At 63.5% G+C, this 113785-nt stretch carries 107 protein-coding genes (2 of these 107 cut by a window edge); 63 read left to right on the top strand and 44 right to left on the bottom strand.

Annotated elements, in window-relative coordinates; translation table 11 throughout:
• The 7 genes from FJ543_RS09630 to phoB form a co-directional block, all read left to right on the top strand.
• Positions 1-4046, top strand: partial view of a PAS domain-containing protein gene (locus FJ543_RS09630; protein ID WP_181173951.1) — the 3' portion only. Its footprint begins 505 nt before the window's first position; only the last 4046 of its 4551 coding nucleotides appear in the window; the start codon falls outside the window, past its left edge; it ends in the stop codon at positions 4044-4046.
• Between the two features lie 531 nt (positions 4047-4577).
• Entirely contained in the window at positions 4578-5633 is a 1056-nt protein-coding gene (gene pstS / locus FJ543_RS09635; protein WP_015315383.1) for a phosphate ABC transporter substrate-binding protein PstS, read from the top strand.
• Between the two features lie 66 nt (positions 5634-5699).
• Positions 5700-6683, top strand: a complete 984-nt coding sequence (gene pstC / locus FJ543_RS09640; RefSeq protein WP_140712709.1) for a phosphate ABC transporter permease subunit PstC — start codon at positions 5700-5702, stop codon at positions 6681-6683.
• A 3-nt stretch (positions 6684-6686) separates the two neighbouring features.
• Complete coding sequence (gene pstA / locus FJ543_RS09645) at positions 6687-7538, top strand: phosphate ABC transporter permease PstA (protein ID WP_140662985.1); 852 nt, start codon at positions 6687-6689, stop codon at positions 7536-7538.
• The gene (gene pstB / locus FJ543_RS09650) at positions 7535-8338 is read left to right on the top strand and encodes a phosphate ABC transporter ATP-binding protein PstB (RefSeq protein ID WP_015315386.1); all 804 of its coding nucleotides are present in this window, start codon (positions 7535-7537) and stop codon (positions 8336-8338) included. The genes pstA and pstB overlap by 4 nt, the downstream gene beginning before the upstream one ends.
• Before the next feature lie 25 nt (positions 8339-8363).
• A complete protein-coding gene (gene phoU / locus FJ543_RS09655) occupies positions 8364-9071 on the top strand; it encodes a phosphate signaling complex protein PhoU (protein WP_140662983.1) in 708 nt (235 codons plus the stop codon).
• 19 nt (positions 9072-9090) lie between these two features.
• Positions 9091-9780: a phosphate regulon transcriptional regulator PhoB gene (phoB, locus tag FJ543_RS09660; RefSeq protein WP_010911896.1), complete on the top strand. Its 690-nt coding sequence runs from the start codon at positions 9091-9093 to the stop codon at positions 9778-9780.
• A 2-nt stretch (positions 9781-9782) separates the two neighbouring features.
• On the opposite strand, the gene FJ543_RS09665 is transcribed toward phoB, so the two are convergent.
• On the bottom strand, positions 9783-11018 hold the full coding sequence (locus FJ543_RS09665; protein WP_140874859.1) for an ROK family protein: 1236 nt from the start codon (positions 11016-11018) through the stop codon (positions 9783-9785).
• Between the two features lie 264 nt (positions 11019-11282).
• On the opposite strand from FJ543_RS09665, the gene xylF reads away from it, so the two are divergent.
• From xylF to FJ543_RS09685, 4 genes are all read left to right on the top strand, one after another.
• A complete protein-coding gene (gene xylF, locus FJ543_RS09670) occupies positions 11283-12323 on the top strand; it encodes a D-xylose ABC transporter substrate-binding protein (protein ID WP_140662979.1) in 1041 nt (346 codons plus the stop codon).
• 209 nt (positions 12324-12532) lie between these two features.
• Positions 12533-13885 carry a sugar ABC transporter permease gene (locus FJ543_RS09675; RefSeq protein ID WP_140874861.1) on the top strand — a complete coding sequence of 451 codons (1353 nt, stop codon included), beginning with the start codon at positions 12533-12535 and terminating at the stop codon, positions 13883-13885.
• Positions 13886-13895: 10 nt separating this feature from the next.
• Positions 13896-14720: an ATP-binding cassette domain-containing protein gene (locus FJ543_RS09680; RefSeq protein ID WP_140874863.1), complete on the top strand. Its 825-nt coding sequence runs from the start codon at positions 13896-13898 to the stop codon at positions 14718-14720.
• 138 nt (positions 14721-14858) lie between these two features.
• The gene (locus FJ543_RS09685; protein ID WP_140874865.1) at positions 14859-16481 is read left to right on the top strand and encodes a CHASE domain-containing protein; all 1623 of its coding nucleotides are present in this window, start codon (positions 14859-14861) and stop codon (positions 16479-16481) included.
• A 92-nt stretch (positions 16482-16573) separates the two neighbouring features.
• On the opposite strand, the gene FJ543_RS09690 is transcribed toward FJ543_RS09685, so the two are convergent.
• The 6 genes from FJ543_RS09690 to FJ543_RS09710 all read right to left on the bottom strand — a co-directional run bounded on the left by FJ543_RS09690 (position 16574) and on the right by FJ543_RS09710 (position 20087).
• Complete coding sequence (locus FJ543_RS09690) at positions 16574-16816, bottom strand: lipoprotein (RefSeq protein WP_140874866.1); 243 nt, start codon at positions 16814-16816, stop codon at positions 16574-16576.
• A gap of 82 nt (positions 16817-16898) precedes the next feature.
• Positions 16899-17225, bottom strand: a complete 327-nt coding sequence (locus FJ543_RS09695) for a hypothetical protein (protein WP_140874868.1) — start codon at positions 17223-17225, stop codon at positions 16899-16901.
• Positions 17226-17389: 164 nt separating this feature from the next.
• Positions 17390-17566: a hypothetical protein gene (locus FJ543_RS31430; RefSeq protein ID WP_015315395.1), complete on the bottom strand. Its 177-nt coding sequence runs from the start codon at positions 17564-17566 to the stop codon at positions 17390-17392.
• A 133-nt stretch (positions 17567-17699) separates the two neighbouring features.
• On the bottom strand, positions 17700-18734 hold the full coding sequence (locus tag FJ543_RS09700) for a sensor histidine kinase (protein ID WP_015315396.1): 1035 nt from the start codon (positions 18732-18734) through the stop codon (positions 17700-17702).
• Positions 18735-18921: 187 nt separating this feature from the next.
• Positions 18922-19086, bottom strand: coding sequence for a DUF1328 domain-containing protein (locus tag FJ543_RS09705; protein ID WP_010911886.1), 165 nt, complete (start codon positions 19084-19086; stop codon positions 18922-18924).
• Positions 19087-19292: 206 nt separating this feature from the next.
• A complete protein-coding gene (locus tag FJ543_RS09710; RefSeq protein WP_015315397.1) occupies positions 19293-20087 on the bottom strand; it encodes a response regulator in 795 nt (264 codons plus the stop codon).
• 217 nt (positions 20088-20304) lie between these two features.
• On the opposite strand from FJ543_RS09710, the gene FJ543_RS09715 reads away from it, so the two are divergent.
• Together FJ543_RS09715 and FJ543_RS09720 are read left to right on the top strand one after the other, a co-directional pair.
• On the top strand, positions 20305-20508 hold the full coding sequence (locus FJ543_RS09715; RefSeq protein WP_140616734.1) for a NepR family anti-sigma factor: 204 nt from the start codon (positions 20305-20307) through the stop codon (positions 20506-20508).
• Positions 20509-20512: 4 nt separating this feature from the next.
• Positions 20513-21064, top strand: coding sequence for an RNA polymerase sigma factor (locus tag FJ543_RS09720; RefSeq protein WP_010911883.1), 552 nt, complete (start codon positions 20513-20515; stop codon positions 21062-21064).
• 45 nt (positions 21065-21109) lie between these two features.
• Here the strand turns inward: FJ543_RS09720 and FJ543_RS09725 are convergent, their stop codons facing one another.
• Positions 21110-21490, bottom strand: coding sequence for a response regulator (locus tag FJ543_RS09725; RefSeq protein ID WP_224622347.1), 381 nt, complete (start codon positions 21488-21490; stop codon positions 21110-21112).
• 141 nt (positions 21491-21631) lie between these two features.
• On the opposite strand from FJ543_RS09725, the gene FJ543_RS09730 reads away from it, so the two are divergent.
• From FJ543_RS09730 to FJ543_RS09740, 3 genes are all read left to right on the top strand, one after another.
• Positions 21632-22393 carry a Crp/Fnr family transcriptional regulator gene (locus tag FJ543_RS09730; RefSeq protein WP_140789810.1) on the top strand — a complete coding sequence of 254 codons (762 nt, stop codon included), beginning with the start codon at positions 21632-21634 and terminating at the stop codon, positions 22391-22393.
• A gap of 120 nt (positions 22394-22513) precedes the next feature.
• Positions 22514-22840 (top strand): DUF883 family protein, encoded by a 327-nt coding sequence (locus FJ543_RS09735; RefSeq protein ID WP_140874869.1) that lies wholly within the window; start codon positions 22514-22516, stop codon positions 22838-22840.
• 10 nt (positions 22841-22850) lie between these two features.
• A complete protein-coding gene (locus tag FJ543_RS09740) occupies positions 22851-23327 on the top strand; it encodes a hypothetical protein (RefSeq protein ID WP_140874871.1) in 477 nt (158 codons plus the stop codon).
• Between the two features lie 23 nt (positions 23328-23350).
• Here FJ543_RS09740 and FJ543_RS09745 read toward each other — a convergent pair whose 3' ends face one another.
• The gene (locus FJ543_RS09745) at positions 23351-24883 is read right to left on the bottom strand and encodes an HWE histidine kinase domain-containing protein (protein ID WP_140874872.1); all 1533 of its coding nucleotides are present in this window, start codon (positions 24881-24883) and stop codon (positions 23351-23353) included.
• Positions 24884-25028: 145 nt separating this feature from the next.
• On the opposite strand from FJ543_RS09745, the gene FJ543_RS09750 reads away from it, so the two are divergent.
• Positions 25029-25229 carry a hypothetical protein gene (locus FJ543_RS09750; protein ID WP_015315404.1) on the top strand — a complete coding sequence of 67 codons (201 nt, stop codon included), beginning with the start codon at positions 25029-25031 and terminating at the stop codon, positions 25227-25229.
• Positions 25230-25258: 29 nt separating this feature from the next.
• On the opposite strand, the gene FJ543_RS09755 is transcribed toward FJ543_RS09750, so the two are convergent.
• Positions 25259-26179, bottom strand: a complete 921-nt coding sequence (locus tag FJ543_RS09755) for a diacylglycerol kinase family protein (protein ID WP_140662967.1) — start codon at positions 26177-26179, stop codon at positions 25259-25261.
• A gap of 287 nt (positions 26180-26466) precedes the next feature.
• On the opposite strand from FJ543_RS09755, the gene FJ543_RS09760 reads away from it, so the two are divergent.
• Positions 26467-27771: a PRC-barrel domain-containing protein gene (locus FJ543_RS09760; protein ID WP_140874874.1), complete on the top strand. Its 1305-nt coding sequence runs from the start codon at positions 26467-26469 to the stop codon at positions 27769-27771.
• A 66-nt stretch (positions 27772-27837) separates the two neighbouring features.
• On the opposite strand, the gene FJ543_RS09765 is transcribed toward FJ543_RS09760, so the two are convergent.
• Positions 27838-29397, bottom strand: coding sequence for an alkaline phosphatase family protein (locus FJ543_RS09765; protein ID WP_140874875.1), 1560 nt, complete (start codon positions 29395-29397; stop codon positions 27838-27840).
• A 226-nt stretch (positions 29398-29623) separates the two neighbouring features.
• Here FJ543_RS09765 and FJ543_RS09770 point away from each other — a divergent pair, with 226 nt between their 5' ends.
• The 4 genes from FJ543_RS09770 (at position 29624) to FJ543_RS09785 (ending at position 32688) form a co-directional block, all read left to right on the top strand.
• Entirely contained in the window at positions 29624-30556 is a 933-nt protein-coding gene (locus tag FJ543_RS09770; RefSeq protein WP_140712723.1) for a VOC family protein, read from the top strand.
• A gap of 4 nt (positions 30557-30560) precedes the next feature.
• Positions 30561-31181, top strand: a complete 621-nt coding sequence (locus FJ543_RS09775) for an alpha/beta hydrolase (RefSeq protein WP_140822452.1) — start codon at positions 30561-30563, stop codon at positions 31179-31181.
• A 2-nt stretch (positions 31182-31183) separates the two neighbouring features.
• Positions 31184-31483, top strand: coding sequence for a GNAT family N-acetyltransferase (locus tag FJ543_RS09780; RefSeq protein WP_015315410.1), 300 nt, complete (start codon positions 31184-31186; stop codon positions 31481-31483).
• Positions 31484-31629: 146 nt separating this feature from the next.
• Positions 31630-32688, top strand: coding sequence for a dipeptidase (locus FJ543_RS09785; protein WP_140616741.1), 1059 nt, complete (start codon positions 31630-31632; stop codon positions 32686-32688).
• A gap of 6 nt (positions 32689-32694) precedes the next feature.
• Here the strand turns inward: FJ543_RS09785 and FJ543_RS09790 are convergent, their stop codons facing one another.
• The 4 genes from FJ543_RS09790 to FJ543_RS09805 are packed head-to-tail and all read right to left on the bottom strand — an operon-like array spanning position 32695 to position 37405.
• On the bottom strand, positions 32695-32955 hold the full coding sequence (locus FJ543_RS09790) for a hypothetical protein (protein WP_140712727.1): 261 nt from the start codon (positions 32953-32955) through the stop codon (positions 32695-32697).
• 2 nt (positions 32956-32957) lie between these two features.
• Positions 32958-34190 carry an aminomethyltransferase family protein gene (locus tag FJ543_RS09795; RefSeq protein WP_140875534.1) on the bottom strand — a complete coding sequence of 411 codons (1233 nt, stop codon included), beginning with the start codon at positions 34188-34190 and terminating at the stop codon, positions 32958-32960.
• Positions 34191-34233: 43 nt separating this feature from the next.
• Positions 34234-35799: an NAD(P)/FAD-dependent oxidoreductase gene (locus FJ543_RS09800; protein WP_140874877.1), complete on the bottom strand. Its 1566-nt coding sequence runs from the start codon at positions 35797-35799 to the stop codon at positions 34234-34236.
• On the bottom strand, positions 35786-37405 hold the full coding sequence (locus tag FJ543_RS09805; protein ID WP_140874879.1) for an NAD(P)/FAD-dependent oxidoreductase: 1620 nt from the start codon (positions 37403-37405) through the stop codon (positions 35786-35788). Before FJ543_RS09805 ends, FJ543_RS09800 begins: the two co-directional genes overlap by 14 nt.
• A gap of 343 nt (positions 37406-37748) precedes the next feature.
• Here FJ543_RS09805 and betI point away from each other — a divergent pair, with 343 nt between their 5' ends.
• Genes betI through FJ543_RS09820 form a run of 3 tightly spaced genes read left to right on the top strand, consistent with a single transcriptional unit; the run spans position 37749 to position 40894 of the window.
• Positions 37749-38462, top strand: a complete 714-nt coding sequence (betI, locus tag FJ543_RS09810; RefSeq protein ID WP_140662953.1) for a transcriptional regulator BetI — start codon at positions 37749-37751, stop codon at positions 38460-38462.
• A 42-nt stretch (positions 38463-38504) separates the two neighbouring features.
• Positions 38505-39587, top strand: coding sequence for an ABC transporter substrate-binding protein (locus tag FJ543_RS09815; protein ID WP_140616746.1), 1083 nt, complete (start codon positions 38505-38507; stop codon positions 39585-39587).
• Entirely contained in the window at positions 39584-40894 is a 1311-nt protein-coding gene (locus FJ543_RS09820; RefSeq protein WP_140822445.1) for a flavin monoamine oxidase family protein, read from the top strand. Before FJ543_RS09815 ends, FJ543_RS09820 begins: the two co-directional genes overlap by 4 nt.
• Here FJ543_RS09820 and FJ543_RS09825 read toward each other — a convergent pair.
• The 3 genes from FJ543_RS09825 to FJ543_RS09835 are packed head-to-tail and all read right to left on the bottom strand — an operon-like array spanning position 40858 to position 43719.
• Positions 40858-41931 (bottom strand): ABC transporter ATP-binding protein, encoded by a 1074-nt coding sequence (locus tag FJ543_RS09825; RefSeq protein WP_140874881.1) that lies wholly within the window; start codon positions 41929-41931, stop codon positions 40858-40860. The genes FJ543_RS09820 and FJ543_RS09825 overlap by 37 nt on opposite strands.
• A gap of 52 nt (positions 41932-41983) precedes the next feature.
• The gene (locus FJ543_RS09830; RefSeq protein WP_015315421.1) at positions 41984-42805 is read right to left on the bottom strand and encodes an ABC transporter permease; all 822 of its coding nucleotides are present in this window, start codon (positions 42803-42805) and stop codon (positions 41984-41986) included.
• A complete protein-coding gene (locus FJ543_RS09835; protein WP_140712737.1) occupies positions 42802-43719 on the bottom strand; it encodes an ABC transporter permease in 918 nt (305 codons plus the stop codon). The genes FJ543_RS09830 and FJ543_RS09835 overlap by 4 nt, the downstream gene beginning before the upstream one ends.
• 268 nt (positions 43720-43987) lie before the next feature.
• Between FJ543_RS09835 and FJ543_RS09840 the strand changes: the two genes are divergently transcribed.
• The gene (locus FJ543_RS09840) at positions 43988-45406 is read left to right on the top strand and encodes an aminotransferase (RefSeq protein ID WP_140874882.1); all 1419 of its coding nucleotides are present in this window, start codon (positions 43988-43990) and stop codon (positions 45404-45406) included.
• A gap of 112 nt (positions 45407-45518) precedes the next feature.
• Here FJ543_RS09840 and FJ543_RS09845 read toward each other — a convergent pair whose 3' ends face one another.
• Entirely contained in the window at positions 45519-46721 is a 1203-nt protein-coding gene (locus tag FJ543_RS09845; RefSeq protein WP_140616752.1) for an aromatic ring-hydroxylating dioxygenase subunit alpha, read from the bottom strand.
• 413 nt (positions 46722-47134) lie between these two features.
• Between FJ543_RS09845 and FJ543_RS09850 the strand changes: the two genes are divergently transcribed.
• Positions 47135-47542, top strand: a complete 408-nt coding sequence (locus tag FJ543_RS09850; RefSeq protein ID WP_140712743.1) for a hypothetical protein — start codon at positions 47135-47137, stop codon at positions 47540-47542.
• Positions 47543-47671: 129 nt separating this feature from the next.
• On the opposite strand, the gene FJ543_RS09855 is transcribed toward FJ543_RS09850, so the two are convergent.
• The gene (locus tag FJ543_RS09855; RefSeq protein WP_181173952.1) at positions 47672-49759 is read right to left on the bottom strand and encodes a PAS domain S-box protein; all 2088 of its coding nucleotides are present in this window, start codon (positions 49757-49759) and stop codon (positions 47672-47674) included.
• Between the two features lie 76 nt (positions 49760-49835).
• Positions 49836-50561 carry a response regulator transcription factor gene (locus FJ543_RS09860; RefSeq protein ID WP_041163307.1) on the bottom strand — a complete coding sequence of 242 codons (726 nt, stop codon included), beginning with the start codon at positions 50559-50561 and terminating at the stop codon, positions 49836-49838.
• Positions 50562-50654: 93 nt separating this feature from the next.
• Between FJ543_RS09860 and FJ543_RS09865 the strand changes: the two genes are divergently transcribed.
• Positions 50655-51356, top strand: coding sequence for a response regulator transcription factor (locus FJ543_RS09865; RefSeq protein WP_140874884.1), 702 nt, complete (start codon positions 50655-50657; stop codon positions 51354-51356).
• Positions 51357-51429: 73 nt separating this feature from the next.
• Here the strand turns inward: FJ543_RS09865 and FJ543_RS09870 are convergent, their stop codons facing one another.
• Positions 51430-51597 carry a hypothetical protein gene (locus FJ543_RS09870; RefSeq protein WP_015315429.1) on the bottom strand — a complete coding sequence of 56 codons (168 nt, stop codon included), beginning with the start codon at positions 51595-51597 and terminating at the stop codon, positions 51430-51432.
• Between the two features lie 257 nt (positions 51598-51854).
• A complete protein-coding gene (locus FJ543_RS31810) occupies positions 51855-52133 on the bottom strand; it encodes a hypothetical protein (protein ID WP_224622345.1) in 279 nt (92 codons plus the stop codon).
• Positions 52134-52308: 175 nt separating this feature from the next.
• On the opposite strand from FJ543_RS31810, the gene FJ543_RS09880 reads away from it, so the two are divergent.
• Entirely contained in the window at positions 52309-52764 is a 456-nt protein-coding gene (locus FJ543_RS09880) for a L,D-transpeptidase (RefSeq protein WP_015315431.1), read from the top strand.
• A 104-nt stretch (positions 52765-52868) separates the two neighbouring features.
• Here FJ543_RS09880 and FJ543_RS09885 read toward each other — a convergent pair whose 3' ends face one another.
• Together FJ543_RS09885 and FJ543_RS09890 are read right to left on the bottom strand one after the other, a co-directional pair.
• Complete coding sequence (locus tag FJ543_RS09885) at positions 52869-55952, bottom strand: efflux RND transporter permease subunit (RefSeq protein WP_015315432.1); 3084 nt, start codon at positions 55950-55952, stop codon at positions 52869-52871.
• Positions 55949-57280 (bottom strand): efflux RND transporter periplasmic adaptor subunit, encoded by a 1332-nt coding sequence (locus FJ543_RS09890; RefSeq protein ID WP_140874886.1) that lies wholly within the window; start codon positions 57278-57280, stop codon positions 55949-55951. Before FJ543_RS09890 ends, FJ543_RS09885 begins: the two co-directional genes overlap by 4 nt.
• Positions 57281-57426: 146 nt before the next feature.
• Here FJ543_RS09890 and FJ543_RS09895 point away from each other — a divergent pair, with 146 nt between their 5' ends.
• Complete coding sequence (locus FJ543_RS09895; RefSeq protein WP_015315434.1) at positions 57427-57960, top strand: TetR/AcrR family transcriptional regulator; 534 nt, start codon at positions 57427-57429, stop codon at positions 57958-57960.
• 54 nt (positions 57961-58014) lie between these two features.
• Here FJ543_RS09895 and FJ543_RS09900 read toward each other — a convergent pair whose 3' ends face one another.
• The 6 genes from FJ543_RS09900 to FJ543_RS09925 all read right to left on the bottom strand — a co-directional run bounded on the left by FJ543_RS09900 (position 58015) and on the right by FJ543_RS09925 (position 64190).
• Complete coding sequence (locus FJ543_RS09900; RefSeq protein ID WP_140874888.1) at positions 58015-59091, bottom strand: ABC transporter ATP-binding protein; 1077 nt, start codon at positions 59089-59091, stop codon at positions 58015-58017.
• Positions 59078-60016 (bottom strand): PfkB family carbohydrate kinase, encoded by a 939-nt coding sequence (locus tag FJ543_RS09905; RefSeq protein WP_140789830.1) that lies wholly within the window; start codon positions 60014-60016, stop codon positions 59078-59080. Before FJ543_RS09905 ends, FJ543_RS09900 begins: the two co-directional genes overlap by 14 nt.
• A complete protein-coding gene (locus FJ543_RS09910; RefSeq protein WP_140874890.1) occupies positions 60016-61038 on the bottom strand; it encodes an SIS domain-containing protein in 1023 nt (340 codons plus the stop codon). Before FJ543_RS09910 ends, FJ543_RS09905 begins: the two co-directional genes overlap by 1 nt.
• Positions 61035-61880, bottom strand: coding sequence for a carbohydrate ABC transporter permease (locus FJ543_RS09915; RefSeq protein ID WP_140874892.1), 846 nt, complete (start codon positions 61878-61880; stop codon positions 61035-61037). The genes FJ543_RS09910 and FJ543_RS09915 overlap by 4 nt, the downstream gene beginning before the upstream one ends.
• The gene (locus FJ543_RS09920) at positions 61880-62764 is read right to left on the bottom strand and encodes a sugar ABC transporter permease (RefSeq protein ID WP_140712759.1); all 885 of its coding nucleotides are present in this window, start codon (positions 62762-62764) and stop codon (positions 61880-61882) included. The genes FJ543_RS09915 and FJ543_RS09920 overlap by 1 nt, the downstream gene beginning before the upstream one ends.
• 187 nt (positions 62765-62951) lie before the next feature.
• A complete protein-coding gene (locus FJ543_RS09925; protein ID WP_140874893.1) occupies positions 62952-64190 on the bottom strand; it encodes an extracellular solute-binding protein in 1239 nt (412 codons plus the stop codon).
• 217 nt (positions 64191-64407) lie between these two features.
• Between FJ543_RS09925 and FJ543_RS09930 the strand changes: the two genes are divergently transcribed.
• From FJ543_RS09930 to FJ543_RS09940, 3 genes are all read left to right on the top strand, one after another.
• Positions 64408-65622: an ROK family transcriptional regulator gene (locus FJ543_RS09930; protein ID WP_140616761.1), complete on the top strand. Its 1215-nt coding sequence runs from the start codon at positions 64408-64410 to the stop codon at positions 65620-65622.
• A gap of 105 nt (positions 65623-65727) precedes the next feature.
• Complete coding sequence (locus tag FJ543_RS09935) at positions 65728-67338, top strand: inorganic phosphate transporter (protein WP_140662928.1); 1611 nt, start codon at positions 65728-65730, stop codon at positions 67336-67338.
• Between the two features lie 89 nt (positions 67339-67427).
• Positions 67428-68453 (top strand): transporter, encoded by a 1026-nt coding sequence (locus FJ543_RS09940; RefSeq protein ID WP_181173953.1) that lies wholly within the window; start codon positions 67428-67430, stop codon positions 68451-68453.
• Positions 68454-68516: 63 nt separating this feature from the next.
• On the opposite strand, the gene FJ543_RS09945 is transcribed toward FJ543_RS09940, so the two are convergent.
• A complete protein-coding gene (locus FJ543_RS09945; protein ID WP_140616764.1) occupies positions 68517-69677 on the bottom strand; it encodes a patatin-like phospholipase family protein in 1161 nt (386 codons plus the stop codon).
• On the bottom strand, positions 69670-70458 hold the full coding sequence (locus FJ543_RS09950; RefSeq protein ID WP_140616765.1) for an acetoacetate decarboxylase: 789 nt from the start codon (positions 70456-70458) through the stop codon (positions 69670-69672). Before FJ543_RS09950 ends, FJ543_RS09945 begins: the two co-directional genes overlap by 8 nt.
• A gap of 244 nt (positions 70459-70702) precedes the next feature.
• Here FJ543_RS09950 and FJ543_RS09955 point away from each other — a divergent pair, with 244 nt between their 5' ends.
• Together FJ543_RS09955 and FJ543_RS09960 are read left to right on the top strand one after the other, a co-directional pair.
• Positions 70703-71491, top strand: a complete 789-nt coding sequence (locus FJ543_RS09955) for a 3-hydroxybutyrate dehydrogenase (protein WP_140874896.1) — start codon at positions 70703-70705, stop codon at positions 71489-71491.
• Between the two features lie 66 nt (positions 71492-71557).
• A complete protein-coding gene (locus FJ543_RS09960) occupies positions 71558-72337 on the top strand; it encodes a phosphodiesterase (protein WP_140874898.1) in 780 nt (259 codons plus the stop codon).
• Here FJ543_RS09960 and FJ543_RS09965 read toward each other — a convergent pair.
• Positions 72324-73223, bottom strand: coding sequence for a hypothetical protein (locus FJ543_RS09965; RefSeq protein WP_224622338.1), 900 nt, complete (start codon positions 73221-73223; stop codon positions 72324-72326). The two genes, FJ543_RS09960 and FJ543_RS09965, sit on opposite strands and share 14 nt — an antisense overlap.
• Before the next feature lie 208 nt (positions 73224-73431).
• Here FJ543_RS09965 and FJ543_RS09970 point away from each other — a divergent pair, with 208 nt between their 5' ends.
• Both FJ543_RS09970 and FJ543_RS09975 read left to right on the top strand, forming a co-directional pair.
• The gene (locus tag FJ543_RS09970; protein ID WP_140662921.1) at positions 73432-74427 is read left to right on the top strand and encodes a hypothetical protein; all 996 of its coding nucleotides are present in this window, start codon (positions 73432-73434) and stop codon (positions 74425-74427) included.
• Between the two features lie 20 nt (positions 74428-74447).
• Entirely contained in the window at positions 74448-76421 is a 1974-nt protein-coding gene (locus tag FJ543_RS09975) for a tripartite tricarboxylate transporter permease (RefSeq protein ID WP_140874900.1), read from the top strand.
• On the opposite strand, the gene FJ543_RS09980 is transcribed toward FJ543_RS09975, so the two are convergent.
• Positions 76418-77890, bottom strand: coding sequence for a class I adenylate-forming enzyme family protein (locus tag FJ543_RS09980; protein WP_140874902.1), 1473 nt, complete (start codon positions 77888-77890; stop codon positions 76418-76420). The two genes, FJ543_RS09975 and FJ543_RS09980, sit on opposite strands and share 4 nt — an antisense overlap.
• Positions 77887-78942: an acyl carrier protein gene (locus FJ543_RS09985; RefSeq protein ID WP_140616771.1), complete on the bottom strand. Its 1056-nt coding sequence runs from the start codon at positions 78940-78942 to the stop codon at positions 77887-77889. Before FJ543_RS09985 ends, FJ543_RS09980 begins: the two co-directional genes overlap by 4 nt.
• Positions 78943-79225: 283 nt before the next feature.
• On the opposite strand from FJ543_RS09985, the gene FJ543_RS09990 reads away from it, so the two are divergent.
• From FJ543_RS09990 to FJ543_RS10010, 5 genes are all read left to right on the top strand, one after another.
• Positions 79226-80554, top strand: coding sequence for an NAD(P)H-dependent oxidoreductase (locus tag FJ543_RS09990; protein WP_015315453.1), 1329 nt, complete (start codon positions 79226-79228; stop codon positions 80552-80554).
• Positions 80555-80556: 2 nt separating this feature from the next.
• Positions 80557-81585: a thiamine pyrophosphate-dependent dehydrogenase E1 component subunit alpha gene (locus FJ543_RS09995; RefSeq protein ID WP_140874904.1), complete on the top strand. Its 1029-nt coding sequence runs from the start codon at positions 80557-80559 to the stop codon at positions 81583-81585.
• Positions 81585-82583, top strand: coding sequence for an alpha-ketoacid dehydrogenase subunit beta (locus FJ543_RS10000; RefSeq protein ID WP_015315455.1), 999 nt, complete (start codon positions 81585-81587; stop codon positions 82581-82583). Before FJ543_RS09995 ends, FJ543_RS10000 begins: the two co-directional genes overlap by 1 nt.
• A 3-nt stretch (positions 82584-82586) precedes the next feature.
• On the top strand, positions 82587-83990 hold the full coding sequence (locus FJ543_RS10005) for a pyruvate dehydrogenase complex dihydrolipoamide acetyltransferase (RefSeq protein ID WP_140874906.1): 1404 nt from the start codon (positions 82587-82589) through the stop codon (positions 83988-83990).
• A 110-nt stretch (positions 83991-84100) separates the two neighbouring features.
• Entirely contained in the window at positions 84101-84469 is a 369-nt protein-coding gene (locus tag FJ543_RS10010) for a hypothetical protein (protein ID WP_015315457.1), read from the top strand.
• 11 nt (positions 84470-84480) lie between these two features.
• Here FJ543_RS10010 and FJ543_RS10015 read toward each other — a convergent pair whose 3' ends face one another.
• Positions 84481-85452, bottom strand: a complete 972-nt coding sequence (locus FJ543_RS10015; protein ID WP_140874908.1) for a sugar-binding domain-containing protein — start codon at positions 85450-85452, stop codon at positions 84481-84483.
• Positions 85453-85711: 259 nt separating this feature from the next.
• On the opposite strand from FJ543_RS10015, the gene FJ543_RS10020 reads away from it, so the two are divergent.
• The 6 genes from FJ543_RS10020 (at position 85712) to FJ543_RS10045 (ending at position 92723) form a co-directional block, all read left to right on the top strand.
• Entirely contained in the window at positions 85712-86698 is a 987-nt protein-coding gene (locus FJ543_RS10020; RefSeq protein WP_015315459.1) for an ABC transporter substrate-binding protein, read from the top strand.
• A gap of 92 nt (positions 86699-86790) precedes the next feature.
• The gene (locus FJ543_RS10025; RefSeq protein WP_140874910.1) at positions 86791-88494 is read left to right on the top strand and encodes an iron ABC transporter permease; all 1704 of its coding nucleotides are present in this window, start codon (positions 86791-86793) and stop codon (positions 88492-88494) included.
• A complete protein-coding gene (locus FJ543_RS10030) occupies positions 88482-89561 on the top strand; it encodes an ABC transporter ATP-binding protein (protein WP_140874912.1) in 1080 nt (359 codons plus the stop codon). The genes FJ543_RS10025 and FJ543_RS10030 overlap by 13 nt, the downstream gene beginning before the upstream one ends.
• Positions 89561-90727, top strand: coding sequence for an MBL fold metallo-hydrolase (locus FJ543_RS10035; protein ID WP_140875540.1), 1167 nt, complete (start codon positions 89561-89563; stop codon positions 90725-90727). The genes FJ543_RS10030 and FJ543_RS10035 overlap by 1 nt, the downstream gene beginning before the upstream one ends.
• On the top strand, positions 90724-91479 hold the full coding sequence (locus FJ543_RS10040; RefSeq protein WP_140874914.1) for a 5'/3'-nucleotidase SurE: 756 nt from the start codon (positions 90724-90726) through the stop codon (positions 91477-91479). The genes FJ543_RS10035 and FJ543_RS10040 overlap by 4 nt, the downstream gene beginning before the upstream one ends.
• A gap of 110 nt (positions 91480-91589) precedes the next feature.
• Complete coding sequence (locus tag FJ543_RS10045; RefSeq protein ID WP_140874916.1) at positions 91590-92723, top strand: DUF930 domain-containing protein; 1134 nt, start codon at positions 91590-91592, stop codon at positions 92721-92723.
• Between the two features lie 10 nt (positions 92724-92733).
• Here the strand turns inward: FJ543_RS10045 and FJ543_RS10050 are convergent, their stop codons facing one another.
• Entirely contained in the window at positions 92734-93408 is a 675-nt protein-coding gene (locus tag FJ543_RS10050) for an HAD family phosphatase (RefSeq protein WP_140712791.1), read from the bottom strand.
• Between the two features lie 107 nt (positions 93409-93515).
• Entirely contained in the window at positions 93516-94157 is a 642-nt protein-coding gene (locus FJ543_RS10055; RefSeq protein ID WP_015315466.1) for a hypothetical protein, read from the bottom strand.
• Positions 94158-94349: 192 nt separating this feature from the next.
• Between FJ543_RS10055 and FJ543_RS10060 the strand changes: the two genes are divergently transcribed.
• From FJ543_RS10060 to ptsP, 5 genes are read left to right on the top strand one after another with little or no spacing between them, the layout of a single operon-like run.
• Complete coding sequence (locus tag FJ543_RS10060) at positions 94350-94787, top strand: transcriptional regulator GutM (protein WP_140662905.1); 438 nt, start codon at positions 94350-94352, stop codon at positions 94785-94787.
• Between the two features lie 53 nt (positions 94788-94840).
• Positions 94841-95608 (top strand): PTS glucitol/sorbitol transporter subunit IIC, encoded by a 768-nt coding sequence (locus FJ543_RS10065; RefSeq protein ID WP_140874918.1) that lies wholly within the window; start codon positions 94841-94843, stop codon positions 95606-95608.
• Positions 95609-95625: 17 nt separating this feature from the next.
• Complete coding sequence (locus tag FJ543_RS10070; RefSeq protein ID WP_015315469.1) at positions 95626-96624, top strand: PTS glucitol/sorbitol transporter subunit IIB; 999 nt, start codon at positions 95626-95628, stop codon at positions 96622-96624.
• A gap of 26 nt (positions 96625-96650) precedes the next feature.
• Entirely contained in the window at positions 96651-97031 is a 381-nt protein-coding gene (locus tag FJ543_RS10075) for a PTS glucitol/sorbitol transporter subunit IIA (RefSeq protein ID WP_140874920.1), read from the top strand.
• Between the two features lie 55 nt (positions 97032-97086).
• The gene (gene ptsP / locus FJ543_RS10080) at positions 97087-99072 is read left to right on the top strand and encodes a phosphoenolpyruvate--protein phosphotransferase (RefSeq protein ID WP_140874922.1); all 1986 of its coding nucleotides are present in this window, start codon (positions 97087-97089) and stop codon (positions 99070-99072) included.
• Between the two features lie 22 nt (positions 99073-99094).
• Here the strand turns inward: ptsP and FJ543_RS10085 are convergent, their stop codons facing one another.
• The gene (locus tag FJ543_RS10085) at positions 99095-99895 is read right to left on the bottom strand and encodes a hypothetical protein (RefSeq protein ID WP_015315472.1); all 801 of its coding nucleotides are present in this window, start codon (positions 99893-99895) and stop codon (positions 99095-99097) included.
• A gap of 172 nt (positions 99896-100067) precedes the next feature.
• On the opposite strand from FJ543_RS10085, the gene FJ543_RS10090 reads away from it, so the two are divergent.
• Positions 100068-101087: a sugar-binding transcriptional regulator gene (locus FJ543_RS10090; protein WP_140874924.1), complete on the top strand. Its 1020-nt coding sequence runs from the start codon at positions 100068-100070 to the stop codon at positions 101085-101087.
• Here the strand turns inward: FJ543_RS10090 and FJ543_RS10095 are convergent.
• Genes FJ543_RS10095 through FJ543_RS10105 form a run of 3 tightly spaced genes read right to left on the bottom strand, consistent with a single transcriptional unit; the run spans position 101074 to position 104252 of the window.
• The gene (locus FJ543_RS10095) at positions 101074-101925 is read right to left on the bottom strand and encodes a TIGR01459 family HAD-type hydrolase (protein ID WP_015315474.1); all 852 of its coding nucleotides are present in this window, start codon (positions 101923-101925) and stop codon (positions 101074-101076) included. The two genes, FJ543_RS10090 and FJ543_RS10095, sit on opposite strands and share 14 nt — an antisense overlap.
• Positions 101922-103196, bottom strand: a complete 1275-nt coding sequence (locus FJ543_RS10100) for an FGGY-family carbohydrate kinase (protein WP_140874926.1) — start codon at positions 103194-103196, stop codon at positions 101922-101924. Before FJ543_RS10100 ends, FJ543_RS10095 begins: the two co-directional genes overlap by 4 nt.
• A gap of 15 nt (positions 103197-103211) precedes the next feature.
• Entirely contained in the window at positions 103212-104252 is a 1041-nt protein-coding gene (locus tag FJ543_RS10105) for a class II aldolase/adducin family protein (protein WP_140874928.1), read from the bottom strand.
• A gap of 179 nt (positions 104253-104431) precedes the next feature.
• Here FJ543_RS10105 and FJ543_RS10110 point away from each other — a divergent pair, with 179 nt between their 5' ends.
• The 9 genes from FJ543_RS10110 (at position 104432) to FJ543_RS10150 (ending at position 113493) form a co-directional block, all read left to right on the top strand.
• A complete protein-coding gene (locus FJ543_RS10110; RefSeq protein WP_015315477.1) occupies positions 104432-105214 on the top strand; it encodes a DeoR/GlpR family DNA-binding transcription regulator in 783 nt (260 codons plus the stop codon).
• Positions 105211-106590, top strand: a complete 1380-nt coding sequence (locus FJ543_RS10115; protein WP_140712803.1) for an FGGY-family carbohydrate kinase — start codon at positions 105211-105213, stop codon at positions 106588-106590. The genes FJ543_RS10110 and FJ543_RS10115 overlap by 4 nt, the downstream gene beginning before the upstream one ends.
• Positions 106587-108131, top strand: coding sequence for a sugar ABC transporter ATP-binding protein (locus FJ543_RS10120; RefSeq protein WP_140874930.1), 1545 nt, complete (start codon positions 106587-106589; stop codon positions 108129-108131). Before FJ543_RS10115 ends, FJ543_RS10120 begins: the two co-directional genes overlap by 4 nt.
• Entirely contained in the window at positions 108128-109126 is a 999-nt protein-coding gene (locus tag FJ543_RS10125) for a ribose ABC transporter permease (RefSeq protein ID WP_140720180.1), read from the top strand. The genes FJ543_RS10120 and FJ543_RS10125 overlap by 4 nt, the downstream gene beginning before the upstream one ends.
• A gap of 80 nt (positions 109127-109206) precedes the next feature.
• A complete protein-coding gene (locus FJ543_RS10130; RefSeq protein WP_140720182.1) occupies positions 109207-110145 on the top strand; it encodes an ABC transporter substrate-binding protein in 939 nt (312 codons plus the stop codon).
• Positions 110146-110256: 111 nt separating this feature from the next.
• Positions 110257-111150, top strand: a complete 894-nt coding sequence (locus FJ543_RS10135) for a sugar phosphate isomerase/epimerase (RefSeq protein ID WP_140712809.1) — start codon at positions 110257-110259, stop codon at positions 111148-111150.
• A gap of 125 nt (positions 111151-111275) precedes the next feature.
• Positions 111276-111629, top strand: a complete 354-nt coding sequence (locus FJ543_RS10140) for a cupin domain-containing protein (protein ID WP_015315483.1) — start codon at positions 111276-111278, stop codon at positions 111627-111629.
• 266 nt (positions 111630-111895) lie between these two features.
• The gene (locus tag FJ543_RS10145; protein ID WP_015315484.1) at positions 111896-112366 is read left to right on the top strand and encodes a DUF2231 domain-containing protein; all 471 of its coding nucleotides are present in this window, start codon (positions 111896-111898) and stop codon (positions 112364-112366) included.
• A gap of 242 nt (positions 112367-112608) precedes the next feature.
• The gene (locus FJ543_RS10150; protein ID WP_140874932.1) at positions 112609-113493 is read left to right on the top strand and encodes an MBL fold metallo-hydrolase; all 885 of its coding nucleotides are present in this window, start codon (positions 112609-112611) and stop codon (positions 113491-113493) included.
• 59 nt (positions 113494-113552) lie between these two features.
• On the opposite strand, the gene FJ543_RS10155 is transcribed toward FJ543_RS10150, so the two are convergent.
• On the bottom strand, positions 113553-113785 hold the final stretch of the coding sequence (locus FJ543_RS10155) for an NmrA family NAD(P)-binding protein (RefSeq protein ID WP_140875542.1). Its footprint extends 637 nt past the window's final position; only the last 233 of its 870 coding nucleotides appear in the window; the start codon falls outside the window, past its right edge — the gene reads right to left on this strand; it ends in the stop codon at positions 113553-113555.

Here is a 113785-nt window from a genome sequence, read left to right on the forward strand (position 1 = left end):
AGCATCTCGCCGATCTCGAGCGGACGATGGATGCCATGCATATGGGCGTCGTGCTTCTGGACGCCAGGCTCGATACGCTCATCGTCAACAAGGCCTACCGCGATCTCTCCAGGATTCCGGACGGGGCCGTGACGGTAGGCGCGCCGTTCAGCCTGCTGATGGAACTCAATCGCCGCAACGGCATCTATGGCGACATCGACGAAGAGCAATGGCAGCGCTACCTCGCCACGCGCATCGAAGAGATCAAGGCCGGCACCGTGGCACCTCGGGAGTTTGCCCACACCGACGGGCGCACCATGATGTTCTCCGTCACGGCTCTGTCGGGAGGCAAACGCCTGCTGACCTACTATGAGGTCACCGAGGTCAAGCGGCGGGACGCCGAGATCGAGAATGCCAACGCCAAGATAGCCGAGACTTTCGCCAATCTCCGCACCATGGTCGATCAGATGCCGATCGGTGTTCTTGTCCTCGATGCCGACATGCGTGCCGAGGTCATCAACCGCGCCTTTTACGATTTCTGGCAGATCGACGCCCGGCGCGCCGAGACCGGCTGCAGCTTCCTCGATCTGATGGAAGCCAGCCGCGACATCGACCCGTATGGTTCGGACGACGCGACATGGCACCGGCATGTCGCCGAACGCGAGGCTGAAATCAGAGCCGGCACAGCTGGAGCGAGGCAGTTCCCGCGCAATGACGGCAGGACGCTGATCTCGTCGATGGCGCCGCTGGCCGGCGGCAAGCGGTTCATTTCCTATGTCGATGTCACCGACATGAAGGATCGCGAGGCCGAACTTGCCGAAGCGCTGGAAAAGGCGCGGCTGGCGGAAGCAGTAATCAACGGGGTCAAGGATCCGATCTTCGTCAAGGACGACAATCTGCGCTTCGTCTTCGTCAACGAGGCCTTCGCGGCGCTGTTCAAGCAGGCGCCGCAGGCCATGCTTGGCAGGCCGGGAAGCGATTTCCTCGGGCCGGACGAGGTCGCGCTGTTCGAAAGCAGCGAACGCGAGGTGCTGGCCGGCGGACAGCAATACGAAGTGGAAGAAAGCTTCAAGGCCGGCGGCGGCACCCGTTCGCGTATCGTCAGGAAGAACCGCGTCCGCATGGCAAGCGGCCGCGACTATGTCGCCGGCTTTCTGTTCGACATCTCCGACATGAAGCGGCGCGAGACCGAAGCCGAAGATGCGCGCAAGCATCTCGCCAGCGTGCTGGAATCGCTGCCGGCGGGGGTCATCATCTACGACCGCGACGACAAGTTCGTCTTCGCCAACCACAGGCTGCAGGATACGTTGCCGGCGCTGAAGCCTTTGTGGCAGCCCGGCCGCACCTTCCGCGAAGCGCTGGAGTTCGGCCATTCGGTGGGTTATTTCCGTTCGAGTGGCGATCCTGGGATCGACAGCCTGTACGAAGGCGATTCCGAACGCTGGCTTGACGGCATCCTGGCGCGTTACCGTCTGCCGAATTCCTCCTATGAGCGCCTCAATGCGGATGGCCGCTGGTACCAGGTCTACGATATGCGCACAGGCGACGGCACGTTCATCGGGGTGCGCGTCGACATCACCGACCTCAAGAGCCGCGAGGCGGCGCTTCATGATTCGATGCGCCAGATCGATCTCTTCCGCCATGTCATGGACGAGTTGCCGGTAGCCGCCTTCATCAAGGCGCAGGACCTGAGCATCGAATTCGTCAACAAGGCCTGGTGCGCGCTGACGGGTCTCGCCAAGGACGACGTCATCGGCCGGACCGACCGTCAGCTGTTCAACGGCGAGGAAGCGGAGGGCTTCAGCCAGGACGATACCGATGTCGTGACGAACGGCAATGTGCGCGAGGTCGAGGAGCCCGTCACCCATCGTGACGGAACGGTGCGGCAGTTGATGACGCGCAAGAGCCGCCTGGTGGCCACGGACGGATCGGTGCATCTGGTCGGATCCAGCACCGACATCACCGACGTCAAGGCGCGCGAGCAAGCTCTGGAAGAGAGCATGCGCGAGAACGAGGTGTTCCGCAGCCTGATCGACAACGTGCCGGTGTCGATCTACGCCAAGCGCTCCGATCTCAGGCAGTTCTATGTCAACAAGGGCTGGTGCGATCTCACCGGCTTCAGCAAGCAGGAGGCGATCGGCAAGACCGACGTCGAGATCTTCGGGCCGGATGGCGAGGCCTTCGTGGCCAGCGATCTCGCCGTGCTGCGTACCGGCGAGACCCAGGAGATCGAGGAGACGGTGCGCCTTTCAGACGGCAGCGTCAGGCATCAGTTCGCCCGCAAGGGCGCAATGATCGCCTCTGACGGTTCGCTCTACCTGATCGGTTCGACCACAGATATTACGGAACTCAAGCAGCGCGAGGCGGAGCTCAGCGAGGCGCGCCGGCGCGCCGTGCTCGCCGACCGCGCCAAGTCGGAGTTCCTAGCCAATATGAGCCACGAGATCCGCACGCCGATGAACGGCGTGCTGGGCATGGCTGAACTCCTGGCCAAATCCAATCTCGATCCGAAGCAGAAGACATTCACCGACATCATCGTCAAATCGGGCAACGCGCTCTTGACCATCATCAACGACATCCTGGATTTCTCCAAGATCGATGCCGGCCAGCTGGTGCTCGACCCGGCGCCATTCAATCTCGCCGAGGCGATCGAGGACGTGGCGACGCTGGTGTCGACACGGGCCAAGGAAAAGGATCTGGAGCTCATCGTGCGCATCGAGCCACGGCTCGAAAGCCTGTTCATCGGCGATGTCGGCCGCATCCGGCAAATCGTCACCAACCTGCTCGGCAATGCGGTGAAGTTCACCGATGAAGGCCACGTGCTGGTCGACGTGACCGGCGAACGGGTTCCAACGGGAACCAGGCTGACGATCTCGGTCACCGATACCGGCATAGGCATCCCCGAGGAAAAACTGAAACTGGTGTTCGAGAAATTCAGCCAGGTCGATACGTCCTCGACAAGGCGCCACGAGGGCACCGGGCTTGGCCTTGCCATCACCTCGCGGCTGGTCGATCTGATGGGCGGCGACATTGGCGTCGAGAGCGCCGAAGGCAAGGGGTCAACCTTCTGGTTCACCGTAACGTTGCCAGGGGCCGGGCAGCAGAGCGGGCAGCGCATCACGCCGGTGGACGTGACGGGCGCACGCGTGCTGATCGTCGATGACAACGCCGTCAACCGCGCCATCCTGACCGAGCAGATGACCTCGTGGACGTTCGATTCCTGCGCGGCCGAAAGCGGCGCCGAAGGTCTCAAGGTGCTGATCGCCGCGGCAGCTTATGGCGTGGCGGTCGACTGCGTCGTGCTCGACTACCAGATGCCTGAAATGAGCGGCGGCGAAATGGCGCGTATCGTGCGCAACACCGAGGGCCTCGCGGACACGCCGATCATCATGCTGACATCGGTCGACCAGTCGCTTGCCAACACCAGCTACCGCGATCTTGGCATCGACGCCCAGCTGATCAAGCCGGCGCGCTCCTCGGTGCTCCTGGAAACGCTGGTCGCGACCATCCAGCGCCATCGCCACGCCACCAGCGGCCACGCCGTTCAACCGCTCACGGGCGAGGCGCCCGAGGCGTCCCGGCCGCCGCCCCTGGCACCATCCGAGCAGCGCGCGCAATTGCAGCCGCCACAGGTTCGCCCCAGGTTGCCCGCGACGGCCGGCGGGCACAGGCTGGATATACTGGTGGCCGAGGACAATGAGGTGAACCAGATGGTGTTCACGCAAATCCTCGGCGAGACCGGCTATGGTTTCGAGATCGTCGGCAATGGCCGCAAGGCGCTCGACGCCTTCGGTACGCTCAATCCGTGCATGATCCTGATGGATGTCTCGATGCCGGAGATGAGTGGTCTCGAAGCGACGGCCGCGATCCGCCTGCTGGAGCAGGAGACCGGCACGCATGTGCCGATCGTCGGCGTCACCGCGCATGCGCTCAAGGGCGACCGCGAGCGCTGCCTGGAGGCAGGCATGGACGACTATCTGCCCAAGCCGATCAGCCCCAGGGCCCTGCTCGAGAAGGTCGAGCGCTGGGTCGGCGCCGGCCGTCAGGTCCACCGCAACGCGGGATAGAGCCCGCGTCGCCTGAATTGCAGGATCCGGGGAGGCAACAAGGAATCAGCGGAGATTCGCTGCTACCGCTGCGTGCAATGACTATGGTGCGATCGCGCCATATCAAAGGCCGTGTCCAGCCGGAACAATAGCGAAATCGAATTCCGCTCTTCTCAGTTACGGGCGGGAGCAGCGACCGCCTGCAAGAAACAGTGTCACTCTACCCCAACGGACCTGTTTTTGGCGATGGCCCGGCCATGACACGCTCTGGCTGCGAGCAACGCGCTCCCGTCCGGATTTTCTTCATTTGGGAAAAGCCTGGTCGAGTCCGGGGTGATTTCAGCCGGTCGGACGGCTCAAGCCCCTGATTCCGGGGGTAAACTCGGACCGCGCCGCGAGCGCCCGAGATCGGCGTCTTTCGCGTTACCGGCAACGCGTTACCGGGCTGACATGAAACTGTCATGCGACTGTTATAATCGAAGGCTATTGGCCTCAGCGGGCGCCGGCAAGAAGTGGCGCCGAGAGACCATCTTCCGAACAGGAGCAGGCCACATGAGACATTTCATCCGCTCGGCGGCCGTTGCGATTGCAATGGCTGCGGCGTCCACCCTCACCCTTTCCGCAGCAATGGCAGCTGACCTTTCCGGCGCCGGCTCGACCTTCATCTATCCGGTGTTCGCCAAATGGGCCGACACCTACAAGAAGGACACCGGCATCGGCCTCAACTATCAGTCGATCGGTTCGGGCGGCGGTATCAAGCAGGTCATCGCCAAGACCGTGACCTTCGGCGCCACCGACAAGCCGATGTCCGACGCCGATCTGGAAAAGAACGGCCTCGTGCAGTTCCCGATGGTGATGGGCGGCATCGTGCCGATCGTCAACCTCACGGGCATCAAGCCGGGCGAACTCGTCCTCGACGGCAAGACGCTGGCCCAGATCTATCTCGGCGCGATCACCACCTGGGACGATGCCGCGATCAAGGCCCTGAACCCGGACCTTAAGCTGCCGTCGACCGCTATCGCCGTCGTTCATCGTTCGGACGGCTCGGGCACGACCTTCAACTTCACTGACTACCTCGTGAAGCTCTCGCCCGACTGGAAGGACAAGGTCGGCTCGGATACGGCCGTCGAATGGCCGACCGGCGTCGGCGCCAAGGGCAGCGAAGGCGTTGCCAACACCGTCAAGCAGACCGACGGCGGCATCGGCTATGTCGAATATGCCTATGCCAAGCAGAACAATCTCTCCTACTCCAAGATGCTGAACGCCGCCGGCAAGGTCGTCGAGCCGTCGCTCGAATCCTTCGGCGCGGCTGCTTCGAACGCCGACTTCAAGGGCGCCAAGAACTTCAACGTCATCATCACCAACGAGCCGGGCGACGCCACCTGGCCGATCGCTGCCTCGACCTGGGTGCTGATCCACAAGACCCCGGACGATGCCGCAGCCACCGGCGAAGCGCTCAAGTTCTTTGCCTGGGCCTACAAGGACGGCAAGGAAACCGCCAAGGCGCTCGACTATGTGTCGATCCCCGATAGCGTCGTCGACCTGATCAAGGCTTCGTGGAAGGCCGACATCAAGGCCGACGGCAAGCCCGTCTACGCCGGCGAGTAATATCTTTCTGGAGGAGCGCCGCCCCGCGGCGCTCCTTTTCAATCAACACAAAGAGCCGAGCTTGACATGAGCGCTGCCCACGAAGCCTTGCCAGCCATTCGAGGTTCACGCGACGCCACCGTCAGACGGTTCGCGTTGACCGATTCGATCTTCCATGGGCTGACCCGCGCCGCCGCCATTCTCGTGCTGGTGCTGCTCGGCGGCGTCGCCATCTCGCTGTTCGCCGGTTCCTGGCAGGCACTGTCGACCTTCGGCTTCTCCTTTCTGACCACCGAGAGCTGGAATCCCGTCACCGAGAAATTCGGCGCCCTGGCGCCGATCTATGGCACCATCATCACTTCGGCCATCGCCATCCTGATCGCTGTGCCGCTCGGCATCGGCATCGCCATTTTTCTTACCGAGCTTTGCCCGCGTCCGCTTCGGCGCCCGATCGGCATGGCGGTGGAACTGCTGGCCGGCATTCCTTCGATCATCTACGGCATCTGGGGCCTGTTCGTGCTGGCACCGTTCCTGCAGACGACAGTGCAACCTTTCATCATCAACGTGTTCCACGGCATTCCCGGCCTTAACAGCCTGTTTGCCGGGCCTCCTTATGGCATCGGCCTGCTGACCTCGGCGATGATCCTGGCCATCATGATCCTGCCTTTCATCACCTCGATCACCAAGGATGTGTTCGATACGGTGCCGCCGGTGCTGAAGGAGTCCGCCTACGGCATTGGCTGCACGACCTGGGAGGTAACACGCCGGGTCGTCGTCCCCTACACCCGCATCGGCATCATGGGCGGCGTCATGCTTGCGCTCGGCCGTGCACTCGGTGAAACCATGGCGGTCACCTTCGTCATCGGCAACGCCCACCGGATCAGCGCCTCGCTGTTCGCGCCGGCAACGACGATCTCGGCAACCATCGCCAACGAATTCACCGAAGCCGTCGGCGATCTCTACACTTCCTCGTTGGTGGCGCTCGGCCTGATCCTGTTCGTCATCACCTTCCTCATCCTTGCCATCGCCCGCTACATGCTGATGCGCATCGATGCCCGTACCGGAGTCTGACCGATGTCGACAGCCGCATCGCTTCACCAGAGCCGCAAGCGCAAGAACGGCGTGATGATGACGCTCTGCGTCGTCGCCGCCGGCATCGGCCTTGCCTGGCTGGCGCTGATCCTCGGCGCGCTGCTCTATAAGGGCCTGTCGGGCGTTTCGCTCTCAGTGTTCACGGAAATGACCCCGCCGCCCGGTGATGCCGGTGGCCTGCTCAACGCCATCTACGGCAGCATCGTGATGACTATTATCGGCATCGTCGTCGGCACGCCGATCGGCGTGCTGGCCGGCACCTACATGGCCGAATATGGCCGCTTTTCGAAGCTCACCACCGTGGTGCGCTTTATCAACGACATCCTGCTGTCGGCGCCCTCAATCATCATCGGCCTGTTCGTCTACGAATTGATGGTACGGCCGATGGGGCATTTCTCGGCCATCGCCGGTGCCGTGGCACTGGCCATCCTGGTCATTCCCGTCGTGGTGCGTACCACCGAGGACATGCTCAACCTTGTGCCGAACGCTTTGCGCGAGGCCGGCACGGCGATTGGCGCGCCGCGCTGGGTGGTGATCCGTTCGGTGGCCTACCGCGCGGCGATGTCCGGCATCGTCACCGGCATATTGTTGGCCATTGCCCGCATTTCCGGCGAGACCGCGCCACTTCTTTTCACGGCGCTGAACAACCAGTTCTGGTCGAGCAACCTCAACGCGCCGATGGCCAGCCTGCCGGTCACCATTTTCCAGTTCGCTCTCAGCCCCTACGAGGAATGGCAGCAACTGGCCTGGACCGGCGCACTCATAATCACATTGACGGTTCTCGCGCTCAGCATCTTTGCGCGCAGCCTGACCGGACGCAGAGAGGACAAATGAGCCAGATGTTGTCTCCAGACATGACGATTGCCGCCGAGGCAGCCGCCAAGGCGAAGATCGAGGTCAAGAACCTCAATTTCTACTACGGCCAGTCGAAGGCGCTGAAGGACATCACCTTGTCGCTGCCCGAGCGCAGCGTGACGGCCTTCATCGGACCGTCGGGTTGCGGAAAGTCGACGCTGCTGCGCGTCTTCAACCGCATCTACGAGCTCTACCCCAAGCAGACCGCCGAGGGTCAGGTGCTGCTCGACGGCCAGAACGTTCTCGACCGCTCGCAGGACCTCAACCTGTTGCGCACCAAGATCGGCATGGTGTTCCAGAAGCCGACGCCGTTCCCGATGTCGATCTATGAGAATATCGCCTTCGGCGTCAGGCTCTATGAGAAGATCGGCAAGGCCGAGATGGACGGCCGTGTCGAGCAGGCGTTGAAACGCGCCGCGCTGTGGAACGAGGTCAAGGACAAGCTCAATGCCAGCGGCCTCAGCCTGTCGGGCGGCCAGCAGCAGCGGCTTTGCATCGCCCGCACCGTGGCGGTCAAACCGGAGGTCATCCTGCTCGACGAGCCGGCCTCGGCGCTCGACCCATTGTCGACCGCCAAGATCGAGGAATTGATCGACGAGTTGCAGGCCGACTACACGATCGTCATCGTCACCCACAACATGCAGCAGGCCGCGCGCGTGTCGAAGCAGACGGCTTTCATGTATCTGGGCGAGCTGGTCGAATTCGACAAAACCGAGAAGATCTTCACGTCGCCTCGCGAGAAGCGCACGCAGGACTACATCACCGGCCGCTTCGGCTGATCTCACGCATACGAGGACCAGGATCATGGCCGAACACACAGTCGCAGCCTTCGACGAGGATCTCGGACAGATCAGCAAGCTGATCAGCGACATGGGCGATCTCGCCGGCACGATGGTCGGCGGCGCCACCAAGGCGCTGCTGAATTCCGACAACGCGCTGGCACAGCGCGTCGTCTCCGACGACGCCATCATGGACGCGCGCCAGCGCGAACTCGATGATCGCGCCATCACCCTGATCGCCAAGCGCCAGCCGATGGCCGACGATCTGCGTCATGTCGTCGGCTCGATCCGCATGGCGGGCGATCTCGAACGCATCGGCGACCTTGCCAAGAACATCGCCAAGCGCGTCGGCTCGGTCGGCCTCACCGCCACGCCGCGCGACTTGTCGCATTCCATCGACTCCATGGCGCAGCTGGTGCTGATCCAGGTGCAGGGCGTCGTCGAGGAATATGCGGCCGGCGATGCCGCCGCCCTCGCCAAGCTCAGGAATGACGACGAACGCATCGACGTCAAATACACTTCGGTCTTCCGCGAACTCCTGACCTACATGATGGAGGATCCCCGCAACATCACGGCTTGCACGCATCTTTTGTTCTGCGCCAAGAATCTCGAACGCATCGGCGACCATGTGACCAACATCGCCGAGAATGCGTATTATGTGCTGACCGGCACGCAACTGCCCGCCAACCGTCCGAAGCAGGACGAGACGGCGATGTCGGTGCCGGCGGCTTGACGGCAGGGATGATCGATCGATGATCGCGCCACGCATCATGGTGGTGGAGGACGAGGAGCCGCTGGGCGTGCTCCTCCGCTACAACCTGGAGTCCGAGGGTTACCAGGTCGAGGTGGTGACACGCGGCGACGAAGCCGAGATACGCCTCCAGGAAAACGTGCCCGACCTGCTGGTGCTCGACTGGATGGTGCCGGCGGTTTCCGGCATCGAACTCTGTCGGCGCCTGCGCATGCGGCCCGAGACGGAGCGATTGCCGATCATCATGCTGACGGCGCGCGGCGAGGAGAGCGATCGCGTGCGCGGCCTCTCGACCGGCGCCGACGACTATCTGGTCAAGCCGTTCTCGACGCCGGAATTCATGGCCCGGGTCAAGGCGCTGCTGCGCCGCGCCAAACCGGAAGTGCTGTCCAGCGTGCTCAAGGTCGGCGACATCGTGCTCGACCGCGAATCGCACCGGGTCTATCGCAAGAAGAGCGAGATCCGGCTCGGACCGACCGAGTTCAGGCTGCTCGAATTCATGATGCGCCATCCCGGCCGCGTGTTCTCGCGCAGCCAGTTGCTCGACAATGTCTGGGGCGAGACGATCTACATCGACGAGCGCACCGTGGATGTGCATGTCGGCCGCCTGCGCAAGGCGGTCAACAATGGCCGCATGCCCGATGTGATACGCACCATCCGTGGCGCGGGCTACGCAATCCGCGAGGATTGAGATCAGGCCACGTTCTTGCCGGATCTCACCTGCACGCCCGGCGCGAAGATCTCCTGGTCGACGAAGGTGAGCGCGCGCATGGCGCAGCCCTCGCGGATCAGCGGCAATTCGTTCGGCTCTGTATCGAAGGAAATCGACGTCGAATGCTGGCCGCCGGCGGTCTGGGCGATGGCCTCACGCAAGGCCGGCTCGATCAGATCGAAGGCGGCGGCGCTGACGCCGACCATCGCAACCGGCGCCGGATCGATCAGCGCGAACAAGCTGCCAAGGCCATAGCCCAGCGCCTCGCCGGCCTTGCGATAGGCCTCGCGCTCCGGTCCGTCTCTTTCGCGCGCCGTGGCCGCCAATGCGCGCATGTCGGCGTCGCTGACGTCGACCGGTTTGGCGTCCTCACCCATCTGTCCTGCATTACGCCAGATGGCATAGTTGCCGGCATAGGCCTCGACGCAGCCGCGCCGCCCGCAGCGGCAGAGCGCGCCGCCGGGGCGATGGATCATGTGGCCGAACTCGCCGCCTGAGGAATGGGTGCCGGTGAACAGCTCGCCCTTCAGCACCAGGCCCATGCCGATGCCGTGCGAGAGCAGGATGGCGATGAAGTCGTCGCGGTAGCGCTCGGGGTCGCGCCAGCGCAGCGCCACAGCCATCATGTTGCAGTCGTTCTCCATGGTGGCGGGGATGCCGAATTCGGCTTCGAGTATATCGGCGAAGGCAATGTCCGTCTGCGGCGTGATCGGCGACCACAGCATGGCGCGCGCCTCGGTGTCGGTGATGCCCTGGATCGCCAGCGCGATGCGGGCAATGCTGGCGACATCGAGGTCGGGATCCTCGAGGCGGCGCCGGACGATGGCCACGCATTCGCCGATCAGCGCCTCGCGCGACATGGTCAGCGTGTCCAGCCGGCGCTGCTCCTCCGATATCACCTGGCCGGCGTAGTCGATGACGGCGACGGAGAGGAAATTCAGCGACAGCACCAGGGTCATGACCGCCGCGGCCTCGGGGTTGAGACAAAGGCCCACCTGCGGCCGGCCGCGTTTCAGTGAGCCGGCCTCGTTCGGCTTGCCTTCGCTCAGGATACCTTCGCCGATCAGGTCGGCTGATATCGCCGATATGGTCGAGTGGCTGAGGGCGGTAGTAGCGGCGATCTCGGTGCGCGAGGGCTGGCCACCCCGGCGCACGGCTCCAATCACCATTGCGCGGTTGCGCCGGCGCAGATCGTCGTGGCGGATTCCGACCGACATCATTCCCTCCCCGTCGCCGCGGTTCTTGACGCCCCCTCGAACACCTCCGGCAACGGGTCGAATACTGGCAGAAGCGGCTGGGGCTGTCATTTATTTATTGCGGGGCTCGAAAAAAGGCTTCCGGCACCTCAAAATCCGTCAGAATCAATGTTGACAGTGCTCAGGCGATGGATCAGTGTTTTTTCGAGGCTCGAAAAAATAGGGCCTTTGTGCCGGCCTTAGGGCCAGTTTGGTCGCGCCACACGCGGGCGCAGGGAGGATATCATGAAGAGATTCACAGTCGCCGTTCTGGCGGGTGTCGCCATGTCGCTGACGCTGGCGTCGGTCGCGCAGGCGAAGGGCAAGGTCATCGGCGTGTCGTGGTCCAACTTCCAGGAGGAGCGCTGGAAGACCGACGAGGCGGCCATGAAGAAGGCGATCGAGGCCGCGGGCGACAAGTACATTTCCGCCGATGCGCAGTCCAATCCCGGCAAGCAGCTGACCGATGTCGAGAGCCTGATTTCGCAGGGTGCCAATTCGCTGATCATCCTGGCGCAGGACGCGTCGGCCATCGGCCCGGCGGTACAGAAGGCGCTCGACGAGGGCATTCCGGTCGTCGGCTATGACCGGCTGATCGAGAACAAGGACGTCTTCTACCTGACCTTCGACAACAAGGAAGTTGGCCGCATGCAGGCCCGCGAAGTGTTCAAGGTGAAGCCTGAGGGCAATTACGTCTTCATCAAGGGCTCCGGCGCCGATCCGAATGCCGACTTCCTGTTCTCGGGCTCGATGGAAGTGCTGAAGGCGGCCATAGACAGCGGCAAGATCAAGAATGTCGGCGAAGCCTATACGGACGGCTGGCTGCCCGCCAACGCCCAGAAGAACATGGAACAGTTCCTCACCGCCAACGACAACAAGGTCGACGCCGTGGTCGCCGCCAATGACGGCACCGCCGGCGGCGTCGTCGCGGCGCTGACGGCGCAGGGGCTCGCCGGCACCGTGCCGGTCTCCGGCCAGGACGGCGACCACGCCGCGCTCAACCGCATCGCGCTCGGCACCCAGACCGTATCCGTGTGGAAGGACGCGCGCGAACTCGGCAAGAACGCCGCCGAGATCGCCTCGCAACTCGCCGACGGCAAGAAGATGACCGACATCGCCGGCGTGAAGGACTTCACGACGCCTGGCGGCAACACCGTCAAGTCGCTGTTCCTGACCCCGGTGGCCATCACCAAGGACAATCTCAACCTCGTCATCGACGCCGGCTGGATCAAGAAGGACGAAGTCTGCACGGGCGTTGCCGCGGGCAGCGTCGCGGCCTGCAACTGAGCTTGATCGCCTGAACAGCCGGAAGCGCCGCGGCGTTCCAATTTCCTTGTTTTCGCAATTCCGGACGAAAAACCGCTACGCACTTTTCCTGGAATTGCTTCCAAGCCGCGGCGTTTTCCCGACAAGATTTGTGTTTCCGCCGCTGGCGGCTAACTTCTGGGCTCTGGTCCGGCATCCGCGTCAGGCGGCAAGCCGCTGGGAGGACATCCATGACCGACACGACCGCAACCTCGCAGGCCGATACGGCGCGTGCGTCGGAACTCGGCGCGGTCGCGCGTTTCCTGAAGGCGACCGAGATCGACACCCGCATGCTCGGCATGATCGGCGCGCTGCTGCTGATCTGGGTCGCGCTGCATGTGATTTCGAGCCTGCGTCTCGGCGTCAATCCGCTGGATTTCGACAGCCGCACGTTCCTCACGCCACGCAATCTGTGGAACCTGTCGGTGCAGACGTCCGCGGTCGCCATCATGGCCTGCGGCATGGTGCTGGTCATCGTCATGCGCAACATCGACCTGTCCGTCGGTTCCGCCGAGGGCTTGATCGGCATGGTCATGGGCTTTGCGCAGGTACATTTCCTGGTTCGGTTCGTGGGACTTGAACTCGGCAACCCATGGATCTGGGTCCTGGCACTGGTCATCGGTCTGGCGCTCGGGCTTTTGATCGGCGCCTTCCAGGGCTTCGTCATCGCCTATCTCGAAGTGCCGGCCTTCATCGTCACGCTGGGTGGCCTGCTGGTCTGGCGCGGCGCCGCCTGGTGGGTCACGTCAGGCCAGACGGTGGCACCGCTCGACGCCACTTTCCAGCTGATGGGCGGCGGACCGGCCGGATCGATCGGCGCCACCTGGAGCTGGATCGTGGGTATCGTCGCGTGCCTGGCCGTCGTGTTCGCGCTGTTCAACGGGCGGGTCCAGCGCAAGCGCTTCCGCTTCCCGCTGCGGCCAATCTGGGCCGAGACGCTGCTCGGCGTCATCACCTGCGCCGTCATCATGGGCGCGGTCTGGCTGGCCAACTCCTATCCATGGCCGATCGGGATCGTGAACCGGTACGCGGCCGCCAACAACATCACCGTGCCGGAGGGCGGGCTGTTCATCGCCCACGGCATCGCCATACCGGTGCTGATGGCGGTCGCCGTCGGTCTGGTCATGACCTTCATCACCAACCGCACCCGTTTCGGCCGTTATGTCTTTGCCATCGGCGGCAATCCGGAAGCGGCCAATCTCGCCGGCATCAACACGCGCTGGATCACGATGAAGGTGTTCATGATCATGGGCGTGCTGGCCACGATCGCCGCCGCCATTTCGTCGGCCCGGCAGAACTCGTCCACCAATGTGCTGGGAACATTGGATGAGCTGCTCGTCATTGCCGCGGCCGTCATCGGCGGCACCTCGCTTGCTGGCGGCTCGGGAACCATCATCGGCGCCATGCTCGGTGCATTGCTGATGCAGTCGCTGCAGTCGGGCATGGTGCTGCTCGGTGTCGATTCGCCGTTGCAGAGCATCGTCGTCGGCGCCGTGCTGGTCATCGCGGTCTGGCTCGACACCGTCTATCGCAAGCGGGTTTAGGGAAACGACCATGGCTGACAAAACCGCTCCCGTAACGGCCCTCACAACTGCGCCCACTGGCACGCCGCTGGTCGACATGCGCAACATCTCGATCGCCTTCGGCGGCATCCGCGCCGTCGACGACGCCTCGATCGATCTTTTCCCCGGCGAGGTCGTGGCGCTGCTCGGCCACAACGGCGCCGGCAAGTCGACGCTGATCAAGATCCTGTCCGGCGCCTACAAGCGCGATGCGGGGCAGATCTTCGTCAATGGCGAGGAGGCAGCGATCTCCAACCCGCGCGACGCCAAGAAATACGGCATCGAGACGATCTACCAGACGCTGGCGCTGGCCGACAATGTCGACGCCGCCGCCAACCTGTTCCTCGGCCGCGAGCTGATGACCGCCTGGGGCACGCTCGACGACGTCGCCATGGAGGCCGAGGCGCGCAAGGTGATGGGGCGGCTCAATCCCCGCTTCCAGCGCTTCAAGGAGCCGGTGATCAAGCTGTCGGGCGGTCAGCGGCAATCGGTGGCGATCGCGCGCGCGATCCTGTTCAATGCCCGCATCCTGATCATGGACGAGCCGACGGCGGCACTTGGGCCCCAGGAAACCGCCCAGGTCGGCGAGTTGGTCAGGCAGCTCAAATCCGATGGCATCGGCATCTTCCTGATCAGCCACGACATCCACGACGTGTTCGAGCTGGCCGACCGTGTCTGCGTGATGAAGAACGGCCAGGTGGTCGGCACCGCCCGCACGACTGACGTCACGCAGGACGAGGTGCTTGGGATGATCATCCTGGGCAAATGTCCTCCAGGTGCCATACCGGGGCCGGGTGCGCTGAAGATTGCCGCCTGAGGCCGGTCAGGCCGCTTTGGGCGCCCCGTTGCCGTTCACGTGATATGCCAGTGATCACGATGGTTTGACCTGACCATTGTGTTGGCCCGGCGACTTGCCCATAAAAGGTCCTGTTTTGCTCATGGACCGCATCATCCGTTGAAGAAGCTTTTTCCAATCGTCGCGTTCATTGCCGTTGCACTGATCAGCATGACCATGGCGGGGTTCGCTTATTTCGCGACGCAGGAAGCCGCCCGCATCAAGTTCGAAGGGGCGGCCGATGACGCCCTCAACCGGATCGAGAGCCGCATCGACCTGCACCTGTCGCTGCTGCGCTCGACACAGGCCCTGTTCGACGCACGCAACGGCGATATTTCCCAGAACGAGTTCAAGGCATTCTTCAAGGCGCTGGATGTCGACAACAATTTCGCCGGCCTGCGAGGCATCGGCTTCCTGCGGCTGGTCAGGACGGGCGACGAGGCAGCGGTGGAACGCGACACCCTCCACGATTTCGGCGCCAGTCATCCGGTCTATCCGGATACGACGCAGGCCTGGCGCACGCCGATCGCGCTTTTCGAGCCGCTCGATCCGTCCAACCAGACCATCATCGGCTACGACATGTTCAGCGAGCCGGTGCGGCGTGCGGCGATCGAAAAAGCCATGGCCGACGACCAGCAGCATGCGAGCGGGCTGGTGCAACTCGGCCAGGGCATGGGCGTGGCGCAGACGTTCACTGGCTTCCTGGTCTATGTGCGGCTCAATGTGGAAACGGCACCGGAGGTCATCAACGCATCGCGGTCCTCGACCGCCGGCTTTCTCTATGCGGCCTTTCGGGCCCGGGACCTGTTCCAGATCGCGCTCAGCCGTGCGCCGCTGCTGCCGGTCAACACCGAGATCTATGATGGAGCGGTGAACGGCGACAACCTGTTGTTCCGCTCGGAGACGCCACCGGCCTCATCCCTGGGAGACCGGCTGCTGGTCACCCGCAAGATGACCGTGGCCGGACGCCCGTGGACCGTATTGTTCAGGCCAACCAGCGCCTTCTCGCAACCCTCTTCGCGCGCCATCCCCGTGATGCTGGGGCTGTTCGGCCTGCTCCTGGCAGGCGCCATCGCGCTGGTGGCGCGCTATCAGGAGCGAGCCTATGACGCGGTGTCGGCCTTGCACGAGACGACGGAAAAAAGCCTGCTCGAAAAGGACCTGATGCTGCAGGAGATGAAGCATCGCATCAAGAACTCCATCACCAGGGTGCTGGCGATCGCGCGGCAGACGGCTTCGCGGGCAACCGACGTCAATGAGTTTTCCGCTTCCTTCTCGGCCAGGCTGCAGGCGATGGCCGCCTCGCAGGACATGTTGACGCGCTCGCGCTGGCAGAAAGCCGACCTTGCCGATCTGCTGCGCATCGAGCTTGGCCAGGTGTTCGGCAAGGAACTGCCGGACGGGCTCCTGTCAGGCCCGGAGGTGCTGCTCGATGAAACAACGACGCAGGCGCTTGGCCTGACCTTTCATGAACTCGCCACCAACGCGCTGAAATACGGCGAAGCCGGCAATTTCGTTGGCGCTCTCAAGGTGAACTGGTCGCTGGAAGGGCGGGGGCGCGAGCGGACGCTGGCGCTGAACTGGCGGGAGGCGGGGAAGAAGAGGGTACAGGCGCCATCGCGGACGGGATTCGGCACCAAGCTGATCGATCTCAATGTCACGCGCGAGCTGCGCGGCACGATCAGACGCGATTTTCAGGCCGATGGCCTCAAGGTGGAAATCAAAATTCCACTGGCCGGCTGAAACCCACCCATCAGAGGGACCCAGCGGCAGACTCCCATCCACGAAAATCCGGAGGCCCAAGGGCCTCCGGATTTGGTCTTGTTATCGTTGAATCAGTTGCAGCGGGCCGTGTAGGTGCCGTGACGATCACGATACACGCAACGGCCGTTCCGCAGCTTGCGAACCAGCAGGCCGGATCCGGCACCGACGGCTGCGCCGATCAGGGCACCCTTGCCGCCGCCGACCAACCCACCCACGCCCGCGCCGATCAAGCCGCCGCCGACGACGTCCTGCTCGGTCGTGGTGCAGCCGCTGACGGCAACCACCGCAACCATGGCAATAAGTATTTTCCGCATAGAGTCACTCCTCACTTGTGTCCACACTTTGGTAAGCTCCAACCGCCATTTAGCACGAAACGACGGCCTTTGCTGCTGCAATTTATTGTTGGCTAAGGTCGTCTTTTTCTGGGCGGTTCGTGTTAGATGCCATGACGAGGTTGGATATGGCCAACGAAGCGTCAAGACTACCATCTGGCCGCACCTTCCAGACAATCTGATCGTAGTCGTCCTCCAAGGCGGGATCGACCGCGAGGCATTTGGCGACGACATGCTGCGCCTGCCCCTGCACGTCGCCCATCGCGAAGGGGCGCTCAGCGGTGCATTCGTCAGCAGTCGCAAAAACACTGACAGGGACCTGCAATTCCCGACATTCGGCCATCGTGTTCGAGCAACCGATCACCAGCAACAACGCGGCTATGTGTTCCATGACAGATGTTCCTCTGGCCGCATTAACGGCCGGCATCGTCAAAAAGTTCCTGTCATTCCAACGGCGTTACGCGAATAGTTCGGAGAAAACCGCGGCTCCTCACGCTGCGGCGTTGGCCTGCCCGGCGACTTCAATTGGCGCGACGGAGAGGAGAGCAGATTTAGTCAGGTCAACTGCCAGAAAATGGCCAGCACCATGATCGCGGCCGCGGCAAGAACGATCCCCTTCATCAACCCCCTACCTGCTTCAGGGAGTGCCTCCATGGAGGGTTCGGATTCCAGAAACTCGCCCATCGAAATACGGGCGGCTTGTTCCAATCTGTTCATGTCGGCAATCGTCAAGACATTCCTCCCGTACCGTGCTTCGAGCCTGCCAACAATCTCCGAAGGCGGGGCAGGTTCCGACGGTATCTGGGAAAAACAGCATCCGCGCTTATGGTGAACAGCCGGTTAAGGATTGTTGTTTGCCAGGCTCTCACTGCGTCTCGAAATTGCTGTGCGGCACGACAAGGCGATATTCGAGGTGGCCCTCGCCGATATCCAGGTTCGCGGTTCCGTTCAGGGATGCCGGCACCACCCGCTCCAACGCAACGCTTCCGAAGCGCCGTTGACCGCCGCCACCGCGATTGGCTTCTATCGTTTCGGCCCATGTCAGCGACAGCGCAACCTCCCCCGTGGCGGCAGCGTCGAGTTGGGCGGTAACCTCGACGAAGCCATCCGGCCGGGACAGGGCGCCGTAGCTCAACGAGTTGACGGCAAGTTCATGCATCGCCAGCCCGATATGCAGCGCGGCGTTGGGATTGAGGTAAGGATTGGCGCCACGAAAACGGAGGCTGTGCGACGGGTTCGCGCCATAGCGGCCGACCTGGCCCGCCACCAGTTCATGAAGGGCTGCCCCTCGCCAATTGGAGGATGTCACCAGATCCTGGGAGGAGGCCAGCGACTGCAGCCGGCCGCGGAAGCGCGTCAGGAAATCGCCGATGCCGTCGGAATAGCGACCGGTCTGGGTCGCGATGCTCTGGATGATCGCCAGGAGGTTCTTCGAGCGATGGCTGACTTCCCGCAGCAGCGTCGTCAACGTCTGTTCACGCCGCTTTTGCTCGGTAGTCTCGACCATGGTGGTGACGACGCCCTGTACATCGCCATCGTCGCCTCGGTCGGCATCGACCCAAATCTGAAACCAGCGAACGCCATTCTCGACCGGGACACTGATTTCAAGGCGCTGGGGATTGCCGGTCGCGATCACATCGCGCTTGGCGGCGCCGATGCGGTCGGTCTGCGCCGTCGGCAAAATGCCGTTGCCATCGACATCGTCGGAGGCCCAAGGGGCGCGCATGTTGCGGGCCCATACGGTCTTCATATCGCGATCCTGATAGAGGACGGAAATGCCGGCATTGTGGAGCGCGTGGAGAAGAGCCCGGCCAAGCTGCATGCCGCTCTCGGCGGGGTGCATGGCGATCACTTCATCGCCCCGTGCGCCTTCCTCTCTATCTGAAGTCCTCGAGCGCATCGGTCAACCTGTCCACCCCAACTCAGACTGAACCGCTCACCTGCCACATCGGTTCCAAATGAATCGGGATAACCACCCTTCCTAAAGCGGTCCGCCGGACGGCGTCCAGTAAAGGACACCGCCCGGCGGTGGCTGGAAACCGTTTGAGGGGTGCGGCTTCCAGTGTTCCTCTATTCAGTCGCCAGGCTCACGCCCGTCTGAAAAGGCCGGCCAAAAGCGAAATGACCAGGAATGCGAGGAAGATGAAGAACAATATCTGCGCGATACCGGCGGATGTGCCGGCGATACCGCCGAAACCAAGCGCGCCGGCAATAATCGCCACGACGAGAAATACGAGCGCCCAGTAAAGCATGGTTCATCTCCTTCCAATGATACGGTGAAAACGTGGGTAAATGCGGTTTGTTCCACCATTCGCCGAAAAAGCCGATGCTTGCAAACCGTTCCAGGCAGCGCGGGCTGGAAATTCGCTGGCGGCCGATCCGGCTTGTCAAGAAGGCCACCGAATGCATCGCACCCAGTGGCCTTTTATGTCCTTGTCCGGCTCGCGGAGGCCGCGATTTATGCAGCGGCCTTGGCCTGCCGGTCGAAGAAGAGCGCCTGGCTGATCAGCGCCTTCACCATGTCGGGATTGAACGGCTTGGTCACGAGGAAAGCAGGTTCCGGACGCTCTCCGGTCAGCAGACGCTCGGGAAAAGCGGTGATGAAGATTACCGGCACCGATGTCGACGAGAGGATTTCGTTCACCGCCTCGATGCCCGAGCTGCCGTCGGCGAGCTGGATATCGGCCAGCACCATCTTCGGTCGGGTCTTGCCGAACATCGTCACCGCTTCGGCATGGGTGCGCGCCGTGCCCACCACCCGATGGCCGAGGCTCTCGACCATCTCCTCTATATCCATGGCAATGAGCGGCTCATCCTCGATGATCAGCACGTCGGTCGCCACCTGACGGGAAATCTCGTTGCTTGCCTGGGCAAGCAGCTCGGAGAACTGCTGGTCGCCGACATCGAGGATCTCGGCCGCCTCGTCCTCGCTGAAACCTTCGACGGCAACCAGCAGGAAGGCCTGGCGGGGAAGCGGCGCGATCGCATTGAGATTGGCGGCCGCGCGCTGTTCCCAGCCCGCCTGTGTCTGCTCTTGCGGAACGCGGATGGCAACCGATGTGAAGAGCTTGGCGAAAACCTTGTATAGTGCGATCCGGTCACTCGACGCCTCGGGGAAGATGTCGACATCGGCAATGATCGCCTCAAGCATCGCGGCGACCAGCGCGTCGCCGCTCTCCTGCGATCCCGAGACGGCACGCGAAAAGCGCCGCAGGAACGGCAGATGCGGAGCGATGGTGGCGGACAAGCTCATAATAGACGTCTCCCTCAGATGACGCGTTGAACGGATTCCAGGCTATGCCGATTGCAAGCCCCGTGGGAAACAACGCCGCTTTTCTGAAAAAGTTCCGCCGATATGGAACGAATCACCGGCAATGGCGTTTTAGCGCCGGGATGGGCAACCAGACGAGGGTGCCGCTTGCCTTGTGTTGTGTTGTGAGCGGCTTGAGTTCTGGGAAATAAAGGGCGAAATGAAGGACATGACCAAAGATATTCTGGCTGGCGTCACGGGCAGGCGCCGGAACGGCGACGGCGATCCGTTAGGGCCCAACTCCGAAATCGGACGCAAACTCAAACAATATTACGACGAGCTGGTCTCCGACAATGTGCCGGATCGCTTCGCCCAGTTGCTCAGCCAACTGGAACAGGCCGAACCCGCACAGAAGAAGGACTAGGGACATGGCAGCGGTCTCCCAAGGCTTCAAGACCGATCTGCTTGGGGCGATCCCGAGCTTGCGGGCCTTCGCCGTGTCGCTGACGCAGAATGCCGACAAGGCCGATGACCTCGTTCAGGAAACGTTGGTCAAGGCCTGGGACAAGCATGAAAGCTTCCAGCCCGGCACCAACCTCAAGGCATGGCTTTTCACGATACTGCGCAATGAATTCTATTCGCAAATGCGCAAGCGCGGTCGCGAGGTGCAGGACAGCGACGGCATCATGACGGCCCGGCTTGCAGTGCACCCGGCCCAGCACGGCCAGCTCGACCTCAAGGATTTTCGCGGGGCACTCGAGCAATTGCCGGAGGACCAGCGCGAAGCCATCATCCTGATCGGCGCATCGGGCTTCTCCTACGAGGAGGCCGCCGAAATCTGCGGTTGCGCGGTCGGAACGATCAAAAGCCGCGTCAGCAGGGCCCGCACCCGCCTGCAGGAAATCCTGAAAATCTCAGGTGAGGACGAGTATGGCCCCGACGCGATCTCGGCTCAGGTCACGGGAACGGCTGCGCATTGAAATGCGGGGCCGCATAACGGCGATTCGGACGTTGTCGCGTCAGTCTCAGCCAGGGGAGCCGCGACCATAGGCCAGCGCCACGGCCTCGACGAGGTCTTCGCCCGAATAGGGCTTGGTGACCAGCCTCACCCCCGGGAAAGACGCCTTGATCTCATCCGCATCCGAATAACCGGACGCAAACACGAACGGGACGCCGGTCTCACGAAGGCCCGCGGCAAATTCGAGCGTCGAGGCGCCACCCAGCATCAGGTCGACAATGGCCGCGTCGAAATTCTTCGCGACCTTCCGGCCATCGACCTCGGCCAAATCGCGGGCAACCACCACCTCGCCTGCACCGTGGTCACGGCAGAGTTGCTCGACATCCATGGCGATGAGGAACTCATCCTCCAGGACAAGAATGCGCAATCCATCAAGTAATTGGGGCACAGGCAATTGCTCCTTGAAACGCCGGGAGTCATGATCGCAATTTGGTGTGTTGTCATTTAAAAAAGACATCCGCCGACAGGCCGATCTCGGCAACACGCAAAAACAGACCTGCTCACGGCAGGCATTCGCAAGGGGGTCGAAATGCCGAGCCAGACCGGGCGCTCTTCCTCAAGCCGTCAATACCCCTGCGAGCAATGCCCGTTGCGGTCCCTGCCGGTGTTCCGGGAGTTCGAGAAGCCGGAGCTGGCCTTCATCAGCAAGTTCAAGAAGGGAGAACTCGCGGTCGACAAGGGTGCCACGGTTCTCGTGGAAGGAAGCCACAGCGCGCATCTCTACACTGTGCTGTCCGGCTGGGCGTTCCGCTACAAGCTGCTGCAGGACGGCCGCCGGCAGATCCTCAATTACCTCATGCCCGGCGATCTCATCGGTCTGCAAGGCAGCGTCATGGGGGAAATGCAGCATTCCGTCGAGGCGCTGTCGCCAATGCTGCTTTGCGTGTTCGAACGCGACAATCTGCTCGAGATCTACCGCAACCATCCGGGCCTCGCCTACGACATCACCTGGATCGCTTCGCGTGAAGAGCGGATGCTGGACGAGAACCTGCTCAGTGTCGGCCGCCGCAGCGCAATCGAACGCGCCGCCTATCTTGTCGCCTTCATCGCCAGCCGCGCCAAGGTCGTGGGCCTGAACGGCACGCAGTCCATCCAGATACCGATCACGCAGCAGCACATCGCCGATACGCTTGGCTTGTCGTTGGTTCACACCAACAAGACAATCCGCAAGCTGATGGACCGTCAGCTGATCGTCTGGCGCGACGGCGGTTGCGGTGTCGTCGACATTGAAGGTCTGAAACAGCTCGCCGGCTGGGAGGGGCTGTCCGAGGGCCGCCGGCCGCTGATCTGACCGACACCTTGCCGGGGCGGATCGGGTGCGCGTGACCGGGTTTTCGGGTAGTTTGTCCCGACATCGGAACCTTGAGACGCAAGGCGCGTTTGAAATCGAGCAATCACAAGGAGTTAAGCAATGGCCACCGTCGCAGGGAAGACAGCCAACGAAGCGCGGACGAATCCGGATCTGGAAGCCGACATCAGGCAGTTGAAGGCCGATATCGACAAGCTCACCAAGCAATTGGCCAAGACCGGTGAACACGGCTACGGCACGGCGCGGCGCGCGGCGGCCGAAGGCGTCGAACAGTTGCGCGCCCAAGGGGAGGCTGCCTTCGACAGCTTGCGCGGTAATGCCAGGGATATCGAGGCGCAGATGGTGGCAAGCGTACGCGAAAAGCCGATGACGTCGCTGGCTATCGCCGCGGGCGTCGGCTTCCTGTTCGCGCTGCTCACGCGTCGCTAGTTCCGCCGAGATGGGACTGCTGGCATCGTTGCTCTCGGGTTTCGCCTCGGGCGAAACCGTGGCCGCCATACGTCGAGCACGGACGGCGGCCATCGTCTATATGCTTGCCGCGCTGGCGGTGTTTTGCGGTATCGGCTTCCTGGTCGGCGCGGCCTATATCTGGGCATCGGCCAGCTATGGATCGCTGGCGGCGGCGATTGGTTTCGGTGTCGGCTTTCTGGTCATCGCAGGCCTTGTTCTTTTGACCCATCGGCTGATGTCGGGCACGCGGATGCGCCGCGAGGCTAGGCGGCGCAAGACCGACATGAAAGCGATCGGCATTACGGCCGCGCTCGCTGTGCTTCCGGCATTGCTCAAAGGTGGGCTCAAGGGAAAAGGTGGGCTCGGGGTTATTCTTGGTCCGGCCGTGGCACTCGCGGCCTATGCCATCTACCGCGAGAATGTGAAGTCCGACACCGACCACCACCCGGATGCCGGCGAGGGGTAGTCGCGCCGGCGGCCATGCTCACGTCATCTCGACAGATCTTCCAGCGGCATCGATATTTCGGCGAAGACCCCATCGCGCCGGAATTCGTGGGTTACTTCGCTCGAAATGACCTTGGCCAGGCTGCGCCGGATGAGGATCGAGCCGAAGCCTTGCCGCTCGGGCGGCGCTACTTCAGGACCGCCGCTTTCGCGCCAGGTGAACACCAGGCGCCTGTCACCATTCTTGCCTTGCGCTTTCCAGTCGAGATCAACCTTGCCTGACGCAACCGACAGTGACCCATACTGCAGCGCGTTGCTGGCCAGTTCGTGCAAGATCAGCCCGAGGCCGACGGCCTGATCGGGAGACAGCAGCAGATCGGCGCCCGAGATTGCCAGCCGCGGCTGGGCGGCGTTGTCGAAAGGCCTGATCTCGATCTGGACGAGTTCGCGGATGCCGATACCGCGCCACTCGCGGTCGGACAGCAGGCCATGGGCGATACCCAGGGCTTGAAGCCGGGCGCTGAAGGCTTTGAGGAATTCGCTCGGCTGGCGGGCATGGCGCACGGTCTGCGTCGCCAGCGCCTGGACCGTCGCCAGCGTGTTCTTGACCCGGTGGTTGAGTTCACGCAGCAGGAGCCGTTGCCGTTCGTCACCGAGCTTGCGTTCCGAAATGTCGTAGTTGACGCCGAAAATCAGCGTCGGCTTGCCTTCGCCATCGCGCTCGATGACACGGCCGCGCGTGGCCACCCATCGCGGTGGATGGAAGCCATTCACCCGGTATTCGCCAAAATAGTCGTCACTGCCGGTCAAGGCATCACGAAAGCTGGTTTCGGTCTGGTGGACGTCGCGTGGATCGATGGCTGTCAGAACATCGCGGGCCCGCAACCTTGTCGAGCGCGGCAGGTTGAACAATTCCGGCAATCGGACGTCGCAGTCGATGACGTCGGTGCGGACGTCCCAGGCCCAACTTGCCAGCGAAGCAGCATCGAGGGCGACGGCGCGCCGCTTTTCCTCGCGCGCGAGCGCGGCTTCGGCGACAGCGCCGGTGCGGGTCGCGTGCTTCAGGGTGAACAGGCTGCCGGCGAGGCCGGCGAGCGTTTTCAACTGGTCGAGCCTGGAGCGGGACGGGTGGGCACCCGGCTTGCGGTGCATGACGCACAGGGTTCCGATCCGCGCTCCCGCGACAATGATCGGGACGCCGGCATAGAAGCGCACATGATGCTTGCCGGTCACCAGCGGATTGGCATGGAAACGCTGGTCGGCTGCTGCATCCGTCACCACCATCGGCTCATCGCCAGCGGCGATGGCGTGCGCACAGAAGGAGATGGCTGTCGTAATCTGTGTTTCTTCCATGCCAGAACAGGATTTGAACCATTGCCGATCGAGGTCGACAAGTGTGACCAGCGCGATCGGCGCGCGCATCACGGCGGCGGCAAAGCCGCCGATGCGGTCGAAATCCGGGTCGGGCGCCGTATCAAGCATCTCAAGCCAGTGCAACACGGCCAGCCGGTGCTCGTCCTGCACGGCGCGCGCAACCTCGGCCGGCAGATCGGCTGCTGTTTCCACCCTGCTATTCAAACCAAGTTCCCGTGGCTTGCCTTGATGTCCTCACCGTCGCCGGCCCGGGACAGCCCTGCAGCCGGAACCATCCTTGCGAGGGACCGTTACCCGAGCGTGATTTGCCGATCGCGTCAGCCGACGCGAAACCAGACGAGGACCCGCCATGGCCAGGAACATTCCCGAAAACAAAGCGCGTCAGGGGCGGTGGGGCTGGCATGGGTTCCGAATCCTGATCGCCGGACTGCTCCTGGTGCTCGTCGCCTGGGGCGTCGCCGAGATCTACGGCGTGTTGATCAAGGCGCCGAACAGCGACGAGCAACATGTCCCCACGCCGCCGAGCACCGGTCCGGCGCCCTCCGGCTGAAGTCAGTCCCTTGATGACTTCACACAGCATCAGGCGGCCTTCACCTGGGCGACGCTGGCCGGCACCAGCACATTGAGCGCTCCAGGTTTGATTTCGATCGTCGTCTCACGATCGAGCCTAACCAGTTCGCCGTCCATGACGGCGCGGAATTTCCTGCCGCCGGAATGGATTTTGAGGGTCACCCTGTCGGCCTGGTGGATTTCGACATGTTCGTTGTCACGCCACTTGCCGCGCGCCACGTTGAACAAAAACTTGACCAGTTCGGCGCGCTGCTGCGCTACCGTGACGTAAATGCCGAGCACGCCACCGGCCGGATTGTCGGCATAGGGCAGGTGACCTTCGCCGAAGAGATTGTTGGTCACGCCGAGGCCGGATATGCGGGCAGTCATCTCCGCTTCACCGATGCCGAGCGTGACCTTCATTGCCGGCGGGTTCTTGATCGTCGCCCAGGCTGCCTTGGCTGAAGCGCCGATCTTGCCCAGGCGTGAGCCGAATTCCATGCCCTGGCGCAGTTGCACCATCTTGGCATGCATGCCGATCGAGAACTGATGAACGAAAGGCTGGCCATTGGCCGTTGCCATGTCGACCGCGATGATTTCGCCGTCGGCAAAGGATTTCAGCGCCGCATCGAGCGACTGCGGAATACCAAGGCCGCGCGCGAACAGGTTCATGGTGCCGGCCGGCAATATGGCGAGCGCCTTTTTCCTGCCCATCAGCCTGGCGGCCGCGGCCGAGATGGTGCCGTCACCGCCTCCGGCGAGCACGACGTCGACGGTGTGGCGCGACGCAGCGCTGTCGAGAGTGTCCACGACGTCCTTGCCGGCAACGATGTCGATGCTGAGAGAGTGGCCCGCCGATTCCAGCGTCTGACGCATCCGGTCCGAAAAGGCGGCGAGATCGGTGGTGCGCAAGGTGCCGCCGTCCCGGTTCAGCACCGCCGCGAATTTCATGCCCCGCTCCGCTGATCACCTCAAACCCGACCGGGGTATCCCAGCCAGCGGCTGAAACGCGTCAAACCAGGAATAGTTCCGGCAGGGCGGAAACTCCGGCCAGACCCAGGTTTTCGGCAATGGGCAGTCAGATCCGCTTCTTGGGTTTTGGCTTCGGCCATCGCGGTTTTTGTCGGAACAACGGCATGGTCACGACGTTGTGAACCTGCAGAGATGTCGCGTCCGATCCCAGCGAGGGGTTCAACCGGGCGCGGCATGTACGAAATCAGGCACGAGGAGAGACCATCATGATCCGCACCCTTTTAGCGACGACCGCCCTTGCGACAATGGTTGCAACCGGCGCCTTCGCGCAGAGCGCTGCAACCCCAGCCCCCGCGAACCAGCCCGCCGCCCAGGAGCCGGCCGCGACGGCGCCGGTACCGCGCGCTGAAGGCAGCATCGTCACCAACATCATCGGCGAAACCGTCTACAATGGCACTGGCGACAATGCCGAGAATATCGGCAAGGTCACTGACGTGGTCTTCGACAAGGACGGCATGGCGAAATCCGTCGTCATCGGCGTCGGCGGTTTCCTTGGCGTGGGAACCAAGAATGTCGCCTTCGACTACGACAAGCTGCAATGGGCCGAGAAGAACGGCGATCGCTGGCTGGTGGCGCAGACCACCAAGGACGAACTGAAGGCGCATCCGGAGTTCGACAGCAAGGCTTACGCGCCGGCCCCGGCCGCAGCGACGACCGCACAGGCGCCGGCCACATCGACCGATACCGCGCAGCAGTCCACGAACGCCGAGCCGGTCAAACCGGCTGATGGCAACCTGGCCACAAACATCATCGGTGAAAATGTCTACAACGGCACCGGCGATGACGCCCAGAAGATCGGCGATGTGAACGACATCGTGCTGACCAAGGAAGGCAAGGCGCAGTCGCTGATTATCGGCGTCGGCGGGTTCCTGGGCATGGGCGAAAAGAACGTGGCTTATGATTTCGCCAAGGCGCAGTGGGCACAGAAGAACGGCGACCGCTGGCTGGTGGCGCAGACCACCAAGGAAGAGCTGCAGGCGCAGCCGGATTTCAACCGCAAGGCCTATGATCCGGCGCCGGCAACGACGGCATCCAATGAACCGGCGCCAACCGCGCCCGCAGCGGCGCCGTCCGCCGCGACAGCTCCCGCCGCCGCTCCGGCGGACAGGACCGCGGCGGCGCCGGCTGACGCCACGGCTCCTGACCAGACACAGACCGCGGCCATCGACAAGTCCAAGCTTACCGAGATGCCGGTTGGAGAGATCAGGGGCGACGACCTGAAGGGCACGACGGTCTATGGCGCCAACGACGCCAAGGTCGGTGAGATCGGCGATGTGGTGCTGACCCCCGACAAGAAACCCGACGCCGTGATCGTCGATGTCGGCGGCTTCCTCGGCATTGGCGAGAAGGAGGTCGCGGTCGGCATGGATAATTTGAAGTTCATGACCGACAAGAACGGCAAGAAGTACCTTTATACGACCTTCACCAAGGAGCAGCTCGAGAAGCAAGCGGCTTACGACAAGGGCTCCTACGCCCAGAAGCGCGACGAGCAGCGTCTGATCGTCCGGTAGGCAAGGATACTTCGACAGGTAAGAATACTTCGATAGGCAAGGATCCAGGGCGGTAGGGTAATCCCCCTACCGCCCTGCTTGCGAGCTGGAGTATCCAGTCACTCCGTTTTCCGTCAGTTCCAAGAGGGCAAGCGACTGGTCGAGATGTTCGGCCCGCCAGGCGAGCAGCCTTTCGGCGAATTCCAGCCGGGTCGAACGATGTGCCGGGCTGCCGGCGAGGTTCTTCAATTCGCCAGGGTCGTCCTCCATGTCGAAAAGCAGCGGCGGCAGGCCGCCGCCAAAATGCACGTACTTGAATTTCTTCGTGCGGATGACAGCGAGGTTGCACTGGCGCGAGGTGATGCCGAAATGCCGTTCCGCTTCACCGCCGGCGATCGAGCGAAAGTCGAACTCCCAGTGCGCGGCGTCGCGCCAAATGGCGGGCGTTCCACCGCTCAGGAAGGGTTTCAGCGAGCATCCGTCAAGGTGCGGTTCGGGAGCCACGCCGAGCAGGTCGATGAGCGTAGGCAAAATATCCACCGCTTCGGTGAAGCGATCGACAGCGCTGCCGGCAGCCTTGCGGTGGCGTGGATCGCGGATGATCAGCGGGATATGGTAGCTGCCGTCGAAATAGCCGCCCTTACCCAGCATGAAGTGGTCGCCCATCATTTCGGCATGGTCGGAGGTGAGCACGATGATGGTGTTGTCCCACGCGGCTTCGGTCTTCAGCGCGTGCCACAGGCGGCCGAGCTGCGCGTCCACCTCCGAGATCATGCCGTAATAGATCGCCCTGATGCGGCGGAAATCATCCTCGCTCCAGTCGTGCACTTTGCCCGCGGCGCCGGGGCGGAACTTCGCTCGTTTTTGGCGATCGAGATCATAGGCGACGTAGGGGTGGCCTTGAGATTCGGCGCGCCAACTTTCCGCGCGGTGAAAAGCGGGGCCGTCCGCGGGATCGTATTGAGTGTTGTACGGTTCCGGTACGATGAAGGGCGGATGCGGGCTGATAAAGGAAAGATGCGCAAACCACGGCGTGGCCTCGTCCTGCTCGCCCAGCCAGCGGATGAACTCGCCGGCAAGGAAGGCCGTCGGCGTCTGGTCCCTGGAGTAGACGGGTGGCGCTTCGGTCACCGCACCGTCGACCTCGCCCACCGGACGATGAATGTCAGGACTTCCAGCGCCGGCATCGATGCCTTGCTGCTTCAGCCAGGACAGCCACTGCTTCTGATGTTCGGGCAGCAATTGGCGCGCCGTGAAGCCGGGCAGAACACCCTCATAGCTGTGCAACCGCGGATCGGCCGGTGCAAGCTGGCGCGGATCGAGCGACACATCGGTATAGCCGAACAAGGTCGGATCGTAACCGACGCTGCGCGCGGCGAGCGCAATATTGCCATGGCGGGCGTCGAGCGGCGTGCCGTTGCGGCAGACACGATTGTTCATCTGATAGAGGCCGGTGTAGAGGCAGGCACGGGCCGGTGAGCAAGGCGCCGCGCCGCCGTAATGGCGCTTGAACAGCACGCCGTCGGCGGCCAGCGCATCGGCATTCGGCGTCTTCACCTGGGGATGCCCGACAGCCGACAGGCAATCGCCGCGCCACTGGTCGCAAGTGATGAGAAGGACATTTGGCCGCCTGCCTTTTCCAGTCACTTGCGCTTACCCCTCTCCAGCACGTCGAATGCGTACATGGAACCGATTCCATCCACCGCGCAAGACCAGGGCTGTTTGCTAAACGGTGAACAAGGATCTTTCGATTGTTCACTTTTAAGGCACAGTCCATCCTGTGTTTGCCGCCTTTGCCATACTCGCTCGTATCCTCATATTGGCGTGGAGAGCGGCGAGGGCCGCACAAACACCAAGGGAAGGAGCAGAGACCATGCTCGACCAGATCAAGGGCCTGCATCACGTCACCTCGATGGCCAGGGATGCACGGCAGAACAATGATTTCTTCACCCACAAGCTCGGCCTGCGCCGGGTCAAGAAGACCGTCAATTTCGACGCGCCCGACGTCTACCATCTCTATTATGGCGACGAGGCCGGCACACCCGGTTCGGTGATGACCTATTTCCCGTTTCCCAACATCGGCAAGGGCCGTCCTGGCGTCGGCGAAGTCGGCACCACGGTCTATTCCGTGCCGGAAGGCACGCTCGCCTCTTGGGAAAAACGCTTCACCGACGAAGGCGTAACCAATGTCGCCCGCGAGGAAAGCTTTGGCGAGAAGCGGCTCGCATTTGCCGGCCCGGACGGCGATGGCTTTGCACTGGTCGAGGACAAGGCCGACGGCAGAGCGCCCTGGGTGAAGGGCGGTATTGCCGCGGACGAGGCGATCCGCGGCTTTCACTCGGTTTCGCTGAGGCTGAAGGATGGCGGCGCCACCGAGGAGCTGTTGAAGTTCATGGGTTACGAGGAGGTCGACAAGTCAGGCAATGTCAGGCGGCTCGCCGTCAAGAACGGCAATGGCGCCGATTTCGTCGATATCGAAACGCTGCCGACCGCACCCTTCGCCGATCTCGGCGCCGGCTCCGTTCATCATGTCGCCTTCGCCGTCGAGAATCGCGCCAAGCAGCTCGAAGTGCGCAAGGCGCTGATGGATACGGGCTATGGGGTGACGCCGGTGATCGACCGCGATTATTTCTGGGCGATCTATTTCCGCACGCCGGGCGGCGTGCTGTTCGAAGTCGCCACCAATGAGCCGGGTTTCGACAAGGACGAGGACACCGCCCATCTCGGCGAGGCGCTGAAGCTGCCGACGCAGCATCAGCATCTGCGGCCGTATCTCGAACAGCATCTGCAGAAGCTGGAGGGTTGAGACGATGAGCAAGGACGCTTACGCCCACAAGGTGCTGCCTGGTTCGCCGGGTGGTCAGCTGCTTTTCGTCTTCCATGGCACAGGCGGCGACGAGAGCCAGCTTGTCTCGCTGGGGCGCGATCTCGCGCCCCAGGCCACCATCGTCTCGCCGCGCGGCGATGTGTCGGAGCAAGGTGCCGCGCGCTTCTTCCGCCGCACCGGCGAGGGCGTCTATGACATGGACGACCTGGCGCGGGCCACGGCCAAGATGGCGGGCTTCGTCCAGGCCCATGTCGAGGCGGCGAAGCCATCGGTCGTGCTGGGCCTCGGCTATTCCAATGGCGCCAACGTCCTGGCTTCGCTGGTGTTCGAAACCCCTGACCTGTTCGACGCCACGGTGCTGATGCATCCGCTGATCCCGTTCGAGCCGCAGGTGAAGGGCAGTCTTGCAGGTCGTCACATCCTGGTGACCGCCGGCAGGCGCGATCCGATCTGCCCGCCGAACCTGACGGCGCGGCTCGAAGCCTATTTGCGCGCCGACGGAGCCGATGTCACAGTGGAGTGGCACGAAGGCGGGCACGAGGTGCGGCCAAACGAAATCGAAGCGGCGCGGCGGCTTTTCGCCACCATCGCCCAAGGAGTGTAGAGATGCCCGATCAATTGCCAGAGATCGAACTTGAAGATCGCGGCTCCAAGGGTCGCTACGTGCTGCGCGGCGCCGGCGGCGCCGAGGCGGAGATGACCTTCACCAAAATCGGCGAGCACCAGCTGATCATCGACCACACCGAAGTGCCGGACGCCTTTCGCGGTCAGGGCGCCGGGCTTCGGCTCGTCACCCGTGCCGTCGAGGACGCGCGGGCGGCAGGCAAGAAGATCATTCCGCTCTGCCCGTTCGCCAACGCCCAGTTCCGCCGTCACCCGGAATGGGCGGATGTGCTGAAGCAGTAGCCCCGCAAGCACAAAGCGGATGTGTAGGAACAGAGCTAAACGGGCGGCCATTGCCGTCCCGTTGGCTTTGTAATTTGCCCCGGCGGCACATCTTGCCTAGATATGATATATCGCCCTGCCGACAAACAGACCGAATGATCCCCCATATGACCGAAACAGACCTCGTCCCCGTCTTTGACGGCCACAACGACACGCTGCTGCGTTTGCACCAGGCGAAAGACGCGGACGTCGAGAAGCTGTTCATCGAAGGGAAATCGGGCGGCCATATCGACTTGCCGCGCGCCAGGGCTGGCGGATTCGCCGGCGGCATGTTCGCCATCTTCCCGCCCCCGGTCGAGAAAGCGCGGCGCAGCGCCGTGCCTTCGGCGCCGAGCGACAGCGAGCCGCTGCCGCCCGAGGTGCCGCGCGCCGATGCGCTCAACTCGACGATTGCGATGGCGTCCATCCTCTTCCGGCTGGAGCGCGCCGGCGCATTGGCGATCTGCCGCAGCGCCGGCGATGTGCGCAATGCCATGGCGCAAGGCACGATTGCCGCGGTGTTCCACATCGAAGGCGTCGAGGCCATCGATCCCGAACTCACCATGCTCGACGTGCTGCATGCCGCGGGCCTGCGCTCGCTCGGCATCGTCTGGAGCCGGCCCAATGCGTTCGGTCACGGCGTGCCGTTTCGCTTTCCGTCCTCGCCGGACACCGGTCCGGGCCTGACCGATGCCGGCAAGGCGCTGGTCAAGGCCTGCAATGAACTGAGGATCATGATCGATCTCTCGCATCTCAACGAGAAGGGTTTTCGCGACGTCGCAGCGCTTAGCGATGCGCCGCTGGTCGCCACCCATTCCAACGTGCATGCGATCTGCGGCCATTCTCGCAACCTCACCGACTGGCAGCTCGGCGCGATCCGCGACTCCGGCGGCATGGTCGGGTTGAACTTCGCCACCGGCTTCCTGCGCGAGGACGGCCGCATGAATGCCGACACCAGCCTCGACATCATGGTGCGCCATATCGATTCCCTGCTGCAGGCTTTGGGCGAGGATGGCGTCGGTCTCGGTTCGGATTTCGACGGCGCCATGATCCCGGCGGTCATCGGCGACGTTGCCGGTCTGCCGAAACTCATCGATGCGCTGGCGGCGCGCGGTTTTGGCCGCGCGCTGATCGAAAAGATTGCCTACCGCAACTGGCTAAGCATGCTGGAAAGAACGATAGGTTAGGACGCCTTATTCGAAGCCCATGCGCTTCAGCCAGTCCTTGCCGACGCCGCGATCGCGAATGATCGGCAGCGGGTTTTCCGCATCGATCCGAGCGCAAATGCGATAGACCTCCAGCGTCTCGGCGCTCATCTCGCCACGCTTATAGAAGAACATGGCGGCGGCATAGCGCGTGCGGCCAGACCATTTCTCGCCGAGCGGCGTGTTGACCAGCTCCCACTGTTCGGCGGCTTCACCTTCTTCCTGTTGCTTGCCCGCTTCCTCGGTCATGGTCAGAAATCCGCCGGCGGATTGGCGGTACGGCGGTCGAGCTTGATGAAGGGTCGCGCCACCACCTTGGCCCGTTTCATCAGCTTCTGGTACTGCAGCTCGCGCATGGCGTAGATCTCGACCCAGAGGTCTTCCACGACAGTATCGCCATAGGGCCGCGCCAGCGAGGCGATGGCGATGTTGCGCTTGGCCATCGGCGACCACATGGCGGCGCTGACCAGGCCGACCTCCTGGCTCTTCCTGTGATAGACGATCGCGTGTTCGGCTGGGACGTTGCCTTCGATCTCCAGTCCGACGAGGACATGCCGAAACTTGCGTTTGGCGCGGGCCTCGAGGATGGCGCGGCGGCCATTGAAATGGCCCTTGTCCAGATCGATCATGAAGCCGAGCCCGATCTCGTCGGGCATGCGCAAACGGTCGGCGCGGATGGCATGTTCGGCGGTGGTGAAATCGGCATTGGCGACGATCAGCCCAGCCTCGAGACGGGCACGGTTAAGGGCGGTGTAGCCGATCGCCCTGATGCCGTGCAGTTCCCCAGCTGTCATCAGCCGGTCCCACAGGCTCAGCGCCTTTTCGGCCGGAACGAACAGTTCGTAACCGAGATCACCGGTAAAGCCGGTGCGTGAAATGATGGCCGTGCCGCCGTCGTGCGGAAATTCGGCAAGGTCGAATATTTTCAGCCTCTCGACACCGGCAAAACCGGCGTCGCGCAGCACAGCGAAGGATGTGGGCCCCTGCAAGGCGAGCCCGGCGACGGCCTCGGTCTCTTCCTCGACGATGACGTCGAAACCAAGGGCGCTGTCCAGCAGCCACGGCAGATGCCGCTCCTGCGAACACAGCCGGAAGCGGGTCGGCGAAAGTCGGAACAGCGTCCCGTCGTCCAGCACAAAACCCTCGTCGTCACACCAAGCGGTGTAATGAACGCGGCCGGTCCTGAGCTTGGTGACATCGCGCAAGGTGACGCGGTCGAGGAAGGTCTGGGCATCCGGTCCTTCGATCCGGTATTTGGTCATCGGCGAGATGTCGAAGAGTGCTGCCTGGCTGCGGATGGCGAAATATTCGAGCTCCTCGTCCCAAAGCGAATGCGGCGCGCGGTAACCGGCCCAATTGTACCAGTCCTGGGTCTTGGCCAGCGCATCGATGCGCGGCTGGAACGGCGTGCCGAGGCGCAGCGAGCGGAAGTGAGATTGGGCTGCGATGCGGGCTGTCAACGGAATGGAGGCTTGATGGGTCATGATGGCGCCGTGGAGTGCAGCGTCGGCCAGTTGAGACATCAAGTCACCCCTTCATCGCAATGATGCGCCGCGCGGCATTCAATCCTGGCGTACCCGAAACACCACCACCAGGATGCGAACCCGCGCCGGCCAGGAACAGCCCGTCGAGCGGCGTGTCGTAGCCCGACCAACCGGAGACGGGACGCGAGATCAGCATCTGATCGGCCTGCAATTCACCGTGGTGCCAATGGCCGCCCGGCATGCGGTAGCGCTTCTCGATGTCCGCAGGGGTGAGCAGTTCGGCATGAATCACCGTCTTGCCAATGCCAGGCGCGTAGGCTTCCAACTGGGCCATGATTGCCTCGAGAAATTTCGGCTTGCCGGCATCCCAGCTCTCTTTCAACCGATAGGGCGCGTATTGCACCACGGCGGACAGCACGCAGGCGCTGTCGGGCGCGAGCGACGGATCGGCGAGACTGGGCAGCGTGATTTCCATCACCGGCTCGGGCGAGAACTCGCCATATTTGGATGGATTGAAGGCACGTTCGACGTGGTCGGGAGAGGACGCGATCACCAGTCGGCCCTTATGGCCGGCGGCGTCGACACCGGCAAACCGCGGCGGCCGGTCGAGCGCCAGATGGAGCTTGGCGGCATCGCCCCTCATGCGGATGTTTTTCACTTTGCGCACGAAGCCGGTGTCGATCTCGCGCGGTCCGACGAGATCGAGGAAGGTGGTCGTCGGATTGATGGCCGAGACGATCGTTCGGGCGCGAAGCTCCTCGCCATTGTCGAGGGCAACGCCGACGGCGCGGCCTTTCTCGACAATGATCCTGGCGACGGGCATCGATGCGCGGATCGTGACGCCAGCCTTTTCGGCAGCCGTGCGGATGGCGGCGACCACCGCGCCCATGCCGCCCTTTGGCAGCAATTGCGCTCCGGCCACACCGCCGCTCTCTCCGCTCAGACGATAATAGAGGCCGAGCAGCGAGGTCGGCGAGCGCGGGCCGAGATGGCTGCCGAGCGTGGCGTCGAAGGCGAGCAGCCCCTTCAGCCTGTCGTCGGCGAGTTGTTCGTCAAGCAAGTCGGCAACGTTCATCAAAAGCACGCGCAGGAAGTCGCGCATGTCTTCCTTGCCAAGTTTCTTCAGCGCCACCGCGGTGTGGCCGAGCGAAGCGGCCTCCAGCAGCGACATGCCGCCGAGATCGGGCGGCCGGCGCGACAGGAAGGGTTTCAGGATGCCGGCATAGCGCAGCAGTTGTGCGCGTAGTTCCTTCCAGGCGGACTGTTCCGACGAACTGGCGCCGGTCAGCACCTCGCCATAAGCGCCATGCAGGACAAGCGGCGGTCCATCTTTCGACAATGCGACCGACGGCAGGAAGTCGGCGCGAGCGATCTGCAGCCCGTGCTTTTCCAGCTCCAGCGTTTTCACCACATCGGGATGCAGCCGGTTCAACACATGCGCGATGGACGAAGCGCGAAAACCGGGCGCAAATTCCTCGGTCCGCGCGGCGCCGCCGGGTTCGGCTCCTGCTTCCAGCACCAGCGCCTTGCGGCCGGCCTTCGCCAGCGTGGCGGCAGCGACAAGCCCGTTGTGGCCGCCGCCGATGACGATGGCATCAAATGACGTCATGGGCCGGGCTCATATGCGAGTTGGATTTTGCGAGATCGCGCAGGATTTCGGCGGCTGCGTTGCGGCCGGGCGCACCCATGACGCCGCCGCCGGGATGGGTCGAGGAGCCGCACATATAGAGGCCGCCAACCGGCGACCGATATTGCGCGTAACCGGGCACCGGACGGTTGAACAGCAACTGGTCGAAGGTCAGCTCGCCCTGAAAGATGTTGCCTTCCGTGAGGCCGACCTCGGCCTCGATCTCGCGTGGCGTGCGCACCTCCATATGGACGATGCGGTCGCGGAACCCGGGTGAATAATCCGATATCTGCGCAATCACGCTTTCAGCAAAACCGTCACGATCGGCGTCCGTCCACTCGCGACCAGCGATCTTGGGCGGAGCGTACTGAACGAAGCAGCTCATGAAATGCTTCCCTGGCGGCGCCATGGTCGGGTCGAGCGTCGTCGGGATGACCATGTCGAGGAACGGATCGGCGGACCAGCGGCCGGCCTTCCAGTTGTCATAGGCGCGCTCCATGCGCTCCATCGAATCGGTGAAATGCATGTCGCCGCGATAGACCGGCGAATCCTTCGGCAGCGCCGGGAATTCCGGCAGCGAATCGAGTGCTATGTTGACCTTTCCCGAGGATCCGCGAATCTTGAAGTTCTTCACCCGGCGCAGGAAGATGTCGGGCAGTTCCTTCTCTTCGACCAGCTTCAGGAAAGTGCGCTTCACGTCGGCATTGGAGACGACCAGCTTGCCGTAAATCTCCTCGCCGCTGGCCAGCACGACGCCCCTGGCCTTGCCACGGCTCACCAGCACATGGTCGACCTCGGCGCCGGTGCGTATGGTTCCACCCGAGGCCTTGAACGAGGCGGCCAGCGCCTTGGTCACGGCGCCCATGCCGCCGCGCGCATAGCCCCAGGCGCCAACCGATCCATCGACCTCGCCCATATAGTGGTGCAGCAGCACGTAAGCGGTGCCGGGCGACATCGGCCCGAGTGCCGTGCCGATGATGCCAGACAGGGCGAAGTTCGCCTTGATGACGTCGGTCTCGAAATATTCGTCGAGGAACTCAGAGATAGACATGGTCCAGAAGCGCAGCGTCAGTGCCATTTCCTCGGCGGAGAGACCCGCGAATTTCTTGCCGAGATAGAGCAGTTCGCCGAGGTCGCGCGGGCACAGGCTGGTTGGGTCCGGCGCGGTGCGCATCAACAGCGGCTGGATGAAGCGGCACTGCCGCGTCACGTCGCGGGCGTAGCGGTCATAGGCCTCGGCATCCCTTTTGGAGAAACGAGCGAATTCCCGCCGGTGCGCGTCGTGGTCGCGATAATTGGCGAGATAGTCGCCATCCCGGGTGAACACCGCGCCGCCCTCATAGGAGATGACTTGCAGGCCGAAGCGGGGGAGCTCCAGATCGCGCATGATCTCGGGTCGGAACAGCGAGCAGACGTAGGAGCAGTTGGAGTAGAGGAAGCCCGGCGTCAGTTCCCTGCTTGTGGCGGCGCCTCCGACCCAGTCGTTCTTCTCCGCAACCAGCACGTCGAGGCCGGCGCGCTGCAGGTAACAGGCGTTGACCAGGCCGTTGTGTCCGCCGCCGATGATGATCGCATCCCAAGCTTTCATTGTGGCCCAGTGCTCATCTGCGTCCCGCTCTTCATTTCTGCGTGAACTGTCCCCTAATGCGTGGAATTTGGCACGGCACCAGCCATTGTGTCCAGCCATACTGAATGAATGTTCAACAAATGATATTGCGTTTTTCCGGACATGAGTTACGCTTTGCCGACGTTCGAACCCAGTAATCCGTCCATTGGGAACCGAGGCTGATGATTGAAATGGCAGACGTCACCCCGGAATATGACGTGGCCGCCATCATGGGCTGGGAGGCCATGCAGAAGGTGCTTGACAGTGCGAGCACCGTCCCACTCATCTTCGCGGGTGGAAGCCGGATGCAAAGGGATAGCCGGCGATGCTGGAGACCATCACACGCATGAAAACGGCAGACGCCAGGGACGCGCTTCTTGAACCGGCGCGGAAAGCCGAATCCGAGAAGCGCGGGCGCAAGGCCTCCAAGGAGGTCAGGCAGCTTCAGCTCATCGAGGCGACGATCGATTCGCTCGCCAAGCGCGGCTATTCGGAAACGACGATGGCCGATGTCGCCGACGGCGCCGGCCTGTCGCGCGGCATCGTCAATTTCCATTTCGAGAGCAAGGAAAAGCTGCTCGTCGCGACGCTGCAATATATGTACGACGAGTATTCCGCGCACTGGCGCAATGCCTTGCAAAAGGCAGGAGACGATCCCGCGCGTCAACTCCAGGTTCTCGTCGCGGCCGATTTCGACCGCTCCATCTGCAACAAGCGCAAGCTTGCCGCATGGTGCGCCTTCTGGGGAGAGGCCAAGTCGCGGCCGACCTACCAGGCGCTGAGCAGCGCGCGGGATGCCGTTTACCAGAATATATTCATCGACCTGTGCGCGGCTCTGAAACAGAGCGGCGGCTACGCCTATGAGCCGCAGGTCATGGCGCTGGCGCTCAGCGCCATGCTGGAAGGCTTGTGGCTGCGGTTGATGATGGGAACCGAGGACACCACGCGGGAGACCTCCTTGCAGGCGGCCAATGAATTCCTGTCGGCGGCTTTTCCGAAACACTACCCGCTGAAGGCCGCCAGCCCAACGAGATCATAAGAAGAGACGAAACCATAAGAAACCGCAGAGGATGGAACAGCAATGAAGACACTGACAAGGCGCCTGACGCTGACGCTCGCGCTGGCGGGAACACTGGCGGCTTCGGCCGCGGCGCTGGCGATCGCGGCCGACAAGGATCTGATCGTGTTCGACTGGTCAGGCTATGAGGATCCGAGCTTCCACCCGAAATATGTCGAGAAGAACGGCGATTCGCCGACCTTTGCCTTCTTCGGCGACGAGGACGAGGCGTTCGAAAAGGTCCGTTCCGGCTTCAAGGCCGACCTTGGCCATCCCTGCTCGCAGAGCGTGACGAAGTGGCGCGAGGCGGGCCTGCTGCAACCGCTCGATACCTCGAAGATCACGGGCTGGAAAGACCTCAATCCCGGCATCATGGCGATGAAAAATCTCGCCACGACCGAGGACGGGAAAGCCTGGTTCATGCCTTGGGACTGGGGCAACACGCAGCTCACTTACAACTCCTCCAAGATCGACGAGAAGGACGTGCAGTCGCTGAAGGCGTTCGCCGATCCGAAGTTCAAGGGCCGCGTTTCGATCGGCGACAATGTCGACGATGCCTATGCGCTGGCGAGCCTCGCCATCGGCCTGAAGGACTGGACCAAGATGACCGACGACCAGTTCAAGCAGGCCTCCGACTTCCTGCGCCAGGTGCACAAGAACGTGCGCTCCTACTGGACTGATACCACCGACGTCGTCCAGCTTCTGAGCGGTGGCGAAGTCGATCTCGCCTGGGCCTGGAACGATGCGACCGTACAGTCGGTCGCTGCCGGCGTGCCGATCAAGTCTAAGAAGGACACGGCGGAAGGCATCTCGACCTGGGTGTGCGGCTACGTGCTGTTCAAGGATGCGCCCGGCAATACCGACAAGGCTTATGACTATCTCAACGCGGTCAACGATCCGGAGACCGCCAAGGTGCTGGTCAAGGACTGGGGCTACGGCCAGGCCAACGCCAAGGGCATGGCCGGCGTCGATCAGGCCATCCTGAAGGAAAAGGGCTATGACGACGTGCAGAAATTCGTCGACAAGACGCTGTTCCAGCAGCCGCTCCCGTCAGATCTCAAGCTCAAGATGATCGCCGAGTTCGAGAAGATCAAGGCTGGCTATTGAACGACAAGACAGAAAGAACCGACGTCGTCATCGTCGGCGCCGGCTTCACCGGGCTGTCGGCGGCGCTCGAGCTGAAGAGGGCCGGCGTCGGCTTCCTGCTGCTCGAGGCACGCGACCGCGTCGGCGGGCGGGTCGAGGCCATGTGGAACGGGCTTGGCGAGCGCATCGATAGCGGCGGCCAGTTCCTGTGCGAGGACATGCCGCAGCTGATGGAACTGGCCCAGGCTCGCGGCAAGACCTTCGTCGAGACTTATGTTGAGGGCGATTTCATCACTTGCCCGTCAATGTCGGTCGGTCGGGCCGAGCGGACCTATCACGCCTCGATGGCTATCCGCGAACGCATGAACAGCATCGAGCCCAACGATCCCGCCATTGCGGGATTGACCGTTGCCGAGTGGCTGGAGCAGCAGGATGACGTGGGCGAGGCCAAGGCGGCCTTCCGGTCGATGATCGAGGGCCTGTGGTGCCTGGCATTGGAGAAGGTGCCGCTCTGGTATCTGATCGACAATGACCGGCGTATCACCAATGAGGTGCCGGAGCTGCAATATTCCCTGCGCGAGACCATGCAGTCGTTGGCCGATGATCTGGCGGAGGACCTCGGCGACCGGGTGAGGCTCGGCGAACCTGTCACCCGCATCGAATACGGTCCGCCAGGGGTTCGTGTCGTCTCGAGCAATAGCGTGATCGAAGCGCGAGAAGTTCTGGTCGCCGTGCCGCCGGCGACAGCCGCGAAGCTCGATTTTACGCCCGCCTTGCCGGCAGCCCTGGAAGCGGCGCTCGGCGCCTGGGAAAGCGGCGCGGTGATCAAGGTCCTGGTGCGCTATCCCAAGCCATTTTGGCGCGAGCGGGATTTGAGCGGGATGATGATGTGGCGCGATCTGCCGGGGCTGTTTGCCTGCGACGCCAGCAGGGATCCCGATCATGCGGCGCTTGTCGTCTTCGTTGGCGGACCGCTGGCGCTGCGCTGGCACGAACTCGGCGAGTCGGATCTGCGGACACAGGTGACGACGAAGCTTGTGGAGGCGCTGGGTCCGGAGGCGGCGGATGTTCTCGATTTCAGCCGCCGTGACTGGACGCATGATCGCTGGAGCGGCGGTGCCTATAGCGACCTAATCGTCGATGTGTCGGCCAGGGATGCCGAGGCCACCATTCTTGCCGGCGCACCGCCGATGCATTTCGCGTCGTCGGAATTGTCGCCGTCATTCCCGGGCTATGTCGAGGGCGCGATCGTGGCCGGGCGTATCGCGGCGCGCAGGATCATCGCCGGAGTTCAGTCGGCCATCGCGACCAGCGCTTCCGGATCATAGGCGAGGCGAATCGAGGTGCCGACTGGAATATCATCGGCGCCGAAATCGTTGGTCTCGGTCACCGAGAGCGGCTTCTCCAGGCCAGGGATTTCGACGATCAGATGGGTGATCTCGCCGAAATAGTGGCGTTCCACCACCTTGCCGGCGACCTCGAACTTGGCCGTCGCATTGTCCCACAGCACGCGCAGGCGCTCCGGTCGGATGCCGAGCGTCGCGCCGCCGCCATTGCGCACGAAAGCCTTCGGCTTGTCGGTCTTGATACGGCCGAAACCCAGCGTGTCGACGATCAGCGAGGCGCCGTTCTCCTCGACGATCTCGGCCTTGACGAAATTCATGCCGCCAAGGAAGTCGGCGACCTGGCGGTTTACCGGGCGCTGGTAGATTTCCTTCGGGGAGGCGACCTGCGCGATCTTGCCGCCGAACATCACGGCGATGCGGTCGGACATTGCGAGCGCTTCATACTGATCGTGGGTGACCAGGACGAAGGTAATGCCGACGGCCTGCTGCAGGCGGCGCAGTTCGACCTGCATCTGCTCGCGCAGCTTCTTGTCGAGCGCCGACAGCGGCTCGTCGAGCAAAAGCACCTTAGGTTGCATCACCAGGGCGCGGGCGAGCGCCACACGCTGCCGCTGGCCGCCGGAAAGCTCGGTGGCAAGCCGCTTGCCGAGGCCGGTGAGCGAGACCTGCGCCAGCGCCTCCTCGACCCGGCGCTTCTCTTCGCCACCCTGCAGCTTCAACCGCTTCAGTCCGTAGGCGACGTTCTGCTCGACATTGAGGTGCGGGAAGATCGCGTAGCTCTGGAACACCATGTTTGTCGGCCGGCGATTGGCCGGTATGCCTTCCATGGGCTGGCCGCCAACCGCGATCGAGCCGCTGGTCGGATTGTCGAAGCCGGCGATCATGCGCAAAAGCGTGGTCTTGCCGCAGCCCGACGGGCCGAGCAGCGAGAAGAACTCGCCTTCCCTGATGGTCAGGGAGGCGTCGTCCAGCGCCTTGAACGCCCCATAGCTGCGGGTGACATTGCGGATCTCGATCATCGATCTTTCGGATTGGATCCTGTCCGCGTGAGGGCGCTCGATCCGCGGCTGCTCAGGCATAGAGGCCTCCCTCGTTCTGGGTGCGTCTGGCCGCGCGGCGACGCAGGATTTCAGCAATTGTCATCAACAGGAAAGAGGCAACCAAAAGCAGCGTGCCCAGCGCCAGCACACCAGGCAGTTTCGAGGCGAAACGCAACTGGCCCCAGATGTAGATCGGCAGCGTCGCCTCGGTGCCGGTGAGGAAGAAGGCGATGATGAATTCGTCCAGCGAGATGGTGAAGCAGACCAGCAGGCTGGAAATGATCGCCGGCGCCACCATCGGCAGCGTCACGCGCCGGAAAGTGCCGAAGGCGCTTTCGCCGAGATCGGCGGAGGCTTCCTCGAGGCTGCGGTCGAAACCCTCGAAGCCGGAAGTCAGCACCGTCATCGAATAGGGAATGCAGACCAGGACGTGGCCGAGCACGACGGTGAACAGCGAAAGACTGAGGCCCAACTGCAGCATCACCAGCAGCATCGAGATGGCGACGATCACTTCGGGCAGCACAAGCGGGGCCATGATCAGACCGTTGATGGCGCGGCGGCCGGGATAGCGGTAGCGGGTGATCGAGCGCGCGGCGAGGATGCCGAGTACGGTGGAGAGGATGGCTGCCGAGACGCCGACGATCAGGCTGTTCCAGGCGGCATCGAGCAGCGCCGGCGTGCGCGGCAGGTCTTCGTACCATTGCAGGGTGAAGCCGGTCAGCGGGAATTTCGGCGTCGCCGCCGTGTTGACCGAGAAGATCGGCAGGAAGATGACGGGCAGATAGAGGAAGACGATATAGAGGAACGCATAGGCCGACAGCCAGCCGCCCGGCAGGAAGCGCCGCGCCTTCATCGCGCCATCCTTTGCAAGCCGCGGATGATCAGCACCGTGCCGCCGGCCATCAGAGAGACGATCAGCATGGTGGTGACGGAAAGTGCGGCACCGAGCGGCCAGTTGGCGGCTTTGCCGAACTGCGCTTGGATGGCATTGGCGATCATGACGCCATCCTTGCCGCCGACGAGCTTTGGCGTGACATAGTCGCCGACAGTCGGGATCATGACGATCAGCGCCGCGGAAATGATGCCTGGCGCCGACAGCGGCAAGGTCACGCGCAGGAACGACCGGAAGGGTCCATCGCCAAGGTCGGTGGCCGCTTCGACCAGCGTGCGGTCGACCTTCTCCAGGGACACGAAAATCGGCAGGATGGCGAAGGCCGCCCAGGCATGGGTGAGCGTGATGATGACGGCGCTCGAATTGTAGAGCAGGGCGGTCGACGGTTCGTCGATGATGCCCAGACCCATCAGGCCGGAATTCAAGACGCCGTTATAGCCCAGGATGACCTTCCACGACATCACGCGCAAGAGATAGCTGGTCCAGAACGGGATGGTTATGAGGAACAGCCACAGGCTCTTGTGACGGCCGCCATGGAAGGAAATGAAATAGGCGATCGGGTAGGCGAGGACGACGGTGAACAGGCTGACCGTCAGCGAGATGTAGAGCGAGCGCCACAACAGATCGCGGTAGATCGGCTCGGTCAGTGCGACGCGATAGTTTTCCAGCGTGAAGGTGCGGTCGATGGTCAGGTAGTGCTGCGTCCAGAAGGAATGGGCGATGACCACCAGGATCGGCAGGACCAGAAGGATGAGAGCGTAGAGAAAGGTCGGGCTGATCAGGGCAAAGCCTTGTACAGGCTCGGATTGCAGAAGGGCATTTCGTCTGGCCCGCGTCAGGCCCAACGGGGGCGACCCTTCCGCAGCCACCGTCATTGCCAGACTCCGGGGGGACGGGCTCCGGGTGTGATCTCGATTGCTGGCCTGGACTGTCCCGCCATACGGCATCCCATTGGGCTGGCGCCGGCTATTGTTCCCCTTGCCGGCTTTCTTTCATCATGCGCGCATCCGCGGATTGAAATCAAGCGCTAATTCTGCAATATTGATTGAACGGACATTCAAAATCATGCGAGCGGGGCGGCGATTTCGGCCGTGGCGAACCGGATTGATGCCCGGAAAATTCGGGGATGATGTGGAGGCGATAATGGCGGCTGTGAGGGATCTGAAGGCACGCGAAACGGCTGGTTCTGGCGGCGACGATGCGGTCGAGCTGGCCAGGCGTCATCTCATCCAGCCCTGGCCCTACGCCGGCTCCGTCGGTTCGGAGGCGCGCGCGCTGATCGGCGAGGGCGATGGCATCTACATTACCGACAGCACCGGCAAGCGGCTGATCGACGGCCCGGCCGGCATGTGGTGCGTCAATGTCGGGCATCGTCGCGAGGAACTCGCCAAGGTGATGTACGACCAGGCGATGGCGCTGTCCTACAACACGCCCTGGTACACGATGAACGCGCCGTCGGCGGAGCTTGCCAAGCGCATCGCCGGCCATGCCCCAGGCGACCTCAGCCACGTCTTCTACACCACGGGCGGTTCCTCGGCGGTCGAGACGGCGCTGCGCTTCATGCAGTTTTACAACAATGTGCGCGGCCGGCCGGAAAAGAAGCTGATCCTAAGCCGTGGCGGCGCCTATCATGGCTCAACCTATCTCTCGGCCTCGCTCAACGGCCGCCCGCGCGACCGCGACTGGATGGATGGCGCCGACGAACTGGTGGTCAAGCTCGCCTCCCCCGACCCGTTCCGCCGGCCGAAAGGCATGAGCATCGCCGCCTTCACCGATTTCCTTGTCGACCAGTTCCGCGACACGGTCGCGCGTGTCGGCGCCGACAGAATAGGCGCGTTCGTCGGCGAACCCATACAGGCGTCCGGTGGCGTCATCATTCCGCCGGACGGCTACCTCAGGCGCATCCGCGAGATCTGCCGCGCCAAGGATATTCTTTATATCTCCGACGAGGTGGTGACGGGCTTCGGACGTCTGGGCCATGTCTTTGCCTCGGGCGACGTGTTCGGCATCGACCCCGACATGATCACTTTCGCGAAGGGCGTCACCTCGGGTTATTTCCCGCTTGGCGGCGTCATCATCTCGGAGCGGCTGCTGGAGGAATTACGCCGTTCCAACCATCCCGACGCGATGTTCGGCCATGGCCTGACCTACACCAGCCATCCGGTCGGCTGTGCCGTGGCCTTGAAGAATCTCGACCTGCTGGAAGAGAGCGTGCTTGCTCACACGCAGGCGGTCGCGCCCTATTTCCAGGCGCAATTGAAGACGCTGGAAGAGCTGCCGCTGGTCGGCGAAGTGCGCGGCGTCGGGCTGATGGGCTGTGTCGAATGCGTCGCCGATCGCGAAAGCAAGGATCCGCTGCAGCTCGACAAGGATGTCGGCAAACGCATCGACGCCCACTGCCACGAGCTTGGCCTGCTGGTGCGGCCGCTGATCAACATGTGCGTTATGTCGCCGCCGCTCGTCATCACGCGCGAGCAGATCGACGACATGGTCGGCATCCTGCGCGAGGGTATTTCACGCACGATGGAAGATCTCAGGAAAGAGGGTGTGTGGCAGGGGTGAGTTTCTCCTTCTCCCCGTTTTTACGGGGAGAAGGTGCTCGAAGGCGGATGAGGAGCAGCGCTGACGGGGAGAGGGGCGCTGTCATCGGCGGCTTCGCCAATCAGCAGGGTTGTTACGCCCGGCTCCGCAGCGCGTCGTTCAAATTCCACATGTCCTTTTCTTCCGGCGCTGTTTCCAGGCCGAGCACCGGAACCTGCTGGCGCAGGTGGTCGTGGTGGGTGCGCACGCCATATTCGAGGTCGGAGAGATAAAAGCCCTCGAAAGCCTCGGACAGCATGGATTCGTTCGACCAGACCGAGAGCTGCACATCTTCCGACATGGTGTCGCGATCGATGCGGAAGGAGAGGTAGCGGGCGGCGGCCTGCTCTCGGCTCTCGTCGCGGTAGCGATAGATGGCGCCGCGCAGCAGCGTCTCACCCGTCGACAGCGGGAACTCCTGATAGAACTGCACTGATTCCGGCATCACCGACAGAACGGCGTTGGGGAAGATGCCGTAATAGACCCAGGCCTTCCTGAGATGGTCAGGCAGATGCGTCGGCTCCGGCGCGATCTTGACGTAGTTCTTCACGCTCCAGCGGCGGCCGGCATGCGGGTTGTAGGTGGCGAAGGAGCGTGAGACGCCGTTGACGAAGGGCTCGTCGAAATAGGTGGCGCCATAGAGATCCTGCAAGGCCGGATGCGCCATGGCGACATGATAGCCTTCATTGTCGACGTCGCGCACCGACTTCCAGTTGACCGGCGTCTTCTGGGTCCAAATGCCCCAGGAAGGCACCATGTCGGCGGCCTTGTAATGCGCGAATTCGGGTTCGATTGGCCTCAGCAGCTCGGCGACGGAGGGCTGTGGCCCGCCATTGCGGAAGCGGATGAAGATGAAGCCCATCCAGATTTCGAGGTCGAGCGGCATCAGGCCGAACTCGGTCTTGTCGAGGTCGGGGAAGGAGCGCGGGCGGGCGGCGCCGCGCAGCGTGCCGTCGAGATTGTAGACCCAGCCGTGAAACGGACAGATCAGCGCGTTCTTGCAATTGCCCTGGCTGTCGGCGACGACGCGGCTGCCGCGATGGCGGCACATGTTGTTGAAACCGCGTACCACGCCGTCCTTGCCGCGCACGATCAGGGCGCGTTCGCCAATGACATCCATGGTGAGGTAATCGCCGGCGTCAGGGATGTCGCAGACATGCCCGACGATTTGCCAATGATTGCGGAACACATGCTCCTTCTCCAGTTCGAGAAGGGCGTCGGAATGGTAGCTCCAGCCCGGCAGTCCCCGCCGGTCCCAATCGTTCGGGATTGCCACGTCACGGAGGTGCGGGTTCATAAAACGTCTCTTCTTTTATTGAATATGCATTCAATATAATCATATTTTGCATTGAAATGCAATGGCTTGTGGAAATGTGACTGTTCCGCAGCGAAAATGTCGGCGCTGGTTCCATGGGAATCCCGCGCCGTTGCGGGCTTCGAAAACCCCGGAAAATCCGGATCTTAGCCAGAGTTCCGTAACTGCCCCCGATCGCTGGCTCGCGCCGCCAATCGTTCACGCGGCTACCGGTCGTGCACGTCTTGCAACCGCCACCCCCCGGGCCAAAACAGCCAATGACCGACCCTGCCCGGTTTTGCCCGTATCGATGTTTCAATCCGGTTACATTGCCAAGCTCTCGTCACCTTTGCACCGTTACAAGGCGCGATTAAATTCGTTTAATCGCAAAAAGAAAATCAACGAAGGGGATGATGATGCATGCGAAAGTCCAGATCACCAGCGGCAACCGCTTTCAAGCTCCAGAGCGCGCTGGCCGCCGCCCGAAGCTGGCCCTTCGCCAGCGCGCCAGCGACCACCCGATGGGAATGTTCATGGCGCTGGCTGCTTGCGCCTTCGCCGGCATGGCGTTCACGCCGACGGTCGGCCCAGCCTTCGCTTCGTTGAACCCGCCCGCCAACGTCATCGAAGGCGCGCCGACCACGACCACGACCGCCCGCCTGCCTATGCCGACAATCGATTTCGCCTGCAGGGGGCAGGCCTGGGGCGCCGAGAGCGTGGATTGCCTGCGCGCCATTGCCGAGGAGTCCGGAACGCACAAGACCCGCGCGATCCGCATGATCGCCAACGCCGCGCCGCTGACCAGCACGCCCAACATCTTCTGATTTCTGCCTCTGCGTTTCTGCCGGGGCATGATCCCGAAACCGGTTCCCGTTTGGGGATCATGCCCTACCTCCCCGAGCGCTTCTCGCGCTCGCTTCGGCTCCCGCCGCGATGTCGGCCGGGAGCCTTTTTTATGCTTTCAACGCGGCCTGCTCGGCGATGGTCGAAAGCACGCTGCGTACATCCAGCGTGCTGAACGGTTTTTCGAGGATCTGTGGCCGCTGCTGCGCCGGCAAGGCTTCGACTTCCGCCTTCGCGCCGATCAGGTCGCCGGTGACGAGCACGAAACGCTGCGCCAGGTCGGGCCGTTCGGCGAGCAGTTCGCGGTAGATCGAAATGCCTGATATGCCGGGCATGCGCAGATCCGAAAAGACGATATCGGGGGGCATGTGGCCACCCAAGGTGGCGGCGCCCGATTCCCAGAGCGGCGCGATCCGCGACTTGATGCCCATCAGTTCGAGAATATCGGACAGGGAACCGGCGACGTCAGGCTCGTCATCGATGATCAGCGCATGGCGCAGGCCGCTCGATCGCGGCTGGCTTTCGCCGGCGGCGGCGATGCCCGCCGAGATCGCCGGCAACTGGACGACGAAACGCGCGCCTCTCGGCAACACCTCCTCGAACCAGACATTGCCGTTGTGCCGTTCGATGATCGATTTCGAGATCGACAGGCCAATGCCGGTGCCGACGCCGACCGGCTTGGTGGTGAAATAGGATTCGAAAATGCGCGAACGGATGGCTTCGGGAATGCCGGGCCCGTTGTCCTCGACCGAGAAGCCGGGATTGCCCCGATCGCTGCGGAAGCTCCGCACCTTGATCAGGCGGTCGCCGGCGACGCCGGCCAGGGCATGCTGGCTGTTGATGAGGAAATTGGCCGCCACCTGTGTCACGTGGTCGGCATCGGCCATGGCGAGCAGCGGACCCGGCGCGAAATCGGTATCGATGACGATGCCGCTCGATCGCGCGCCGTAGGCGGTCACTTCGAGAGCGGCGCGGATCACCTGGTTGAGATCGGTCTCGGCCTGCGCCGCCGGATGGAGGCGGACCATCGACAGGAAGCTTTTGACGATGCGCCCGCAGCGCTCGGCGGCGGCACGAACCTTTTCGGCCCGGACCTTGGTCTGCGGATCCGAGGCGAATTCATGCAGCAGCGTCGACTGGGCCACGACGACGGCCAGCGGATTGTTGAGTTCGTGCGAGACGCCGGCAAGCAGCGAGCCCATCGCCGCCATCTTCTCGTTCTGGTGCAGCTTCTCGCGCTGCCGGTTGATCTCTTCCTCTGCCCGCAGCCTGTCGCGCAGGTCGCGGATCGAGCCAAAGATCAGGCGGCGGTCGGCGACCCGCATCTCGGTCGCCGTCAGTTCGATCGGAAACACCTCGCCGGCGGCATTCTGCGTCACGGTCTCGAGTCGCTGGCCGACCATCGGGGCGCCGCGGCCGGACATGTAGTCGGCGCCCGAGGCATAGCCCTTGCGGTAATATTCAGGAACGACCGTGTCGAGCAGGTCCTTGCCGAGGATATCGCTGCGCAGGAAGCCGAACATCTTCTCGGCGGCCGGATTGAATTCGATGATCGACCCGGCCTCGTCGATGACGATAATGGCGTCGAGCGAGGCCTGCAGCATGGTGCGGCGGATCACTTCGCTGGCATGGGCGTCCGAGGGGGAGTGTTCGATGGCGTCGCCTATGGCGAGGGCGATGATGTGCAGCGTCGCCTCCTCCTCGTCGGTCCATTCCCGCTCTTCGACGCAGTCATTGACGGCCAGCGTCCCCCACAAATGGCCGTGCGCGAAGACCGACACCGACAGGAACGACTTGATGTTCTGCTTCTCGAAATCGGCCCTCAGGAATCCTTCGAGGTCGCGCGTATGGCCGGCGAAAATCTTGCCCTGCCGCTCATCCTCGGCCAGCCGCTCAAGCAGCGGATCCGAATTGACGATTGACTGCATGATGACGGTCGGTGAGGCCAGTTCGCCGCCGAAGTCAGGATCGATCCAGTAGGCAGCGACCGACTGGGCGAAACCCTGGCCGGGCAATTCGCGCAGGCGGAACAGGATGCCGCGCTGGCACTCCATGGCGTGGCATAGCGTCTCCAGTATGCCGTCCATTTCGCGCTGCCAGTCGCCGGCCTCGCGCAGCCGGCGCACGACACGCACGGCGGCCATCGCCGCGCCCTGCCTGAAACCCTGCATGTCCGTGCTTGCCGTGTCGCCCATCATTGTCAGCCATTAGTCCAGAGTCACGCCAATCGATCGGCTGGCAACGGCTGCGGAGCGGACTTCCTCGGTCTGACGCTCAGCTGCCGTCGCCGGCCGGCAGCGAGAAAATATAGCCTTCGCCACGCACCGTGCGCAGGAATTTCGGGTTGGCCGGGTCCGTCTCGATCTTCTTGCGCAGGCGCATGATGCGGATATCGACGGCGCGCGACGATTCCGGATCCTCGGTGAAGCCGATCGCCTCGGAGATCGCAGCCCTGGTCAGCAGCCGGTTGGCGCGGGTCAGGAAAACCTCCAGCACGTCGAATTCGCTCTTGGCCATGTCGATCACCGTGCCGTTGGCGCCGGTGACCATCCTCCCGTCGAGATCGGCCTGGAAGGGGCCGAAAGCGACGGAGCGGCGATCCGTGCTGGCTTTCCTGTCCCGCGGCTCCGTCGGCTGGGGAACACGGCGCAGCACGCTGCGCACCCTGGCCAGCACCTCGCGCAGTTCATACGGCTTGACGATATAGTCGTCGGCGCCGAGTTCCAGTCCGACGATGCGGTCGAGCGCGGTGCCGGCAGCGGTCGCATAGATGATGCCGATCGGCATTTTCGAGCGCAGCCAGCGGCCGAGCGACAAGCCATCCTCGCCCGGCATGGCGATGTCGAGGATAGCCAGATGGAAGGACTGCGTCTCGATCAGGCCGCGCGCGGCGGCCGCGGTTTCAGCGGTCGAAACATCATAGCCGGCGGCGCCGAGATATTCGGCGACCGCGTCCCTGAGGTCGGGCTCATCCTCGACGATGACAATTCTTGCCCGCACGATGCTCTCGCTCCCACTTTCAGTGGAAAGTAGATTGGGTATAAACATGATGTCCAGCACTCATATCCGGTTGCCAGGGAACGGTTGGAAAACATGGCCGCACGAGCCGTCATTGCGCTTGTTTCCGTCGCCGAGGTCGTCGCGAGCGAGCTTGCCGACCATCTCGAGCGGCGCGGCCACGACGTGCGCCGGGCGCGGCAGCCTTGGGAGGCGGAATCGCTGCTGGCGGGCGGCGGCATCGACGTTGTCGTCGTCGGGGACAGCCTCAGCCAGGCGGAAGGGCGGGATCTGCTCAGGCGTTTTGGCGGCCAAACTGGGGGTGGGGAGCATGGACCGGATTTCATCCTGATATGCCGGCCGGCCGATCTCCTCGACAAGGTGTTGGCGCTCGAGCTCGGCGCCGCCGACGTCGTCGAAAGTCCGCTCAATGTCAGGGAACTCGCCGCGCGTGTCGGTGGCCTGCTTTCGCGGCGCGGCAGGGGTACCCAGGAGCTGATCGTGCTGGAGAACGCAACCGTCGACCTGAGATCGGCGATGGTCATGCATCGCTCCGGTACGCAGGAGCAGCTCTCGCCCGGCCAGGTGGCGCTCCTCAGGCTGTTCCTGGCGAGCCCGCGCAAGGTACTGACGCGGGACGACATTATCGCAGCCGCACCGGCCGAGAATGCCGACGCCTTCGATCGCTCGATCGACTCGCGCATCGTGCGACTGCGCCGCAAGCTCGACACCGAGACCATCACCACCATACGCGGCGCCGGCTACAGGTTCGATCCGCCACGGCAATTCGCCGACTGACGGCTGTGTTTTCCTGCTGGTTCGTCGGATGAGCATCGGACTTTCCATTTTCCCGCGCCGATGCCCGCGAGGTTCAGCGCACCACCAGCAATGACGGGCCCGAGGCCATTTCGCCGCCGACGGCGAACTCGCTTGCGTGAGCGCGTTCCTTGAGCAGCACGCTGGCGAGTGCGGCAAAGCCGAGCAGGCCCTGCGCATAGAGCAGTGCGGAAAGCACGGAAGCCGCGAATTTTGTCTTCATGATCTGAATTCCCCAAAAAGATGACTGTGTAGCGGGTCGCTTCAGGAACTCCCGAAGTGCCCGCGCCGCCCACGGAGCCCCCCGTCGCGGCGCGGGCCTTCGGTCCTCTCGGCAGCAAGTTGCCGGAGGGGCCGCGCAATGCCAGCAGCCGAAGGCCAACCCGCCAGAGGGCCTTCAACTGGGCGATGCGCAGGCTGGAAACGATCCAGACCGTGGCGCAAACAGGGCGACGTGCAGGGTCGAAATGTCGCTCGAACTCATCGCCGCCAGCCGCGCACGGGGCCGCCGGCAATGGTGCCGCCGCCGACAGCCGCCGCCGTGATGCTGATCCTGGATAGCCAGGAGCGTATGTTCGTTTTCGTTCCCTTGGTCGTTGCCGTCTGCTTTCGTTGCGTCAACTTTTGCATCCGGTCGGTATCCGGATCATGCCGCCCAAAACCGCACTTTGTTGCAGATTGGTTTCGGATTGAGACAAACTCTTTCGTGTAGGAGGCAACTCGAACTTTCGTTTCAGGGTGAATGCCTGTGTCCTTCATCCTTGGCCCCGTGTCCGGAATGGAGCGCCATCAAACAGGGTGATTGTCCTGTTAACCAGTGGAAACAAATTCGAAACACAAACGAGCATTTAGCGAAGTCTTTCCGAAACATGCCGCTGGGATAAGCCGCCTCATCGAATTGGAGCCGGCCGGACCGGCAGAGAGAGGGGACATCATGCACACCGCCATTTCCGCGAAGTTCATCAACATCACCGCCGCCGCGCTCATGGGCAGTGCGCTTCTGTTCGGCGCCAACGCCGCCCATGCCGCCAACAGCATCGTTGCCCGCGTTTCGCTGTCGCAGCAGGTCATGGAAGTCTCGGTCGACGGCCGGCCGACTTTCGCCTGGAAGGTTTCCACTGGCGACAGGGCGCACGTGACGCCGACCGGCTCGTTCAAGCCGACGCGCATGCATGAGATGTGGTATTCGAAGAAATACGACAACGCGCCGATGCCACATTCGGTGTTTTTCAGCGGCGGCTACGCGGTCCACGCCACCTATGCCATCAAGCGCCTCGGCCAGCCCGCCTCGCATGGCTGCGTACGGCTGCACCCGGACAACGCCGCCGATTTCTACCAGCTCGTCGAGACGTTCGGAGCGGCCAACACCAGCATCGTCATCGTCAAGTAGCAGGAAGGTCGCCGCATTCGGCCATGTGCCGGAGTTGCTGGAGCGATCGCCAAAAAAAGGCCGGAGAAATCCCGGGCCTCTTTTTGTGTCTTGCGCCCCGTGCCTCAGCTCGGCAGCGCCGGCATCAGCTTGGGATCCGGCTTTTCCGCCAGATGCGGCAGGTCCTTGCTGGCGATGAAAGTATAGAACATCGGCACGACGAACAGTGTGAACATGGTGCCGACCAGAATGCCGGTGAAGATGACCAGGCCCATCGAATAGCGGGCCGCGGCACCGGCGCCGCTGGAAACGATCAGCGGCACCACGCCCAGCGCCATCGCCGCCGTCGTCATCAGGATCGGCCGCAGGCGCACCTTGGCCGAGGCGATGATGGCGTCACGCCGCCGCATGCCATGCAGTTCTCGCTGCTGGTTGGCGAATTCGACCAGCAGGATGCCGTGCTTGGTGATCAGTCCGATCAGCGTGATCAATCCGACCTGGGTATAGATGTTGAGCGTGCCGAGGCCCAGATTGAGCGGCACGATCGCGCCGAAGATCGACAGTGGCACCGCCATCATGATGATCAGCGGATCGCGGAAGCTTTCGAACTGCGCCGCCAGCACAAGGTAGATGACGATGACGGCCGCGCCGAAAGCGATCAGGATCGTGTTGCCCTGTTCCTTCTCCTGCCGGGACTGGCCGGAATAATCGATGAAGAAAGTGTCGGGCAGGCTCTCCCTGGCGATGTCCTCAAGCACTTTCAAACCGTCGCCCGTGGTGACGCCGGGCAGCGGCAGCGCCGAGATCGTCGACGAATTCAGCTGGTTGAACTGCTCGATCGCCGCCGGCGACGCATTGTTCGAAATCGTCACCACGGCCGACAACGGCACCATCTCTCCCGTCACGCTGCGCACGAAGTATTCGCCGAGCTTTTCAGGGTTGTCGCGGAATTCCTGCGGCACCTGCGGGATGATGTCGTAGGAGTTGGAGTCGCGGTCGAATTGCGCCACTTCGGCACCGCCGACCAGCAGCGTCAGCGTCCGGCCGATATCGGCGATCGGCAGGTTGAGGGCGGCGGCGCGGTCGCGATCGATGGTCACCGTCACCTGCGGTGCGTCATAGGCCATCGAATTCTGCACGACGATGAAGCGGCCCGAGGCCTGCGCCTTGTTCTTGATTTTCTCGGCTTCCTCGTAGACCTGAGCGGAATCGCCGGTCGAGCGCACCACCATGGAAATCGGCAAGCCGCCGCCGGAGCCCGGCAGAGTCGGCGGCGCGAAGACGAAGGCCTGGACACCCGCCACCTTGGCGATACGAGCCGTGATGTCGGCCTGCAGCTCCTTCGAATTGCGCTTCCGCTCCGCCCAATCCTTGAAGGCAAAACCGACGAAGGCGCTGTTGGTCGTGCCGCCAAAGGCGACGGCCGAGAACTGCGCCCGGGTCTCGGGAATGTCCTTCACCAGGCCCAGGATCTGATTGACGTAAGTCTCGGTGTAATCGGAGGTCGCATAGCGCGGCCCCGTCACCAGCGAGAGCAGGAAGCCCTGATCCTCTTCCGGCGCCAGTTCCGTCGAGGTTTTGGTGAACATGAACCCAGTCACGCCGACAAGCGCCAGCACGATGAGCAGCGTCAGCGGGCGATAGTTAAGAGATCCGGTGACGGCGCGCTCATAGACATGCTCGACGCGCGCGAAAGTGCCGTCGACGATGCGCTGGAAACGGCCGGCATTGCCGGGCTTCAGAAGGCGCGCCGACATCATCGGCGTTATGGTGATGGCAATGATGCCAGACAGCACCACCGATCCGGCGAGCGTCACCGCGAATTCGCGGAACAGGGCGCCGGTCAGGCCGCCGGTGAAGGCCAGCGGCGCGAACACGGCGGCCAGCGTCATGGTCATGGCGACGATGGCCGACGCGATCTCGCGCATGCCGCTGAAGGCCGCCTGCATGGGCGGCATGTGATCCTCTTCCATGTGGCGGTGGATATTTTCCACCACCACGATGGCGTCGTCGACGACAAGGCCGATCGCCAGCACCATTGCCAGCAGCGACAGAAGGTTGATCGAATAGCCTACCGCGAACAAAAGGAAGCAGACGCCGATCAGCGACAGCGGGATGGTGATGATCGGCATCAGCACCGAGCGGAACGAACCGAGGAAGAGGAGGATGACGACGACGACGATGGCGACCGCCTCGCCGATGGTCTTGAACACCTCGTCGATCGAGGCGCTGATCTGTCCGGTCGCGTCGTAGACGACTTCGATCGTCATGCCCTTCGGCAGCGTCTCCTGAATCTGCGGGACCAGCTTGGTGAGTGCCGCCGCCGTGGTCAGCGGATTGGCTGCCGGGGTCGGGAAGATGGCGAGGAAGGTGCCGGGCTTGCCGTTGAAGGAAACCCTGGTGTCGGTGTTCGCGGCGGCCAGTTCGACGCGGGCGACGTCGCGCAGGCGCACGACATTGCCGTCGGTCGAGCGCAATGGCAGTGCGGCGAAGGCTTCCGGTGTCTGCAGCGTCGAGCGCACGGTGATCGACGAGACGACATATTCGTTCTGGGTGTTGCCGGGCGCCGACAGGAAGTTGGAATTGTTGATCGCCGCCAGCACTTCGGCCGCCGTCACGCCGCGCGCGGCAAGCCTGACCGGGTCGATCCAGACGCGCATCGAGTATTCCTGGGCGCCGAAGATCTGCACGTCGGCGACGCCTTCGACCGTCGACATGCGGGGCCTGATGACGCGCTCGATATACTCGGTCAGCTGCTCCTTGGTCATGTTCGGATTCTGCATCGAGATGTACATCATCGCGAACTGCTGACCCGTACCCTTGACGATGACCGGGTCCTTGGAGGCGTCCGGCAAGGTGCCGCGTACGCCCTGGACCTTGGACAGCACTTCGGTCAACGCGACGTCTGGGTTGGAACCGAGCTTCATCTGCACCGTCACGGTGCTGGAGGAGGGACGGCTGGACGAGGTGACGTAGTCGATGTTCTCGGTCGAGGCGACGGCGCGCGCGATCGGGGCGGAAATGAAGCCCTGGATCAGATCGGCGCTGGCGCCCGGATAGGCTGTCGTGATTGTGATCGCGGTCTCGTCGACCTTCGGATACTGCCGGATCGACAGGTTGAATATGCCCTGGAAACCGAGCAGCAGGATCATGCAGGCAAGAACCGTCGAAAGGACGGGCCGGCGGATGAAGAGATCGGAAAAGCTCATTGCTGGTCGGCCTGCTTGTTCGCCGATTTGGTCGGGTCGATCGTGTTGTCGACGTTGACGGTCATGCCGTTGAAGAGGCGGTTCTGGCCCGCGGTGACGACCTCGTCGCCGGCCTTCAGCCCTTCGACGATCTCGACCATGCCTTGATTGCGGCGGCCCGGCTTGACGAAGACCTGTGACAGCACAAGCGCCGGTTTGTCGCCTTCCGCCGCCGGCTTGGCCGGATCGGCCGCTGCTGGCTTGGCTGCGTCGGCGGCCGGCTTCATGGCATCGGCGGCGGGTTTCATGGCGTCTGCCGGCTTGGCGTCTGCCGCCTTGGCATCCGCAGGCTTGTCAGTGGCCGCCGCCGGCTTTTCGTCCGGCTTGGCTGGCTGCGCCGGGGCTGCCCCGGCGGGCTTCGCCGGCTGCACCACGAATATGTAGTCGCCATAGAGGCTGGTGGTCAGTGCCGTCTGCGGCAGTGACAGCACGTTCTGCTCCTCGGGCAGTTCGACACGCACCTGCACGAACTGACCTGGGGTCAATTTACCTTCGGGATTGGCAACTTCCGCCCGGATGTTCACCAGCCGGCTGGAGGGGTCGATCTTGGGGTCGATGCCGCGAATGGCGCCGGCAAAGGGCATGTCGTCGCTGCCGCCAAGGCCCAGGCGGACCGTCTGGCCAATCTTGAGCAGCGGCAGCTGCTGTTCGGGAACCGAGAAGTCGACCCGCATCGTGTCGAGGTCCTGCAGCGTCACCACCGCGGTGCCGGGTGCCAGATACTGGCCGAGGTCGATCCTCGGAATGCCGACCGTGCCGGCGAAAGGTGCGGTAAGCTGCTTCTGGTCGAGCACGGCCTGCAGCCTGGTCACCTGGGACGCCGAAGCGGACGCCGCCGCACGCGCCGTGTCCAGCGTCGAGTCGGAGCCAACACCACGCTTTGTCAGTTCGACGGCGCGGGTCAGCGTGGTCTGATCGAGTGCCGCCTGCGCCTTCTGCGCATCGAGATCAGCGCGCTCGACGGCGTCGTCGAGTTGCAGCAGCACTGCGTTGGCCGCCACCTTCTGGTTGGCATGGAAGGGGATTTCCTTGACGATGCCGGCGGTCTCGACCGTCAGGTCGACACCGCGCACGGCCCGCACCGTACCGATCGCCTCGACGCCCGGTGTCCAGTTCGACGGCTTGGCGATGGTGGTCGACACGGTCGCCGCCGGCGGCTTCATGGTGGCGAAATACTGCTTGATGCCGTTGTCGCGCAGGAAGTTGAAACCGACGATCCCGCCGACCACGATAACGAGCACGGCAAGGACCACAATAACGATAAAGACACGGAGTATGCGCTTGAACAAGGAAGTCCCCTCAGTCGAAAATCCGGCGCGAAGCGCGGACATCGGGACACATATCGACTGCGGGTCCCGATTTCAAATAGTGGCGGTCTTACTGTACCGTCTGGACGGTCTTGTCAATTGGGCCTAAGCTTGCGATGGGAGGCGCCATGAGAGCCCAACGACCGAACTCGCGCGAGAAGATTCTCGCCGCGGCGGCTGATGTTGCCCGGGAATCCGGGCCCGGCAGCCTGTCGCTCGATGCCGTTGCCAACCGCGCCGGCGTGTCGAAGGGCGGGCTGCTCTACAACTTCCCCACCAAGGCGAAATTGATGCAAGGCCTGGTCGAAGGCTATCTGCGCGATTTCGAGCAAGCGCTGGAATCCGCCAACAGCAACGACAAGGGCAAAAATCCCCTCGCCGTCTATATCAGGCTGTCAGCCGAGGATTGCGAGGAGAAGCAGCCATCGGCATCCTGGATATTCTCGGCGATCGCCGAGGATCCCGATTTCATGATGCCGATCAAGACATTCAAGCGGCAGCTTTTCGAGCGGTTGAAGGGCGAGGCGCCGGACCTCAAATCGCTTCTGGTCTGCTATCTCGCCATCGAAGGACTGCGCAGCATGAACCTGTTCGATTCCGACGTGCTGTCAAAGGACGAACGGGACCTGCTGGTGTCGTCACTTCTCGATATCGCCAAATAGGCTTGCCTGCGCGCGAGGAGGACGACGCTGCCGCGATCGTTCAATCGACGGCGCTTACAGGGCCTTGCCCGTCGAAGGATCGAACAAGCGAAGCGCGGCCTCGTCGAAGGCGAGGTTGCGCTGTTCGCCCTTGGCGAATTGGGCCCGCGGCGGCAGGCTAGCCGTCAGCCGTTGGGTGCCGATCCGCGCCGTGGTGACCAGCTCGGGCCCGGTCAGTTCGACGACCTCGATCTCCACGGGCAGTGACGGCTCCGCGGCGGCTCCGGTCGCCGCACGCAGCGCTTCCGGCCTGATGCCGACGACCATTTGTGCACCCTCACGTGCCGCATTCGCATAGCGTGCCGGCACGGGGATCCATACATCGGATCCGGCAATGGCCAGCTTGCCGTCGGTGACGGTGGCCTGCAGCATGTTCATCGACGGCGCGCCGACAAAGCCGGCGACGTAGAGTGTCGCCGGGTCGTTATAGATCTCCTCGGGAGTGCCGAGCTGCTCGATCCTGCCGTCGCGCATGACGGCGATGCGGCTGGCCAGCGTCATCGCCTCGATCTGGTCATGGGTGACGTAGACGACGGTCGTCCGCAGCATTTGGTGCAGGCGTTTCAATTCGGTGCGCATTTCCAGGCGCAGTTTGGCGTCGAGATTGGACAGCGGCTCGTCGAACAGGAAGACCTGTGGCTTGCGCACCAGGGCCCGGCCGATGGCGACGCGCTGGCGCTGGCCGCCGGAAAGCTGACTCGGCTTGCGGTCGAGCAGAGCCTGGATCTGCAGCAGCCTTGCCGCTTCGTTCACCGCCCTGTCGCGCTCGTCGGCCGCGACGCCGCGCATCTCCAGTCCGAAGCCGATGTTGCGGCGCACGGTCAGGTTCGGATAGAGCGCGTAGGACTGGAAGACCATGGCGATATCTCGGTTCTTGGGGTGGACGCCGAGGATCGAGTGGCCACCGATCAGGACGTCGCCGCTGGTCGCCTCGGCAAGGCCGGCGATGATGTTGAGAAGCGTCGATTTTCCGCAGCCCGACGAGCCGAGCAGCACCAGGAATTCACCGCTCTGCAGCGCGATGTCGATGCCTTTCAGCGTCTCGACGCTGCCGTAGCTCTTGCGGATGCCGCGGATTTCAAGCGCGCTCATGCATGGGACCCTCAAACTGCATCGGCCCGCCATAGTTGCGGGGCAAGGTGGAAATGGCGCGCGAGGCGACGTGCGTAGCGGCGCGGAGGCAAGCGGACAGCGGCCGTTCCTGTGCCAATGCGGCCAGGAAGGCGGCATTGAAGACGTCGCCGGCACCGATCGTGTCGACCACCCTGACGTCGGGCGCGGCTTCTTCGACGAGAGTGCCGTCCGGGCCGATGGCGATGGCGCCACGTGGCCCGCGCTTGACGACGAAGGTCGCGCCTTGCCTCATGCTGGATCGAATTTCACGCGCCGCTTCCGCCGGACTTGGCAGCCCCGCCAGGGTCACCGTCTCAACCTCGTTGAACAGCGCCAGCGCGCAGCGCGACAGCCACGTCCTCGTCGCGGCGCAATTGGCCGCGGTCCAGCCATCGATCGGCCAGCCTGTATCGAGTGCCACGGCAACGCCGTGGCTGTCGGCCCAGTCGAAAAAAGCATTGTAGTCGCGCGTGAGGTCTTCGGTCAGGAAGGAGCCGCAGAGCAGGGCGTAGCCACCGGAGAGTGCGGGGCCGTCGAGAACCGACAAGACATCGGCGAGGCCGAAGCGTGGCAAGTGCCCGCGTGTGGTGAAGAAGGTCCGTTCGCCATCGGGGTGGGTCATCCCGACCGACAATGTCGTGCCTTCGGGACGGATAGCCCATTTCTCGGCGCGGACGCCAAAAGCCTCACCAAGCCAGCGGCCGAACTGGTCGTCACCGACATTGGCGGCAATCGCAAAGTCGACGCCCAGCGCTTGCCAGGCGAGCCCGGTGTTGCCAGCCTGGCCGCCGACGCGCAATTCGTCATGGTCGACGACGGTCTCGGTTCCCGCCTTCGGCCATGGCGCGACCGGGCCGACGATCAGGTCGACATTGACGTTGCCGATCACCGCCAGCGGGCGCATCACTCGCTCCTGGTGATCTTGGTGGTGCGCACCGGCGTGCCCGCGTTGTCGACGCGACCGTCCGCGAAGGCGATCATCAGGCGCTGTGCCACCGGCAGCATTGCGAGGATAGCGGCCATCCCCGCGGCTGGTTTGAACGTGAGCGTGACGGCCCCGGCGACCGACGCTTGCCCGGACGCGTCGAAGATGACCAGCGGCGCGCCGGCTTCGACCACCGAAAGTGCCATCGCGGTCACCAGCTCCGAAGTCGGGTCGGCGCCGCGAAACAAGACAACACCGATCTGAGGGCCGAGCATCTCCATCGGCCCGTGCCGCAACTGGCCGCCCTCGAGCGAAAAGCAGGGCAGCCGCGACAGTTCGGTCAAGCCAAGCGCCAGGGCTTCGGCCACGCCCTGCAGGCGGCGGCCGGAGGTGACGATCGTATCCACCTTGCCAATCGCGGCGAGTGCTTGGGCGATATCGCAATCCTGCGGAGCTTCGAGCATGGCAAGGGCAGGAGCCGGATCCTCGCCCAGAGCCGCGAGGATGGCCAGGTGCAGGGCCAGGGTCACGGTCAGGCTGCGGGTCGCGGCGAAGGCCAGCTCCGTGCCGCCGGCGCCGACAAGGCAAGGCGCGGTGCGGGCAAGAAAAGAACCGCCTTCGAGCGTCAGGCCGAAAACGTCCGAGCTGCCGCCGGCCTGCGCAAACCATCTGACGACTTCGGCGCTCTCGCCGGATTGCGAAGTCACAAGCACCGTCCGGTCCGCCAGCGGCAATGGCTGGCCGAGCTGCTCGGACAGCGGCAGCGCCAGCGCATCGATGCCGAGTGCACGATAGAGCGGCTCGACGGCACGGCCGACCGCGTGCGAGCCGCCCATGCCAAGCAGAAGCAGGCGGCCGCTCTTCCTGATCGAAGCGGCGACGTCTGCCGCCATGGCAGCGTTGTTCTCGAACGAAGCACGCGCATCGGCGTGCTGGCGCGCCATTTCGCGGTCGATGGCGGTCAGTCCGGCCGGCCGTTCTTTATCTGCAGTCATGTTCATCCTTTCACACCGCCGCTGGTCAGGCCCGAGATCAGCGCCCGCTGCATAACGAGGCCGATCAGCACCGGCGGCAAGGCGGCCAGCACGCCAGCCGTGGCAATCAATCCGTAGTCGGAAACACGGCCGCCGGCCAAATCGGCGATGGCGACGGTGAGCGTCTTGGCGCGCTGGTCGGAGGTAAACAGCAGCGCGTAGAAGAATTCGTCCCAGGCCAGCAGCACGGCGAACAGTGCCGATGTCGCCATCACGGGCGCGGCCAGCGGCAAGGTGATGATGCGCAATGTCTGGAACAGGCCGGCGCCGTCGATCATCGCCGCGGCCTCGATCTCGCGCGGGATGGAATCGAAGCCGGATTTCATCAGCCAGGTGGTGAAGGGCGCCAGTATGGTGAGATACACAAGCACCAGGCCGAAGACATTGTTGAGCAGGCCAAGATGCGACAGGCCCATATAGAGCGGTACGGCGAGCGCCACCGGCGGCAGCATGTAGGTGGCGATGACCATCGACAGCGACCAGCCGATCGACGGTGTGCGCGAAACCGCCCAGCCGGCGGGGATGGCCAAGGCGAGTGCCGCCAGCGTCGCCATGGCGGCGATCTCAAGACTGTTGCGCAGCGACGAGGTGAAGGCGGCGCCGGCGCTGTTTTCGGCCGTCGACAGCAATTGCCGGTAGCGGGAGAAGTCGGCTGCCTGCGGCCACCAGCGCAGCGGCTTGGCGGCGAGATCGGCGGCCGGCGAAATGCTCATGATGAACAGCCAGGCGATAGGCGCCAGAATGATCGCGGCAAGCAGCAACGCGCAGGCATAAATGAAGACGGTGAAGGCGACGCTCTTGCGCTCCATCAGGCGGCGCTCCCGGCGGTCTTTCGCACCAGGGCGGCATAGGCGACGGCGAGCAGCGTGACGAGCAAGGTGACGATCAGCGCCAGCGACGCGCCCGAACCGGCGCGCTGGAAGGAGAACGCTTCCTGGTAGACGAGGATCGAGAGTGTTCGCGTGGTGTTTGCCGGACCGCCGCGTGTCATCACCCAAATGATATCGAAGACCTTGAAGGCCTCGATGGTGCGCAGCACCAGCGCCACCATCAGCGGGCCGGCGAGATAGGGCAGGATGACGAAGCGGAAACGGTTGAACGGTCCCGCTCCATCGACGAGCGAGGCGGCGGTGATGTCACGCGGCACCGCTTGGAGGGCGGCGAGCGCGATCAGCGCCACCAGCGGAAAGTTCTTCCAGCAGTCCGCAACGATGAGGGCAGCCAGCGCCGTTCCCGGCTCACCGAGCCAGGACCGATAGGCGTCGATGAGGTGCAACTGCGTCAAGGCGGCATTCAGCGCGCCATATTCGGGATTGTAGATCAGCCGCCACAGCGTGGCGTTGACCACCGTGGGCAATGCCCAGGGCAGGATCATCAGGGCGCGCAGGATTGCGCGGCCGCGAAACTCCTGGTTGAGCAGCAGGGCGGCGAGGACGCCGATCACCATTTCGGCGGCAACCGAAATGATCGCGAACAGGGTCGTGGTGATCAGTGTGCGCGAGAAGTTGGTGCTCGACAGCATGTTGGAATAATTGTCGAAGCCGACAAAATTGCCAGCCGTGCCGACCAGCTTGGCATCGGTGAAGGAGAGCCCGACCGTATCGACCAGCGGCCAGCCGATGACGGCGACCATGACCACGAGCAAAGGCAGCATCAAGAGCCATGCGCGGGTCGTCATCCAGGTGCTCGACATCAGAGCAGCCTCTCTTTTCTCATCTGTGATCTGGACATAGCACGGGCGGCACTCGTGCATGACCCCGGAAATCGGAGGCCGATTTCCGGAAAGGATCATGCGCAAGATAGAAAGTGCTACAGCGTTTTTTGCGCGTCATAAGGGACGCAACGCTGTAGTGCCGCCCGTATCGAAGGACTGGCTTGTCTCAGAGGCCGCTGTTCTGCGCGGCGGTCTTCAGAGCGTCTTCCGGAGAAGACGTACCAAGCAGCGATTCCTGGATTGCCTGCTGCAGCGCGGTCGACAGCTCCTGGTATTTCGGCGTGGTCGGACGCGGATACATGGCGGCCAGGCCGAGCTTGGCGGCGGCGATCAGTTCTTCCTGGCCCTTGGTGACCGTAGGGTCGTCATAGGACGAGGCCCAGATCGGCAGCGAGAGCTTGGCGTACTGGTTCTGCGTCGCCTGCGAGGTCATGAAGGTGATGTACTTCCAGGCTTCGTCGGGATGCTTCGAGACCGCGGTGACGCCGAGACCCATCGAACCGTTGACGGCCGATACCTCACTGGTGCCGGCAACGCCTGGCGCCGGCACGACGCCGACCTTGCCGGCCACCTTCGAGTCCTTCGGGTCGTTGGCCATGTTGTACATGTAGGTCCAGTTCAGCGCGAAGGCGGCATCGCCGTTTTCGAAAACCTTGCGCACGTCCTCTTCGAGGAATTCCTTGGAATTGGGATTGGTGAGACCCGACTTGTAGCTGTCGACCATGTATTTCAGGGCCAGCAGGCCGCCGCCATTCTGGAAGTCCGGCTTGCCGTCCTTGAGGAAGTCGCCGCCATAGGCGCTGACCAGCGTGGTGTAGTCGCAGATGGCTGCTTCCGCCTGCGACCAGCTCCACGCGATCGGCGTCTTCAGCAGGCCCTTGTCCTGGATGATCTTGGCTTGTGCGCCGAGTTCTTCCCAGGTCTTCGGCGGGGCCTTGATGCCGGCCTTTTCCAGGATATCCTTGTTGTAAAACAGGTATTTGGTGTCGAGAATCCACGGCATGCCATAGGACTTGCCCTCATACTGCACCGTGGTCCAGGCGCCGGGCAACACGCCCTTTTTCATGTCGTCGGTGATCTTGGAAGACACATCGACCAGCACCTTGTTGGTGGCGTATTCGGCCGGCCAGATGACGTCGAAGAGGACGACGTCATAGCCTCCGCCCGACCCCTGGGCGAGCACGGTCTTGTCGTGCAGGCCCTCATAGGGGACGAATTCGAGATTGACCTTGACGTCCGGATTGGCCTTGGTGAAGGCGTCCGTCATCGCACGCACGTCAGCCTCGCTGTAGGCGGCCTGCGCCATGAAAAGCGCGTTGAGCGTCGTCTCGGCGAAAGCTTGGGGGACGAACAGTCCTCCGGCAAAAACCGCGCCGACCAGTGTCTTGGGGATCGTCTTAAGCATTTTCTTCTCCCATTGCAGCGTTGACGGGCCGGCGCTGCCAGATGTTTGGCATCGTCTTCCCGGATCCATGTCGCGTGACCTGATGGTGCCGGCTGACCAGTGGCGGCAGGCGGAAGCCTTGGCCATCTTGTTTTGCGGTGGTCGGTTCACATTAAGTCAAGTCGCTTGACTTAATTAGTCGATCAATATTCTAATGGTGTCAAGAGGGGAAACGCCGGTGGACGACATCAGCCCAATTCGTGCCAAGAGCGGCACCAACCAGGAAGGCACGAGCGCGCATAACCGCCGTGTCATGGTCGAGGCGCTGCGTCTCAACGGCGCGCTGTCGCGGGCCGATCTGGCGCGGGCGACGCAGCTCACCAAGCAGGCGGTTTCCAACATCATCGAGGACCTGGAACGCGACGGCCTGGTCGTTGCGCTCGATGCGGTGCGCAAGGGCAGGGGGCAACCGTCGACCCCCTACAGGCTGGTGCCTGAAGGCGCTTTCGCCATCGGCCTTCAGATCGACCGTCACCTGACGCGGGCGGTCGCGGTCGACCTGATGGGCCGCGTGCTGGCGCGGGCCGAGGCGAACCTGCCTTTCGATGAGCCCTCCAGGGGCGTCGAGGTGATCCTCGGCCTGATCGATGGCGTCCGGCGCGAACTGGCCGGTATCTCGTCGCAGTCGGAAAAACGCCTCGTCGGTCTGGGTGTCGCCATGCCCGGACCGTTCGGCCTGAAAAATTCGGATGACAAATGGATGATGCCGGCCTGGCAGAAGTTTCCGCTGCTGGACATGCTGGCCAAGGGCACGGGACTGAATGTCGGCCTGCAGAACGATGCCGCCGCCTGTGCGACGGCCGAGCGCATCGTCGGCGCCGCGCACGGCGTCGACCACGCGGTGTGTCTTTATGTCGGCTATGGCATTGGCGCCGGACTGATCCTCAACGGCGAACTGTACAGCGGCGGCCATGGCAATGCCGGCGAAATCGGCATGGCCTTGCTGTCGCCGGCCGGTCCCGGCTCGACACCGCTCGAACATCGCGCGTCGCTCGCCTCGCTCTACCAGCATCTTGGCCTCGATCCCGCCGACGAGGACCTCTACGGAAAGATCGGCGCGCTGGCCGCGGCGGGTGATGTGAAGATCATGCGCTGGATCGAGGGCGCGGCCCATGATCTGCGCTGGAGCGTGCATCTCATCGAAACCATCTTCGACCCACAGACAGTCATCCTGACCAGCGGCGCGCCGGAAGCGCTGGCGCGCCGGCTTGTCGAGGCCATGCATCCGCTGCTTTCGTCGATCGCAGACCGGCCAGGCCGGACCTTGCCACGCCTGCAGCTCGGCACAACCGATCCCTGGTCGATCGCGCTGGGAGCCGCGGCGGCGCCGATCAGCCGCGCCTTCGATCCGCTGTTCTCGGCGATCCTGAAGACACGCTCCGGTCCCGCCTGAAGGCGACCGCGCGTAAGGCCAAGCCTCTCCCGGCGTCACACAGGGTTCATCGTCCGGACATAGCGTCTTTTCCAGTTCTTTGCTGCAATGCAATAGGAGTGGGACATGGTGGACATAGTTTCTAGTGAGGCGGGCATTCCAAGGCCGGATCATCCGCTGGATAGTTCGGGTGGCGCGAAGTGGTTCCTGCCGGTCTTCGGTGTGCTGGTGCTGGTCGGCGTGGTCTATGTCGGCTACGCGCTTAGCCAGGACCTGGCGGTGGCCAAGACGGTGCCGTGGATCCTGCTCGGCATCGCCTTGCTGATCGCGCTCGGCTTCGAATTCGTCAACGGGTTCCATGACACCGCCAATGCGGTGGCGACCGTCATCTACACACGCTCGCTGCCGGCGGAGTTCGCCGTCATGTGGTCGGGCGCCTTCAATTTCCTCGGGGTTCTCACTTCCAGCGGCGCGGTCGCCTTCGGCATCCTGTCGCTGCTGCCGGTCGAGCTGATCCTGCAGGTCGGTTCTTCCTCCGGCTTTGCCATGGTGTTCGCACTGCTCGTAGCCGCCATCCTGTGGAACCTCGGCACCTGGTTCCTCGGCCTGCCGGCGTCGAGCTCGCACACGATGGTCGGTTCGATCATAGGCGTCGGCCTCGCCAACCAGTTCATGGCACCTGCCGGCAGCGCCACCAGCGGCGTCGACTGGTCGCAGGCGACCAATGTCGGCGTGACCTTGCTGGTGTCGCCGATCATCGGCTTCTTCGCCGCGGCGATCCTGCTCTACGCGATGAAGCTTCTCGTCCGCAATCCGGCGCTCTACGAGGCGCCGAAAGGCAATGCGCCGCCGCCCTGGTGGATCCGCGCGCTGCTGATCTTCACCTGCACCGGCGTCAGCTTTGCGCATGGCTCCAATGACGGCCAGAAGGGCATGGGCCTTATCATGCTGATCCTGATCGGCGTGGTGCCGACGGCCTACGCGCTCAACCGCACGCCCGACATCAACTATCTCGAAGCCTACAAGTCGGCCTCGGTCAGCGTGGAGACCGCGCTGGGCAAATATGTGAAGCCCGGTGTCACCGTCGCCGATGCGAAGGATGCCAAGGCGGCCGTGCAGGATGCCGTGCGCACCCGGAGCTGGAGCGACAAGACGACCGTCGCTCTGCAGAGCTACATCCACAACACAACGGCCGAGCTGCAGCCTTACGCTTCGGTCGACACCGTGCCGACAGATCTGGTCAGCAACGCCCGCAACGACATCTATCTGATCGGCGAGGCGCTGAAACTGATCGACAAGAAGCAGTTGCTGCCGATGGAGGCCGCCGATCTCAAGGCGGTCACCGACTATCACAAGGCCGTCGACAACGCGACGAAGTTCATCCCGATCTGGGTGAAGGTCGCGGTGGCCCTGGCGCTTGGCCTGGGCACCATGGTCGGCTGGAAACGCATCGTCGTCACGGTCGGCGAGAAGATCGGCAAGAGCCACCTGACCTATGGCCAGGGCGCTGCCGCCGAACTCGTGGCGATGGTCACCATCGGCATGGCCGACCGCCTGGGTCTGCCGGTGTCGACGACCCATGTGCTGTCGTCCGGCGTCGCCGGAACCATGGCTGCCAACGGCTCGGGCCTGCAATGGTCGACGGTGCGCAACCTGCTGCTCGCCTGGGTGCTGACCCTGCCCTGCTCTATCACCCTGGCCTTCGTGCTGTTCATCCTCTTCCGCCAGGTGTTCTGAGCGTCAGAAGCGACAACACTACCGACGGCGCCACATTGGCGCCGTCTCGTTTTCCGGCGACAGGTTCGCGACGATTTCGGGCGGCAGTCATGAACGACGCATCGCATCTGGCCCTGCTTGCCGTCGACGACCAGCATCCGGCGCCTGGCCTGGTCTGGGCTTATCACCGCTTGCCAGGCAAAACCCCGGTGGCGCTTGCTCCCCGCGATATCGGCGCGGCACTGGCGATGCGTGAAGGCTGGGTCTGGCTGCATGTCGATCTCGTCGACCAGCGTGCCCATTCCTGGGTCAGCCGTACCTGCGACTTGCCGGCCTCGGCCAACGCGATCCTCGAAGGCCATGAGGACAGCCCCTCGCTGGCGCATGAGGATGGTGTCGTCCATGGCATTTCCGCCGACCTGCACAGCGAAATCGCGCGTCAGTCGACCACCATAGGCAGGTTGCGCTTCGCGGTCTCGGAGCGGCTGCTGGTGACCGGCCGCCGCCATTCGCTGGCAGCGGTCGAGGAGGTGCACGAGGCGCTGGCCGCGGGGCTGCGGCCCGCCACCGCCTTCGAACTTTTCGAGGCGATCGTGCTGGCGTTCTGCAGCAGCACCAGCCTGCGGCTCGCTGCCGCCACCAAGCGGCTCGACGAAGTGGAAGATCATTTGGTGACCGAGCGGCTTGCCGACGAAAGACGGCGGCTGAAAGATGTTCGCCGTCTGGCGGTCTCCCTGCACCGCCCGATCTCGGCGCTGGCGGCACTTTTCCAGGACGAGGACCGCTCGGACTGGAAGCTGTCGGCGGGGGCGCACGAGATCCTGCGCCGGCTTACCACGCGGCTGGAAAGGCTCGACCGCGAAGTCGTCATGGTCAACGACCGTGCACGGCTGTTGCAGGAGGAGGTCGCCGCCGAGCTCGCGGACGAATCCAACCGCAGCCTTAAGGCGCTGGCAGTGATGAGCGCGCTGCTTCTGCCGGGCTCGCTGATTGTCGGCATGTTCGGCATGAACACCGCCGGGCTGCCGCTTACGCAAACGCCGGGCGGATTCGAACTGGCGCTGTTGATCGCGGCGGGCGCGACCGGCCTGTTCTACTGGCTCCTGCTGAGAGCCGGCGCCAATCTTAGGTTCTGAGCCAAAATAGACAGGCAGAGCGGCTCTGCGTTCCGAGGAAGCGGAAAACCGCTCTTGGGTCGCTCAGGTCGGATCTTCGCGATGCAGGTCGTGGATGGTGACGCCGTCGGCATTGGTCGGCAGCATCAGCCACTTCTTGTGACGCAGCGTGCGCTCGGTGTCCTCGAGGCCCATCTCCCAATGCTCGCGCATCGAGGTGCCTGAAAACTCATAGTCCTTGGCGTGGCCCTCATAGCCTTTGTGCTGGTAGATCAGGTGGACGATGTTGACGACGCCGGCGTTGGAATAGTCGGCGATCAACTCCTGCTCGCCTTCTCTGAGCTGCTCCGACGGCACGCGCTTCAGCGCATCGAGCAGCTTCATCTTCAGCGCATGGATGCGCTCGAAATTGTCGGTGTTCTGCCGCGTGCGGCTCGAATACATGATGTCCTTGTGGCGCGACAGCACGTCGGCCATGCCGCGCGGCAGCACGCCGCGGGCGCTGAACAGATCGACCTGGAAGACCAGCGAGGAACGGTCCTCTTCCTGGTCGAGCAGGTATTGCAGCGGCGTGTTGGAGACGATGCCACCATCCCAATAGTACTCGCCCTCGATGCGGATCGAAGGAAAGGCCGGCGGCAGCGCACCGCTGGCCATGATATGCTCCGGCTCGATACGCACCTTCTCGGTGTCGAAATAGACGAAGTTACCGGTCCTGACATTGACCGCGCCGACGCTCAGCCGCTTCTTGCCGTCGTTCAGCACGTCGAAGTCGATCAGGCTCTCCAGCGTGTCCTTCAATTCGGCGGTGTCGTAGAAGCTGGTGGCGCCTTCGGCGCCCGACAGCTGGAACCAGGGATTGGGATTGCGCGGCTTGAAGAAGCCGGGCTGGCCCATCGTCATCGTCATCAACGATGAGGTCTGGTTGCGAATATCGCGGTAGATGTCGCCTTCGGGCGTATAGGACCAGATCTTGCGGCCGGAAATCGTCTGCCAGAACTGTTCCAGCCGCTGCAGCCGGCGGCTCGGCTCGTTGCCTGCGATGATCGCGGCATTGATGGCGCCGATGGAGACGCCGGATAGCCAGGTCGGCTCGCAGCCGGCATCGGCCAGCGCCTGATAGACCCCGGCCTGATAGGCGCCGAGCGCGCCGCCGCCCTGAAAGACCAGCGCGATACGGTCATACTGCGCCGTGATTTCCTCGATGGTGGCGGCGGCTGCCTTGTTGCGGTTACGATCAAGCACTGACTTTCTCCAGCTGGGTTGCGCTGGCAGCGGATCGGCTGTGGTCAGCGAGGTAATCATGCACGACTTCGCCCAGGCCGAGCGTCAGATCGGCCTTGAAGTGAACCGCCGACACGATGTCGAGCACGGGCAGCTTCGCCACGTCGGCCATGACATGGGGCCGCAGATCGAGCGCCGCGGGCGCCGTCCAGGCTTCCTTCAGCGTGATATCGGTGAGGTAGTAGCGGACCAGCTCGCAGATGCGCGGCGTGCCGTCGACATGGGGGATGATCTTGATCAGGAAATTGGGGGCGGCGAGCGAGGCGAGCACCTGGTCATGATCGGCCTCACGATGCTTGTAGCCCATCGTGCCGGTGGCGCACAGAACGCTGCCATAGTGCAGCGTGCCGACGATCACCTCGCCTTCATGGACGATCTTGGGATTGGCGAGCTTCTTTGGAAACCCCCACAGCTCGCGGCCGCCGGCAATCGGAGCGTCATCGTCGAGATACATCGAATGGACGTAGCCGCCATGCTGGCCCTTGTAGCGCACCGGGATGACCTGGCCGGTCTCGGTGTAGTCGCCGAAGCCGGTGGAGTCCGGCATGCGGATGAATTCGTACTTGACCAGCGGCTCGTCGATTTCAAGCGGCGCCGGCACGACGGCCTCGAGCGCCTCGCGTGTCGTGCGATAGGTGATGATGATGTATTCGCGGTCGAAGAAGCGATAGGGACCCGGCGGGAATGAGGGATTGGTGAGCGGCATCGCATAGGCGCGCTTCACGACATCGGCGATTTCCATGCTGGTGCCCCAAGGTTCTGTCGGACGAATTCATTCAGGAAGGACCGCGCGAATGCGCAACGGTTATGTTGCACGGCACCATGACAGTGCCGTGTCAGCCTAACGACCATGGTTTCCGAACCGGGCGAGGACAAGCAGGCGTTGTCGTCTGGCTGTAATCGCATCGACACATGGCTCTGCCATTGTCATGCTGCGACGCACAATTATATCGTCATGTTCCCTCCCACCTCGCGCGAGATTTCCCATGGGTTCCCTGTCTTCGAAGAATGCCCTCGTCACCGGCTCGACCAGCGGTATCGGCCTGGCAATCGCCCGCGCCTTTGCCGCCGAGGGCGCCAACGTCACCATCAACGGTCTTGGCGATGCTGCCGCCATCGAGCGGGAGCGCGCCGGCATCGAGAAGGATTTCGGCGTCAAGTGCCGCTATTCCGATGCCAACATGATGGATGGCGCCGCGGTCGCCGCCATGATCCATGACGCGGAAGAGGCGCTCGGCAGCCTCGACATACTGGTCAACAATGCGGGCATCCAGCATGTGGCGCCGATCGAGGAGTTTCCCGACGACAAATGGGAAGCCATCATCCGCATCAACCTTTTGGCCGCCTTCTACGCCGTCAAGGCGGTGGTGCCCGGCATGAAGGCACGCAAATGGGGCCGCATCATCAACACGGCTTCCGCGCACGCGCTGGTCGCCTCGCCGTTCAAGTCGGCCTATGTCTCGGCCAAGCACGGCATATCAGGCCTGACCAAGACGGTGGCGCTGGAAGTCGCGCGGGACGGCATCACCGTGAACGCGATCGCGCCCGGCTATGTCTGGACGCCGCTGGTCGAAAAGCAGATCCCCGACACGATGAAGGCGCGCGGCATGACCGAGGAACAGGTCAAGCACGACGTGCTGCTGGCCGCGCAGCCGACCAAGGAATTCGTTACTGTCGAAGAGCTTGCGGCACTGGCATTGTTCCTGTGCTCGGATGCGGCCAGACAGATCACCGGCACGACGTTACCGATGGATGGCGGCTGGACGGCACAGTAAAATTGGTCGAAACATGCCGCCTTTAGGCCAACGCCAGGGCGCCGGCAGGAAGGCAGTGCGCGGCCAATGAAAATCATCCAGCTCTCCGATCCGCATCTGATGGCGCCGGGTGCCCTTCTCTACGGTTCCGATCCGGTCGCGCGGCTGGAAGCCTGCCTGGCGGATATCGGCAGGAACCATGCCGATGCCGACCTGGTGGTGATATCAGGCGACCTGAGCAATGATGGCGAGCGCGCGGCCTATGCGGCGTTGCGAGGGGCGCTGGCGCGGTTCGTGCCGCCTTGCCGGCTGATGCTCGGCAACCACGACGACAGGGCGCTTTTTCTCGAAATGTTCCCGGAAGCGCCGGCCGAGCGCGGGTTTGTCCAGAGCGTTTTCGATGGCGGCGATGGCCGCCTGATCCTGCTCGACACGCTGGACAGCGGACATGTCGAGGGCAGGCTGTGCGCGGCCCGTCTCGACTGGCTGGACGAGAAGCTGCACGAAGCGCGCGACAGGCCGGTCTTCCTCTTCATGCACCACCCGCCGTTCCGCATTCACATGCCGGTGCTCGACGAGGTCAGGCTCGCCGACGCCGATGCCTTCCATGACATTCTCCGGCGCCACGGCAATGTCGGCCACATCTTTGCCGGCCATGTCCACAGGCTGATCGCCGGCAGCTGGCGCGGCATACCGGTCAGCACGCTGCGCAGCACCAATCATCAGAGCGCCCTCGATTTTTCGGACAGCTGGCGGCTGGGCCACGAGCCGCCCGCCTATGCCGTCATCTTCATCGATGCGGATGGAGTGGTCGTCCATTTCCACGATTTTGAGACGGGCCGGCCCGAGCCGGTCAAGGATCCTTGACGAGGCGGCTTTCGCCGCCGCCAAGATGGGTCTCCCATACATAATCGGAGATCAGCCGCCGATACTGTGGGGTCATGACCAATTTTCTGTGCGAGGCGCCGCCGACGTGGAAAAAGGCGCCGCCCAGCATCCGATGGTCCGCTTCCATCCCATCAACATCGAGATCGGCTGCCGTCTTTTGCGCATCGGAAACATCGTTCTCGCCAAGTCCGCGATACAGCAGGCTCCAGTTTCCGCCGCCGGTGTCCATTCCGCTGACAAAACGCGGTGTGAAGTCCAGGTCCAGTCCTTGCACGGCGCTGAAGCGGAAGAAGCAGAACCCAGCCCACATGAACCAGGCCTCGGGGTCCGCTTGCGCTGGGCGCTTTGAGCCGTGGACGATTTTTCCCTCCATCGTCGCGGCGATGTCCACGGGGACGGTCGGAAAGCAGTCGTGATCCAGAAATCCGAAAAGCTCCGGCCGCAAAGGCCGAACGATGTTGTGGAAGATCCAGTTCATGGATATCCCGTGCGACCGGTTGGGATGGCTTTCCCGGTTCCGAGGCAAACCGAAATAAGCGGTTTTTCGCGCCCGGCAGATGTCCGCGATACGCACCCTTGCCGATCGATCGGATGAATTGTCGATGACCACCAGCGTCATCCCAGAGGAATACAATTGCCAGGCTCGGGTGAGCGCATCGATGACCCAGGGGGTGTTGAAGGCAATGACAAAGCAGAAGCGCCGGGAGCCGGTTTGCAGCAGCTCCTCGGCGAATTTCAGGCCTTCGGGAACGCCGCGCCCGCGAAAATCGCGCTCAATCACGGCGTTGCGAAAAGCCTTGGCCTTTCTGACAGGCCAGTTGTGGTTCAGCAGATCAACAAGGCCCTTGGCAGGCTTCCAGCTCATTACAAACTTCGCCATTGCTCCAAATCGGATGCATGCTCCCATAAGACGAAGCTCATCTTCCCACAACCCCGGCCTGGAGCCGCGAGAATTTTTGCGACCACCGGCTTGTCGTACACGCATGCTGTATTTCAACCTGATCTGGTCGCGGGCGCTATCAATCGCGACATCGTAGCGCTAAAACGCCATCCGGGTTCTGCACGGGGTTGATATGTTGGTTGCGATCTTCCGCGCATTGCGCGCCATTCCCTTCGTTGCCGCCAGCATTGTCTTTGCCACGGGCGCCCGGGCGCAAGCGGTCGAATTCAAGACAATCACGATCAAGGTCGGCTATGGCCCCGGCGGGGGCTATGACCAGACATCGCGGCTGATCGCCCGCCACTTCGGCCGGTTCCTTCCCGGCAATCCGGATATAGTCGTCCAGAATGTGCCCGGGGGCGGCAGCCTGAAGCTCACCAAGATGGTGTTGGGCAGCGAGCCGGCCGACGGCAGCGTCATCGCTTCCGTCAGCGAAGCCATGTCATATGCGCCGGTGCTCGATCCCCAGAACGCCAATTTCGATCCGCTTGCCCTGCAATGGATTGGCTCGCTCGTCAACGAGCCGGCCTATTGCCTGACGGCCAAGAGTTCCGGCATCGACACGATGGACAAGTTCCTGCAGTCCGATTTCCTGATTGGGGCGACCGGCAAGAGCAGCGTGACCTATATTTTCGCGGCGCTGGTCAAGAACGGCTTGAAGGCAAAGTTCAAGGTCGTCACCGGCTTTGAAGGCACGGCCGATATCGAACTGGCGATGCAGCGAGGCGAGATCGCCGGAATGTGCGGAGTCTCCAGTTACAACATCTCCGAAAACCGCGACGCGCTCAACCTCATTGGTACCTTCGGCCAGGGCATCGTTGCAGGCCAGGAGAAGTTCACTGCTAGGATCGACGACCCGAAGGTCCGGGAAGCGGCCGCGCTGATCGAGACGGCTTTGCAGTTCCATCATCCGTTGGTTGTCCCGCCGGGCACGCCCAAGGAGACGGTCGAAACGCTGCGCAAGGGATATATGGAGATGGTCAGGGATAAGGCGTTCCTGGCCGACATCGGCAAGCTTAGCGAAATGACCGTCAACGCCACCAGCGGCGAAGACATAAGCCGGCTTGTCTCGGAGCAGTTGAAGGTGGATCCGGATGTGTTCGAGACCGCCAGAAATCTGGTGAAGTAGATTCCCGGCGAGGCTCAACGGTGGATCTGATCCTCACCGCCGTCGTCGAGATGGCCCAGCCGTTTCGCATGCTGATGCTGGTGACCGGCGTTTTCGTCGGCCTCGTCGTCGGCGTTGTCCCGGGCGTTGGCGGGCTGTTCGCGATGGCCCTGCTCATCCCGATGACCTACAACATGGACGCCTATGCCGCCTTCGCGCTCCTGCTCGGTATGGGATCGGTCAATACCACCTCCGATACGATCCCGGCCATCCTGTTTGGGGTTCCGGGCTCGGTCGGAGCGGCGGCGACGGTGCTCGACGGCCATGCCATGGCCAAGAAAGGCGAAGCCGCGCGCGCCTTCGGCGCCTCCTATTCGGCGTCGCTGATTGGCGGCGTGTTTGGCGCTCTGGTGCTTGCCGCGGCTATTCCCATCATGCGACCGCTTGTCCTCTATCTAAAGACGCCGGACTTCTTCGCCATCTGCGCCTTCGGGCTCTCCATCGTCGCGATGCTGGCCGGGAGCCAGCCGCTGAAGGGGCTGGCCGCGGCCATGTTCGGCATGCTCGCCTCGTTTGTCGGCATCGATAAGATCGCCGGCATCGACCGGTGGACCTTTGGTGAAATCTATCTCTGGGACGGTCTGCCGGTGGCCCTGGTGTTTCTCGGCCTGTTCGGCCTACCGGAGCTGGCTTCGCTCCTGTTGCGAGGTTCCATCCAGGGCAATGCGGAGCGACCGACTTATGCGGGCATGTGGCAAGGCATCAGGGACACGCTGCGGGAGTGGCCGCTGGTGCTGCGATGCAGCAGCATCGGTTCGCTGCTGGGCGCAGTTCCCGGTGTCGGCATCGCGGTGCTGGACTGGATCGCCTATGGCCATGCGTCACGGCGGCCTGGCTCGGGACCGAAATTCGGCGAAGGCAATGTCAGGGGCGTCATCGCGCCCGAGAGCGCCAACAATGCCAAGGAAGGCGGCTCGCTCATCCCGACCATCGCCTTCGGCGTGCCGGGTTCGGCCTCGATGAGCATCCTGCTCGGCGCCTTTGTCGTCCATGGGCTCGTTCCCGGCCCCGACATGCTGGGCAAGAATGCCGCGCTCACCATGTCGATGGTGTTCAGCATCGCCGTGGCAAATATTGTAGGCGCGGTGACCTGCCTTGTGCTGACCCGGCCTCTGGCGCGCGTCGCGCAGGTTCCAGCCGCCATACTGGTGCCGCTGGTGGTCACCTTCATCGTGGTTGGTGCATACCAGACCAATATGAGCGCCTTCGATTTCGCGCTGGTCATCGGCGTCGGCGCCGTTGGCATGGCGATGAAGGAACTCAACTGGCCGCGCTCGGCCTTTTCATTGGGATTCGTGCTCGGCCCGAGCCTCGAGAACTATTTCTTTCTCGCCTATCAGATTTCCGGCTGGTCGTGGCTTGCCCAGCCGCTGGTGCTCATCCTGCTTGGACTGGCCGTGGTCGGTCTCGTCAGGCAGACGCTGTCGTGGATCAGGGCCAGAAATCCCGGCGGGCCGCTGCCCCCCGCGCTGCCCGACATTGTCGCAGGCGCCACCATGACATTGCTGGCGTTCGCGGCGTTGGTGACGGCCGTGACCGGCTTTCCCTTCGAGGCCGCCATTTTCCCGGTCATCACGGCTGGATTCCTGTTGGTGTTTTCGCTGGTGACCACAGTGCAGGCGTCGCTGCGATGGCGCAGGCGGGCCATGCCTGTCCTATCCGCGCCTGCCGCGATACCAGGCGAATGGTCTCCGGTTTCGGAACCCACCATGAAAGGCAATCTCGCAATCATCGGCCTTTGTCTGGCCCTCGCCTTTCTCATCCTGTTGGTCGGTCACCTGGCAGCGACCTTCATCTTCGTTGCCGGCAGCATCATGGTGCTTGGGACGAAGTCGAGGCGGTCATCCCTGGTGATCGCTGCCGCCGCGACGGCCTTCGTCTATTCGGTCTTCGACATGCTGGCATCCCAGCCCTGGCCGACTCCGTGGCTCACAGGCATCGGCGGGATTTTCTAAGAACCCTTATGCGGCGCCAGCGTTTCGACCAGTTGGCGGCGTAGCAGCTTGCCGTTGCCGCTGTAAGGCAACGAGGCGACCAGCCTGATCTCGCGCGGCCGCCGGTCGGGCGCGATGTTGGTGCGCATGAAAGCCTGGAATTCCTCGACGGTTCCGCGGTCTGAGACGATGAAGGCGGCGATTTCCTGCCCCATGGTCTCATCTGGAAAGCCGGCCACGGCGACGTCCTGCACCTTGGCATGGGTGCGGATCAGTTTTTCAAGCTCCTGCGGCGCGACACTGACGCCGCCGCGAACGATCATATCGGCCTCCCGATCGACGATCGTGATAAATCCGTCGGCGTCCAGAAATCCGATATCACCGGGGATGCCCCAGTCGGAGCTCATGATCTGCGGATCGACGAACAGGCGGTTGCCGGGCATCAGGACCGCGGATGCCATGGTCGGCGTCCATGCCTTGATCAGCCCGCGCTCACCTTGCGGCAACACGCGGCCATCGGCACCGAGGATTTCGACCTGTGCGCCGGCGACCGGACGGCCGGCGCTTTCGGGCTTTGCCAGAATATCCTCACCCCATAGCGAGGATATGATGCCGGTAAGGCTCGATGAGTAGCTTATCCGGTATCCAGATGAGAGATAGCGGTAGGCAGCGATCTTGTCTTCGCCTCTGGCCGGTCCGCCTACGCTGTAGAGAACGGAAAGTTGGGGAAGCAGGTGGGTTCCGCGTTCGCCCACCTCCTTGACCATCCGCGCAATGACTGATGGCGCCAGCGCCGTGCCGCTTGCCTGGAACGAGAGCAGCGCCTCGATGAGCTCCGAGGGGGTGAACAAGGGAGGAAAGAACCGAACGATTCCCCCGTAAAGCAGATAGCCGAAGACCTGGTGACGCATTGCCGAGTATGACAGGGCCATCGGCGTCAGGAATCGTTTGGCGGTTCCCTCCACCACGCCGCGGCGCGCCGCGATGCGCCTGGCGAGTGCCTCATGCGACTGGGTGTAGGCCTTTGGATCGCCCGTCGTGCCGGACGAAAAGATCAAAAAGGCCGGGACGGCATCGCTCGCCGGGGGGCGGATGTCGGATCCCGGCGCCGAAGCCGATTTCCAGCCAGCCTCGAAAAGGGCGTTCGGATAGACCTCATCGCCCGGCATGGCGCGGCTTTCAAAAACCATTCTCAGATCGAAGTCGCGGGCCTGCCTGGCTCGCTGACTCCTGGGAGTTCGAAAGTCGACGACAACAGGGGTCGCGCCGATTTTCCAGCAGGCGAGGATCGAAAGGATCACGTCGATGTTGTCGAGCATGGCGAGGCCGACGCGGTCGCCCGGTCGGATGCCCGATGCGCCGAAATTGGCTGCAAGATGTCCGCTCTGCGTCAGGGCCTGGGAATAGGTGATATCAGAACGGCCGCTGACCATCGCGACCTTGTCGCCATGGGCAGCGAAGGCCTCCAGTATCTGCCGACCAAAACTCATTGACGATGCGGGTTTTCGCGTGGGGCCTCGCTTCGGGCGGAGAGGAACGTCAAGATCTCCGCGTCGATCGCGTCCATGTTGGCCTTGCGGAATTTGTTGTGCGTACCCGGCATGACGACCGTTTTCACGCTGGCCTCGTTAGACGCCCAGCCCTTGTAGTCCTTCACGGTAGTGGCTCCCCATTCGGAACTGGCGAGGATGAGGATGTCGCAGGGGTAGGACGAGGGCACAAAACCGGCTGCGGCCTGCAGCAGCGCGCTCTTGTATGCCTTCTTGCGCAGATGGCGCCCCAGGCGTGTCTGTCCGAGACCGACCGCCTTCAGCGTGTCTCGCAACAGGCGCCAGTAGACCACCTTGCGCACGATATCGCGCCTCCTCCTCTCCGTGAGGCGATCGTCGGGCATCGGCTTCAGCCAGGCCGAACCTGGCGACGGCGGATCGATGAGCACGATCGCCGGCCGCTTGCCCGTCGCCTCATGGCTCAGCCGGCCGACCTCGATCGCGAGCAGGCCACCCACGCATATGCCGCCGATGACTTCGGGGTGCCTGCCTGTTACCGAGGTGAAGGCTTCAAAATAGTTGGTGCCAATTTCGGCCATGGTGGAATAGGGCGTCTCGCCGAGTTCCGTGCCCATGCCGCGCACCGCCATGATCGCGTATTTCTCTTTCAGACGCCTGCTGAAGCGATTGGCGAACAAGGCCGAGCCGGTGATGCCGTGGATCATCGCGATCGGCTCCTGGCCGACGCTGCCGGACACCGGCACGATCAGCTCACGGGCCGGATGCTCCGGCACCAGCGATGCGATCAACCGGCCGAATTCCCGCGGTGTCTGCGCTTCGAGCAGGACGGAAGTCTGCAATCTCACGCCGAACCGCTTCTGCACGGCAAGCACCAGAGTCTCCGCCATCAGCGAATCGCCGCCGAGATCGAAGAAATTGTCGTCGAAGCCGACGGCCGGCACCTTCAATTCCGCGGCGAAGATGCCGGCAATCGCATGGGCCGGTCCATCGCCCGGCGGTGGCACAGGTCTAACCCGTTGTTGGACGTTCATCGGAAAAGCCCCTAACCGACGGATGTTCACTGCTAACGCTTTTACGCAGGGTGAGAGCCCCTAACAAGTGTCCTGTGCGCCGCGCGTCGAGCCGCCGCTGGCGTGCTTGTCTCGCCACGGCAACGCGGAAAGTCGCGATTTGCCGGCTCCGCAACGGCCTTTTGTCCAGTTGTGTAAGTGTTGCAAAAGCACGCAGATTTGGACATTAGTCTTGACAGAAATACAGATGTTCAATACCCGTCAGGCAATTGAACAAGCCTGCATTATGGGAGGAATGAGCGGTATGGCGTCCAATGTTTCGTTGACGGGCCTTGCCCGCGATCTCGAGGAACGCGGCAAATCGGGCAAGCCGATCCGGATCGGGCTGATCGGCTCGGGCGAAATGGGAACCGACATCGTCACCCGCGTCGCCCATATGTCGGGCATAGAGATCGGCGCGATCTCCGAGCTGAACCTGCCCGCCGCCAGCAAGGCGGTGGATATCGCCTTCCAGGAAACCGGCCATGCGCGCGAGGTATCGAACGCCTCGGCGATGACGGCCGCCATGGAAGCCGGCAAGGTGGCGGTGACCAACGACGCCAGCCTGGTCATCAACAACGATCTTATCGACGTCGTCATCGATGCCACCGGCGTTCCCGCCGTCGGCGCCGAAATCGGCTTGCGCGCCATGGAGCATGGCAAGCATCTGGTGATGATGAATGTCGAGGCCGACGTCACCATCGGCGCCTATCTCAAGAGCGAAGCCGATCGGCTCGGCGTCACCTATTCGCTGGGCGCCGGCGACGAACCCTCCTCCTGCATGGAGCTGATCGAATTCGTTTCGGCCATGGGCCACCCGATCGTCGCCGCCGGCAAGGGCAAGAACAACCCGCTCAACATCGACGCCACGCCGCCCGCCTATGAGGAGGAGGCCAGGCGCCGGCACATGAATGTGCGCATGCTGGTGGAGTTCGTCGACGGCTCGAAGACCATGGTCGAGATGGCGGCGATCGCCAACGCCACCGGGCTGGTGCCCGACAAGGCCGGCATGCATGGCCCGGCCGCGACGCTCGGCGAATTGAACAAGGTGCTGGTGCCGCAGAAGGATGGCGGCGTGCTGTCGAGGGTCGGTGTCGTCGACTATTCGATCGGCAAGGGTGTCGCGCCCGGTGTCTTCGTCGTCGCCGACATGTCGCATCCGCGCATTTCGGAGCGCATGGAAGATTTGAAGATGGGCAAGGGCCCGTACTTCACGTTCCATCGTCCCTATCACCTGACCTCGCTCGAAGTGCCGCTGACCTGCGCCCGCGTCGTGCTCTACGGCAAGGCCGACATGGTGCCGCTGGCCAAGCCGGTAGCTGAAGTGGCCGCCGTGGCCAAGAAGGACATGCAGCCCGGCGAGAAGCTCGATGCGATCGGCGAATATTGCTACCGCGCCTGGATCATGACTGCACCGGAAGCGCATGCCGCGAGGGCCATTCCCTGCGGCCTGCTGCAGGGCGGGTCGGTTACGGCGCCGATCAAGAAGGGTGAGCTCATCACCTACGCCAATGCCGCCCCGGCAGCGGGCTCCAAGATCGCCGAACTGCGCGCCCGTCAGGACAAGCTCGTCTACGGAACCGTGGAGGCGTAACCATGGCCGGAGCCAGCAAAGCCGTCGCGGACAGCCGCGCCAACCTGCCCTTCGTCTATCGCCAGTACAGCGCCGAGCAGCTGAAGCAGGTGCTCTACAAGATGTACCTGATCCGCCGCTTCGAGGAGGGCGCGGAAGAAAGCTACACGCGCGGCCTCATCCACGGCACCATGCATCTGTCGATCGGCCAGGAGGCGAGCGCCATGGGCATCTGCATGCCGCTTGGCGAGGACGACCAGATCACCTCGACCCATCGCGGCCACGGCCACTGCATCGCCAAGGGCGCCGAGGTGAAGCGCATGTTCGCGGAATTCTTCGGCAAGACCACCGGCTATTGCAAGGGCCGCGGCGGTTCGATGCACATCGCCGATGTCGCCAAGGGAAATCTCGGCGCCAATGGCATTGTCGGCGGCGGCATTCCGATCGCCGTCGGCGCCGCGCTCTCCGCCAAGATGATGAAGACCGGCAAGGTTGTCGTCTCCTTCTTCGGCGACGGCGCCAACAATGAAGGCGCCTTCCACGAGGCGCTCAACATGGCGGCGGTCTGGAAGCTGCCCGTTATTTTCGTGTGCGAGAACAATGGCTACGGCATGTCGACGTCGACTGCCCGGTCCACCGCGGTCAAGAACATCGCCGACCGCGCCGCCGCCTATTCGATGCCGGGCGTCATCGTCAACGGCAACATCTTCTCCGAGGTCGCCGAGGCTTCGTACAAGGCGGTCGAGCGGGCACGGGCGGGTGAGGGGCCGACGCTGATCGAGTCCAAGACCTATCGCCATCGCGGCCATTCCAAGAGCGACCGCAATCGCTACCGGACCAAGGAAGAGATCGAGGACTGGATGTCGAACCGCGATCCGATCACACTGTTCGAGAACGAATTGCGGGAATTCGGATTCATCGACGACAAGGGCATCGAAGCCATCCGCGAGGTGGTGGCGCGGGAGATCGCCGACGGCATCGAGTTCGCCAAGGGGAGCCCGTCGCCTGACGTCAGCGAGACCGGCAATTACGTGTATACGGAGCAGGCGTGATGGACGCGATGGTGCGTGAACTGAGCTACGCCCAGGCGATCCAGGAAGCCATGGCGATCGCCATGGACATGGACGAGCGCGTCTTCCTGATGGGCGAGGACATCGGCGTCTATGGCGGCGCCTTCCAGGTGACCGGCGACCTCGTCGATCGTTACGGCGCGGACCGGGTGCTGGACACGCCGATCTCGGAACTGGGGGGCGCGGGGGTCGCTGTCGGCGCCGCGCTGACCGGCATGCGGCCGATCTTCGAATTCCAGTTCTCCGATTTCGCCACGCTGGCCATGGAGCAGATCGTCAACCAGGCTGCCAAGATGCGTTTCATGCTGGGCGGCGAGGTTTCGGTGCCCGTCGTGATGCGCTTTCCCGCCGGCTCCGGAACGGGGGCGGCCGCGCAGCACAGCCAGAGCCTGGAAGCCTGGCTTGGCCACGTGCCGGGCCTGAAGGTTATCCAGCCGGCGACGCCCCATGATGCCAAGGGCATGCTTCTGGCTGCGGTCGCCGATCCCGATCCGGTGATGATCTTCGAGCACAAGCTGCTCTACAAGATGAAGGGCCCGGTGCCCGAAGGCTATTACACCGTGCCGATCGGCAAGGCAGATATCCGCCGCGAGGGCCGTGATCTCACCATCGTCGCCACCTCGATCATGGTGCAGAAGGCGCTCGACGCCGCTGCCGCGCTGGAGGCCGAAGGCATCGACGTCGAAGTCGTGGACCTCCGGACCATCCGGCCGATGGACAAGCAGACCGTTATCGACAGCGTCAAGAAGACCTCGCGGCTGATATGCGTCTATGAAGCGGTCAAGACGCTGGGCATCGGCGCCGAGGTCAGCGCCATGATCGCCGAAAGCGAGGCGTTCGACTATCTCGATGCGCCGATCGTGCGGCTGGGCGGTGCGGAAACGCCGATCCCCTACAATCCGGAGCTGGAAAAAGCGACGGTGCCGCAGGTTCCCGACATCGTCACCGCCGCGCGCGACCTCGTCAAAGGGGTTCGCTGATCCATGCCGACCGAAGTCATTCTTCCCAAGGTCGACATGGATATGGCGACCGGACAGATTTCGCGCTGGTTCGCCGAGGAAGGCGCCACGGTCAAGAAGGGGGACGTGCTGTTCGAGATCGAGACCGACAAGGCCGCGATGGAGATCGACGCTCCGGCCAGCGGTGTGTTGCGCGACGTGACCGGCAAGGAAGGAGTCGATATCGCGGTCGGATCGGCGGTGGCTTGGATTTATGCTGACGGCGAGGCTTATAAGGACAAGGCGCCAATCTCACCCCTTGAGGGGGAGATGTCGACGAAGTCGACAGAGGGGGTTGCCTCAGAAGGCACCGCCCTCGCGCTGAGTCCGGTCGAACCGACCCCACCCGACCGGCGTTTGGCCGACCACCCTCCCCTCGAGGGGGAGGGGAAAACCCGCGCTACACCCTTGGCGCGTCGATTGGCTCGTGAAGCAGGACTGAATCTCTCCGGCATATCAGGCACAGGCCCACATGGCCGCGTCGTAAAGGCGGATATCGATGCGGTACTCTCCTCCCCCCTCGAGGGGGAGGTGTCCGCGAAGCGGACGGAGGGGGTCGCCTCAGGAGGCACCGCTTTTGCGCCGAGCCCCGTCGAAGTGACCCCACCCGACCGGCCTTCGGCCGGCCACCCTCCCCTCAAGGGAGAAGGGGACGTGCTGAAACTGTTCGAGGAAGGCTCCTACGAACTCGTCCCGCACGACAATATGCGCAAGACCATCGCGCGGCGCCTGGTCGAAGCAAAAACCACCATCCCGCATTTCTATCTGACGCTCGACTGCGAACTCGACGCGCTGCTGGCTTTGCGCACTCAGCTCAATGCCGCCGCGCCGGTGAAGAAGACCGACAAGGGCGAGGCGCCCGCCTACAAGCTGTCGGTCAACGACATGGTCATCAAGGCGATGGCGATGGCCTTGAAGGCGGTGCCGGATGCCAATGCCTCATGGACCGAGAGCGCCATGGTCAAGCACAGGCATGCCGATGTCGGCGTCGCCGTTTCGATCCCCGGTGGCCTGATCACGCCGATCATCCGGCATGCCGACGAAAAGACGCTGTCGGTCATCTCCAACGAGATGAAGGACCTGGCCAGCCGCGCCCGCAGCCGCAAGCTGAAGCCGGAAGAATATCAAGGCGGCACGACCGCCGTCTCCAATCTCGGCATGTTCGGCATCAAGGACTTTGCCGCCGTCATCAACCCGCCGCATGCGACGATCCTGGCGGTCGGCGCGGGCGAGGAGCGGGCGGTGGTCAGGAACGGCGAGATCAAGATCGCCACCGTGATGTCGGTGACGCTGTCGACTGACCATCGTGCGGTTGATGGCGCGCTGGGGGCCGAACTGCTGGTCGCCTTCAAGAAGCTGATCGAGAATCCGATGGGCATGCTGGTCTAGTCTCCTGCAGTAAGCCGGCGCCAATGATGCGCCGGCTTATGATGAAACGACTTGTCAGGCACCGAACCTTGACCCATGTTCTCTGGTGATCGCGACCAAGGGAGGCCAACATGCCTGCATTCGACCCGTCTGACGTCAAAACCTTGTTCGGCAGGGTGATGGGCGCGTCGCCTTCCGACATCAAGCTGGTGGCGCAGCGCCTGCACGATCATGCTTTCGAGCCACGCATGTCGGCGGAAGAGACAAGGCAGCTTGTCGTCAGCCTCGGCTATGACAGCCTCGATGCGTTCTGCAGTGATATCGGCCTGCCCGCGCATATCGCCGAGCGCTGGAGCCGTTTTGGCGTTTCGGGCGAGATGAAGCAGGTGTTCACGCTGCTGGCGGGGCAGCGCAGACGCGTGGCCGAAGCGATCGCCGAATTCGAATCCATGACCCATGTCGGCGTCGAGGATTTTTTGCGCGAGCGCGGGTTGATTTAAACCCAGGCATCTCAGCCGGCCTTGGCCAGCAGCGCTATAGCGGTGTCGCTGTCGGTGATCAGCACATTGGTGTTGACAGCCTTGAGCGCGGCGAGGATTGCCGCCACCTTGCGCTTTCCGCCGGCGGCCAGCACGACATTCGGCACATGGGCGACAACATCGAGGTCGATCGCCATGACGCGCCGGTTGACTTCGTGATCGACGAGCCTGCCGGCGGCATCGACGAAATAGCATAGCATGTTGGCGACCGCGCCTTTTGCCTTCAAGGGTGTAATCAGCGATGACGGCACGATGTCATGCCGAAAGATGGTGGCATCGGGCGATATGTCGCCGACGGTGAGCAATGCGATGTCGGCCGCCGCGGCGCGCCGGCGCACATCCTGCAGCGTCGGCTGCGCCCACAGGAGATCGCGCAGCGAGGGGTCGTCCACCATCACCGGCGCCGTGATCTGATAGCTGTCCACCTCGAACACATCGGCGACCTTGGCGGCCACGATCGACGGGTTGATCCATTGCGAATGCGGCAGGCTGCCGACAAGCGCCACCACCGAGGCGCGCTTCAAGTGCCGGCGGGCGAGGAAACCCAGGCTGGCGTGCAGTGTGGCGCCACCGCCGATCGCCAGCGTCATGCCATCCTGCATCTGCTCGCCGAGATAGGCCGCCACGGCGTGGCCGATGGCCTTCTCCAGATGGTCGTGAACCGAAGGTGTCGGGATGACGACGGCGGCGTTGAGGCCCCAGCGTTTTTCCAGTTCCCGCTCAAGCGCCACCTGTTCGGCTGTCGGCGCGTTGATCATGGTAACGACGATGCCCTCGGCGGTACAGGCGGCCAGCGTACGCATGACCTTCACCCTGGAGACATCGAGCTTTTCGGCGATCTGCTCCTGCGTGAAGCCCTCGACATAATAGAGCCATGCCGTCTTGACGCTGAGGTCCGACGAGACCATCGGCAGGCGAGCCGGTGCGGGCTTTTGCGTGGGCATGGATGTCGTCCCTCATGTGTCATGGCCGACGGTTGTCCTCATCCGGCAAGGCCGCTCTTACGTCAATCGGATGCCGGGTTCGCGGCAGGCCGATTATCGCACAGCTGTGATCATTTGTAATTGACATCGTACATATGAACATATTTTGTTGGTTTCACGCGCTGTGTCATCCACCAGTCATATGCGCCGTGCAGGGAGGAAGAGACGGGGTGCTGGCCAGGGGCCAGACCGGTCATGCACAGACAAGACAGGAGGTCTCATGAAGACGCTATTCATCCAGCTGCTGGCCAGCCAGCTGGCACTCGCGGCAACTTTGTTTGCCGGCGTGGCAAATGCCGAAACACTGACGCTCTACACATCCCAGCCCGAGGCAGACGCAGCCAAGACCGTGGATGCCTTCAAGAAGGCACAGCCCGGCATCGACGTCACCATCTATCGCTCCGGAACCAGCGACATCCTGACCAAGATGGCGGCCGAGTTCGCCGCAGGCAGCCCGCAGCCCGACGTGCTGCTGATCGCCGACGCGGTGTCGATGGAACTGCTGAAGAAGGACGACCGGCTGCTGGCCTATCCTGAGGCCAAGCTCGACGGCATCGAGGCGGATGCCTATGACGCCGACAAGACTTATTTCGGCAGCAAGCTGATCACTACCGGCATCGTCTACAACACCGCTGCCGCCGAAAAGCCGCAGCATTGGGCGGACCTCGCCAAGCCGGCCTATGCCGATGGCCTGGTCATGCCGAGCCCGCTCTATTCCGGTGCCGCCGCCTACCTGCTTTCGGGCTTCGCCGGCGACAGCAATTATGGCTGGGATTTCTTCCAGAAGCTGAAGACCAACAACACCGTCAGCGTGCGCGGCAATGGCGCGGTGCTGAAGTCGGTGGCGTCGGGCGAGAAGCCCTATGGCATCCTCGTCGATTTCATGGCGATGAACGCCAAGAAGAAGGGTTCGCCCGTCGAATTCGTGTTCCCCTCGGAGGGCGTGCCCGCCGTGACCGAACCGGTGGCCATCATGAAGACCGCCAAGAACGTCGACGGTGCGAAAAAATTCGTCGACTTCATTCTGTCCGATGAAGGCCAGAAGCTGGCGCTGTCGATGGGTTACCTGCCGGCACGCGCCTCGGTCGGTCGTCCCGACTGGCTGCCGGAAGGCGTCAAGGTCAAGGTGATGCCGTTCGACACCAAGGCGATCGTCGCCGAGACCGACGCCGACAAGGCGAAGTTCCAGGACCTGTTCGGCGGCTGAGCCGTCGATCCCCGCGAGATGCCGTCTCGACGGCATCTCGTCAGTTCCGGTGAGCCCGGCCGCCCCGCTGACCGATCCCAGGAAACGCAATCATGCCGACACGTATCAGGGAGAGCCGGGGCCAGGAAATGGTCCTGACGGCGGTGGTGGCCGTCGTCATCGTCCTGCTTTCGCTGCTGCCCATGCTGCGCCTCGTCAAGGAGATCGTGGCACCCGGCGGTGTCTTGTCGACGGTGGCTGTGGAGGCCGGGCTGAGAAGCCCGGCAACCTGGATCGCGACATGGCATACGCTGGTCGTCGGCATCGGCGGCACTCTTCTGGCGGTGCTGTCGGGAACGTCGGTGGCCGTGCTTGTATCGCTGACCGACATACGCGGCCGAAGCGCCCTGGTGCTCTGCTACGTCATGCCGCTGATGATCGCGCCACAGGTGACGGCGCTGGCCTGGCTGCAACTGTTCGGCCCTGCCAGCCCATTCCTCAAGCTTTTCGGGGCGGCGCCGCCGCTCGGCACGAAGAACCCGCTCTACTCGACCTCGGGCATCATCCTGCTGCTTGGCGTCCAATACGGGCCGCTGGTCTTCCTGCTGGTGCGTGCTGGCCTGCGCAAGCTGCCGCGCGAACTGGTCGAAGCGGCGCGCGCCGGCGGTGCGAATTGGTTCACCGTACTGATCACCATCGTGCTGCCCTTGATGACGCCGTCGATCATGGCGGCGGCCGCGCTTGCTTTCGTCTCCTGCGTCGGCAATTTCGGCATTCCGGCCTTTCTCGGCATCCCCGCCAACTACCTGGTGCTGCCGACGCTCATCTATCAGAAGCTGGCCGGCGGGGGCCCGGCGGTACTCGGCGAGACCGCGTTCCTGTCGGTGCTGATCGGCATCATCGCCATGGCCGGCATCCTTGCCCAGGAGGTGATGAGCCGCCGCCGCGACTACCGCATCTCCTCGACATCGCTGCCGGCCGAACCTTATGAACTGGGCCGCTGGCGGCCGGTCGTCCAGGCCGGCATGTGGCTGCTCATCGTGCTGGTGCTGGTCCTGCCGCTGTTCGGGCTGGTGCTGACCTCGCTGGTGCCGGGCTACGGCATCGCGCTCACCGCCAAGACGGCGACGCTCGACAATTACCGTTTCGTGCTGTTCGAGCATGATGCCGCCAGCCGCGCCTTCTTCAACAGTTTCTGGCTGTCGATCGCTGCCGCTTTCTTCGCGGTCCTCGTCGCCGTGCCGATCGGCTATCTCATCGCTTGGGGCAAGCAGCGCTGGGTGCGGCTGCTCAATCTTTCAGTCGAACTGCCGTATGCCTTGCCCGGCGTGGTGCTGGCGATCGCCTCGCTGCTCTTGTTCCTGCGCCCCATCCCGCTGACCGGCGTCCAGCTCTACAACACCGTCTGGATCATCCTCTATGCCTATCTCGCCCGCTTCCTAGTGCTGGCCTTGCGGCCGACCATCAGCGGCTATCACCAGATCGATCGGGCACTCGAAGAAGCCGCACAAGTTGCGGGCGCCGGCCTGTTCACGCGCATGCGCACCATCGTCTTTCCGCTGGTCGCGCCGGCGGCGATCGCCGGCGGCCTGCTGATCTTCATGACGGCCCTCAGCGAACTCACCGTCTCGGCGCTGCTGTGGTCGTCGGGCTCGGAGACCATCGGCGTTGTCATGTTTTCCTTCGAGCAGGGCGGCGATTCCAACTACGCGGCGGCGATGTCGGTCATCACGGTCGCGGTCACCTTCGTGCTGATGCTGGTGACCAACCTGCTTGCCCCTCATCTTCCGAGCGGAGTTCTGCCATGGCGCGATTGACCCTGGACCATGTGACCAAGAGCTTCGCCGAGTTCGATGCGGTCAAGGACGTTTCGATCGATGTCGCTGACGGCGAATTTCTGGCGGTGCTCGGCCCCTCCGGCTGTGGCAAGACGACATTGCTGCGGCTGGTCGCCGGTTTCGAAAAGGTGACCTCGGGCGAAATCCGCATCGGCAGCGATGTCGTGTCGAACAGCGGCGGCAGCGTCGCGCCGGAAAAGCGGCGCGTCGGCATCGTCTTCCAGAATTACGCGCTGTGGCCGCATATGAGCGTCGCCGAGAATATCGGCTATGCGCTGAAGGTGGCCAAGCTCGACAAGGCGGTTGCGCGCCAAAAAGTGGAAGACGCGCTTGCCCTTGTCAATCTTCAGGGTCTGGGCGAGCGCCGGCCCGCCAATCTTTCCGGCGGCCAGCGCCAGCGGGTGGCCTTGGCGCGTTGCCTGGTGGCGACACCTTCGCTGGTGCTGTTCGACGAGCCACTCGCCAATCTCGACGTCCATCTCAGGGCCTCGATGGAGGACGAGTTCGCCGCCTTCCACAAGCGCACCGGCACGACCATCGTCTACATCACCCATGACCAGGCCGAGGCGATGGCGCTGGCCGACCGCATCGCGGTGATGGACCATGGACGCTTGGCGCAGCTCGCCACCCCGCGTGAACTCTATCATAAGCCGGCAAATGAGATGGTGGCCTCCTTCATTTCGCAAGGCATTCTGCTTCCGGCGGACGTGTTGGCCAGCGAGGACAACGGCCATTGCAAGGTCCGGGTTCTCGGAACCGAGCTGGTGGTCCGTTGCCGGCCTGGCGAGCGGCCGCGCGCCGGCGCCAAGATCTGCTGCCGCCCCGCCGATATCGAGCTTTCGGCCGATGCCTCGGGCTTCGATGGTCTCGTCAAGCGGGCGATCTATCAGGGCGGCGCGGCGCGGATTGAATTCGCGCCGACCGCTGGTCCCGACCTCACCTTGCATTTCGAGCAACCCGATCCGGTTGTGCTGGAGAACGGGGCGCAAGCGCGCCTGCGCATAAAATCCGGCTGGCTGATCCCGGCGGCGGGGACAGCCTCGTGATGATACTGGACCTTGCCGGCGGCTTCGGAGAAAAGGGCCGCACCAGCCTCGCCGTCAACAGCGGCGACGATCGCATCCTGCTCGATGTCGGCATCAAGGTCGGCGCTTCCGGGGCGGAATACTATCCAGCGCTCAACGGGTCGAGCGACGACATCGATGCTGTTTTTGTTTCGCATGCCCATGAGGATCATGTCGGCGCGCTGAGCTGGCTGTTGTCGCGGGGCTATAGCGGCCCGATCTTCATGACGGCGGAGACCCGTGCCGAGGCGCCGGCCACGCTTGCCGCCTATGCCGAGCCGGAGGATTTCAGGCGATTTCCCTTGCCTGAAAACCGCATCGAACTCTTCGAACCAGGCGACACACTCACTAGCGGCAATTTCGTAGTCAGCACGGGACGTTCAGGTCATGTCGTCGGCGGGGTCTGGTTCGCCGTCGACGACGGGACAAGCCGCATCGCCTATTCGGCCGATGTGGTGCCTGACAGCAATGTGTTCGTCATGGACACGATCCCGCATTGCGATCTCCTGGTCCTCGATGCCTCCTACGGCGCGGATCCCATGCCGGGGGCTGCCCGGGCGCAGGAAATTTCCGAATGGGTGGCGCGGCATCCGCAGGGATGCCTCTTGCCGACGCCGCTGTCTGGCCGATCGCTGGAACTGATCGCGGCCTTGCCCGGGCCGTTCGCCGTCCATGCCGGCATGCGTTCGTCGCTGGAAGCGCAGGTCGGCGCGACCGCGTCCCTGTTGCCGGGCATTTCCGAGCTTTTGCTTGCCCGCCTGCGGAACGCGGCCGACTGGAGCGATGCCGACCCGCTGCCATTACTGCCATTGCTGGCCGATGACGGCATGGGCGAGGCTGGCCCGTCGTCGCGCCTTTTGCCTCGCGCCGACGATGCCGGGTTTCCGGTGTTGCTCACCGGGCATCTGCCTTTGGGCTCTCCGGCCGATCTCATGCACAAGGCCGGCCGGGCGGACTGGATACGCATGCCCACCCACCCGACACTGTCGGGCAATGTCGGCATCTGGGAGAAGGCGGGACGCCCCAGGGCGCTGGGCCATTCCTGCGCGCCCGATCTTCTTGCCGAGTTGAAAAGCCATATTCCGTCCTTGCTCACGCAATGCCGTACGGGTCAACGCATCACGGTGGGGCAAGGAAGCGCATCATGAGAATCCTGATCTGCAACGATGACGGCATCGAAGCGCCGGGTCTTGCCCGTCTCGTCAATGCCGCCCTCGGGTTGAACGACGATGTCTGGGTGGTCGCGCCGGACGGCAAGCGCACCGCCGCCGGCTCGTCGCTGACCATCGCCGGGCCGCTGACGATGCGGCGCGTCAAGCCGAACTGGTATGCGTGCTCGGGCACGCCCGCCGATTGCGTGGTGAGCGCCATGACTTGGCTATTCGCCGATGAACCGAAGCCTGACCTCGTATTGTCGGGCATCAATGACGGCCGCAACGTCGCCGAGGACATCGCCTATTCCGGCACACTGGGTATTGCCCGCGAAGCGAGTTTCTGGGGCATACCCGCGATCGGCTTTTCGCGCGTGAAAAATCCTGACTTCGGCGCTGCCGACGACGAATGGCTTGGCAAGCTGATCGCCTCGCTCTGGCAAGCGCGTGCCGATTGGGCGACAGAGGGCCATTGGCTGAGCGTCAACTTGCCGACCGCGCTGCCGGCCGAAATTCGCCAGCCGCGCATCGGCCGCGACAAGATCGGCCGCACGGCCGAGGTGGTGGAAAGCGCCGGGGATCGCACGATCATCACGGTGCCGCGTGGCCGAGCCCATGCAAGCGAACCGGGGGATGAAAACGCCGCGATCGATGCGGGTTTCGTCAGCATCAACCGGCTGAACTGGTTTGGGGAAACGCGGCTGGACGAGGGATTTCTGGACGGAATCCCACGCTGGCGGCAAAGCTAGCCGATCTCCCTGCGCGGCATCCCCCAGATCACCAAGCTGTCAGCGGCTAAATGGCGTCAATCCGGTGCTTATGCTTGAAGCCGCCGCTATTTCATTCCACATCGGAAGAGATGAAGGATGAGACACGCGAATGGCGCCGGAATCTGCTGTGGGCCTTGGCCGCATCGCTGGTCCTGCATGCGCTTGTCGCATCGTTCTTCATCTACGGCCTGTCAAAAGCCTCACAAGAGCCCCAGCAGGAGCAACCGATAAGCGTCGCGCTCGTGCCTCCGCCCGACAAGCCAAAACCGCAGCCGCTCAAAGCCGAGAAGCCGCCGGAACCTAAGGCTGATAAACCCCCCGAGCATAAGGTTGAAAAGCCACCCGAACAGCCGCGCAAACAACCTGACGACACCGCTTTGAAGCGCGTTTTTCAGTATGGCGACAAAGATACCGGACCGAAGAAATCCCTGGATGGGGGGGCGGCCAAGGACAATGCGCCGTCGCCTGCAAAGGATGAGGCCTCGAAGCCTCCGGTCGTGCCCAAGTCCGCCGAGAACAAGCCTGCAGCGACGGCAAACGCGGAGCAGCGGCCGGATGCGAGCAAAGCCGATGAGAATCCGCCAACCGAGCCGACCGTCACCAAGCCCACGCCGAGCGAGGAAAAGCAGGTCACGGAAGACGCTGATAAACAGCAGGCTGCGCCAAAAGCTTCCGATCAGCAAGCAGCCGTAGAGCCAAAGCCGTCGCCAGCCGAGAGCGACGCCAAGACCGGGGCCGCGACCGAAAAGCCCAAGGCCAAAGTCGTCAAGACGATGAAGTTCAAGTCTGAAAAAGCCCTGAAGTCCCGGGCCGGAAAAGCCACCGCCTCAAATTCCACGAACGACGCAGGTGCTGGATCACCAATGTATTCCGGTCTTCCGGGGGTTCGGAAACTCTACTCGCAGGGCGCTACCGGCGACGCGTTGGCCACGAGTTCCATGAGCGGCGTACCTCGCAGTCAGCGCGTTGCGACCCTTTGCGCCAACGTGCTGGACCAGGAGCTGCAGGGTGCCGACTATTCTCCCAAATGGCTGCCGACGATTCCGCTGAAAGCCGGCAATGTTCTCGACCGCCCCGAAGCGGCCTTCAGCACGACAACCACATGGTACCAACTGAGCTTCCGATGCGAGGTGGATGCCGATGCGACCAGGGTCCTGTCGTTCGGCTTCCGTGTCGGCTCCGAGATTCCACGCAGCGAATGGCCGCCAAACCATCCTCTTTAGCCTCTGCCACTTAGGCTGGCACACCAAGTCCAGCCAATTGCCGGCTGACTTCTTGCCAGTCGGCGCAGACGAAATCGGCACCGGCCGCCGTCAGCCGTGCGGCATGCTCGGCATAAGTATGGCCGCCGCCGGTATAGCCGATCGCCGTCATGCCGGCGGCAACCGCGCCCTGGATGCCGAAAGGCGAGTCCTCGATGACGATGCAGTCGGCTGGTTTGGCGCCCATCCTGGCAGCCGCGAAAAGGAAGATGTCCGGCGCCGGCTTGCCGTTCTTGACCATCGAGGAACTGTAGATCGCATCGCCGAAGAAGCGTGCCAGTCCGGTCACCGCCAGGCTGTGGTTTATACGCTCGATGGAGGACGAGGAGGCAACGCAGCGGTCGCCGGCAAGCGTTTCCAGAAACGAGCCTATTCCAGGCGTTGGCTTCAACTCTTCGGTGAAAAGCACCTTGGTCTCGGCCCAGATATCGCCGTCGGCCGACGCGGGAAACTGATGGCCGGTCAACTCCTTGATCCTGACGATGATGTCGGCCTGTTTCATGCCGACGCACTGGGCGATGATGCCGCCGTGAACGCCCGGCATGCCATGCTTATCGTAGACACGTTCATAGGCCTTGGCGGCCAGTGGCTCGCTGTCGACGAGAACGCCGTCGCAATCGAAAATGATCAGTCTTGACGGCGCCACGCGTTTCTCCCGGCCTCTGTCAGAATTCGCACATCGCTATCGACAAAAAGTCAAATGTTCAATAGCGGGCACGCTCGGCCTCGTGGATAGAGGTGATAGAGGCCGATTCAAAGCTGGCGCAAGACGTCGCTGGCGCGGGAGGACCCCAGCGCCCGCTGCATGGCCTGCCGCGACTGTGCGCGATCGGGCGTGATCCAGTTCGGTTCCGCCCCCAGGAAGCGGTCGAGGAAAGCCACGGCATAGGCCGGTATTTCGGTGACGTTCTCGCGATAGGACCACCAGGTGCGCAGGTCGTCGGCGCATTTGTCGATACTGGGCGCCGACCCAAACTCCTGCTCGTAGATCGCCGAAATCACCGAGACACAGTAGTTGGTGTAGAGAAAGCCTTCCGGCCAGAAACGGATGATGTCCAGCGTGCCGGCATTCCGATCCGTTTCGATGAGCTGGGTGAGGCCGGAGATTTCCCTTGCCGGCGCCTGTTTTATCAGTTCGCGCAGCACGAGGCCGGCGGCAAAGACGATGAAATCGGCGCGGTCGATCGCGGCAAAGCGCTTCTGCGCTTCCATGACCTCGACCCAGTCGAGAAAAGCCCGGGTCAGCTTCGCCTCGTCGATTTCGAAGCGTACGCCGAATGTGTCCGAGACCACCTTGGCGCTGCCGCGGAAGGTGGCGCGGAACCAGCGCAACTGCCGCAGCCGGTGGCGCAGGTCGGGCATGAGGGCCAGTTCATCCCTGAAGGGCAGTTCCATTTCCTGTATCCCGTTTCCCCACAGGTTAGCACAGTCGTGCCCCCGCCGTAATCGCGCGGCGGCCCTGTGGATGGTCGTGGTAGAGGTCAATATCATACATATTGACATTCGCGGAAACAAATGTTCTCACTTTGCTGTTGTCGCGCGCCGGTCCAAGGTGCGCCTCGACTGAGGCTTCGGGAGGAGAACCGAATGGCGATTTGGCAGTGGGGACTGCTTCTGCTGGTTATTGTGTGGGCGTTGCAGTCGCTCGGCGTCTGGCTGCAGATGCGGCACTATTCGGATGTCTTCCGGGGCGTCACCAACCAGTACAAGGACGGCTTCGTCGGAGCCGGCAATTTTCGCGGCCGATTTGCCAAGGGAACGATCGCGCTGGTCGTGGTTACGCCCGACTTGATCGTGCGCCGCATGATGGTGATGAGCGGCCGTTCCGTGTTCACCAAATTCAAGCGACATGAAGAATTCGAGGGCGTTCCCCTCGATCGACTCCGGTCCAACCCTGCGATCATGGGGGAGGGGGAACCCGGTGTGGCCGAGGCCGTGAAGCGGGCGATCGAACAGATCGACAAAGCACGGTCGGAGCCGGGGAAGAAGCCGGGTTTGGCCGGCTTGAATGTAGCAAGGGCATAGAGGAGGCCGTGCGCCGACTGGGATCAACCGGCGGGCCGGCATAAGGAGGAGAAATGTCTGTATTTTCGTTGTTGGGGCAGCATGCCGACATGGCCGTGCACAATTTGCATGTCGCGGGTGCCATGGTCTCGGATGCTGCATTGCATGGCAGGCTCGCCGTCGAGCATGCTTCCGATCATCTCGTGGTCCTGGCGCAGGCGCAGACCGACAGCGGGCCGGTCACCGCCGATCAGCTGAAGGAGCAGCTGAAAAACGTGCAGCAGGAAGAGCAGCTTGGCTGGCTGACTGCCATCGGCAAGTACTTCATCGGCATTTTCCAGAAGGGCGGCGAGGTTTTCGCCGGCTTCGTCACCGGCATCATCCCGACGCTTGTGGTGCTGATGACCGCCTTTTACGCCGTCACCGAACTGGTCGGCGAAGAGCGGGTCCACGGTCTGGCGCGTGGCGCTGGCCGCATCGCGCTGACCCGCTACACCGTGCTGCCGCTGCTGGCGGTGTTCTTCCTCACCAACCCGATGGCTTACACCTTCGGCTCGTTCCTGGAAGAAAAGCACAAGCCGGCCTTCTATGACGCGGCCGTGTCCTACGTGCATCCGCCGCTCGGCCTCTTTCCGCACATCAACCCTGGCGAATATTTCGTCTGGGGAGGCATGCTCGTGGCCTTGCTCGATCTCGAGAAGCGCGGCGTCATCGCCGCCGGCTACCATGTCAAGGTTGCCATCTGGTACGCCATCGTCGGCCTCGTCGTCATCCTGCTCAAGGGCATGCTGACCGAGCGCATCACCGCCATCATGGCACGCCGCCAGGGCGTCGAGCTGTAAAGGGCGGGGAGGACATCATGGCCAAGACATACAAAGCCGTACGGATCACCCGGGGCAAAACAGGGTGGGGCGGTCCGCTTGTGATCGAGCCGACCGAACAGCGCAGCAAGGTTGTTTCCGTCACCGGTGGTGGCATTCATCCGGTGGCGCAGCTCATCGCCGATATGACCGGCGCTGAAGCCGTCGACGGCTTCAAGGCGCCGCCGATCGAAAGCGAAATGGCGGTTGTCGTCGTCGACTGCGGCGGCACCGCACGATGCGGCGTCTATCCGCGCAAGCGTATCCCGACCGTCAACCTGACGCCGGTCGGACAGTCCGGGCCGCTCGCCCAGTTTATCACCGAGGATATCTATGTTTCGGGCGTCAAGCCGGCCGACGTCACAATGGCGGACGGGTCCGAGGCGGTCACGACTGCAGGGGGAGCAGCATCGATGGGTTCGACCAACAACACAGCGACGCCGACGGCGCTGCCCAGCGAGGGTGGCCTGATCGGTTTCATCAGCACGATCGGCCGCGTCATGGGGCGTGTCGTCGGCATCTTCTTCAACGCCGGCCGCCGCACCATCGACCAGGTCATCCGCAACGTGCTGCCGTTCATGGCCTTCGTGACCATGCTCATCGGCCTGATACTGTATACCGGCGTCGGTGACGTGCTGGCGCAGCCAATGGGTCCGCTGGCCAACAATATCGTCGGCCTGCTGATCATCTCGGCCATTTGCGGCCTGCCGTTCCTGTCGCCCATCCTGGGCCCAGGCGCTGTCATCGCGCAGGTTATCGGCGTCGCCATCATCGGCCCGCAGATTGCCAACGGCACGATCTCTCCGGCGATGGCGCTGCCGGCTCTGTTTGCCTACAACACCCAGGTGGGCTGCGACTTCGTTCCCGTCGGCCTCGCACTGGGTGAAGCCAAGCCGAAAACCATCGAAATCGGCGTGCCGGCGGTGCTCATCAGCCGCCAGATCATGGGTCCGGTCTCGGTGCTGATCGCCTGGGTCGTCTCCCTGATCGTTTTCTAAACACCAGAAATAACGAGGTTCGCCATATGTCGGTTCTTCTCAAGACACGGGTCACGGCAATAGGACCCGAAGTGGCGGACCTCGCCGAGGGCGGCGTGGTCATCCTGTTCGCGGATGGCTCGCCACCGGAGCTTGCCGAGGTCTCGGTGCTCCACAAGACGGAGATCGGACCCAGCGACGGCGCGCCTGAAAAGGGCGCGTCGATCACCCTTGGCCCGGTTTCGGCTGTCATAACCGCCGTCGGCTCCAGCGCCTGGAGCAAGGTGCTCGAGATGGGCCACGTCGTCATCTCGTTCAACGGCGCCACCGAGGCCGAAAGGCCGGGCGAGATCTGCGCATCGCAGGTCGATACGCAAGCCCTCGTGGCTGCCCTTAAGAGAGGCGCGATCATCACCATCGCCGCCTGAAAGCATTCGCCCAGCCAGTCTGGCTTTGGCGCCCAAAAAAGCAGAGTATTTTGCCATGGAACGCTCGACCATCGTCAGAGTGCACGAAGGTTTGCACGCCCGTCCCGCCACGCGGTTCGTCAAGCTCGCCAAGGCTTTCGAATCCGACGTCGAACTGGTCAAGGACGGCAAGGCGGTCAGTGCCAAGAGCTCGGTCAAGCTGATGCTGCTGGCGGTCAAGGAAAACCAGGAAGTCACGGTGCGGGCAAACGGCGCCGACGCCATCGAGGCGATCGAGGCGCTGATCGGCTATCTTGAGAACCCCAAGGCGGGTCTCGACGACGACGACACCCACGCTCCAGCCAATGACCAAGGCAAGGAAGCGGCACTCGCGCCAGCGCCCCGGTCCGCGCCAGCTGCATCAGGCGAAGCAAGCAGTGGTTTGCGCGGTGTCGCCGCAAGCGAGGGCGTCGCCATCGGGCCGGCTTTTGCACATTTCCCGCCTGACATCGCCGGGCAGGGCCGCATGCTGCAGGCCGATGAGATCGCCGGCGAGATCGACAGGTTTCGCGCCGCCGTCGCCGCCGTCCAGGCCCGCATGGACCGGGCTTTGGCAGAGGATGGTCTGTCGGCCGGTGACCGCGGCATCGTCGCGGCGCTGAGAGATATCGCCGCCGACGACAGCCTGACCGGCGAGGCCGAGAAGGCAATCAAGGGCGGCAACGACGCGGTCTCGGCCACGATAACCGCCGCCTCCACCATCGCCGCCGATTTCAGCGCCGTCGACGATCATTATCTCAATGCGCGGGCGGACGATGTCCATGCGGTCGGACGGCAGATCAGCCTAGTGCTGCTTGGCCAGGACGACGTCAGCCTCGAGAACATCCCGCAAGGTGCGATCCTGATCGCCGATGATATCGGGGCCTGGGATCTGGCGCGGGCGCCGCTGAAACGCATCGGCGGCGTGGTGTGCGGCCATGGCGGCGCCACCTCGCACATCGCCATCATCGCCCGCTCGCATGGCATTCCGGCGGTGCTCGGCCTTGGCGACCGGATCCACCTCTTGCGCACGGCGCAAGAGGTGGCGCTCGACGGCAACAGCGGTCAGGTGATCATCGACCCCGACGCGGCGACGCGCGCCGATTTCGCCGGTCGTGTCCAAGCGGCGGCGAAGGAGCGTGCCGGCCTTGCGGCTTTCAAGACGGTGACGCCGAAGCTGGCGGACGGCAGGGTCATCGAGGTCGCGGCCAATATCGGCTCGCTGGAAGAGATCGAGGCAGCGCAAGAGGCCGGCGCCATGGGTGTCGGCCTGTTCCGCACCGAGCTCCTGTTCATGCGCCATATGCACCTTCCGTCGGAGGACATGCAGGCCGAGACCTATGCGGCGCTGGCCAAGGCCTTCGCACCCTATCCGGTCATCGTGCGCACGCTCGACATCGGCGGCGACAAGCCGATTGCCGGCATCGAGTTCCCCGACGAGGAGAACCCCTTCCTCGGTTGGCGCGGCATCCGCATGTGCCTCGACCGGCCCGATATCTTCAAGCGCCAGCTCAGGGCGCTGCTGAGGGCGGCCGTGCACGGCAACATCAAGGTGATGCTGCCGATGGTCTCCGATCTTGGCGAGGTGCGGCAGACGCGCGTTCTTGTCGCCGAATGCGCCGCCGAACTCAAGGCCGAAGGCGTGCCGCATGCGACGTTCGATCTCGGCGTGATGATCGAAACCCCGGCCGCCGTGCTGATCGCCCCGGCACTGGCCAAGGAAGTAGCTTTCTTCTCGATCGGCACCAACGACCTGACCCAGTACATCATGGCGGCCGACCGGCTCAACCCGACCGTTGCGAAGCTCAACGACGTCACCAATCCGGCGGTCATGTCGGCGATCGGGCTGACGGCCAAGGCCGGCGTCGCCGCCGGCATCATGGTAGGCATGTGCGGCGAAGCGGCGGGCCGGCCGGATCTCATTCCGGCCTTCCTGGAGATGGGCCTGACCGAGCTGTCGATGAGCCCGGCCTCGATCCAGCGCGCCAAGAAGACGATCACGGCGATGGCAGCCGGGGAGTAGTTCCCGCAATCGCCGCTGGAGCTTACGGCAGATGCGCAAGCAAGGTGGCGAACACAGGTGCCAATTCATCGACCGGGCTCGCCTTGGCGCAGGCTTGGGCAATGCGCTCATGGCGTATGTCGGCCGCCAGAATCGCGATTTCCAGCATGTCGGGCTCCGGCGCGCCGTCACGACCGGTGGTCGCCAGGCCGCAGGCCAGGACGACCGGCGCCAGGCAGCTTACGTCGAGCGCCTGGCCGCCGGCAGCGCTCGTTTCCGGCGCGGCTTCGCCAAAGCGGACCGGACGCTGGTTGAGCAACTCGACCAGCAGTGCCGCGCAGATGGCCGCGATGGCCTGCAGTCCGGCACCCGGCGCGGCCAGCGCAGCCAACAATTCGCCATGGCGCTTGCGCATGGCCGCGTGGACGGCGGCGAACCCGGCTTCATGGATACGGGCGTGGTCGATCTTCAGCCCGGCAAGCACTGCCTTGGTCAGATAGTACATGTCGCGCCGGAACAGGCGCTCGGCGCTCAATTGCTGGTCTTCGTCACCGGCCGGGAAATAGGTGGCGAGGCCTTTTACGGTCGTTCCATCCACTCTTATCGGGCGCTCGTGCGGGACGAAGGATTCGGCGATCGACAGCGCTTCGTCGACGGCACTCGCGGCATGGCTGAGCAGGCCTTCGATGCCTTTGCCCGGAAATGGCGGCAGATGGCTGGTTGCTTCGCGCAGCAGGCTGGCCTCGCTGGCGCCGTCATGGCGGCTCTGGCGGATGATGTCGCGGACTTCCCGCAGCCGGTCCTTGAGGTTGACGCGGACATCTTCGGAGATTTGTCGGAGCATCGCGGTTAGCCTCGAATGTGCCGTGCGGCGCCACCTGCGACGGGCACCACCGACTCTACATTGTTCCTATCGATTGGTAGATCAATAGGCGATACTAGACCAGCATGCAGAATCGGCGACGGCGCACTCGTCCGCCGCGGGGGAGGGATGATTGGCCAGGGGACGACAAATCGTGGAAAGACGGCCCGAGGAAAGGCGGGCCGACGAAAGGCGGGCAGGAGCGGAAGCGACCGAGCAGATCGTCAGCGAGAGCCGCACGGACCGCCTCAGGATCCGCGCCGCCTGGATGTATTTCGTCGAGCAGATGACGCAGAACGAGATCGCCGATGTGCTCGGCGTCGGCCGCGTCACCATCGTGCGCATGCTGGCGGAGGCGCGGTCGCGCAACGAGGTCAAGATCACCATCGAGAGCGAGCTTCTAGAGATCGTGCGGCTGGAGCGCGCGCTGGAAAAGACCTTCGGCCTCCAGCAGGCGCTGGTGGCGCCGCTGACGGCGGCCAGTGCCGATCCGATCCCGGCAATAGCCGCCAAGACCGGCATGTTCCTGTCCGACGCTATGAAATCCGGCATGCAGGTCGGTGTCGGCTGGGGCAATACGCTGTTCCACACCTTGCCGTTCATCAGCGCCAAATCGCTGACCGATTTCAAGGTGATTTCGCTGCTTGGCGGCGTCGGCGTCGCGCGCCGGGTCAACCCGGCCGAGTTCGCCTGGCGCTTCGCCCAGATCTTCCAGGGCGACGGCTATCTGATGCCGACGCCAGCCGTCGTCGACAGCGTCGAGACCAAGATCGCGCTGATCGAACGCTGCGGCCTGCAGGAGGTTTTTGAAATGGCCGACGCGCTCGACGCCGTTCTGCTGAGTGTCGGCGGGATCGCTTCGGCCACCACCTTCTCGCGCGGCGGCTTCCTCAGGGAAGCGGACCGGGAGGCGCTGCTGGCGCGCGGCGCCGTCGGGGACCTCCTGTTCCACTTCTACGACCGCAATGGTGATCTGGTCGACCATCCCGTCAACAACCATGTGATGTCGGTGGATGTCGACCGGCTGCGCAAGGCGCCAATCCGCATTCTGACCTCCGGCGGCGCGGAGAAGACCGACGCCCTGCTCGGCGCAATGAACCTGATTGCGCCCACAATCCTGATCACCGACGAGGAGAGTGCAAGGCGGATTCTGGCGGCGGTCAGCGAAAGCTGAAGGACCCCATCGTATAGTCCGGCCAGGCCTTATGCTCATCGAAGACAGCGGCGAGGTCAGGCGTGTCGGCCAATATCCCACCCATCACCAGTGCCGTCGCGATGCCGACGCCATTGCCGCCTGCAATATCGTGTTCGACGCTGTCGCCGACGCAGACCACGCTGCCGCGCTTTGGTTCGCCGGCGAGCGCGAGCGCCGCTTCGAAGATCGCCGGGCCGGGCTTGCCGATGCGGGTGACGCTGCCGCCCAGGCTCTCGTAAAGATCGGCGATCTCGCCGGCGCCGAAGCGGGGCCCGACCGCCGTCAGCATGATCTTGTCGGGATTGGTGCAGAAGCATGGCACTTTTCGCGCCGCCGCCGGGGCCAGCAAGCGGCGATAATGCTCGAGGTCGTAGCGGTCGCCCTCGCTGGCCGCGATCAGTACCAGGTTGGCGGTATCGCCGGTTCCGGTCAATACAAAAGGCAGGCCCTCGATCGCTGTGCGGTCATTATCGCGGCTGATCAACAGGCAGTTCGTGCCGGGCCGCAACGCTCCGGTCGCCGCCATTTCGTGGAAGGATCGCCACGCCACCTCGCCGGAGGAAACGAAATGATCCCAGCTTCCGGGCTCGAAGCCGAGCCTCAGCAAACGGTCTTCGTTGGGCTTGGCGCGCCTGCCGGAGTTGGAGACCAGCACCACGGTCTTTCCGGCGCGCTTCAGTGCCGCCAAGGCCACCACCGCACCGGGATAGGGGGCCGAGCCGTCATGCAGCACGCCGAACTGGTCGACCAGGAAGACCTGGTAGCGCTCCTCCAGCGGTCCGATGCCGTCGAGGCGTTCAGCCAGTTTCCCGCTCATAGCAGCCCCACCTCGTTCGCACCCTTCAACGCCAGGCGCGCCGCTCCGGCAGCGGCCTCGTCCGACAAAGCCGGCAAGAACGCAACGCCGAGCTTACGCTGCCGGATCGCGCTCCACGCCGGATTTGCCGCGCCGCCGCCGACGCTGCGCACCGAAGTCAGCGCCGGCGCGCCGAGCTCGCCAAGCCGGCGATAGCCGAGCGCTTCGATCGCGGCCATGCCTTCGAACATCGCCTTGAGATAGTCGGCATCATCCGCCGGGCGCGGGACGAGGCGCGGGGGGAGCGCCGGATCGGCGATGGGGAACCGTTCGCCAGTCGTCCCAAGCGGATAGTAGTCGAGGCCGGTCTCGGTCGCGGGGTCGATCATGGCGCTGAGCTCGATGATCCGCGCGAGCGGAAAATGCCGCGCCAGCACCTTGCCACCGGAATTCGATGCGCCGCCGGCCAGCCAGGTGTCGCCAAGACGATGGCTGTAGATGCCGAAGCGCGGCGCCGAGATCGGCCGGTCGGACAGGATCTTGATGGTCAGCGAGGAACCCAATGCGGTGACGCCGTCGCCGGCTGCCGTAGCGCCCGTCGCCAGGAATGAGGCGCAGCCGTCCGTGGTGCCGGCAACCACAACCACATCGCGCGGCAGGCCGAAAAGCGCGGCGGCGGCCGTGATAAGCGTGCCGCTGACCTCGCCCGGCTCGACGACATCAGGCAGTAAATTCATGCGCATGCCGGTGGCCGCGATCCAATCCGGCCAGCGGCGAGCCTCGACGTCATAGCCGGTCTTGAGCGCATTGTTCTCGTCGCTGACGTCGAAGCGTCCGGACAGGTTGCCGGCGATCCAGTCGGCCTGGTGGAGCACGGCCGCCATGCCGGGCAGACGCTGGAATCGGAGCGCCTTGGCGAGGCCTGAAGTCGGCCCGTGGGCGGCGCTCGTTTCCGGCGCCTCGCGGGCGACGATGGCCAGGATGTCTCCGTCATCGACCTTGTCGTTGTACATCAGCGGCTCGGCCAGGGGCCGCCCATCAGTGTCGACCGGCAGCAGCGTGCCCGATGTGCCGTCGACGGCGATGGCGCGGACCGTGGCACGGTCTATGCTTGAAAGCAGCCCGGCCAGCGCCGCCTGGACCGCTTGCCACCATGTGCGGGGATCGCGGGGGTTCGGGCCGAACCTGTCGAGAGGCACGGCGGATTGGGCGGCAATGGAAAAATCCTGGCGCATGGCGACCGCGCGGGCGCCGGAGGTGCCGATGTCGATGCCGACGACAAGTGGCGTCATGTCGTCCGTTCCTTGTCAGGCCGTGCCGGCGGCGTTGAGCTTCTGGCGATACTGCTCGGCGTCCCAGTTGACCAGTTCGTCATTCTCGGCGGCCGTGAGATAGTTCAGCCGCGCCTTGTCATCGACGCGCGCGGTCACGTCGGCCAGGCAACGCTGCATGGCGTCGGCACCGGCGCTGGCGTCGCCGCGCATCAGCACGCCGGCGCCGGGAAACAGGATCGCCGGTGGCGCCGCGCCGAGCCGCGCGACGACGCCGGCCACGTCCTCGCCCGGCCTCGCCACGACCGAGCCCTGGCCAAGGAATATGACATGATCCGGATAGAGGCTGCCGGCCTCGGCCATGTGCAGGCTTTCCGCATCGATCGCGACAGCATGCGCTTCGATATCCGCCGGTAACCGGTAGTCGCCGGCTAGCGTCGTCAGGGCGGCGATGTCGGGTGCGGCGGTCGCGCGCGCCGGCCGCGCCAGCAGCGACCGGACGCGGTGCAGCAAGGCCTGTGCGTCGGGGACGGTTTCCGCGGCGACCACCAGTCCGTGATTGCCAAGGATCAGTACGTCGACGCCGGGTCGTAATCTCTCGGCAATGCCACGGGCGAGCGGCAGGCCCGGCCGGAAATAGGGCACCCAGGCCCATTCGATGCCGCCCAGCCGCTTGGCGACCTCGGCCTCGCCATCGGCTTGCACGGCCAGCGAAATCGTGTCGACGCAGTGGACGTGCAGAACCACGCGTTGCGGCATCAAGGCATGCACCGTGGTCTCGATCGACGGACGCAGGCCACGCGGATTGAGGTCTTCGATGGCGAAAGCCTGTGGCTTGTCGGCGGCCGGGTCGCGCCGGTCGACGGCCTCCAGCAACGGCGCCATCGCCACCGGCACCATGATGTCGTCGCTGAGCGCGTCCTTCAGCCAGGTGCCCGAAGCCTTGATCCACAGCGTGTCGCCGGCCTTCAGCGAGGTGTTTCCGCCCGCCGCCTGCGTCATATGCGGGTTCAGCCCGATGCTGGCCGAAAGCGCCCGCAAGGCAGCCAGTTCCTGTGCATCAGCTTGGGTTGCCATGGCCCTTTTCTCCAACGCTTGCACAAAATCCCGTCGTCGGGACCGGTGTTGGCGTTGGTATCGCAGATGTGAGTGATCTGCGTCAATAGTGATCTACTATCGTCAAAAGCGGCTTGCAATCCAACTAATGTTGAGTAAGTTGCACCAATTGCCATAGAAATGGCGTCAGGGAGGAAAGGTTGAGCGACCTCGGCCGCCAGCGTCAGATCGTCGAATTGCTGCGGGATCGCCCGTTTGCCTCCGTGCGCGAGTTGCAGGAGCGGCTCGGCGTTTCGGCGGCGACGGTCAGGCGCGATATCGACCGGATCGACGAGGCCGGTGAGGCCCGCAAGGTCTATGGCGGCATTTCGGCGCTCGATGGCGCCTCGCATGCGGGCGTCGCCTATGCCCGGCCCTATGACGAGAACCGCGACCTTGCCGTCGAAGCCAAACGGCAGATCGCGGCGGTCGCCGCGACCATGGTGCGCGATGGCGACGCGGTCATCGTCCATGGCGGCTCGACCTGCTTCCATCTCGGCGTCAAGCTCGCCGACCGCAACATCCGGCTCTACACCAATTCGATGCCGCTCGCGGCCTATCTCAGCGACCATGGCCATTGCAGCCTGACGGTTGCCGGCGGCGACCTGCACCGTGAACCCGGCATCATCCATTCGCCGACCCAGGCGACGTCCTTCTATGCCTCGAAATTCTTTCTCGGCACACAGGGGCTCAACCAGGAAGGGCTGCTGGAATCGCATCCGCTGCTGGTGCGGTCCATCGTCGAGCTCAGCCTGTGCGCCGACCAGATCGTGGTGCTGGCCGACAGCCGCAAGCTGTCGATCCACGCGCGCAACGTCGCGCTGCCGCTGTCGCGCATCGGCACGCTGGTGACCGATGACGGGCTCTCCGATGCCGATGCGCGCATGCTGGAGGATGCCGGCGTCATGGTGCGGATCGCTTCAACCTCGGGAGCCCTCGCGTGAACGTGGCGGTGCTCGACTTCGGCAAGACCAATTCGAAGCTGTTCGTCTTCGGCCAGGACGGACGCATTCTCGACGAGCGCCGGACGCAACCGAAATGGGCGCGCCAAGGCGGCTTCAGCGTGCTCGACGAGGCCGCCCTCCATGGCTGGGCGTTCGGTGCCGTCGCCGACGCGGTCGAAAACCATGGTGTCGAAGGGGTGATGGTGTCGGGCCATGGCTGTACCTTCGCTCTTGTCGACGACAAGGCGCTGACCCATCCGATCCTCGACTACGAACAGGAGCCACCGGCCGAAATCGCGGCGCGGATCGACCGCCGCATCCCGGATTTCGGCGAGACATTCTCTCCCCGCCTGCCGCTCGGCTTCAACTATGGCCGTCACATGCTATGGCTGCAGGAAGTCGATCCCGACGCGTTCGCGGCGGCGAAATGGATCCTCGGCTATCCCCAATACTGGAGCTGGCGCCTTGGCGGCCGGCCGGTCTGCGAGGTCTCCTATCTCGGCTGCCATTCGCATTTGTGGGCCCCGCGCAAACGTGATTTCTCCTCGCTGGTCGACGCCGAGGGCTGGCGTGGCCAGATGCCGGCTTTCGAACGTGCCGGCGCCGTCATCGGCGAGCAGCGCTTCGGTGGTGCCGGGCGCCCGGTCGCCATCCACAACGGCGTTCACGACTCCAATGCGGCGCTGCATGCCTATCGCCGCCAGGAGCTCGGCCCGCTGACTGTCGTGTCGACCGGCACCTGGGTCGTCGTGCTCAACCCCGACTGTCCGCTCGAAGCGCTCGACCGTGAGCGCGACATGCTGGTCAATGTCGATGTCGACGGCGGCCCAGTGCCGACCATCCGCTTCATGGGCGGGCGTGAATTCGCCGCCATCAGCGACGGCTGGCAAGGCCCGATCCCGCATCGCTCGATCCAACAGGCGATCGATGCCGGCCTCATGGCGCTGCCGAGCTTCGCGGCGGGCGGGCCGATGCCGGATCGCCCCGGCCGGTTGGCCGGGCGCACGCCCGATGCCGGTGAACGCGCTGCCGTGGCGCTGCTCTATGTGGCGCTGATGATCGATCTCTGCCTCGACCTCATCCATTCCAACAATACTGTCATCGTCGATGGCGGGCTGAACACTGGCGGCTTGCTCGCCGGGCTGCTGGCGCAGCTGCGTCCCGGCCAGGGTTTCCTGCAAGGTGCTTCGCTCGAAGGCAGCGCCACGGGTGCCGCCGCGCTCGCCTTCGAGAGCGTGGGGCGCGACTTCGCCGCCGAGCCGCCGGAGCCGGTGCAGGCGACGCGATTCGGCGGGCTTGCCGGCTATCGCGACGCCTGGCGCGATCTCATTGCCGGGCATGGTGCCGCCGCCAAGGCGGCGGGTGGTGCACGATGAGCGCGGCGGTGCGGACGCTAGCGGCGCGCCAGCCGGTGCTGGAGATGCGCCACATCTCGAAGACCTTCGGCGCGATCCGTGCCCTGCAGGACGTCTCGCTCAGCGTCCACGCCGGCGAACTGCATGCGCTGATGGGCGAGAACGGCGCCGGCAAGTCGACGTTGATGAAGGTGCTGTCCGGCGCCTATCGGCCGGATCCCGGCGGCGAGATCCTGATCGATGGTGCGCCCGCCGCGACGGGCGATCCGATCAAGGCGCGTGCTGCCGGCATCGCGGTGATCTATCAGGAACTGTCGTTGGCGCCCAATCTGACCGTGGCGCAGAACATCTTCCTCGGCAACGAGCCGCGCCGTTTCGGCATCGTCGACCGCGACCAGTGCAACCGGCGCGCGACCGAGATCGTCGGCCGGCTCGGCGTCTCTTTCTCGGCGCGCGCTTTGGTCTCCGGCCTGTCGCTCGGCGAGCGCCAGCTGGTCGAGATTGCCCGGGCGCTGTCGACCAATGCGCGCATCATCGTCATGGACGAGCCGACCACATCGCTCACCTCGCGCGAGACCGACCGCCTGTTCGAGGTGATCGCGACGCTGAAGGCGCAAGGCATCGCCATCATCTACATCAGCCACCGCATGGAGGAAGTCTACCAACTTGCCGACCGCGTCAGCGTGCTGCGCGACAGCGGCTATGTCGGTACGCTCGATCGCGCCGACCTCAACGCCTCGCGCCTGGTGTCGATGATGGTCGGCCGCGATCTCTCCGCCTTCTACAAGAAGGATCATCGCCCTCCAGACGGAAAACGCGCCATCGCGCTCTCGGTGCGCGGCATGTCCGACGCGCACCTGCTGAAGAACTGTTCGTTCGATCTCCATCACGGCGAGGTGCTGGCATTGGCGGGCCTCGTCGGCTCGGGCCGCACGGAGCTTGCCCGGCTGATCTTCGGCGCCGACAAACGCAGCGCTGGCACGATGGAGCTCGACGGCAAGCCCATAACCATCGGCTCGCCGCGCGAGGCGCTCGATGCCGGCATCGCCTACCTCACCGAGGACCGCAAGGAACTCGGCCTGTTCCTCGATATGTCCATTTCGGACAACATCAGCATGGGCGTACTTGTCAGGGACGCGCGGGCCGGCGGCCTTCGCGATTTCACGGCCGCCGACAGGCGTGCGGCAAAGGCCATTGCCGACCTGTCGATCCGCACCAACTCGGCGCAGGCCAATGCCGGCTCGCTGTCGGGCGGCAACCAGCAGAAAGTGCTGCTCGCGCGCCTTCTGGAGACCGAGCCGAAGGTCGTCATCCTCGACGAGCCGACCCGCGGCGTCGATGTCGGGGCCAAATCGGAAATCTATCGGCTGATCGACAATCTCGCCAACCGGGGCATCGCCATCCTGATGATATCAAGCGAATTGCCCGAGGTGATCGGCGTCGCCGACCGCGTGCTGGTGATGCGCGACGGCGCCATATCAGGCGAGGTGACGGCATCCGAAGGCGAGCCGCTTCGTCAGGAAGCGATCATGGAACTTGCGACGGGAGCGTCTCAGCGATGACAGACAGGACGACCGCGACGAAGAGTGTGGATCAGGCGGCGGTCAGGAGCCGGCGGCTGCGCACCACATTTGCCGCCCTTGGCATGCTGCCCGTGCTGGTGCTGCTGGCGGCCGGCTTCCAGTTCATCAACCCGCGCTTCCTCACCGGCACCAACCTGCTCATCGTCACGCAGCAATCGTCGATCAACATCGTGCTTGCCGCCGGCATGACATTCGTCATCCTGACCGGCGGCATCGACCTGTCGGTCGGCTCTATCCTCGCGGCGGCCGCGATGGTGGCGGTGCTGGTGTCGCTGGTGCCGGACTGGGGCCTGCTCGGCGTGCCGGCGGCCATCCTGGCGGGGCTCGGCTTCGGGCTCATCAACGGGCTGCTCATCGCCTATATCAGGCTGCCGCCGTTCATCGTCACGCTGGGTTCGCTGACAGCCGTGCGCGGCATTGCCCGCCTGCTCGGGCAGGACACGACGGTGTTCAACTCCGACCTGCCGTTCGACTTCATCGGCAACGGCTCGGTGCTCGGCATTCCCTGGCTCGTCGTCATCGCCCTGTCGGTGGTGGTGCTGTCCTGGCTGGTGCTGAAGCGCACGGTGCTCGGCACCTGGATTTATGCCGTCGGCGGCAATGCCGAGGCAGCTCGACTGACCGGCATCAAGGTGCCGCTGGTGCTGCTCTTCGTCTATGGCGTTTCCGGCCTGCTTGCCGGCCTTGGCGGCGCCATGTCGGCGGCAAGGCTCTACGCCGCCAACGGCCTGCAGCTCGGGCAAAGCTACGAACTCGACGCCATCGCCGCCGTCATTCTCGGCGGCACCAGTTTCGTCGGCGGCGTCGGCTCGATCTGGGGCACGCTGATCGGCGGCCTGATCATCGCGGTGCTCTCCAACGGCCTCATCTTGGCCGGTGTCTCTGACATCTGGCAGTACATCATCAAGGGATTGGTCATCATCGTGGCGGTCGCCCTCGACCGCTACCGGCTCCAGGCAGGAGCAAGAACGTGAGTGACCTAGTCGCCGGCATCAACGACCGGCTTGTGTAACGCACCGTGAGAGGCGCGGGGCATCAGGAGGAAGTAAGCGTAATGAAGACCATCGCCAAACTGCTCTGCGGCGCCGCCCTTGCGGCCGTCGTCATCGCGCCGGCATCGGCCAAGGACCTCAACAAGGTCGGCATCTCGGTCGGCCTGCTCGGCAACCCCTTCTTCGTCGCCACCATCAAGGGCATCGAGGACGCGGCCAGGAAGATCAATCCGAAGGTCGAGGTGACGTCGGTATCGGCCGACTACGACCTCAACAAGCAGGTCTCGCAGGTCGATTCCTTCATCGCCGCCGGCGTTGACGTGATCATGCTGAACGCGGTCGATGCCAAGGCGATCGCTCCGGCGGTGAAGAAGGCGCAGGCAGCCGGCATCATCGTCGCGGCCTTCGACGTTTCGGCGCCCGGTGCCGACGTCACGGTGATGACCAACAACGTCAAGGCCGGCGAGGAAGCCTGCCAATACCTGGTCGACCACACCGGCGGCAAGGGCGACTACGTCATCCTCAACGGGCCGGCGTCGTCGTCGATCCTGGAACGGGTGAAAGGCTGCAAGAACGTGCTTGCCCAGCATCCCGACATCAAGATCCTGTCCGACGACCAGAACGCCGAAGGCTCCCGCGATGGCGGCTTGAAAGTGTTCCAGTCGCTGCTCACCCGTTTCGACAAGATCGACGCGGTGTTCGCCATCAACGATCCGACGGCGATCGGCGCGGAGCTCGCCGCCAAGCAGCTCAACCGTTCGGAGTTCATCTTCACTGCGGTCGACGGGGCGCCGGATATCGAGAAGGAACTTTCTTCCGGCAAATCGATGATCAAGGCCTCGGCCTCGCAGGATCCCTATGTGATGGCCGGCCAGTCGCTCACCATGGCGGCCGACCTGCTCGCCGGCAAGAAGCCGGCCGAGGCCACCGTACTGCTCGACCCGAAGCTGATCACGGCCGAGAACCTGAAGGACTACAAGGGCTGGACCGCGGCCCGCTAAGCCTCCCAAGGCCGGTGCGGCCGGAGCGATCCGGCCGCACCATTCTCCTCGCCGCTTAACTCTTTGTTTTACGCAATTCCGGACGGAGAATTGCTTTAACCGGAGACGATCATGTCGCGCATCGGAATCCATTCCTTCGTCTGGTCGGCAAGCTCGGCGCAGGGCGAACTCGAACGCACGCTGGCCAATACCAGGGAGGCCGGTTTCGACCTGATCGAATTCTCTTATCTCGACCCCGCCAATGTCGATATTGACGGGCTTGCCAAACGCATCGCCGATCTTGGTCTCGGCGTCGCGATCAGCATCGGATTGCCTGGTGACGGCGATATTTCGAGCGCCGACAAGGCGATCGCCGCGCGCGGCGTCGAGATCCTCAGCGACACCGTCGCGCTGACGCGCGACCTTGGCGGCAGCAAGGTCGCCGGCATTCTTTCGACCAGCCATGGCCTGCAGATCGAGGCACCGACACGCGATCAATGGAATCGCAGCGCGGCAACGCTGGCAAAGGTCGCCGAGACGGCGAAGGCAGCCGGCGTCACGCTCAACCTCGAAATCGTCAACCGCTTCGAAAGCAACCTGCTCAACACCGCCGCGCAAGGGTTGGCCTTCATCGAGGACACGGGGTCGGACAACATCTTCCTGCATCTCGACACGTTCCACATGAACATCGAGGAAGCCGATGTCGGGCTCGCCATCCGCCACGCCGCCGCCAAGATCGGCTATGTCCATATCGGCGAGAGCCATCGCGGCTTCCTCGGCACCGGCAACATCGATTTCGCGGGGATTTTCGATGCGCTGACCGCAATCGGCTATGCCGACGATCTCAGCTTCGAATCCTTCTCCTCGGAGATTGTCGACGAGAACCTGTCGAAGAAGACGGCGATCTGGCGCAATCTGTGGACCGACAACATGGCGCTCGCCAAGCACGCGCGTGCCTTCATCGGCCTTGGGCTGGAAACGGCGCAACGCAAGGCAGAGCTGGTCTCGGCACGGCACAAGCCATAACCACTCCAGCTCGCGCCGGTCAGCCCGAATGTGCGGCCGTGCCTGTTTCGCATGGCACGGCATTGCCCCCGTCATGTGCATCGGCTATCCGACCCGCAGCACACATGAAGCAAACGGAGCCCGGCATGACGAACAAGACCATCCTGAAATTCGGCGCGGTCGAGCACGCGGAAGCTGGCGATCTGCCTGGCTGGATCGCGGTCGAGGGCCAACCGACCATGCAGACCGCCGTCCAGCACACGACTTCGGATGGCAAGGTGATATCGGGAACCTGGCGTGCGTCGCCCGGCACTTATCATGCGACCTACACCGATTATGAGTTCGTGCACATGATTGCCGGCCGCATCATCATCACGCCCGACGGCGGCACGCCGGTCGAGGTCGGCCCCGGCGACGCCTTCGTGGTGGAAGCCGATTTCAAGGGCACCTGGAAGATCATCGAGCCGGTGACCAAGCATTTTGTCGTGCGGGTCGGCTGAGCCGGCCCGATCACAGCCGAAGCAAGCCCTCCATGATTCGCCATGGCGGGTAAGCACGGATTGCTTTGCGCCTATTGCGGCAAGCTATCCGGCCACGACTTCACTCAACCAGCTCCGCCACCTGACCGGTTTGTTCCCGCGCGCCTTTCCGCTTCGGAGCTCTGCCGCTTGGGTTGTGGAACATTCAGCTGCAGCCGGCGTTTTACGTCACACTGTCTTTCAGAGATGCACCGCAGTCGCGCGCGACTGCCTTTGGAGGCATTACCATGGCCCGCAACCCGCAAAGCACGGCAAGCATTGGCGGCCACCCGATCCATCCCATGCTGATCCCTTTCCCGATCGCTTTCTTCGTCGCCACCTTCGTTTGCGACCTGATCTTCTGGCGAACAGGCAATCCGGGATGGGTGAGCGCCAGTCTCTGGCTGCTTGGGGCGGGCCTGATAATGGCCGCCTTGGCAGCTCTTGCCGGGCTGACCGATGTCCTGGGCGATGTTCAAATCCGCAATTTGCGTGACGCGTGGCTCCACGCCGGCGGCAATGTGCTCGTCGTCCTGATCGAACTCTACAACTGGTACTCTCGCTATGCCCATGGCGAGACGGCGGTGGTACCCACCGGCCTGGTCCTCTCGCTGATCGTGGTTCTCATTCTTCTGTTCACGGGCTGGAAGGGCTGGGAAATGGTCTACCGTCATCGCGTGGGCGTCGCCGATGGTCCCGGCGAAGTAAGCCGACACTGAGGCGCGGCCTATTCTTCGGTGCTCGGGATGCTTTTGAGGACGAACAGGGCCCTCTGGGCTATGCGCCGTGCCCAGCCTGCCGAGCCGTCCCAGGAAGGGGCTATCGGCGACGGGTCGCCATTGCCGGACCGTGCCCGAGACCTATATCCCTAGCGAATTTGTGATCGGCCAACCCCGGAATTGTCCGCCGCACCAGCTGTCTTCCCGGTACGGTCGCGCCTCCGCGGCCAGAGGATACCCGCATGACAAGGTTCAATTCCACTAGGCTGTTGGCCACAACGACTTTGGTGCTGCTCCATCAGGGGCTGGCAATGGCGCAGATGCCGGCGCAGCAGCCGGATGCCAAGTCATTCAAGCTTGGCACACTCGACATCGTCGCCCTGCACGACGCCCAGTTCGTCAAGCCCAACGACGGCAAGACCTTCGGCCTCGATCACAGCCCCGCGGAAGTCGGCGAGCTGCTCAAGGCGGCGGGAGCGCCGAGCGATACCATCACGCTGAGCGTCGACGCCCTACTGGTCAAATCGAAGACCAGTGTCGTATTGATCGACACGGGTGTCGGGGGCGCGCTGCAGGACAGCCTGGCCAAGGCCGGCATCAAACCCGCTGACATCGGCGAGATATTGATCACCCATTCTCATCCCGACCACATAGGAGGGCTGGTCAAGGATGGCAAACTGGCTTTTCCCAACGCCACGATAAGGATGTCTGACGTGGAGTGGGATTTTGCCAAGTCCAACAAGGATGCGGCCGACATCGTCAAGGTCATCGCCGACCATGTGAAACCGTTTAAGGCCGGCGCCCAGGTCGCGCCTGGCATCACCTCGGTGGCGCTCAAGGGACACACACCCGGCCATGTCGGCTATCAGATAAAGTCCGGAAAAGAACGGCTGTTCGATATTGGCGACACGGTGCACAGCTCAATCATCTCGCTCGCCAAGCCGGACTGGGCCGTGGCCTTCGACGGCGACAAACCGGAAGGTGAGCAGAACAGGGCCAAGACCTTGGCCACGCTGGCCAAGGACGACGAGATGATCTTCGCACCGCACTTTCCGTTCCCCGGTATTGGGCAGATCGAGAAAGACGGCGACCACTTCAAATGGACGCCGAGCGACAAGCCCAAGTAGGATTGATTCCAGCCATAGAACTACCAGCTGCTTGAGGCTGAGCGCGAATGCGGTTGGCCTCAGACCGATGCTGCAAGCTCAGTCGCGAAGTTGCGATAGGAGTGCAGCGGGCGGCCCAGGATCCCTGTCAAACGCTCGACGTCGCCGGCCCCAGAAAGCATGCCGTCGGCGACATAGCGCTCGGCCATCAGGCGCATTTCATAGGCCATCCACTTGGGCATGATGTTCGCCAGATTCTGCTCGAACCCGGTAGGATCATCGCCGCCATAGGCAATCGGGCGGCCCAGGACAT

It is taken from the genome of Mesorhizobium sp. B2-5-7, from assembly GCF_006440875.1.
Classification (GTDB): Bacteria; Pseudomonadota; Alphaproteobacteria; order Rhizobiales; family Rhizobiaceae; genus Mesorhizobium; species Mesorhizobium australicum.

Coding starts and splice junctions, on each gene's coding strand:
- pstS (WP_015315383.1), top strand. CDS start 4,578: ATGAGACATTTCATCCGCTCGGCGGCCGTTGCGATTGCAATGGCTGCG.
- pstC (WP_140712709.1), top strand. CDS start 5,700: ATGAGCGCTGCCCACGAAGCCTTGCCAGCCATTCGAGGTTCACGCGAC.
- pstA (WP_140662985.1), top strand. CDS start 6,687: ATGTCGACAGCCGCATCGCTTCACCAGAGCCGCAAGCGCAAGAACGGC.
- pstB (WP_015315386.1), top strand. CDS start 7,535: ATGAGCCAGATGTTGTCTCCAGACATGACGATTGCCGCCGAGGCAGCC.
- phoU (WP_140662983.1), top strand. CDS start 8,364: ATGGCCGAACACACAGTCGCAGCCTTCGACGAGGATCTCGGACAGATC.
- phoB (WP_010911896.1), top strand. CDS start 9,091: ATGATCGCGCCACGCATCATGGTGGTGGAGGACGAGGAGCCGCTGGGC.
- FJ543_RS09665 (WP_140874859.1), bottom strand. CDS start 11,018: ATGTCGGTCGGAATCCGCCACGACGATCTGCGCCGGCGCAACCGCGCA.
- xylF (WP_140662979.1), top strand. CDS start 11,283: ATGAAGAGATTCACAGTCGCCGTTCTGGCGGGTGTCGCCATGTCGCTG.
- FJ543_RS09675 (WP_140874861.1), top strand. CDS start 12,533: ATGACCGACACGACCGCAACCTCGCAGGCCGATACGGCGCGTGCGTCG.
- FJ543_RS09680 (WP_140874863.1), top strand. CDS start 13,896: ATGGCTGACAAAACCGCTCCCGTAACGGCCCTCACAACTGCGCCCACT.
- FJ543_RS09690 (WP_140874866.1), bottom strand. CDS start 16,816: ATGCGGAAAATACTTATTGCCATGGTTGCGGTGGTTGCCGTCAGCGGC.
- FJ543_RS09695 (WP_140874868.1), bottom strand. CDS start 17,225: ATGGAACACATAGCCGCGTTGTTGCTGGTGATCGGTTGCTCGAACACG.
- FJ543_RS09700 (WP_015315396.1), bottom strand. CDS start 18,734: ATGCGCTCGAGGACTTCAGATAGAGAGGAAGGCGCACGGGGCGATGAA.
- FJ543_RS09705 (WP_010911886.1), bottom strand. CDS start 19,086: ATGCTTTACTGGGCGCTCGTATTTCTCGTCGTGGCGATTATTGCCGGC.
- FJ543_RS09710 (WP_015315397.1), bottom strand. CDS start 20,087: ATGAGCTTGTCCGCCACCATCGCTCCGCATCTGCCGTTCCTGCGGCGC.
- FJ543_RS09715 (WP_140616734.1), top strand. CDS start 20,305: ATGAAGGACATGACCAAAGATATTCTGGCTGGCGTCACGGGCAGGCGC.
- FJ543_RS09720 (WP_010911883.1), top strand. CDS start 20,513: ATGGCAGCGGTCTCCCAAGGCTTCAAGACCGATCTGCTTGGGGCGATC.
- FJ543_RS09730 (WP_140789810.1), top strand. CDS start 21,632: ATGCCGAGCCAGACCGGGCGCTCTTCCTCAAGCCGTCAATACCCCTGC.
- FJ543_RS09735 (WP_140874869.1), top strand. CDS start 22,514: ATGGCCACCGTCGCAGGGAAGACAGCCAACGAAGCGCGGACGAATCCG.
- FJ543_RS09740 (WP_140874871.1), top strand. CDS start 22,851: ATGGGACTGCTGGCATCGTTGCTCTCGGGTTTCGCCTCGGGCGAAACC.
- FJ543_RS09750 (WP_015315404.1), top strand. CDS start 25,029: ATGGCCAGGAACATTCCCGAAAACAAAGCGCGTCAGGGGCGGTGGGGC.
- FJ543_RS09755 (WP_140662967.1), bottom strand. CDS start 26,179: ATGAAATTCGCGGCGGTGCTGAACCGGGACGGCGGCACCTTGCGCACC.
- FJ543_RS09760 (WP_140874874.1), top strand. CDS start 26,467: ATGATCCGCACCCTTTTAGCGACGACCGCCCTTGCGACAATGGTTGCA.
- FJ543_RS09770 (WP_140712723.1), top strand. CDS start 29,624: ATGCTCGACCAGATCAAGGGCCTGCATCACGTCACCTCGATGGCCAGG.
- FJ543_RS09775 (WP_140822452.1), top strand. CDS start 30,561: ATGAGCAAGGACGCTTACGCCCACAAGGTGCTGCCTGGTTCGCCGGGT.
- FJ543_RS09780 (WP_015315410.1), top strand. CDS start 31,184: ATGCCCGATCAATTGCCAGAGATCGAACTTGAAGATCGCGGCTCCAAG.
- FJ543_RS09785 (WP_140616741.1), top strand. CDS start 31,630: ATGACCGAAACAGACCTCGTCCCCGTCTTTGACGGCCACAACGACACG.
- FJ543_RS09790 (WP_140712727.1), bottom strand. CDS start 32,955: ATGACCGAGGAAGCGGGCAAGCAACAGGAAGAAGGTGAAGCCGCCGAA.
- FJ543_RS09795 (WP_140875534.1), bottom strand. CDS start 34,190: ATGACCCATCAAGCCTCCATTCCGTTGACAGCCCGCATCGCAGCCCAA.
- FJ543_RS09800 (WP_140874877.1), bottom strand. CDS start 35,799: ATGACGTCATTTGATGCCATCGTCATCGGCGGCGGCCACAACGGGCTT.
- FJ543_RS09805 (WP_140874879.1), bottom strand. CDS start 37,405: ATGAAAGCTTGGGATGCGATCATCATCGGCGGCGGACACAACGGCCTG.
- betI (WP_140662953.1), top strand. CDS start 37,749: ATGCTGGAGACCATCACACGCATGAAAACGGCAGACGCCAGGGACGCG.
- FJ543_RS09815 (WP_140616746.1), top strand. CDS start 38,505: ATGAAGACACTGACAAGGCGCCTGACGCTGACGCTCGCGCTGGCGGGA.
- FJ543_RS09825 (WP_140874881.1), bottom strand. CDS start 41,931: ATGATCGAGATCCGCAATGTCACCCGCAGCTATGGGGCGTTCAAGGCG.
- FJ543_RS09830 (WP_015315421.1), bottom strand. CDS start 42,805: ATGAAGGCGCGGCGCTTCCTGCCGGGCGGCTGGCTGTCGGCCTATGCG.
- FJ543_RS09835 (WP_140712737.1), bottom strand. CDS start 43,719: ATGACGGTGGCTGCGGAAGGGTCGCCCCCGTTGGGCCTGACGCGGGCC.
- FJ543_RS09840 (WP_140874882.1), top strand. CDS start 43,988: ATGGCGGCTGTGAGGGATCTGAAGGCACGCGAAACGGCTGGTTCTGGC.
- FJ543_RS09845 (WP_140616752.1), bottom strand. CDS start 46,721: ATGAACCCGCACCTCCGTGACGTGGCAATCCCGAACGATTGGGACCGG.
- FJ543_RS09850 (WP_140712743.1), top strand. CDS start 47,135: ATGCATGCGAAAGTCCAGATCACCAGCGGCAACCGCTTTCAAGCTCCA.
- FJ543_RS09855 (WP_181173952.1), bottom strand. CDS start 49,759: ATGATGGGCGACACGGCAAGCACGGACATGCAGGGTTTCAGGCAGGGC.
- FJ543_RS09865 (WP_140874884.1), top strand. CDS start 50,655: ATGGCCGCACGAGCCGTCATTGCGCTTGTTTCCGTCGCCGAGGTCGTC.
- FJ543_RS09870 (WP_015315429.1), bottom strand. CDS start 51,597: ATGAAGACAAAATTCGCGGCTTCCGTGCTTTCCGCACTGCTCTATGCG.
- FJ543_RS31810 (WP_224622345.1), bottom strand. CDS start 52,133: ATGAAGGACACAGGCATTCACCCTGAAACGAAAGTTCGAGTTGCCTCC.
- FJ543_RS09880 (WP_015315431.1), top strand. CDS start 52,309: ATGCACACCGCCATTTCCGCGAAGTTCATCAACATCACCGCCGCCGCG.
- FJ543_RS09885 (WP_015315432.1), bottom strand. CDS start 55,952: ATGAGCTTTTCCGATCTCTTCATCCGCCGGCCCGTCCTTTCGACGGTT.
- FJ543_RS09895 (WP_015315434.1), top strand. CDS start 57,427: ATGAGAGCCCAACGACCGAACTCGCGCGAGAAGATTCTCGCCGCGGCG.
- FJ543_RS09900 (WP_140874888.1), bottom strand. CDS start 59,091: ATGAGCGCGCTTGAAATCCGCGGCATCCGCAAGAGCTACGGCAGCGTC.
- FJ543_RS09905 (WP_140789830.1), bottom strand. CDS start 60,016: ATGCGCCCGCTGGCGGTGATCGGCAACGTCAATGTCGACCTGATCGTC.
- FJ543_RS09910 (WP_140874890.1), bottom strand. CDS start 61,038: ATGAACATGACTGCAGATAAAGAACGGCCGGCCGGACTGACCGCCATC.
- FJ543_RS09915 (WP_140874892.1), bottom strand. CDS start 61,880: ATGGAGCGCAAGAGCGTCGCCTTCACCGTCTTCATTTATGCCTGCGCG.
- FJ543_RS09920 (WP_140712759.1), bottom strand. CDS start 62,764: ATGTCGAGCACCTGGATGACGACCCGCGCATGGCTCTTGATGCTGCCT.
- FJ543_RS09925 (WP_140874893.1), bottom strand. CDS start 64,190: ATGCTTAAGACGATCCCCAAGACACTGGTCGGCGCGGTTTTTGCCGGA.
- FJ543_RS09935 (WP_140662928.1), top strand. CDS start 65,728: ATGGTGGACATAGTTTCTAGTGAGGCGGGCATTCCAAGGCCGGATCAT.
- FJ543_RS09940 (WP_181173953.1), top strand. CDS start 67,428: ATGAACGACGCATCGCATCTGGCCCTGCTTGCCGTCGACGACCAGCAT.
- FJ543_RS09950 (WP_140616765.1), bottom strand. CDS start 70,458: ATGGAAATCGCCGATGTCGTGAAGCGCGCCTATGCGATGCCGCTCACC.
- FJ543_RS09955 (WP_140874896.1), top strand. CDS start 70,703: ATGGGTTCCCTGTCTTCGAAGAATGCCCTCGTCACCGGCTCGACCAGC.
- FJ543_RS09960 (WP_140874898.1), top strand. CDS start 71,558: ATGAAAATCATCCAGCTCTCCGATCCGCATCTGATGGCGCCGGGTGCC.
- FJ543_RS09965 (WP_224622338.1), bottom strand. CDS start 73,223: ATGAGCTGGAAGCCTGCCAAGGGCCTTGTTGATCTGCTGAACCACAAC.
- FJ543_RS09970 (WP_140662921.1), top strand. CDS start 73,432: ATGTTGGTTGCGATCTTCCGCGCATTGCGCGCCATTCCCTTCGTTGCC.
- FJ543_RS09980 (WP_140874902.1), bottom strand. CDS start 77,890: ATGAGTTTTGGTCGGCAGATACTGGAGGCCTTCGCTGCCCATGGCGAC.
- FJ543_RS09985 (WP_140616771.1), bottom strand. CDS start 78,942: ATGAACGTCCAACAACGGGTTAGACCTGTGCCACCGCCGGGCGATGGA.
- FJ543_RS09990 (WP_015315453.1), top strand. CDS start 79,226: ATGGCGTCCAATGTTTCGTTGACGGGCCTTGCCCGCGATCTCGAGGAA.
- FJ543_RS09995 (WP_140874904.1), top strand. CDS start 80,557: ATGGCCGGAGCCAGCAAAGCCGTCGCGGACAGCCGCGCCAACCTGCCC.
- FJ543_RS10000 (WP_015315455.1), top strand. CDS start 81,585: ATGGACGCGATGGTGCGTGAACTGAGCTACGCCCAGGCGATCCAGGAA.
- FJ543_RS10005 (WP_140874906.1), top strand. CDS start 82,587: ATGCCGACCGAAGTCATTCTTCCCAAGGTCGACATGGATATGGCGACC.
- FJ543_RS10010 (WP_015315457.1), top strand. CDS start 84,101: ATGCCTGCATTCGACCCGTCTGACGTCAAAACCTTGTTCGGCAGGGTG.
- FJ543_RS10015 (WP_140874908.1), bottom strand. CDS start 85,452: ATGCCCACGCAAAAGCCCGCACCGGCTCGCCTGCCGATGGTCTCGTCG.
- FJ543_RS10020 (WP_015315459.1), top strand. CDS start 85,712: ATGAAGACGCTATTCATCCAGCTGCTGGCCAGCCAGCTGGCACTCGCG.
- FJ543_RS10025 (WP_140874910.1), top strand. CDS start 86,791: ATGCCGACACGTATCAGGGAGAGCCGGGGCCAGGAAATGGTCCTGACG.
- FJ543_RS10030 (WP_140874912.1), top strand. CDS start 88,482: ATGGCGCGATTGACCCTGGACCATGTGACCAAGAGCTTCGCCGAGTTC.
- FJ543_RS10035 (WP_140875540.1), top strand. CDS start 89,561: ATGATACTGGACCTTGCCGGCGGCTTCGGAGAAAAGGGCCGCACCAGC.
- FJ543_RS10040 (WP_140874914.1), top strand. CDS start 90,724: ATGAGAATCCTGATCTGCAACGATGACGGCATCGAAGCGCCGGGTCTT.
- FJ543_RS10045 (WP_140874916.1), top strand. CDS start 91,590: ATGAAGGATGAGACACGCGAATGGCGCCGGAATCTGCTGTGGGCCTTG.
- FJ543_RS10055 (WP_015315466.1), bottom strand. CDS start 94,157: ATGGAACTGCCCTTCAGGGATGAACTGGCCCTCATGCCCGACCTGCGC.
- FJ543_RS10060 (WP_140662905.1), top strand. CDS start 94,350: ATGGCGATTTGGCAGTGGGGACTGCTTCTGCTGGTTATTGTGTGGGCG.
- FJ543_RS10065 (WP_140874918.1), top strand. CDS start 94,841: ATGTCTGTATTTTCGTTGTTGGGGCAGCATGCCGACATGGCCGTGCAC.
- FJ543_RS10070 (WP_015315469.1), top strand. CDS start 95,626: ATGGCCAAGACATACAAAGCCGTACGGATCACCCGGGGCAAAACAGGG.
- FJ543_RS10075 (WP_140874920.1), top strand. CDS start 96,651: ATGTCGGTTCTTCTCAAGACACGGGTCACGGCAATAGGACCCGAAGTG.
- ptsP (WP_140874922.1), top strand. CDS start 97,087: ATGGAACGCTCGACCATCGTCAGAGTGCACGAAGGTTTGCACGCCCGT.
- FJ543_RS10085 (WP_015315472.1), bottom strand. CDS start 99,895: ATGCTCCGACAAATCTCCGAAGATGTCCGCGTCAACCTCAAGGACCGG.
- FJ543_RS10095 (WP_015315474.1), bottom strand. CDS start 101,925: ATGAGCGGGAAACTGGCTGAACGCCTCGACGGCATCGGACCGCTGGAG.
- FJ543_RS10100 (WP_140874926.1), bottom strand. CDS start 103,196: ATGACGCCACTTGTCGTCGGCATCGACATCGGCACCTCCGGCGCCCGC.
- FJ543_RS10105 (WP_140874928.1), bottom strand. CDS start 104,252: ATGGCAACCCAAGCTGATGCACAGGAACTGGCTGCCTTGCGGGCGCTT.
- FJ543_RS10120 (WP_140874930.1), top strand. CDS start 106,587: ATGAGCGCGGCGGTGCGGACGCTAGCGGCGCGCCAGCCGGTGCTGGAG.
- FJ543_RS10125 (WP_140720180.1), top strand. CDS start 108,128: ATGACAGACAGGACGACCGCGACGAAGAGTGTGGATCAGGCGGCGGTC.
- FJ543_RS10130 (WP_140720182.1), top strand. CDS start 109,207: ATGAAGACCATCGCCAAACTGCTCTGCGGCGCCGCCCTTGCGGCCGTC.
- FJ543_RS10135 (WP_140712809.1), top strand. CDS start 110,257: ATGTCGCGCATCGGAATCCATTCCTTCGTCTGGTCGGCAAGCTCGGCG.
- FJ543_RS10140 (WP_015315483.1), top strand. CDS start 111,276: ATGACGAACAAGACCATCCTGAAATTCGGCGCGGTCGAGCACGCGGAA.
- FJ543_RS10145 (WP_015315484.1), top strand. CDS start 111,896: ATGGCCCGCAACCCGCAAAGCACGGCAAGCATTGGCGGCCACCCGATC.
- FJ543_RS10150 (WP_140874932.1), top strand. CDS start 112,609: ATGACAAGGTTCAATTCCACTAGGCTGTTGGCCACAACGACTTTGGTG.